Annotated in this window: 94 protein-coding genes, 1 tRNA gene, 1 pseudogene and 1 other annotated feature (2 of these 97 only partly in view); of the genes and pseudogenes, 43 read left to right on the top strand and 53 right to left on the bottom strand. The window is 57.5% G+C overall.

Features of this window, described 5'->3' with window-relative positions:
- From HS103_10415 to HS103_10400, 4 genes are all read left to right on the top strand, one after another.
- Positions 1 to 106, top strand: the 3' end of a protein-coding gene (locus HS103_10415; protein ID MBE7513213.1) for a hypothetical protein. The gene continues 1,922 nt to the left of window position 1, outside the view; 106 of the gene's 2,028 nt are visible here — the last part of the coding sequence; the start codon falls outside the window, past its left edge; the stop codon is at positions 104 to 106.
- 315 nt (positions 107 to 421) lie between these two features.
- Positions 422 to 1,396: a glycosyltransferase family 2 protein gene (locus HS103_10410; GenBank protein ID MBE7513212.1), complete on the top strand. Its 975-nt coding sequence runs from the start codon at positions 422 to 424 to the stop codon at positions 1,394 to 1,396.
- Positions 1,393 to 2,151: a glycosyltransferase family 2 protein gene (locus HS103_10405; GenBank protein MBE7513211.1), complete on the top strand. Its 759-nt coding sequence runs from the start codon at positions 1,393 to 1,395 to the stop codon at positions 2,149 to 2,151. The genes HS103_10410 and HS103_10405 overlap by 4 nt, the downstream gene beginning before the upstream one ends.
- A gap of 258 nt (positions 2,152 to 2,409) precedes the next feature.
- Complete coding sequence (locus tag HS103_10400) at positions 2,410 to 3,834, top strand: NAD(P)-binding domain-containing protein (GenBank protein MBE7513210.1); 1,425 nt, start codon at positions 2,410 to 2,412, stop codon at positions 3,832 to 3,834.
- A gap of 343 nt (positions 3,835 to 4,177) precedes the next feature.
- On the opposite strand, the gene HS103_10395 is transcribed toward HS103_10400, so the two are convergent.
- Positions 4,178 to 4,250, bottom strand: a tRNA-Glu gene (locus HS103_10395).
- A gap of 165 nt (positions 4,251 to 4,415) precedes the next feature.
- Between HS103_10395 and HS103_10390 the strand changes: the two genes are divergently transcribed.
- The 4 genes from HS103_10390 to HS103_10375 all read left to right on the top strand — a co-directional run bounded on the left by HS103_10390 (position 4,416) and on the right by HS103_10375 (position 7,512).
- The gene (locus HS103_10390; protein ID MBE7513209.1) at positions 4,416 to 5,873 is read left to right on the top strand and encodes a hypothetical protein; all 1,458 of its coding nucleotides are present in this window, start codon (positions 4,416 to 4,418) and stop codon (positions 5,871 to 5,873) included.
- A 56-nt stretch (positions 5,874 to 5,929) separates the two neighbouring features.
- A complete protein-coding gene (locus tag HS103_10385) occupies positions 5,930 to 6,295 on the top strand; it encodes a DUF952 domain-containing protein (protein ID MBE7513208.1) in 366 nt (121 codons plus the stop codon).
- A 73-nt stretch (positions 6,296 to 6,368) separates the two neighbouring features.
- Positions 6,369 to 6,692 (top strand): SCP2 sterol-binding domain-containing protein, encoded by a 324-nt coding sequence (locus tag HS103_10380; GenBank protein ID MBE7513207.1) that lies wholly within the window; start codon positions 6,369 to 6,371, stop codon positions 6,690 to 6,692.
- A gap of 22 nt (positions 6,693 to 6,714) precedes the next feature.
- A complete protein-coding gene (locus HS103_10375; protein ID MBE7513206.1) occupies positions 6,715 to 7,512 on the top strand; it encodes a DUF2085 domain-containing protein in 798 nt (265 codons plus the stop codon).
- A gap of 31 nt (positions 7,513 to 7,543) precedes the next feature.
- Here HS103_10375 and HS103_10370 read toward each other — a convergent pair whose 3' ends face one another.
- Complete coding sequence (locus tag HS103_10370) at positions 7,544 to 11,734, bottom strand: protein kinase (protein ID MBE7513205.1); 4,191 nt, start codon at positions 11,732 to 11,734, stop codon at positions 7,544 to 7,546.
- A 330-nt stretch (positions 11,735 to 12,064) separates the two neighbouring features.
- Here HS103_10370 and HS103_10365 point away from each other — a divergent pair, with 330 nt between their 5' ends.
- Positions 12,065 to 12,499: a TetR/AcrR family transcriptional regulator gene (locus HS103_10365; GenBank protein ID MBE7513204.1), complete on the top strand. Its 435-nt coding sequence runs from the start codon at positions 12,065 to 12,067 to the stop codon at positions 12,497 to 12,499.
- Between the two features lie 292 nt (positions 12,500 to 12,791).
- Here HS103_10365 and HS103_10360 read toward each other — a convergent pair whose 3' ends face one another.
- A complete protein-coding gene (locus HS103_10360; protein MBE7513203.1) occupies positions 12,792 to 14,234 on the bottom strand; it encodes a redoxin domain-containing protein in 1,443 nt (480 codons plus the stop codon).
- A 330-nt stretch (positions 14,235 to 14,564) separates the two neighbouring features.
- On the opposite strand from HS103_10360, the gene HS103_10355 reads away from it, so the two are divergent.
- Entirely contained in the window at positions 14,565 to 15,428 is an 864-nt protein-coding gene (locus HS103_10355) for an aldo/keto reductase (protein ID MBE7513202.1), read from the top strand.
- 71 nt (positions 15,429 to 15,499) lie between these two features.
- On the opposite strand, the gene HS103_10350 is transcribed toward HS103_10355, so the two are convergent.
- From HS103_10350 to HS103_10320, 7 genes are all read right to left on the bottom strand, one after another.
- Positions 15,500 to 17,284: a PAS domain S-box protein gene (locus HS103_10350; protein ID MBE7513201.1), complete on the bottom strand. Its 1,785-nt coding sequence runs from the start codon at positions 17,282 to 17,284 to the stop codon at positions 15,500 to 15,502.
- A gap of 6 nt (positions 17,285 to 17,290) precedes the next feature.
- Positions 17,291 to 18,082: a polysaccharide deacetylase family protein gene (locus HS103_10345; protein MBE7513200.1), complete on the bottom strand. Its 792-nt coding sequence runs from the start codon at positions 18,080 to 18,082 to the stop codon at positions 17,291 to 17,293.
- Positions 18,079 to 18,837 carry an ABC transporter ATP-binding protein gene (locus HS103_10340; protein MBE7513199.1) on the bottom strand — a complete coding sequence of 253 codons (759 nt, stop codon included), beginning with the start codon at positions 18,835 to 18,837 and terminating at the stop codon, positions 18,079 to 18,081. Before HS103_10340 ends, HS103_10345 begins: the two co-directional genes overlap by 4 nt.
- Before the next feature lie 15 nt (positions 18,838 to 18,852).
- Entirely contained in the window at positions 18,853 to 19,794 is a 942-nt protein-coding gene (locus HS103_10335; GenBank protein MBE7513198.1) for a PhnD/SsuA/transferrin family substrate-binding protein, read from the bottom strand.
- Positions 19,791 to 23,060, bottom strand: a complete 3,270-nt coding sequence (locus HS103_10330) for an O-antigen ligase family protein (protein ID MBE7513197.1) — start codon at positions 23,058 to 23,060, stop codon at positions 19,791 to 19,793. Before HS103_10330 ends, HS103_10335 begins: the two co-directional genes overlap by 4 nt.
- Positions 23,060 to 23,989: an alpha/beta fold hydrolase gene (locus HS103_10325; protein MBE7513196.1), complete on the bottom strand. Its 930-nt coding sequence runs from the start codon at positions 23,987 to 23,989 to the stop codon at positions 23,060 to 23,062. Before HS103_10325 ends, HS103_10330 begins: the two co-directional genes overlap by 1 nt.
- Before the next feature lie 247 nt (positions 23,990 to 24,236).
- A complete protein-coding gene (locus tag HS103_10320) occupies positions 24,237 to 25,508 on the bottom strand; it encodes an acyl-CoA dehydrogenase family protein (protein ID MBE7513195.1) in 1,272 nt (423 codons plus the stop codon).
- 47 nt (positions 25,509 to 25,555) lie between these two features.
- On the opposite strand from HS103_10320, the gene HS103_10315 reads away from it, so the two are divergent.
- A complete protein-coding gene (locus HS103_10315) occupies positions 25,556 to 26,224 on the top strand; it encodes a hypothetical protein (GenBank protein MBE7513194.1) in 669 nt (222 codons plus the stop codon).
- Positions 26,225 to 26,298: 74 nt separating this feature from the next.
- Here HS103_10315 and HS103_10310 read toward each other — a convergent pair whose 3' ends face one another.
- Positions 26,299 to 27,402: an acyl-CoA dehydrogenase family protein gene (locus HS103_10310; protein MBE7513193.1), complete on the bottom strand. Its 1,104-nt coding sequence runs from the start codon at positions 27,400 to 27,402 to the stop codon at positions 26,299 to 26,301.
- Positions 27,403 to 27,545: 143 nt separating this feature from the next.
- The gene (locus tag HS103_10305; protein MBE7513192.1) at positions 27,546 to 28,154 is read right to left on the bottom strand and encodes a TetR/AcrR family transcriptional regulator; all 609 of its coding nucleotides are present in this window, start codon (positions 28,152 to 28,154) and stop codon (positions 27,546 to 27,548) included.
- Positions 28,155 to 28,301: 147 nt separating this feature from the next.
- Between HS103_10305 and HS103_10300 the strand changes: the two genes are divergently transcribed.
- Positions 28,302 to 31,760: an AAA family ATPase gene (locus tag HS103_10300; GenBank protein MBE7513191.1), complete on the top strand. Its 3,459-nt coding sequence runs from the start codon at positions 28,302 to 28,304 to the stop codon at positions 31,758 to 31,760.
- A gap of 214 nt (positions 31,761 to 31,974) precedes the next feature.
- Here HS103_10300 and HS103_10295 read toward each other — a convergent pair whose 3' ends face one another.
- From HS103_10295 to HS103_10280, 4 genes are all read right to left on the bottom strand, one after another.
- The gene (locus tag HS103_10295) at positions 31,975 to 33,051 is read right to left on the bottom strand and encodes an isocitrate dehydrogenase (protein ID MBE7513190.1); all 1,077 of its coding nucleotides are present in this window, start codon (positions 33,049 to 33,051) and stop codon (positions 31,975 to 31,977) included.
- Complete coding sequence (locus HS103_10290) at positions 33,048 to 33,878, bottom strand: response regulator (GenBank protein MBE7513189.1); 831 nt, start codon at positions 33,876 to 33,878, stop codon at positions 33,048 to 33,050. The genes HS103_10295 and HS103_10290 overlap by 4 nt, the downstream gene beginning before the upstream one ends.
- 12 nt (positions 33,879 to 33,890) lie before the next feature.
- Positions 33,891 to 34,298, bottom strand: a complete 408-nt coding sequence (locus tag HS103_10285; protein MBE7513188.1) for a hypothetical protein — start codon at positions 34,296 to 34,298, stop codon at positions 33,891 to 33,893.
- Positions 34,299 to 34,379: 81 nt separating this feature from the next.
- The gene (locus tag HS103_10280) at positions 34,380 to 37,508 is read right to left on the bottom strand and encodes a GAF domain-containing protein (protein ID MBE7513187.1); all 3,129 of its coding nucleotides are present in this window, start codon (positions 37,506 to 37,508) and stop codon (positions 34,380 to 34,382) included.
- A 223-nt stretch (positions 37,509 to 37,731) separates the two neighbouring features.
- Here HS103_10280 and HS103_10275 point away from each other — a divergent pair, with 223 nt between their 5' ends.
- The 3 genes from HS103_10275 (at position 37,732) to HS103_10265 (ending at position 39,378) form a co-directional block, all read left to right on the top strand.
- Positions 37,732 to 38,157 (top strand): thioredoxin fold domain-containing protein, encoded by a 426-nt coding sequence (locus tag HS103_10275; GenBank protein MBE7513186.1) that lies wholly within the window; start codon positions 37,732 to 37,734, stop codon positions 38,155 to 38,157.
- 112 nt (positions 38,158 to 38,269) lie between these two features.
- A complete protein-coding gene (locus tag HS103_10270; GenBank protein MBE7513185.1) occupies positions 38,270 to 38,743 on the top strand; it encodes a hypothetical protein in 474 nt (157 codons plus the stop codon).
- Between the two features lie 5 nt (positions 38,744 to 38,748).
- On the top strand, positions 38,749 to 39,378 hold the full coding sequence (locus HS103_10265) for a thioredoxin fold domain-containing protein (protein ID MBE7513184.1): 630 nt from the start codon (positions 38,749 to 38,751) through the stop codon (positions 39,376 to 39,378).
- A gap of 105 nt (positions 39,379 to 39,483) precedes the next feature.
- Here the strand turns inward: HS103_10265 and HS103_10260 are convergent, their stop codons facing one another.
- From HS103_10260 to HS103_10215, 10 genes are all read right to left on the bottom strand, one after another.
- Positions 39,484 to 40,128, bottom strand: a complete 645-nt coding sequence (locus HS103_10260) for a LysE family transporter (GenBank protein MBE7513183.1) — start codon at positions 40,126 to 40,128, stop codon at positions 39,484 to 39,486.
- A gap of 337 nt (positions 40,129 to 40,465) precedes the next feature.
- Positions 40,466 to 40,930 (bottom strand): ATP synthase F1 subunit epsilon, encoded by a 465-nt coding sequence (atpC, locus tag HS103_10255; GenBank protein MBE7513182.1) that lies wholly within the window; start codon positions 40,928 to 40,930, stop codon positions 40,466 to 40,468.
- Positions 40,931 to 40,944: 14 nt separating this feature from the next.
- On the bottom strand, positions 40,945 to 42,387 hold the full coding sequence (atpD, locus tag HS103_10250) for a F0F1 ATP synthase subunit beta (GenBank protein ID MBE7513181.1): 1,443 nt from the start codon (positions 42,385 to 42,387) through the stop codon (positions 40,945 to 40,947).
- A gap of 12 nt (positions 42,388 to 42,399) precedes the next feature.
- Positions 42,400 to 43,347 (bottom strand): ATP synthase F1 subunit gamma, encoded by a 948-nt coding sequence (atpG, locus tag HS103_10245; GenBank protein ID MBE7513180.1) that lies wholly within the window; start codon positions 43,345 to 43,347, stop codon positions 42,400 to 42,402.
- Positions 43,348 to 43,380: 33 nt separating this feature from the next.
- A complete protein-coding gene (locus tag HS103_10240) occupies positions 43,381 to 44,910 on the bottom strand; it encodes a F0F1 ATP synthase subunit alpha (protein MBE7513179.1) in 1,530 nt (509 codons plus the stop codon).
- Positions 44,911 to 45,355: 445 nt separating this feature from the next.
- Positions 45,356 to 45,886 (bottom strand): hypothetical protein, encoded by a 531-nt coding sequence (locus HS103_10235; protein ID MBE7513178.1) that lies wholly within the window; start codon positions 45,884 to 45,886, stop codon positions 45,356 to 45,358.
- A 144-nt stretch (positions 45,887 to 46,030) separates the two neighbouring features.
- Positions 46,031 to 46,861 carry an SDR family oxidoreductase gene (locus HS103_10230; protein MBE7513177.1) on the bottom strand — a complete coding sequence of 277 codons (831 nt, stop codon included), beginning with the start codon at positions 46,859 to 46,861 and terminating at the stop codon, positions 46,031 to 46,033.
- 147 nt (positions 46,862 to 47,008) lie between these two features.
- A complete protein-coding gene (locus tag HS103_10225; GenBank protein ID MBE7513176.1) occupies positions 47,009 to 47,977 on the bottom strand; it encodes a glycosyltransferase family 2 protein in 969 nt (322 codons plus the stop codon).
- Positions 47,974 to 48,735: a methyltransferase domain-containing protein gene (locus tag HS103_10220; protein ID MBE7513175.1), complete on the bottom strand. Its 762-nt coding sequence runs from the start codon at positions 48,733 to 48,735 to the stop codon at positions 47,974 to 47,976. Before HS103_10220 ends, HS103_10225 begins: the two co-directional genes overlap by 4 nt.
- Before the next feature lie 20 nt (positions 48,736 to 48,755).
- Positions 48,756 to 50,960 (bottom strand): ATP-dependent Clp protease ATP-binding subunit, encoded by a 2,205-nt coding sequence (locus HS103_10215; GenBank protein ID MBE7513174.1) that lies wholly within the window; start codon positions 50,958 to 50,960, stop codon positions 48,756 to 48,758.
- A 527-nt stretch (positions 50,961 to 51,487) separates the two neighbouring features.
- Here HS103_10215 and HS103_10210 point away from each other — a divergent pair.
- Positions 51,488 to 52,099 (top strand): hypothetical protein, encoded by a 612-nt coding sequence (locus HS103_10210; GenBank protein MBE7513173.1) that lies wholly within the window; start codon positions 51,488 to 51,490, stop codon positions 52,097 to 52,099.
- Between the two features lie 14 nt (positions 52,100 to 52,113).
- Complete coding sequence (locus tag HS103_10205; protein ID MBE7513172.1) at positions 52,114 to 52,983, top strand: ParB N-terminal domain-containing protein; 870 nt, start codon at positions 52,114 to 52,116, stop codon at positions 52,981 to 52,983.
- A gap of 79 nt (positions 52,984 to 53,062) precedes the next feature.
- On the opposite strand, the gene HS103_10200 is transcribed toward HS103_10205, so the two are convergent.
- From HS103_10200 to HS103_10185, 4 genes are all read right to left on the bottom strand, one after another.
- Positions 53,063 to 54,496: an amino acid ABC transporter permease gene (locus HS103_10200; protein MBE7513171.1), complete on the bottom strand. Its 1,434-nt coding sequence runs from the start codon at positions 54,494 to 54,496 to the stop codon at positions 53,063 to 53,065.
- A 7-nt stretch (positions 54,497 to 54,503) separates the two neighbouring features.
- Positions 54,504 to 55,700 carry an ABC transporter permease subunit gene (locus HS103_10195; protein MBE7513170.1) on the bottom strand — a complete coding sequence of 399 codons (1,197 nt, stop codon included), beginning with the start codon at positions 55,698 to 55,700 and terminating at the stop codon, positions 54,504 to 54,506.
- Positions 55,701 to 55,761: 61 nt separating this feature from the next.
- A complete protein-coding gene (locus HS103_10190) occupies positions 55,762 to 56,202 on the bottom strand; it encodes a PPOX class F420-dependent oxidoreductase (GenBank protein ID MBE7513169.1) in 441 nt (146 codons plus the stop codon).
- Positions 56,203 to 56,334: 132 nt separating this feature from the next.
- Positions 56,335 to 57,384, bottom strand: coding sequence for an amino acid ABC transporter substrate-binding protein (locus HS103_10185; GenBank protein MBE7513168.1), 1,050 nt, complete (start codon positions 57,382 to 57,384; stop codon positions 56,335 to 56,337).
- Between the two features lie 173 nt (positions 57,385 to 57,557).
- On the opposite strand from HS103_10185, the gene HS103_10180 reads away from it, so the two are divergent.
- The 3 genes from HS103_10180 (at position 57,558) to HS103_10170 (ending at position 61,328) form a co-directional block, all read left to right on the top strand.
- Entirely contained in the window at positions 57,558 to 58,328 is a 771-nt protein-coding gene (locus HS103_10180; GenBank protein ID MBE7513167.1) for a hypothetical protein, read from the top strand.
- Between the two features lie 272 nt (positions 58,329 to 58,600).
- Positions 58,601 to 59,710 carry a rod shape-determining protein RodA gene (locus tag HS103_10175; GenBank protein MBE7513166.1) on the top strand — a complete coding sequence of 370 codons (1,110 nt, stop codon included), beginning with the start codon at positions 58,601 to 58,603 and terminating at the stop codon, positions 59,708 to 59,710.
- A 7-nt stretch (positions 59,711 to 59,717) separates the two neighbouring features.
- Positions 59,718 to 61,328 carry a hypothetical protein gene (locus HS103_10170; protein ID MBE7513165.1) on the top strand — a complete coding sequence of 537 codons (1,611 nt, stop codon included), beginning with the start codon at positions 59,718 to 59,720 and terminating at the stop codon, positions 61,326 to 61,328.
- Positions 61,329 to 61,353: 25 nt separating this feature from the next.
- Here the strand turns inward: HS103_10170 and HS103_10165 are convergent, their stop codons facing one another.
- Positions 61,354 to 62,466, bottom strand: a complete 1,113-nt coding sequence (locus tag HS103_10165) for a hypothetical protein (protein MBE7513164.1) — start codon at positions 62,464 to 62,466, stop codon at positions 61,354 to 61,356.
- Positions 62,463 to 63,257, bottom strand: a complete 795-nt coding sequence (locus HS103_10160; protein ID MBE7513163.1) for a hypothetical protein — start codon at positions 63,255 to 63,257, stop codon at positions 62,463 to 62,465. Before HS103_10160 ends, HS103_10165 begins: the two co-directional genes overlap by 4 nt.
- Before the next feature lie 222 nt (positions 63,258 to 63,479).
- Between HS103_10160 and HS103_10155 the strand changes: the two are divergent.
- Positions 63,480 to 64,416 (top strand): annotated as a pseudogene (locus HS103_10155) (carbamate kinase).
- An 87-nt stretch (positions 64,417 to 64,503) separates the two neighbouring features.
- Entirely contained in the window at positions 64,504 to 64,914 is a 411-nt protein-coding gene (locus tag HS103_10150; protein ID MBE7513162.1) for a hypothetical protein, read from the top strand.
- A 61-nt stretch (positions 64,915 to 64,975) separates the two neighbouring features.
- Here HS103_10150 and HS103_10145 read toward each other — a convergent pair whose 3' ends face one another.
- Entirely contained in the window at positions 64,976 to 66,256 is a 1,281-nt protein-coding gene (locus HS103_10145) for an SH3 domain-containing protein (protein MBE7513161.1), read from the bottom strand.
- A gap of 180 nt (positions 66,257 to 66,436) precedes the next feature.
- Between HS103_10145 and HS103_10140 the strand changes: the two genes are divergently transcribed.
- Both HS103_10140 and HS103_10135 read left to right on the top strand, forming a co-directional pair.
- Positions 66,437 to 68,629, top strand: a complete 2,193-nt coding sequence (locus HS103_10140) for a TIR domain-containing protein (GenBank protein MBE7513160.1) — start codon at positions 66,437 to 66,439, stop codon at positions 68,627 to 68,629.
- Between the two features lie 1,465 nt (positions 68,630 to 70,094).
- Positions 70,095 to 72,047 carry a PD40 domain-containing protein gene (locus HS103_10135; protein MBE7513159.1) on the top strand — a complete coding sequence of 651 codons (1,953 nt, stop codon included), beginning with the start codon at positions 70,095 to 70,097 and terminating at the stop codon, positions 72,045 to 72,047.
- 16 nt (positions 72,048 to 72,063) lie between these two features.
- Here the strand turns inward: HS103_10135 and HS103_10130 are convergent, their stop codons facing one another.
- Positions 72,064 to 73,098, bottom strand: a complete 1,035-nt coding sequence (locus tag HS103_10130) for a quinone-dependent dihydroorotate dehydrogenase (protein ID MBE7513158.1) — start codon at positions 73,096 to 73,098, stop codon at positions 72,064 to 72,066.
- An 87-nt stretch (positions 73,099 to 73,185) separates the two neighbouring features.
- On the opposite strand from HS103_10130, the gene HS103_10125 reads away from it, so the two are divergent.
- Positions 73,186 to 74,124 carry a flippase-like domain-containing protein gene (locus tag HS103_10125; protein ID MBE7513157.1) on the top strand — a complete coding sequence of 313 codons (939 nt, stop codon included), beginning with the start codon at positions 73,186 to 73,188 and terminating at the stop codon, positions 74,122 to 74,124.
- A 5-nt stretch (positions 74,125 to 74,129) separates the two neighbouring features.
- Here the strand turns inward: HS103_10125 and HS103_10120 are convergent, their stop codons facing one another.
- Both HS103_10120 and HS103_10115 read right to left on the bottom strand, forming a co-directional pair.
- On the bottom strand, positions 74,130 to 74,621 hold the full coding sequence (locus tag HS103_10120; GenBank protein ID MBE7513156.1) for a hypothetical protein: 492 nt from the start codon (positions 74,619 to 74,621) through the stop codon (positions 74,130 to 74,132).
- Positions 74,621 to 75,832 (bottom strand): hypothetical protein, encoded by a 1,212-nt coding sequence (locus tag HS103_10115; GenBank protein ID MBE7513155.1) that lies wholly within the window; start codon positions 75,830 to 75,832, stop codon positions 74,621 to 74,623. Before HS103_10115 ends, HS103_10120 begins: the two co-directional genes overlap by 1 nt.
- 187 nt (positions 75,833 to 76,019) lie before the next feature.
- Between HS103_10115 and rocF the strand changes: the two genes are divergently transcribed.
- Positions 76,020 to 76,949, top strand: coding sequence for an arginase (rocF, locus tag HS103_10110; protein MBE7513154.1), 930 nt, complete (start codon positions 76,020 to 76,022; stop codon positions 76,947 to 76,949).
- A 64-nt stretch (positions 76,950 to 77,013) separates the two neighbouring features.
- On the opposite strand, the gene HS103_10105 is transcribed toward rocF, so the two are convergent.
- Positions 77,014 to 77,700 (bottom strand): metal-dependent transcriptional regulator, encoded by a 687-nt coding sequence (locus HS103_10105; protein ID MBE7513153.1) that lies wholly within the window; start codon positions 77,698 to 77,700, stop codon positions 77,014 to 77,016.
- A 5-nt stretch (positions 77,701 to 77,705) separates the two neighbouring features.
- Here HS103_10105 and HS103_10100 point away from each other — a divergent pair, with 5 nt between their 5' ends.
- Entirely contained in the window at positions 77,706 to 78,854 is a 1,149-nt protein-coding gene (locus HS103_10100) for a glycosyltransferase family 2 protein (protein ID MBE7513152.1), read from the top strand.
- A gap of 8 nt (positions 78,855 to 78,862) precedes the next feature.
- Here HS103_10100 and HS103_10095 read toward each other — a convergent pair whose 3' ends face one another.
- The 3 genes from HS103_10095 to HS103_10085 form a co-directional block, all read right to left on the bottom strand.
- Complete coding sequence (locus tag HS103_10095) at positions 78,863 to 80,677, bottom strand: serine/threonine protein kinase (GenBank protein MBE7513151.1); 1,815 nt, start codon at positions 80,675 to 80,677, stop codon at positions 78,863 to 78,865.
- A gap of 335 nt (positions 80,678 to 81,012) precedes the next feature.
- Positions 81,013 to 81,870, bottom strand: a complete 858-nt coding sequence (locus HS103_10090) for an LLM class flavin-dependent oxidoreductase (GenBank protein ID MBE7513150.1) — start codon at positions 81,868 to 81,870, stop codon at positions 81,013 to 81,015.
- Between the two features lie 12 nt (positions 81,871 to 81,882).
- The gene (locus HS103_10085) at positions 81,883 to 82,590 is read right to left on the bottom strand and encodes an MBL fold metallo-hydrolase (GenBank protein MBE7513149.1); all 708 of its coding nucleotides are present in this window, start codon (positions 82,588 to 82,590) and stop codon (positions 81,883 to 81,885) included.
- 251 nt (positions 82,591 to 82,841) lie between these two features.
- On the opposite strand from HS103_10085, the gene udk reads away from it, so the two are divergent.
- From udk to HS103_10070, 3 genes are all read left to right on the top strand, one after another.
- Positions 82,842 to 83,474 carry a uridine kinase gene (gene udk, locus HS103_10080; protein MBE7513148.1) on the top strand — a complete coding sequence of 211 codons (633 nt, stop codon included), beginning with the start codon at positions 82,842 to 82,844 and terminating at the stop codon, positions 83,472 to 83,474.
- A gap of 278 nt (positions 83,475 to 83,752) precedes the next feature.
- Positions 83,753 to 84,043 carry a hypothetical protein gene (locus tag HS103_10075; protein ID MBE7513147.1) on the top strand — a complete coding sequence of 97 codons (291 nt, stop codon included), beginning with the start codon at positions 83,753 to 83,755 and terminating at the stop codon, positions 84,041 to 84,043.
- 10 nt (positions 84,044 to 84,053) lie between these two features.
- A complete protein-coding gene (locus HS103_10070; protein MBE7513146.1) occupies positions 84,054 to 84,515 on the top strand; it encodes a dTDP-4-dehydrorhamnose 3,5-epimerase family protein in 462 nt (153 codons plus the stop codon).
- Positions 84,516 to 84,618: 103 nt separating this feature from the next.
- Here HS103_10070 and HS103_10065 read toward each other — a convergent pair whose 3' ends face one another.
- Both HS103_10065 and HS103_10060 read right to left on the bottom strand, forming a co-directional pair.
- Positions 84,619 to 85,773, bottom strand: a complete 1,155-nt coding sequence (locus HS103_10065) for a serine/threonine-protein phosphatase (protein MBE7513145.1) — start codon at positions 85,771 to 85,773, stop codon at positions 84,619 to 84,621.
- Positions 85,774 to 85,785: 12 nt separating this feature from the next.
- A complete protein-coding gene (locus HS103_10060) occupies positions 85,786 to 88,527 on the bottom strand; it encodes an FHA domain-containing protein (GenBank protein ID MBE7513144.1) in 2,742 nt (913 codons plus the stop codon).
- A 152-nt stretch (positions 88,528 to 88,679) separates the two neighbouring features.
- Here HS103_10060 and leuB point away from each other — a divergent pair, with 152 nt between their 5' ends.
- Positions 88,680 to 89,741: a 3-isopropylmalate dehydrogenase gene (gene leuB / locus HS103_10055; GenBank protein ID MBE7513143.1), complete on the top strand. Its 1,062-nt coding sequence runs from the start codon at positions 88,680 to 88,682 to the stop codon at positions 89,739 to 89,741.
- A gap of 215 nt (positions 89,742 to 89,956) precedes the next feature.
- On the opposite strand, the gene HS103_10050 is transcribed toward leuB, so the two are convergent.
- From HS103_10050 to HS103_10040, 3 genes are read right to left on the bottom strand one after another with little or no spacing between them, the layout of a single operon-like run.
- Positions 89,957 to 90,838, bottom strand: coding sequence for a prephenate dehydrogenase (locus HS103_10050; GenBank protein MBE7513142.1), 882 nt, complete (start codon positions 90,836 to 90,838; stop codon positions 89,957 to 89,959).
- Positions 90,838 to 92,139 carry a cell division protein FtsA gene (ftsA, locus tag HS103_10045; GenBank protein ID MBE7513141.1) on the bottom strand — a complete coding sequence of 434 codons (1,302 nt, stop codon included), beginning with the start codon at positions 92,137 to 92,139 and terminating at the stop codon, positions 90,838 to 90,840. Before ftsA ends, HS103_10050 begins: the two co-directional genes overlap by 1 nt.
- Positions 92,140 to 92,165: 26 nt before the next feature.
- Entirely contained in the window at positions 92,166 to 93,089 is a 924-nt protein-coding gene (locus tag HS103_10040) for an FtsQ-type POTRA domain-containing protein (GenBank protein ID MBE7513140.1), read from the bottom strand.
- Positions 93,090 to 93,257: 168 nt separating this feature from the next.
- Positions 93,258 to 93,530 (top strand) — a binding site (T-box leader).
- A gap of 51 nt (positions 93,531 to 93,581) precedes the next feature.
- On the opposite strand from HS103_10040, the gene trpE reads away from it, so the two are divergent.
- The 6 genes from trpE (at position 93,582) to HS103_10010 (ending at position 98,741) form a co-directional block, all read left to right on the top strand.
- Positions 93,582 to 95,120: an anthranilate synthase component I gene (trpE, locus tag HS103_10035; GenBank protein ID MBE7513139.1), complete on the top strand. Its 1,539-nt coding sequence runs from the start codon at positions 93,582 to 93,584 to the stop codon at positions 95,118 to 95,120.
- A gap of 4 nt (positions 95,121 to 95,124) precedes the next feature.
- Positions 95,125 to 95,601 (top strand): GNAT family N-acetyltransferase, encoded by a 477-nt coding sequence (locus tag HS103_10030; protein ID MBE7513138.1) that lies wholly within the window; start codon positions 95,125 to 95,127, stop codon positions 95,599 to 95,601.
- 5 nt (positions 95,602 to 95,606) lie between these two features.
- Positions 95,607 to 96,176 (top strand): aminodeoxychorismate/anthranilate synthase component II, encoded by a 570-nt coding sequence (locus tag HS103_10025; GenBank protein MBE7513137.1) that lies wholly within the window; start codon positions 95,607 to 95,609, stop codon positions 96,174 to 96,176.
- Between the two features lie 71 nt (positions 96,177 to 96,247).
- Complete coding sequence (gene trpD, locus HS103_10020) at positions 96,248 to 97,288, top strand: anthranilate phosphoribosyltransferase (GenBank protein ID MBE7513136.1); 1,041 nt, start codon at positions 96,248 to 96,250, stop codon at positions 97,286 to 97,288.
- A complete protein-coding gene (gene trpC, locus HS103_10015; GenBank protein ID MBE7513135.1) occupies positions 97,285 to 98,073 on the top strand; it encodes an indole-3-glycerol phosphate synthase TrpC in 789 nt (262 codons plus the stop codon). The genes trpD and trpC overlap by 4 nt, the downstream gene beginning before the upstream one ends.
- A complete protein-coding gene (locus HS103_10010; protein MBE7513134.1) occupies positions 98,070 to 98,741 on the top strand; it encodes a phosphoribosylanthranilate isomerase in 672 nt (223 codons plus the stop codon). Before trpC ends, HS103_10010 begins: the two co-directional genes overlap by 4 nt.
- A gap of 61 nt (positions 98,742 to 98,802) precedes the next feature.
- Here the strand turns inward: HS103_10010 and HS103_10005 are convergent, their stop codons facing one another.
- Positions 98,803 to 99,219, bottom strand: a complete 417-nt coding sequence (locus tag HS103_10005; GenBank protein MBE7513133.1) for a hypothetical protein — start codon at positions 99,217 to 99,219, stop codon at positions 98,803 to 98,805.
- A 160-nt stretch (positions 99,220 to 99,379) separates the two neighbouring features.
- Between HS103_10005 and HS103_10000 the strand changes: the two genes are divergently transcribed.
- Both HS103_10000 and HS103_09995 read left to right on the top strand, forming a co-directional pair.
- Positions 99,380 to 99,967 (top strand): ATP-dependent Clp protease proteolytic subunit, encoded by a 588-nt coding sequence (locus HS103_10000; GenBank protein MBE7513132.1) that lies wholly within the window; start codon positions 99,380 to 99,382, stop codon positions 99,965 to 99,967.
- A 20-nt stretch (positions 99,968 to 99,987) separates the two neighbouring features.
- Positions 99,988 to 100,509 (top strand): hypothetical protein, encoded by a 522-nt coding sequence (locus HS103_09995; GenBank protein MBE7513131.1) that lies wholly within the window; start codon positions 99,988 to 99,990, stop codon positions 100,507 to 100,509.
- On the opposite strand, the gene HS103_09990 is transcribed toward HS103_09995, so the two are convergent.
- Together HS103_09990 and HS103_09985 are read right to left on the bottom strand one after the other, a co-directional pair.
- Positions 100,400 to 100,939, bottom strand: a complete 540-nt coding sequence (locus HS103_09990; protein MBE7513130.1) for a hypothetical protein — start codon at positions 100,937 to 100,939, stop codon at positions 100,400 to 100,402. The genes HS103_09995 and HS103_09990 overlap by 110 nt on opposite strands.
- A 36-nt stretch (positions 100,940 to 100,975) precedes the next feature.
- Positions 100,976 to 101,974, bottom strand: coding sequence for a stage 0 sporulation family protein (locus tag HS103_09985; protein MBE7513129.1), 999 nt, complete (start codon positions 101,972 to 101,974; stop codon positions 100,976 to 100,978).
- A gap of 104 nt (positions 101,975 to 102,078) precedes the next feature.
- On the opposite strand from HS103_09985, the gene HS103_09980 reads away from it, so the two are divergent.
- The 4 genes from HS103_09980 (at position 102,079) to HS103_09965 (ending at position 106,370) form a co-directional block, all read left to right on the top strand.
- On the top strand, positions 102,079 to 103,950 hold the full coding sequence (locus tag HS103_09980) for a maltodextrin glucosidase (protein ID MBE7513128.1): 1,872 nt from the start codon (positions 102,079 to 102,081) through the stop codon (positions 103,948 to 103,950).
- A gap of 2 nt (positions 103,951 to 103,952) precedes the next feature.
- Entirely contained in the window at positions 103,953 to 104,813 is an 861-nt protein-coding gene (locus HS103_09975) for a hypothetical protein (protein MBE7513127.1), read from the top strand.
- Between the two features lie 274 nt (positions 104,814 to 105,087).
- On the top strand, positions 105,088 to 105,339 hold the full coding sequence (locus HS103_09970; protein MBE7513126.1) for a hypothetical protein: 252 nt from the start codon (positions 105,088 to 105,090) through the stop codon (positions 105,337 to 105,339).
- A gap of 20 nt (positions 105,340 to 105,359) precedes the next feature.
- A complete protein-coding gene (locus HS103_09965; GenBank protein MBE7513125.1) occupies positions 105,360 to 106,370 on the top strand; it encodes a hypothetical protein in 1,011 nt (336 codons plus the stop codon).
- Positions 106,371 to 106,445: 75 nt separating this feature from the next.
- Here HS103_09965 and HS103_09960 read toward each other — a convergent pair whose 3' ends face one another.
- From HS103_09960 to nifJ, 5 genes are all read right to left on the bottom strand, one after another.
- On the bottom strand, positions 106,446 to 109,082 hold the full coding sequence (locus HS103_09960) for a pyruvate, phosphate dikinase (GenBank protein MBE7513124.1): 2,637 nt from the start codon (positions 109,080 to 109,082) through the stop codon (positions 106,446 to 106,448).
- A gap of 79 nt (positions 109,083 to 109,161) precedes the next feature.
- Entirely contained in the window at positions 109,162 to 110,229 is a 1,068-nt protein-coding gene (gene hypE / locus HS103_09955) for a hydrogenase expression/formation protein HypE (protein MBE7513123.1), read from the bottom strand.
- Positions 110,226 to 111,335 carry a hydrogenase formation protein HypD gene (gene hypD / locus HS103_09950; protein MBE7513122.1) on the bottom strand — a complete coding sequence of 370 codons (1,110 nt, stop codon included), beginning with the start codon at positions 111,333 to 111,335 and terminating at the stop codon, positions 110,226 to 110,228. Before hypD ends, hypE begins: the two co-directional genes overlap by 4 nt.
- A gap of 34 nt (positions 111,336 to 111,369) precedes the next feature.
- Positions 111,370 to 112,374 (bottom strand): dihydroorotate dehydrogenase-like protein, encoded by a 1,005-nt coding sequence (locus HS103_09945; protein MBE7513121.1) that lies wholly within the window; start codon positions 112,372 to 112,374, stop codon positions 111,370 to 111,372.
- 180 nt (positions 112,375 to 112,554) lie between these two features.
- Positions 112,555 to 115,343: the 3' portion of a pyruvate:ferredoxin (flavodoxin) oxidoreductase gene (nifJ, locus tag HS103_09940; GenBank protein MBE7513120.1), read on the bottom strand. Its footprint extends 748 nt past the window's final position; only the last 2,789 of its 3,537 coding nucleotides appear in the window; its start codon lies beyond the right edge, outside the window — the gene reads right to left on this strand; it ends in the stop codon at positions 112,555 to 112,557.

The following is a 115,343-nucleotide window of genomic DNA, read 5'->3' as shown; positions in this document are numbered from 1 at the left end:
GGTGGACTACCTCTGGTTAAAGCAGTTGGATGCCCCCCGCGTGGGGATTGTCCCCATCCCCGAATCCAGCCACGATTTGGTCATTGTAGAGGTGCGCGTGCAGTAGGGACGCACCCCACACCGCACCCCATGCTAAAAGGCGTGTCCGGTAACTAGGGTCTGTTGAAAGTGTAATTCGTGTAGGGGCACAAGGCATTGCGCCCATCGCCGTCCGTAAGCGCCCGCCGCTAAAGAAACCACCCCTTCAGGGCTTGGAAACCCTACCCCCCACCTCGTAAACAGAGACAGGGACTCTTGCTCCCTTTCCCTGTGTACGGGGAAAGGAGGCGGGGGATAGGGGTTCGTTAGAAATTTTCTTGACGAACTACTAGCGCGAGGGCTTTAGCCCCGCCCCCCACGCCCTGCGTTATAATCCCGACTCATGTTTACCAACCCTCCCCTAGACCTTGCCATTGTACTTGTCACTTGGAATGTCCGCGAGCTTGCCCTTGATGCGATCCGCACCGTCCGCGCCGACCTTGCCGAAAGCGGGCTGGGCGGCGCAATCTGGGTGGTTGATAACGCCTCCGCCGATGGAACGGCAGAGGCAATCCAGCACACCTTTCCCGATGTCCATCTGATTGCTTCAGAGCGCAACCTCGGCTTTGCGGCGGGGAATAACCTTGCGCTGCGGGCGCTCGGCTTTGCCGATACGCCAACCCCCGCCCCACAAGCCCCCCGCGCTGTGTTCCTTCTGAACCCTGATACGCGCACCGAACAAGGGGCGCTGCAGGCGCTTTACGAGGCGCTCTTTACCCTTCCCCGTGCGGGGATTGTTGGGGCGCGGCTTGCCTATGAAGATGGGGCGTTCCAACACAGTGCCTTTCGTTTCCCCGGTCTAGCGCAGCTTTTCATCGATCTCTATCCGCTTCCAAACCGCCTTCGGGCGCGGCTTTACGAAACACCGCTGAACGGGCGCTACCCGCGCCGCCGCTACGAGACGGGCAGCCCCTTCGCCGTCGATCACACCCTCGGCGCGACGATGCTTTTCCGGCGGGAGGCGATTGAAGCGACGGGACTCTTTGACGAGGGCTATTTTATGTACGTGGAGGAAGTGGATTGGAGTATGCGCGTGCAGCGGGCGGGGTGGGCAATCTATACCGTCCCCTCGGCGCGGATCACTCACCTTGAGGGGCGCAGCACCCGTCAGGTGCGGGCGCAGAGCATCGTAAACCTGTGGCGCAGCCGGCTGAAATTCTATGATCGCTATTACCCGCGCTGGAAACGTGCGGCGGCACGCCTGTTGGTGCGCGGGGGGATGCGCCTGAAGATTCGGGCGGTACGGCGCGAGGGAAGCCTTCCGCCAGAGGTGCGCGAGGCACTCATCGCCGCCTATCGGGAGGTGATAGCCCTGTGAGCGTCGCGAGAGGTGAGACGATTGAGGCGGTGATTTTGACACGCAATGAGGCTCAGCACATCACCGCCTGCCTTGAATCTGTCCGTTGGGCAGATAGCACCCTCGTTATTGATTCGGGCAGCACCGATAACACAGTGGCGCTTGCCGAATCTGCCGGAGCGCGGGTGGTGACGAACGCTTGGGTCAATTTCACCGTACAGCGCAATACGGCACTGAGCATCGCCACCGCCGATTGGGTGATCTTCGTGGACGCCGACGAACGATCCAGCCCCGAACAAGGGGCAGAGATTCGCCGGAAGACTGCCGAACTGCCTTATGTGGGATATTGGATTCCGCGCCACAACTACATCTTTGGGCGGCTCACACGCGGGGCGGGGTGGTATCCCGATTACCAACTGCGCGTCTTGCGGCGGGGGTGGGCGGGGTACGATCCGGCACGCGCCGTCCACGAGACAGTGATCCTTGACGGTGAGGCGGGCTATCTGGAAACGCCGCTCATCCATTACAACTATCGGGATGTACGCCAGTTCATCGCCAAACAGCGCACCTACACTGCCTTTGCTGCCCAAGAAATGCACACAGCGGGGGTACGCCCCAAAGCCCATAATTACCTCTTACAGCCGGTTCGCCACTTTATTTGGCGTTTTTGGACGCTAAAAGGCTACCGCGACGGGCTGCACGGGCTGCGCCTGAGCGCTTACATGGCGTGGTACGAATTTCAAAAGTACCGCCAACTGCGGCGTTTGGGGCGGTAAGAATTCTCCCCTCGCCGCGAAACCGTCAGGCTAGGATTACCCCCCTGTGGAGTAGGGACGTCCCCTGAGGCGTCCGCTTAACCGCCCTCCCGTTCGCGCCCAATGTGTTTTTTGAAGGGCTTGACATATTGATGAACATCAATATAATTACAGTTCATGGGCATCACTACGAGGACGCTCTTTTTTTGCCCAAACACATTGATGAACATCAATGCAACAGGGGAGGTCTCCCCAAAAGATGAAAGAAGGACACATATCATGGAAAAGGCTTCCTTACCCGTCGCGGTGATCGGCGCTGGACCAATCGGCATGGCAGCAGCCGCGCATCTTCTTCAGCGAGGCGAAACGCCTCTCGTCCTTGAAGCGGGGGCAGAGGTTGGGGCAAGCATTCTGGAATGGGGGCATGTGCGGCTCTTTACCCCCTGGCGCTATGCGACGGACAGAGCATCCACCGCCTTGTTGGAAACGGCGGGGTGGGTATCCCCCGATCCTGAACAGCACCCAACAGGCGCAGACCTGGTGAACGCTTACCTCCGCCCATTGGCGAATGTCCCCCAACTGCGTCCCCATATCAGGGTGAATTCGCGGGTGATTCGTATTGCCCGTGCTGGCTATGACAAAATGAAAACGGCAGGGCGTGAACAAGCGCCCTTCCTTCTGACGGTGCGAACGAAGTCTGGCGAGGACATCCAGTACCTAGCGAAGGCAGTCATTGATGCATCGGGAACGTACCGTTCACCAAATCCACTTGGGGCAAACGGTACGCCGGTGTTAGGCGAAGAAGGGGCGGCTGAGCAGATTTTCTACGGGATTCCGAACGTGTTAGGCGAACATCGCGCTCGCTATGCGAACAAAACAATCCTCGTGGCGGGCAGTGGCGCATCGGCGTTTAATGTCCTGCTTGATCTGACGCACCTTGCCGAAGACGCCCCTGAGACGAAGGTGATCTGGGTCATTCGCCGTGCCTTGACGAAGAACCTGTTCGGCGGCGGCGAAGCCGATGAACTCCCCGCACGGGGATCGCTTGGTCAGCGGGTGAAGGTACTCGTAGAGACGGGGGTGTTTCAGGTTGTCGATCACTTCAAAGCGGCGAAGCTCCAGCGCGTGGGGGAGCAGATTCAAGTGAGCAGCGAGGGAACAGCCCTGAATCCGGTGGACGAGATTATCGTGACTACCGGCTTTCGTCCCGATCTCAGCCTGTTTTCAGAACTGCGCGTCGCCCTTGACCCTTCGGTAGAAAGCCCAGCAGCGCTCGCCACGATGATCGATCCCAATGTTCATAGTTGTGGGACGGTCCCTCCACACGGTGCGGAGGAACTGAAGCAGCCGGAACAGGATTTCTACATCGTCGGCAGTAAAAGCTATGGGCGTGCGCCAACGTTCCTTTTGCTCACAGGCTATGAGCAAGTGCGCTCGGTGGCGGCGGCAATCGTCGGGGATTGGGACTCCGCCCGCGAAGTTCACCTAGAACTGCCCCAAACGGGGACGTGTTGCACCACACCCGATGCCCCACTTGGCGGGACGTGCTGCGGCACAGCGGCAAGCGGCGAGAGCGCGGTTCACAGTCCGCTCATCGCCCTAGCGGAGATACCCGTAACGGCAAGCCCGATCCGCGAAGCAGCCGTTGGCGTGGGGGCGGTAGGGCAGGCAATTCGTCCTAAGAATCAGGGGTGTTGTGGTTAACCAAACAGGACGTGCGGCGCAGCGCAATCATCGGCAGATGCGCTGTACGTCTCCCCACCCTTACTATAGCTGGTATATCGCCGTCACCATCTTTGAATAGGCTGGCGGCTACCGACCTGTCTTATGGGGTGTTCTGGGGTTGGCGGTGGTGGGGACGATCTTTGCTGTCTTTGCCAAGCGGGGCGGGCATCCCACTGTACAGAGGAGGTGAGTTAATCCGCACCCTGTAGGGGCGACCCAGGGGGCGTCCGTGTAACCTTACCCCTTCCCCTGCTTCTCTCCGCATAAAACGAAACCGCCCTCACTGACTATAGTGAGGGCAGTTCAGCAATGTACCAACTTTTGCCCCTAAGGGGATTCGAACCCCTGTTTTGGCCTTGAAAGGGCCGCGTCCTGGGCCTCTAGACGATAGGGGCGTCTAGCGATCAGGATCATATCATGCCTCCCACCGGAGCGTCAATCCCCGTTTTGCCCTTTCTCCCACAGACCTCCCAACCTTCGCCTTACTGACCGTTCCTATGCTAGAATAGGCGACGCTAATTAATAGTAGCCTTTTCCGCCCATTTTTTTGAGGATTCCCCATGACTCACCCATCCCACCACACCCTAAACAGCCACCACATGAACAACAGCCGTCCCCCAAAAATCGTTATTATCGGCGCGGGGAGCGCCATTTTTGGGTTAGGGGCGCTCTCGACGATGATCCAAAGCCCGCACCTACACGGGGCGGAATTTGCCCTGTGCGACATTGACGAAGCGGGGTTGGCAACGATGACGGCACTTGCCCACAAAATGAATGAGGCATGGGACGCCGGCTTGACGATCACCAGCAGCACCAACCGGCGCGATCTTCTCCTCGGCGCCGATTTCGTCATTGTCTCCATCCAAGTGGGGCAGCGCGAGGAAGTTTGGGAGATGGACTGGCAAATCCCCCTGAAGCACGGCGTCCGCCAGCCCTATGCCGAAAACGGCGGACCTGGATCGTTCAGCCACACCGCCCGCAATCTGCCGCCGCTGCTCGCCATCGCTCACGATATGGAAGACCTCTGTCCCAACGCCTACTATTTGAATTTGGTTAACCCACTGATCCGCCTGACGCTTGGGATCAGCCGCTATTCCTCAATCAAAGTGGTGGGCTTGTGTCACCAGCAGTTGTGGGGCTACGCCATGGCGGGGGCGATCTTTGCAGATCGCTTTGATATTCCCCTCCCCGATCATTTTCATGTCCACACTGATGCCGACAACATGCCGAATTTCATCCCTGTGGCGCGGAAGGCGCTTGAACACCTAGAGATCAAGGCAGCGGGGATCAACCATTTTTCGTGGGTCTATGAAATTCGCGATAAGGCGACGGGCGAAGACCTCTACCCCGAACTGCGGGATCGCTGGCTTTACCACACTCGGAAAGACTTTGAGCCGCTCACCCGCGAGATGTTTGAGATTTACGGGCTGATGCCCACCCCGGGCGACAGCCACCTCTGCGAATTTTTGCAGCATGTCAGCAACCCTCTTACTAAACCCTGGGAGCGCTATGACCTAAAGTTGCAAAGTTGGGAGGGCAACCGCCGCCGCCGCGCCTATCGAAAGGCGCTTGCCGAGGCGATTGTGGCGGGCGAAAAGAGCGTGGAAGAACTGCGCGATGTGTACCGCCACGCCATGCTTGACGAGGGCGTTCCTGAAATGATCGCTGGTGTGTGGTACAACACGAATCATTACCATAACCAGTTGAACATCCCCAATCGCGGCTTCATCCCCAATTTGCCCGATGAGGCAATTGTCGAAGTGCCGGGCGTGATCAACAGCTTTGGTTTTCAGGGCTTGACCTTCCCAATGCTTCCTGAGTCGATTGCCGAGATGTGCCGTCGCGAGTTGGCGCTGGCATCCATGTACGTTGACGCTGCTGCAACGGGGGATCGTATGCTGGCGCTCCAAGCGCTGCTGCTTGACCCCATGGTGACCGATATTGAGCAAGGGAAGGCAATCTTAGCCGATTTGCTCACCGCCTTTCGGCAGTACCTCCCCCAATTTGAAGGCGAATAGGCGCGACAGGCGGGCGACCCCACATGGTTGCCCCTATCCTACGTTAGAAGGACTTGATGATTTATCATATGATTAGCCAAGCGGCGTGGGACGCCGCACAAGCGGCAGGGGTGGTAACAAATGACTCTCTGGCGCGTGACGGGTTTATCCACTGTTCGCAGCGGCATCAGGTTGCCCCTGTTGCCTCTGCTTATTTTAATGGGCAGCGGGATATACTCGTCCTGCGCATTGATCCGGCGCGGCTCACGGCTGAACTGCGTTACGAGCCGCCGCAACACCTCAAGGGGCTGCCCGAACCCTCCACCAAGGAGGACGACATGTTTCCCCACATCTACGGCGAGATTTCGCTCAGCGCGGTGATTGATGCCGTGCCGCTCATCCTTCACCCCGATGGCTCGCTCACATTGCCGGATGGGGCATAAAAGGATATAGTCTCAACCACAGAATTCGTTCTGAGCAAACCATCCATACCGAATCTTTAGGAGACTTTGCATCATGGCTTTTGCGAATGTAGAAGAATTGTTTGCGGGGCTAAAAGGGCGTTTTCGCGCCGATAAAGCGCAAGGCGACAAGGCAACCCTGAGCATCATTCTTTCTGACGAAAATTACTGGATCACGGTGGACAATGGGACGATGGACGCGGGCAAAGGGAATGCACCCGGCGACCCCGATTTGATCTTGCGGGCGAAAGCAGATGATTTCGTCAAGATTATGAACGGCGAGATGAACGCTATGACCGCCTTTATGCAAGGCAAGGTGAAGGCAGAAAAGAACATGGGGCTTGCCGTCAAACTGATGGGCTGGTTTGGGATGGGGTAAGCGCGTAAGCGAGGCTGCCCGCATGCGCCGCATAGCCCCCCGCCTGATACCAGTGGGGGCATTCCTCACTGTTGCCCTTTGGGTGATCCTTACCCCCGCCGGAATCATCGGCAAGGCGGGGGCGGTGGGCTACGCCATTTGCCACCAAATCCTCGCTCGCACCTTTTTGATCGGCTTGCCCGGTGCGGAGGCAATGCCGCTCTGCGCCCGCTGCACGGGGATTTACCTCGGTGTGTTGGTTGGCTTTGCCTTCGCCGGAATGCGCGGGCGGGGGCGGGCGGCGCGGCTGCCACATCTCCCGCTCTTGATCGTCTTGGGATCGTTCGTCGCCCTTATGGGCATTGATGGTGTGAACAGTTACATCCAGCTTTTTCCCGATGTCACAGGAGTTTACACCCCCGCCAACCCCTTGCGGCTGATCACCGGAATGCTTTGTGGTCTTGCTGTGAGCAGTGTCCTCTTGCCGCTGTTCAACCGCAGTGTATGGGAAATGCCTGACCAGCGCCGCATCCTGGATGGCTGGCGCGATCTACTGGCGCTCTGTGCGTTGGGCGCTGCCGTCGTCGCCCTGATTCTTTCCGAACGCCCGCTCATCCGCCTGATCTTGGGATTCCTCAGCGTGGGGACGGTTGTTTTCGTCCTGATTCTGATCGGCTGTGTCTTGTTTTTGAACCTCAGCCGTCATCCGCTGGCGCGTGGTTGGCGCGAGTTGGCGCTGCCGCTGAGCGCGGGCGTGTTCCTTGCCTTTTTGCAATTGGGCGGAATGGCTGCCCTGCGTTTTGCGCTCACCGGCACATGGGGAGGCTTCGTTATCGGCTGATCGCTGGCGGCGTGGCGCTCCGCCCATCCCCCTAAATCAAGCTCGCCTTGCGCCGTCCGCCGCCCAAACCCTCCAAGCGTAGAATGGCATACGCGCCCTGATCGTCGCCCACCGCAAGGGTGACGCCATCGGCGGCGGCGGCGGTCAAGGGGCGACGCCCTCGATACATGGCGAGGGGCGTTTCTTTTTCCGCATCCCAGATCGTCAGCGTCCCTAAACCGGTGGCGGCATAGATCAGCCGCCCCCCGCGCAAGACGCCCACCGCCCGAATTGCCCCCGCCACCCGCAAAGACAGCCGCACCAAACGCCCCTCGGCAAAAAGATAGCGCGAGAGCGATCCATCGTCTCCACCCAAAAGCAAGGACGCCCCATCGGGGCTAAACGCGCCGGTCGCGAATCCCCCTTCAATCTTTGCCACCTCCGCCGCCTTTTCCCCACGTGGCGGCAGCCACACGCGCACTGTGCGGTCTTGGCTAATCGTCACTAGGCGTTCGTCCGTTGGGCTGAACAGGCAGGCGGTGATCACGTCGCGGTGACCCTTCAACGTTTGCACCAACGCCCCACTCTCGGCGTCATAGAGCCGCACCGCCCGATCCGCACCGCCCGTCGCCGCCAGCCAAATCGGGCGCGGCGCGTTGGGGAGCGTAATCGGGCGCGAACTGAACGAGACACAGCGCAGTGCCTCCCCCGCGCCAGTGAGCATTTTGTGCTGTGTCCCACGCCCCACATCCCATAGGCGGGCGGTCTTGTCGGTGGACGCAGTGACCACCAACCGCCCATCGGGACGAATATCACCGCCCGTTAGCGCCCCGCTGTGACCGCGAAAGGTTTGTAGCAGCGCCCCATCCGCCGCCCGCCACAGCCGCGCTGTCCGATCCACTGAGGTGGTCAGGATCATCTCTCCCTCAGGGTTAAAGCGAATGGCGCTGAGGGCGGCGGTATGTGTTTCTTGGAAGGGTTCGGCACTTAGCCGAGGGGAGAGCGTGCGCGGCGTCCATGCGCGGAGCATCCCATCAAGCGCAGCGGAGAGGATGCGCCCCCCTTCGCTCTCAATGACCACGCCCGTCACGGGGCTGCGATGCCCAACAAAGCGGGCAACCGGTTCGCCGCGTTCCAATGTCCACAGCCAAAGGGTGCGATCTTCGCCCGCCGCCGCCAAGACGCGCCGTCCGTTAAGGACGCCCACTGTCAGTGCAGCAATGCCCGCCGCCGCCCCGCTCAGCGTGTTGATGATCGTTCCGGCGGTGGTATCCCACAGGATAATTTGCCCGTCTGTCCCGCCCGTCACAAGGATCATGCCGCCGTTCTCATCGGTGAACGCCGCCCCAGAGGTGACCACCCCCCGATGTCCCTTCAGGGTTGTGATCAGGATATTTTGGCGCACATCCCACAGCCGGACGAGCCCATCGGCACAGCCGGAGGCAACCATCCCATCGCTGAGGAATACCCCGCAGCGGACAACATCGGGGTGTTCATAAAAGGCACGAAGCAGTGTCCCCGTCTCGGCATCCCACAGGCGCAGCAGCTTATCATCACTGGCGGTCAGCGCCCGCGAGCCATCGGCGCTGAGGGCAATGCCCGTCACGCGGCGCTTATGCCCCTCAAGGACGCGCACGAGCGCCCCTGTCCCCGTATCCCACAGAAAGGCGGCACTCCCTTCGCCACCGGTCAGCGCCAGATTGCCCGCTTCCGTCATGGCGCATGCCAGCATGACCGTCCCCCCATCCCACATCCGGTAGAGTTCCCCGCCGGAAAACAAGGCGATGCGCCGATCTTCGGTCACCACGACGAGCCGCTTGCCAGTCGCATCCCCCGCCATGCCGAGGATCGGCAATCCCGCCCAAAGTTCGTGAGAGGGCGTCACCTCGGCACGGCTGATCGGGGCGACCAGCCGCAGCCATACTCCCCGCCGTGTTTCAGCAGCGCTCTCCAACGCCCCATGCAAGACGGGGACGCCGATCAGCGCATTGTAGAGGTAGCTGAATGTGCCAGCAGCATCGGTGGTAAAGGCAGGGATCAGCCGTTCTAGCGTCTCTTGCAGAATGTCCAGCGCGGCGCGACGTTCTTCTTCTTCGGCGGGCAAGGCAGCGCGGACTTGATTCAGATCGTCCAACACCTCTGCCAGCGAGACGCGCCCCAACCGCGCCGCAAGAAAGTTCATATCCGTCGCTACGGCGAAGGCCTCATCGGTTTGCTGCGAAAGCGCCAAATGAGAGGGCAGGTATTGCAGGGTATAGAGATCGTTGTATTCCCTAGAGGAATCCCCCCGCAAGGCGCTGGCGATGCGCCGATGTGCTGCCTGAAGTGCCTCGTGGTGGGCATCGATCAGCCAATAGCGCAGCGCCGGATGTGCCAATTTCCACCCCATTGAGGTGTTTTGAATGAGCGGTGTCAGCGCCCCTAGCCGCCCCCGAACAACCTCTAAGCGTTCGTCAAGGATCGTCCCTAGCAGCCGCTCTGGAAGGGCAGCGCGAGCGGCGGCTAAGACGGTGAGCAGGGTCAGCCGTTCGCCATCTTCCGCCACCAAACGCCCCACAAGATACGCATAAAGCCCGTCTAGTCCGGCGGGGATCGCGGCGATCTCCTCTAGGTCCAGCTTGCGCAGGGCAAGGTATTCCAAAATAACATTTAGGTAGAGCGGATTCCCGGCACTTTTTTCAATCAGGGCAGGGAGGTCAAAATCGCCCCCGCTGAGATTAGGAAAGAGTGTGGCAAAACGGGTGCTGAGCGTCTCGTGCAGATCGGCACGTAGTTGATCGTTGTCAGGATTCAGTTCCAGCCATGTCGCTTGGCGAAACAGGCGCTCTAAGCGCGGGTGCGGTGCGCCGGTGACAATCAACCGCAGCGCTTCGGGGAGCGAACGGAGGGCGATCTCCAGCAGATCGACAATCGTCCCGCCCGGATGTTCAAAAGACGCCTCCAAACTATCGATAATGAGGTAGATCGTCTCCGTCTCACGGCTGATTGGCGACAACACTCGCGCCTCGAACGCTTCTGCCGAAGAAAGCCCGATCTCGTCAAGGGCATTGCCTGTGCTGCCGCCTCCCCAGCCGGGAATGACTGAGGTCAACTCGGCGGCAAGTGTCTCCACGAAAGCGCGGGGGTCAAGTGTGCGGGCTTGTTCCGCCACCAATGCATAATGGATCACGCGCTTACCGAGCCTATCGGCAAAGCGAGCCGCTAACGCCGATTTCCCAATTCCGTGCGGACCGACAATGAACAGGATGGGTGACTCCTCCTCGCGCCATGCGTCAAAGGCTTGGATCGCCCATGCCCGCCCGCTAAGGGCAAGGTTAGAAGGAGTTACCGCCATTCCTAAGGTGGGCTGATCCTCGGTGGTATTCGGCGCGAATGCGGTTTCGAGGAGGGTGATCGTCCGCCCCTCGCCGCTGATTGCCGCATGGATCGCCCGTGCCAGAGCGCCCGCCGAGGGGTGACGCCGCGTTGGAATTTTATCGAGCGCCTGAAGGATGATCAGATCAAACTCTGGGGTCAGGTCGGGGCGTTTTGCTGTGACCAACGGTGGCGCATCGTTCAGGTGTTTGTACATCAGGCTGAACAGGTTATCGGAGCGAAAGGGGAGTACCCCTGTCAGCATTTCGTAGAGCATGATTCCGACGGCGTAAATATCGGCATAGAAATTAATTGCCAGCCCTTGCCACTGTTCCGGCGGCATGTAGCTGGGCGTGCCGATTGCCTCTCCAGTCTGTGTTAAATCTGCCCCGCCAATGACCTTTGCAATGCCAAAATCGCTGAGGTAGGCATTGCCCGCCGCATCGAGCAAGACATTGTGAGGCTTGATGTCGCGGTGGACGATCTCTCGTGTGTGGGCGTAATCGAGGGCGGAACAGACCTGACTGAGCAGGCGGTTGACCTCGGCAAGAGGGAGCGATTTTCCAGCAAGCTGCCCGTTCAGACTGCCACCGTCGAGGTAGCGCATGACAAGGTAGGGGATGCCCTCAATCTGACCAAAATCGTAAATGGGGAGGATATGGGGATGTTCAAGGGTGGCAATCAGGCTCACCTCGCGCTGGAAGCGTTCGTAATAGGGGGAATCTGGCTCCCCTATCTCGGACATGACCTTGATCGCTACTTCGCGCCCAACAGATGCCTGCCGCGCCTTGTAGACCGTCCCCGCTCCCCCCTTACCAATGCGGGCGAGGATGTCATATGCGCCGAGGCGCGTCCCGATAAGCGTATCTGTGCCGCGTTTGTCCGTCACCGCCGCCCCCTTATGAGTGGTGAATATGCCGAGGAGAGATTATAGCCTTAGACCCCCCCCACATGCCCTGATCCCCCTCGTTTTTGAGGGAGAAAAAGATGAACGCGGCGGTGCGCGTGCCGCTCCTGTAGGGACGCCCCCTGAGGCGTCCGCGTGACCCCCGTGCTAAAGCACGGGGCTGAGATCAGCCGCCCCGTTGGGGCTTGAAAAACGCCCTTACCTTGTTTACGAGGGACGGGGGTTAGAAGTTCTTGTCCGTTTTTTCTGTCACCTCTACAATGAATGAATGGTCATTCAATTGAATGGCTATTCGTTTAGGGAAGTCTCACAATGAAAGATGCCGCCCAAGTGCAGTTTGAAACAGCACAGCGCACCCAGATATTGGATGCCGCCGCAAAATGCTTTTCACAGCAGGGATTTCACAGCACGACGATTAAAAACATTGCCAAAGAAGCCGGTATTGCCGATGGCACAATTTATAACTACTTCACGAATAAGCCTGCCTTGTTGGTAGGCATTTTCAACCGCATGAGAGGGTTGGTTGAACCGGATCAACATGCGTTATCGAAGCTGATCGAGGGCGATCTGCCGATCTTTTTGAGAGCGTTTCTGCAACTGCCTTTGACGACGCTTCATCAGGATAATTTCCAACTCTTTCGCGTCGTACTCTCCGAAATGATGGTCAATGATGACCTTCGCCAGCTTTATTACGGGGAGATTCTTGAACCAACCTTTGCCTTTGCCAAAAGGTATTTTGGAACATAGGCGCAGCAACACAAAGTGGGGAATCTTGCTATCCCGCTCATCGTTCGCGCCATTTCTAGCCTGAAGATGGGGGCTGCCATACGTGCTGAGAATGGCGTTCAGACTGCCGTCACCCTTGTGGAAAAGATGACTACCCATCCAAAATCAAGATCGTTCAGGATGGATGAGACGGTTAGAGAGTAGGCATCTGCCCTCACCCCTTTTGTCCCCCTCCCCTTACGGGGAAGGGAGAATCAATATTCCCGCTCCCTTGTAGGGACGCCCCCTGGGGCATCCGCCTGCCCCGCACCACCTAGTTCAGCCACCCTTTGAGGGCGTTCTCAAACAGCGCCAGATCGAATGGACCCGATTGAACGGCAAGGATGCGCATATCCCGCCCGATGATGTATGTTGTGGGGTAGCCCAACACCTTGTACTGGCGGTTGATCGCGCCGGAGGTATCCATCGCAATGGGGAGATCAAGCCCTTCCGCCGCCAAGAATGCCTCTATCTTGGCGCTGTCCTCAAGGAAATTCACGGCGAGGACGGTGAATCCCTTCCCGCTATAGGTTTTCAGCATCTCTTGGAAAAAGGGCATTTCCTTCTTACATGGAGTACACCATGTTGCCCAAAAATTGAGCAAAACCACCTCCCCGCGAAGGTCGGAGAGTGCTATGGGCGTTCCATCGGGGTGTGTCGTGCGGAAATCGGGCGGGGTTTGCCCCACCCCAAACCCGACGACGTTCACCGCCGCATCGGGAACACCCACTGGTGGTGTCGCGGCGGGTGTGGGGGGCAGTGGTCTCTCTCCTTTGCCCGCTAAAATGTACTTGTAATCGGGACCATACTGCATACATACGCCGAATTCGGCAAGCGGGGTTCCGCCGCTGACACAGCCATCAAGGTTATAGACGAAATCTGCCAGCGCCCCGCCCGCATTCGCTAGGCGCGTCAATTCGCCCGTGTAGAGCAGCACGCCGACAAGGATCATGAACGAGCCGCTGACGAGTTCCACCGCCCGCATATGGCGTTGAATCCGCTTGAAGAGGCTGCGCATCCGGTTGAGCGCCAGCGCTGTGAGCAAAAACGGCATACCCAAGCCCAAGGAATAAACGAGCATCTGGACGCCCGCGCCGAGGAACGCGCTGCCCGATGTTGCCAGCGATGCCGAGGTCAAAATGCCGCCCAAAATCGGTCCGATGCAGGGCGACCACCCCGCGCCGAAAAACATCCCCATGAGGAGTGATCCGGCATACCCACCCGCCCCGTTCGTATCGACTTGGCGGCGGGTGTCCATGTAAAGCCAGCCGGAAAGCCGCGTCACGAACTGCGTGATCGGGCTATTGGGGGCAACACGCCGCAGGAATGACGCCAGCCAGCGCGTCCCGCCCATCATGTGCAGCCCAAAGAATATGACGACGATCCCGCCTACCTTTTGCAAGATGAGCTTGGCATCTTGGGCATTTCCCGAAATGCTTTGCAGTGCCGTCAAGCCTGCGCTGAGGATCAAGCCGAAGAAGATGAACACCAGTGTGAACCCGCCGACAAAAAACACACCATGCAAAAAGACGGAAGCGCGATTCACGCGGATTGCCGCCCCGCCCGCCCCCGCTGCCCGCAGTTCGGCAACGGATTGCCCCGCCGCTCGTGCTGTCAGATAGCCAATGTAACCCGGCACAAGGGGCAGCACACAGGGCGAGAGAAACGAGATCACGCCGCCGAGAAAGGCAACGAGCAAATTGATATCACCGGTCATGGGAAAAGACCTCTCCACTATGGAGGAGATTGTACAAGGGCGAGAGCAGATTGGGGATAATAGATTTATAAATGGTTGGCGAAGGTGCGCCAAGCACGTACCTTCACCCTCTCGAATTGCCGCCGCGCCCCAAAAGAGCGATAATCAACATAATGTAGGAGTTACGCACTTGCCCTTATCCCCCTACCCCCTTCTCCCTTAGGGAGAAGGGGGAAAAGAGGTTTTGAGGGGGAAGCCCACTCAAACTGCCCCTTTCGATGAATACAGGGAAAACAGGTTCAACTGCGTAAGTCCTAATAATGGTCCCCCCACAGTGAAGGATTCCTCATCATGGCGACGAAATCTCTCCCCAAACACCCATTCGGACGGACAGGACACCACAGTTCCCAACTTATTTTCGGCGCGGTGGCGTTGGATAAGGCGACACCAGCCGAGGCAGCGCAAACGCTTGCTCTGCTCTTTGAGTATGGCATCAACCATATTGATACAGCAGCCAGCTACGGCACATCGGAAGATAAACTGAAACCATGGCTGAAGGATCACCGCGATCAGTTTTTCCTTGCCACAAAAACGGGCATCCGCACCTATGAAGGGGCAAAAGAGAGCCTCCACCGTTCGTTGGAACGGATGGGGGTCAGTTCGGTTGACCTGATTCAACTTCATTATTTGGTAAACCCCGATGAATGGACGACGGCGATGAGTTCCAATGGGGCGCTAGAGGCTCTGATCGAGGCGCGGGAACAGGGCTTGACGCGCTTCATTGGCGTCACCGGACACGACGTGGCGATCACCGCAATGCACATGCGCAGCATGGAACATTTTGCTTTCGATTCCATTTTGCTCCCCTACAACTGGATTCTGATGCAAAATCCGACCTACGCGGCGGGGTTTGAGTCTTTGCTTGCGCTGTGCGCCGAACGCGGCACGGCGGTGCAGACGATCAAGGCGATTGCGCGTGGGGCATGGGGGGCAAATGGTCAGCAGGGACCAACATGGTACGAGCCATTTACCGACCAAGCGGCGATTGATGCGGCGGTGCAGTGGGTAATTGGGCGTCCGGAGGTCTTTCTGAACACGGTGGGCGATGTGCGCTTGCTGCCAAAGGTCTTGGATGCGGCTGCCCGCTTTGAGCGCCGCCCCTCTGATGAGGCGATGCGCGAGGCAATGGCAGAGGGGACGCCTCTGTTTGTCTAGCGGCGGCTTGTATCACCCCCTCGTTCCACATCCTTTGGGACGCCCAGTGGGCGTCCGCACCGCCGCCCCGTTTACACACAGGCAATGGGGATCACTACCATGAAGGTGCTGCCCATATTCAGTTGGCTCTCCACGCGGATTGTCCCTTTATGTCCCTCGACAATTGCCTTGACAATTGCCAATCCCAAGCCATTCCCCCCTGTGTGGACGGATCGTGCCTTGTCTGCGCGGTAGAGCCGCTCAAAAATGTGCGGCAAGTCAACATCGCTAATGCCTATCCCCGTGTCGTGGACGGTCAACCACGCCTGATTGACCCGCTGCCCGCTGCGGAGTGTGACCCGTCCCCCGGCGGGCGTGTAGCGGATGGCATTCTCCACTAGGTTTTGCACTACCCGGATAAACTCTCCTTCATCCAGACAGACCAAGCGCGTTATGGGGTTTGGCTCGTAGACGAGTGTCACCTGTCGCGCTGCGGCTTCCTCTATATAGGCGTTCACCACGTCGCCCACAAGCCGATCCAAATTACACGGGGCAAGGTCATACGTCCCCCGTTGATCCAAGCGCATCATATCGAGCATCGTGTTCAAGAGGCGGTTCAGGCGGTCTGCGTTCTCCCGCAAGCCCATCGCTCGATCTTCCACCAAGCTGACCATTTGGCGTAAGTTTGCGCTTGGGGCAACCACATCCCTAACGGTGGGGGCGTTTTGGATGTAAGCAAGCTGTTCAACAATGCGGCTGATGAACTGCTCCAAAACATAGGCGGAGGTTGTCAGGGCGGTGATTGGTGTTTTCAGATCGTGCGAGGCATTGCTGATGAATGTCTCTAGAAGGTGCATCCGCTCGCGCTCAACGGCAAGCTCCAGCGCCCGGCGCTCTGCCTCCAATTGGTCGGTGATGTTGCGCATCACGGTTTGGCGTGCTAGGACGTTATCAAAGTGAATGACTGCCCCAATCGCCTCTACCGGAATGATCACTCCATCGGGGCGCAGCAAGCGCTGGCGAACAGGGATTGTCTCTCGTTCGGTGGCGTGGATGATCGCCCGTACATGGGCGACATCCTCTGGGTGAATGATGGAGACAGGCGTGATCAGCGCTCCCCACTCTGGATGATCGATCAGCCCCAACAGCCGCCGTGCCGCCTGATTCATATAGAGAAAGGTTTCATTGTAGGTGATCACGATAGCATCAGGCGAGAGTTCAACAATGCTGCGGTAACGGTCTTCGCTCTCGGCGGTCTCTCGGCGGCGAATTTTCTCAAAACGCTGCTGCTGGTTCACAACAGTAATGACCAAGACAGAGATCAGCAGGGGAAATCCCACCGGACTATCAATCCCAAAAATCTGCCCAAAGGTGAGGTTTTCTAGCCTCAGCAGCAACGTGACATAGGTGATCGCCCCAATTTGCTGTACCACAATGAGAAAAATGGTGAAGCGTCGTGAGCGCAGCATTGCCGACAAAAGAACGGGAATGACCAAAAAATGAAGGATGCCGAGGGTATCTTTCCGCAAAAAAGGATTCGCCGCAACGAAAATGACGAAGGTGGTGAATAAGATTGCGCTTGACGCTGCCAGTTTATAGTGTCCGGCGCGGTTTGCCGTATAGAGGATAAGCAGGACAACCACCGAAACGGTCGCAATGATGTTGATCGGATCAATGCGGATCGTTTCCCATGGATAGCCAATATTGACAATGATGGTCATTCCGGCACCGAGGAACGCCGTGACGAGGAGAAAAATAGAAAGAAAACGGGATTGTTCCCGCTGCGTCAAATCGTGTACGGTGGGGGCAGGGGCGATCAGGCGCTCAATCCATGCCGGAGAGTCGCCCGCCCTGAGGAGAATTTGGTTGGGTTTCATCCGTCCTTATCCCCCTTCGCCAAAATAACGCAGGTAAACATCAGTGTCACGCCAATCGTTGCCTGGTCCCACCCGCCCCACATAGTAAGGGCGTTCGGTGTTTGTATCAATGACCCGTCCACCGACAATCCCCACCAAAAATTGATAGCTTGTCAGGCGCATCGTCTCGAAAATGCGCTCGTCAAAGACGCGCAGACGGTGTTCCGAATACACATTTCCGTAAGGGGCAACGAGCGCAATGGGACTAATGCCAAGACCATCCTCCATGCGCCGTGCCGAGCCAACGATCTCCGCCTCTAGGGCGCCCGTCTCGCTGTTCAGAATACGTGGCAGGCTGCGGTGACTTGTCGTGTGGCTGGTCAGTTCCCATCCGCGCTCCGCCAACTCGCGGATCACGGCGAAACTTTTCGGCGTTCGTGCTGCCGTCTCGTTGGTGACGACGGCAAAAACGCCGCGGTAGCCCGCCGCCTCAATGACCTCCGCCATCGCCAAAAAATAGGGCTGAATATACGCCGTCCCCAAATCGTCAATGGTCAGGATAATGGGCTTGGGGGGGAGCGCTGCCACTCCCTGTATTGCCTTCAGCAACTCGGCATACTGGATCGGTTCGTAGCCCTGATCGGCAATCAGGGTCATGATCCTTTCCAGTTTCCACCGATCTTTCGTGTGAAACATGAGCGTTGGCGGTGTGGGGAGCGTCCCTCCCGCCCCACGCAGCGCCCTCCCCCCGCTGAGCAGCCCCGCACCGAGGATGCCCAAATGACGCAAAAAAGCGCGGCGGGAAAGGGGCTGGCTCATGATTCATCGTCGCCTAAATAGGCGGCAATGACCGCCGGATTTTGTTTGATGGCGGCGGGCAACCCTTGTGCGATGATCTCCCCAAAATTGAGGACGTAAATATCATCACAGACTTGGTGAATGAAGGTCATATCGTGTTCAATAACAAGAATGCCCACCCCTTCGGCTTTCAGGCGTAAGACGTGTTCGCCAAGTGCCTCGGTTTCCACCGGATTCATACCGGCTGTCGGCTCGTCCAAGAGGATCAGGGTGGGGCGGCTCGCCAGCGCCCGCGCCAATTCCAAACGGCGCTGATCGCCATAGGGGAGCGCCGCTGCTGGAACATCGGCTAGTGCCGCCAAGCCAAAGCGCTCCAAAAGAGCATCGGCGGCGGCGATCAACCCTCGCCGTTCGCGGCGAAAGTAGGGTGTTGTCAGGAGCGAATCAAGGATTGAGGAATGTCCGTGCGTATGTTGGGCAACGATCAGGTTATCGCGGACGGTTAGTTCCCCAAAGAGGCGAATGTTTTGGTAGGTGCGGGCGATCCCCAAGCGGGCGATGCGGTGCGGCGAGAAGCGCTGAATCGCCTGCCCGCCAAAACGGATTTCTCCCTCTGAGGGGCGCACAAAGGCGCTGATCGCGTTGATCAGGGTTGTTTTGCCCGCCCCGTTCGGTCCAATCAAGCCGGTGACGCGCCCGCTCTGTACGGTGAGGCTCACCTTATTGAGTGCGGTCAGCCCGCCGAAGCGCTGCGTCACATTCTGAACTTCCAACATAGCGTTTTGCCTCGGCTAGGGCGTTGTGATGCCCGCCTCGCGCAGAAGGGTGACCATCGCTGCAATGTCGCTGGCGCTGGTGTCTACGAATGCTTCGGCGTCGATCAGCCCCTCCAACGATGTGGGGAGGTCTTTCAGCAAGCGTGTGACCTGATCGGCAATTGCCTTCGGGGTGGCAGTGGTGACGACAACACCCCCATAGGGCAGTTCAGGCGTTGTGGCGATCACACTGACGGCGGCAGTGATGCGCTGTATCCCAGGCACGATAAATCCGGCGAGTGTGCCGGCGGGAATTGCCCCCACACATTGGGCGTTGGCAACTTCCTTGACAAGAACATCGTTGTTCGCCACCGGACGAACCTCTTTCAGGATGGTCACCGGATCAATCTGGAAGGTACGAATCAGCATGGCGGGCAGCACCCACCCGACAATTTCCGCTGCCTCAACGCGGCAGAACGAACGACCACCAAGCCCCGTCAGATTGGCGATGCGCAGTTCGCTGCTGGCGATAATATCTGCTCGATAGCCCCGCCCGCGTCGTGCGCCGCTGCCGCGTTCTATGGCAAGCGTCGGGCTGGCACAGCCCTGCGCCGCCGCGCTGACCATCGTCCAACCGTCAACGATCCCAATCACGGGCGTCCCACTGCACAGCGCCGCCAGAGCTTCCGCCGGACTGAGGACGACAACCTCGAACACGCGCCCCGTTTGCGTGTTCAGATAGGTGCGAAAGCGCGTCGTCGTTGAATCACTGTTTTCGGGAGGGACAATCACGATGCGGTAGGGGCGGCGCTCCGTCCCAAACGGTTCGCTGGTGGCAACGGTGGGCAGTGGGGTCGAAAAGGGTGTCAGAGTCAGCGTTGGTGGCGGTTGGGTGGGGGCGGTTCGGGCGCTGCCGCACCCCGATAGAAGGAGGGTTAAGCCAACAAGGATGGCAATCCAACGATGGGTTACGCTCATGACGATGCTGCCCCTTCCCATTCATGCTGATCTTCGCGTTTTGCGGCCATCTCGGAAGTATATCCCGCCCCGCCGAAAATCGTCACCAATGCCAGCAAGAAACAAAAGACATAGGCGAGATCGGTGACAAAATAGCTGTGATCGACCAGTCCATGTGCGAGAACATCGGTCATAACGCCCATTCCCCCCACGATCACCGCTAAAAGACGGGGATCGCCCTGTGGCAAATGCGCCTTTGCCCGCGCCGCCCGATATGCCCGCCATGCCGCCTGCCAAAAGGCAGCTTGCAGCGCGATCAGCAGGGCCACCCCGCCAATTCCCAAGCGCACCCAAAAATCCAAGAGGATATTGTGTGGGTGGGAAAGGTCGGGTTCTTGCCACGCCTCCGGCAGAATGTAGCGACTGCGGTAAAGGTAGAGAAACTGATCCAGCCCCGCCCCTGTCAGCGGGCGTTCGCTCAGCAGGTTCAGGGTGCTTGTCCAAAGCTGCACACGGATGAACGACGACGAACGAGAGACATCAAACGCCCCTTGCAGACGCGGCACAAAACGGGCGAGAGCAATGATTCCCCCCACCGCGATCAGGATCGCCCCCGCCGCCAACAGACCCCGCCGCCGATCCCACAGCAGCAGAACGACGATCAGCGCCGCCGGAACGCCGATCAGCAGCGCCCCAACGCTCTGCGTCAGCAGCAGCGCCGCTCCGATCAACGCCGAGAGCATAGCGGCGGCAATCTTACGCGGACGTCCGGGCGCAATCAGCACAAAGGCGACGGCGAAAGGCAGCACACGCCCCAAAAAGAGCGCCAGATTATTGGGAGAGGTGTATACGCTCATCAAGCGACGCGATCCACCTTCGGCAAGGGTGATACCCCACCCGCCTGTCAGGTAGCCGATCATCCCATAAAGCGCCACCGCCCCCCCTGCAAGAATCAGCACATCGACCAGCCGTACAGCGTCCTCAACAGTGGGGCGGTAAAGGCGCAGCAGCGCATAAAAGAGAATGGGCTGGAGGATCATGATCCGCAGTTCGCGGCTGGCGGGGTTGATCTGGGCACTCCATGTTAGGGAAAGCGCCCCCAATATGACGAAGGCGATCAGCGCCGTATCCATGAATGCCCACCGCAGCGGGGTTCGCTGGTGGGCGGGCGGGGCGTAACGGCGGAACGGGTCGGCGGCGCTGCGCAGCATCCATCCGAAAAATGCACGCACGGCGACGACACTGGCGGTGATCAACGTCGCCAATTCCACCATCGGCAGGGCGTAGACGTGCAGATCAATGGGAGCGAGGAAGAAGGGCATCCAAAAGACGATCAGCGCCAGACCGATCAGGGGACGATTGTAGATCAGCACCCACAGGGCGATCAGGGCGACCCCTGTCAGCGGGAGAATGGGCGAAAACGACAGCCCGCCGACGACGATCCCGGTCAGAAACAAAGCAGGGATATCCCGCCGCAGCAGTTCGGGCAGGGCGTTGTTCAGGGTGAGCGCCATCCCCACCGCAGCCGCAAGGCTGACACCAATCCCGCCCAAAACGCCGCCCATCCGACCTGAATAATGGAGGACAGGCTCTGCCGCCGCCCGCAGTATCCGCCGCGCTCGCCATGTGCTGAACGCCGCCCCAATCCCGCCGATGAGCGCGACCAGAACGCCGAGGGTCAGCCGTCCATCCTCTGAGGGCGGCGGGCTGCCCACTCCCACCCCCGCCAGAATCCACTGATCATAGCCAAGCCATGCTCCCACCGCTGCCTCATGGTCGCCATGTGGGAGGCGTGCCGCTTGAATCATCTCGGTGAGCGGATCGCGGGTGGGTGATTTGAGCAATATGTAGGCTTCCCCGCCGCCTACTGGGTTTCCCTCCGGGATGCGGGGGAGCGTGTTCCCCGGCTGCCCGTCCACACGGGGGTAGAGGTAAGCGGTGAAATCCCCCCGCCGGACGAGAAAACCAAGCGAGCCACCCCGAAAGCGAAAACGAATCGTATGCCCTGAACCATCGGCGGGCGGGCTTTCATCGGGGGCGATCTGAAGGTCTGCGCCCAACGCCCCAAAGCGCCATCGCCCGCTGTAGGCTAGACGAGGATCGTCCGGCGGATACAGTCCGGGAGGCAGCGCTCCAGCGGTGTCGAAGAACGCCCCATCGGCAAACCACGCCCGCGCCTTCTCTCGCACGGCGAACCCTTGAATCGGATCATCGGCGGGGGCGGCGGGCTGCCAATAGGCAAGGATCAACCCGCCCGCCCATGCCCATTCATTCGCCGCCCGTTCATAGGCACGGCGGGTATAGCTCTCTTGGGCGAGGGAATCCACTGCGCCCCATATCGAGGGGCGCCCCGTCCAATCGGGCGGAAGGCTGTTCCAGCCAAAATGACTGCCCCACAGCGGTTTACGCCCGTCACCGTGTTTTACCATCACCTCGCGCAGCAAAATAAGGCGCGAAAAGTTTAGGCGGTTGGCGTCTACGGTGCGGTCATCGGGGCTGTGATCAAAGCCATACGGTTTGCCCGCCGCCGCGTCGAAGGCATCTGCCGCGCCCGCCGCATAGAGCGCCTCTAGGTAGACGACATCGCTCAGGTTGCGCGGACCCGTCTCCATCGTTGGGGCAAGTCCGGCGGCGATCACCGTCGCCGTGCCATCGGCGGCATGGATCGCCGCATATACCGCCTTGAGCATGGCGGCGTAATCGGCGGGGCGTGGATCAAGCCCACCCCAATGGGTGTTCAGGTTTGGCTCGTCCCAAACTTGGTAGTGATCGATCTGGTCGCCATAACGCCGCGCAAGCTCCGCCGCAAAGGTGGCGAACGCCGCCATGCTCGCAGGGGGGGCGTAGAGTCGATCTGATGCCTCCGGGCGACGCGCCCACGCTGGCGTGGAATCCAGCACAGCGACAAGACGCAGAGTCGGTATCTCGCGCAGCGCATCCATGATCGGCGCGTAGGCGCTGAAATCAAAGACGCCCTCGCTCGGCTCGATCAGCGCCCAATCAAAGGTCTGGCGCACCCACACAAAACCCGCCTGAGCAATTCTGGCGAGTTCGGCGGGGAGTGCCTCCGGCGCGTACTGGGTGAGGTCAACATTGACGCCGGGCAGCGCTCCCCGAAAGGGGAGCGCCGCATCGGTGGCGGGGTCGCTCCAGCCGCGTGTCAGCACACGTCGTTCGTAGAGCGCGGCGGTGGCAACCCCCACCCCCACAAGGGTGAGGATTAAAAAAGCGAGAAAGGCAAGAACCGCCCGCTTTCGCGGTGGCGCAGATGGATTCGCTGTGGTCATTACATCCTATATCGTTTCGGCGCACGGAGGATAATAACAAAACCAGCCAAGCCAAAGGTAAACAAGGATCGCCACCCCGCACAGCAGTAAAAAGTATATGGGTCATAGATGGGGACGACAGGGTTCGCTGTCTCACTTGGCATCTTTGCGGTGAACCAATCGCCAATGTCACCCGCCATCGTTTGGCTATCGGTCAGAAGCGATATGCCATGCCCTTTCTCGGCGGGGGTGATCACCTCTGGAAACTGCTTGTACCACGTGCCTAGGGTTGGATTGTCTGCCTCACTTTTCGCCGCGTAAAGGCGTACCGGACGGCTGACGACTCCCTCTGGGTTGGGTTTCAGCCCGCCATAATCGGGGGCAGGGGAAAGCACAACAGCCGCCACAATATCAGCGTATTGCTCAATCATCAGGAGAGCGAGGTTTGCACCGATGCTGCTGCCCAAAACGCCTATTTTTTTAGGATCAACAGCAGGGTGTTCGGTGAGCCATGTATAGGCAGCGCTGGCGTCTTTCAGGCTCTCTGCAAGAGGAGGTTGTTTTGCCCCATCCCAATAGTAGCCGGAAATATCCATCGTCAGGACGTTGAACCCCCGACTTTGAAGCGCCTTTGCCAGTGGGTCAAGCATCATGCGATCAGCGAGGACAAGCCCCTCCCGATCCCCGTCACTGATTTGGGGAAACATCAAGACAGTGGGTCTTTTTTCGGTCGATTTCGGCATTGCCGGAAAAAACGTCCCTTGAATGTCCGTCGTTTTTTGCTTATTGATCATCTTTTCGACAACACCCGGAATGGTTACCTCCTCACTGGCGGGTTGTTCTGTTGGCGTTTGAGCGCGGATTGTCCAGATGGTTGGTAAAAGCAAAGGAAAGATGAAAGAGAAAAGAAGCAGCCCTAATGTAGTACAGTGTTGTAACGAACGCCTCATGAGACACCTCCCAACAATCGAGTTCACTTAGTCAAGGTCTCCCCTCCTACCAGACTATAAAAGGGTGAGAGTGAGCAAGAGGTTACGGTCTATTCTAATCGTCTTTTGGAATTCGGTGGTGATTGGGAAAGGTGGGATGTATGGGCGGATGCCCCAGGGTCGCCCCTACGAAGGATGTGGGGAATGAAGTTCCCCCTCTCCATTTATGGGGAGGGGGCGAAGAGGTGGGATGTATGGGCGGATGCCCTTACGCCAATTCTTTGGAGGTGTAACCCAAAATGCGGCGGGCGACGATCAGCGTGTTGATCTGCCCTGTCCCCTCGTAAATGTCGTTGATCTTGCCGTCACGCATCCACTTTTCAACCAGCCATTCGCGGCTGTAGCCCATCGTTCCCAAGAGTTCTACCGCCTTCTGGGTGACGATGGTCACTGCCTTGCCCGCTTTTGCTTTCGCCATGGAGGCTTCAAGGCTATTGTGTTCGCCGTGATCAAGCAGCGAGGCGGAACGCAAGGTGAGCAGCCATGCCGCCTTCAACTGCGCCTCCATCTCTAGGACATCGCGCTCTACGGTGGTCATGAGGTGTTTCGGTTTGCTGTAATCGAGGCTGATTCCTTCTTCGGCAAGTTTTTCCTTCACAAATTCCAGCGCCGCCCGCCCTACACCAAGCGCCGACGCCGCCACCATCGGACGGGAGGCATCGAAGGTTGCCATCGCGCCCTTGAATCCGGCTGTGCCGCTGCGGTCACGGACTTCTGGACTGCCGAGGAGGTTATCGTAGGGGATGCGGGCGTTCTCAAGGACGATTGCCGCCGTGTCGCTGGCACGAATGCCGTGCTTGATCTCCACGCTGGCGATCTTCACACCGGGGGTTTTCGCCTCTACGACGAAGGGTTTCATCCCCGCCCGTCCAGCGCTTTTGTCCACCGTTGCCCACACGACGAGGATACCATCTGATTCCTCAAGAGCGAGCTTGCCATTTGTGCAGAAGATTTTCCAACCGTTCAAGACCCATTCGTTTGTTGCCGGATCAAGGACAGCAGTTGTCTCAATGGCGGAGGTGTCCGACCCGGCGCCGGGTTCGGTCATCGCCATGGCGCCCCATTTCGGATCGCCCTCGGCAAAGCGCGTCAGAAAGCGGAGCTTTTGGTCGGTTGTTCCCACCGCCTCAATTGCCGACCCCGCCAAGAGTGGCGAGGGCATACAGAGGTACTGCCCGACATCGCCCCACGAAAGCTGTTCGGCAAGCATGATCAGGCGAAGGTAGGTTATGCCAACCTTCTTTTCACCCTTTTCACCGCCCCCGTTCGCACCATTTTTGCCATTCTCAAGCAGTTTAGCATTCGCCCGCCCTTGTTGTTCCTTCAGGACGCCCCACATCATGTTGATAAAAACCCATGGGCGTTCGTGTTCATTCTCATCAAGCTGGCGCGAATAGGGGCGCATTGCCTGTTCTGCCACGCCCTTCAGGAGGGCAATTTCGCCAGCAAGCCGTTCGGGAATTTCAAAATTGATCGTCATCTTAACGTCCTCATGGTAGAGTTTTACTGAATCAAGGATGGTCTTGTATGGATACCAATCACGAACTACGACAGGTTTTCGATTTCACCGATTCCGATCTGGCGTCCAACCGGATGGGAGAGCTTTCCCAACGCCAGCTAACAAAACTGCGGATGGGGGCGAACCGGAACTTCGCCCTCAGCATGGTTATGATCCTTGCGGTGGGAGTGCTGGCGCTGTTCACTATTCCCAACACCTCAAGCGAAGTGTCCATTGCCCTGTTCACTCTAGCCATTCCCACCTTTGTCGCTTTTCGGCTGACGATAGGGGCAGTCATGCGCGTTGCCGCACCGAACACCGTCCAAAAACGGACGGGGCAAGTCTACTTGCGCGTCCCCATGAAAGGGTTTGCGCCGCCGCTGCCGCCGGAAAAACTCGCCATGCTCGCCACCCGTCGCGGCTGGTTCGATACCTCGTATTCCTCGCTCTACATGATGGTAATTGAGGATCAGGTTTTTGCCCTCGATCAGCAGGAATACGCGGTGATGTCCCCTTCCGTCTACACCGTTTACTTCCTCCCCACGATGCATAAAATCATGGCGGTGGAGATCGTCGCCTACTCGGATGAGAAGGCGAAACGGATTATTGATGTGCCAGAGGGTGTGCCGCTTATGCCGCTGACCAGCGGGCAGCCTTCCGGCTTGTTTGACCGTCACGGTGAGGATTTGAAAGGGTAGCCACTCCCCTTCATCCTCCTTCATAGCGGACGCCTTATCGGGCGTCCCTACCGGCGTGGCGTCTGCCCTCAGGGCTATGCCATTGCCAGCCCCTCAAAGGTGGCGAACCCGCGTGCGTTGCGCAGCCAGCGCTCTACCGGATGTTCCCGAATGTAGCCATGACCCCCCAATACCTGCACGGCGCTGTCGGTGACGAAAAGCGCCATCTTATCAGCATATTCTTTCGCCAAGCGGGTTTCGGCTGTGCCATCGGCGGTGGGGGTTTTATCAAGCTGATAGGCGGCTTCCCAGACCATCAGGCGGGCAGCGTCTACCTCAATCGCCATCTCTGCCAACATGAAGGCAATCGCCTGCTTCGTGGCAATGGGCTGTCCAAATTGGACGCGCTCTTTAGCATAATCACGGGCATATTCAAACGCGCCGCGTGCCACACCCACCGCCATTGCCGCCAAGCCGATGCGGGCATGGCTCAGCAGGCGTTCGTAGCGTGTTCCGGCGTCGCCGCCGAGCTTGTTCTCCACGCCGATAGAAACGTTGTTCAAGCGGACGGTGTAGGTGGACAGCGCACGAATGCCCATCAATTTTTCGCGCCCGTCCAGCGTCACCCCTGCTGTGCCGCCATCAACAAGATACCCATCGATCTTTCCCGACTCGCTGTTGCGGGCATAAACGAGCATGAGGCGGGCATCTTTCGCCAACGGGACATAGCACTTCACCCCATCGAGGATGTAACAATCCCCTTCGCGGCGGGCTGTCGTCTTGAGATGGGTGGGATTAAAGGCAATCCCTGGCTCTAGGAAGGCGGCGGTGAAGGCAGGCGACGTTTCCTCAGCGGCAAGGGGGAGAATGCGCTTCTTTTGTTCTTCTGTCCCGCTGAACTGCACAGGGATGGTCACAAGGGCGGGCGCGTTCACCGCCAGCGCCAGAGCGAGATCGCCATAGGCGAATTCTTCGTAGGCAAGGCTGTTCGTCAAGGTGCTGTGTTCACCAAAGCCGCCATATGCCTCTGGGATTCCTGCGGGCAGCAAGCCTAGTTCCCACCCCTTTTGGATTGTCTCCGAGGGCAGCGCCGAGTCTTCGTCGGCGTCATGGGCAATCTTACGCACATCGCTAATTGCATACTTGGCAACGGCATCTACGAGCATTTTCTGCTCTTCGGTGGGGCTAAAACTGATCATGCAAGGTACTCCACTTAGAACGAGTTAGTTCAAACCAGACCATTAAAATTGGCAGACATGTCAAATTGACAAACATGACGCCGTTCTGCACATCCCCCCAAGATGAAAGAGCGTTGGTCGGTGAGGGGTGCTTCTAAAAATGCCTACGGGCAGCGCAGGGCGGAAAGGAAGGTATCCACCATGCGTTCGCCAATCTCGCGCCCGCTCAGCCGCCCCTCCCCGCGATACCACACGCTGATCCAGTTGTGCGCCCCCAAGAGCGCCTTCACAAAAATGTTCACATCCAGCGGACGAAAATCCCCCGCTGCAATGCCCTGCTGGATCACATCCCGATAGCGCTGCTCGAAGGTATCCCGCCGTTGAAGAAAAGCATCCCGTTCGGCGTCGGGCTGGTCAAGGGCAATGAGGGTGCGAATCTCAAAGACCATCGCCGCACCAACGGCAACGTTTTGCGTCACACTTAGGACATGGGCAAGGATCATCGCCCGCAGGCGTTCCGGCGCGGGGAGGACTTCCTTCCCAAGCTGCTCAAACTGGTGGAGGACGGCATCTAAGCCGGTGTTTAGCACGGCAAGGAGGAGATCGCGTTTTCCGGCGGGGAAGTGGTGGTAAAGACTCCCCGCCGTCAGGTGCACACGGCGGGCGATCTGCGCCATCGTCGCGCCATCGAAGCCCCGTTCTTGAAAGATCTGCGCTGCCGCCAGCAAAATATCCTCACGCTGGACGGTTTGATGAGCGGGTTTGATTGTCAAAAAATGACCCCAAAAGAAAGTAATTGAACGTTCATTTGATTATCGCTGAAAACGAATAAGAATGCAAGTTTTGCTTGGGGAGAGCAGCCCTTGCCCTCTATGCTAGAATGATCCTCACTACCCACCGAACCCGACTGAGGCGGGAACATGAAGTTCACCTTTCATCTTTTTGTGCAGCGTCACGAGAACCGCACCTATACGGTCATGGCGCTGCCCTTCACCGACATCACGGCGTTTGGCATTGCCCTTGATGAAATCAAGAACGATCTCAGCGAGGCAATTACCGAGCGCGTCCGCGCCATACAGCCGCAGTTCCTGCACCAACTCGATTTCGATTCCTCGATCACCCTGCAAAAAGTGGTGGTACCGCTGCGCCCAGTAGACCGCCGCAAAAATCTGAAAAAACGGCGCGAACAGATCAAGATGCAGTTCAGCCTGATTGTGAAACCCGAAGACGATGGGCAATTCTTCATCACCGTGCCAAAGGTTGGGCAGCCCCCCCTGAGCTTTTATGCGTATAGCAAAGAGGAAATTCCGACTCAGGCGGTGGTCGAACTGACAAATTGGTTTGATGACGCCACCCTAGAACACCTGACGACGTTCAAACATGCCCGCAGCGAGGCGCTGGAAACACTTGAACTCGATATTTCACTGAAGAAACCAAAAGAAAAAGAAGATGAGATCGGCGGGCTGGGCAGGGACGAGAAAGAATCCTTTTGGGCGTTGAAGGAAACAGGCGTGAATATGACCGCCCAAGCCGCCGAAGGGCGCTTTCGGCGCACCTACCGACGCACCGAGATGGTTGAGGATATTCTCATGACGCTGTGCGCCCCACGCAACAACAGCATCCTCTTGGTGGGCGAAAGCGAGGCAGGCAAAACGGCGATCTTGCAAGAGGTGGTGCGCCGTATTCATAAAAAGGAAGTCCCTGATGCCCTGCTCAAGCGCGAAGTGTGGCATCTGACGCCGGATCGTCTGATTGCCGGTGCGCAGTATATTGGGACATGGGAAGAACGGGTGAACGATATTGCCAACGAATGCCGGAAAAAGCAGACGATCCTCTATGTGGACGATCTCCCCGGCTTGTTGGAGGTGGGGCGCTGGTCAAAAAGCGATTCAAATATCGGCATGGCGCTTAAGCCGCACATCGCTTCGGGCGAGGTGATCATGATTGGGGAGGCACGCCCCGAACGGCTGACGATGGGAATGGGTTTGGGGGCAAGTTTCCTGAATTTGTTTCGCCAGATCACCATTGACCCCATGCCCGACGATGAAGCTGCCGCCGTCCTGACCAGTGTTGCCCGCGATTTGGAACGGGATTTCGATGTGCGCATTGCCCCCAACGCCCTTGAAACAGCCATTGAACTCTCCCGTCGCTTTTCGCCTTACCGCGCCTTCCCTGGCAAGGCGATCCGCCTCTTGGAAGATACTTTGGGTGAGATCAAAAAAGCCTCACCATCAGCTGAGGAAGGGGGACTTGCCCGCCGCACGAACCGCCCGATTATTGAACGCGGGGCGGTGATCAGCACCTTCAGCAAGCGCAGCGGGCTGCCCGAATTCATCGTCAAGGACGATGCGCGAATGGAGATGAGCCGCGTTGAAGGCTATTTTCGGGAGCGCATTATTGGGCAGGATCATGCTGTGGGGACGATGGTCAACGTCATTGCCACGATAAAAGCGGGCTTGAACGACCCCAAAAAGCCGCTCGGCACATTCCTTTTTATTGGACCCACAGGCGTGGGCAAAACGGAAATGGCAAAGACGCTGGCGGGCTACCTTTTTGGCGATACAGGACGCTTGATCCGCTTTGATATGAGCGAATATGGCGGCGTGGACGGACTGGCACGCTTGATCGGCGCATTCAGTGGGGAGGGCGAACTGACCAAGCGTGTCCGTGAGCAGCCCTTCTGCATCGTCCTGTTGGATGAATTTGAGAAAGCAGACCCTCGCATCTATGATATTTTCTTGCAGGTATTGGGCGAGGGACGGCTGACCGACTCCGCCGGACGGACAACCTTTTTTCACAATGCGCTCCTGATCATGACCAGCAACTTGGGATCGGGTCAACGGGCGCTGCGGCAGGTGGGCTTTGCCACCGATGCCGATGCTGAACGGGGGGGCGATGCCTCTGACAACCACTACCGCGCCCATGTAGAGGGCTATTTCCGCCCCGAATTCGTCAACCGCATTGATCAGATCGTCACCTTCCGCCACCTTGCCCCCTCGGCGCTAAAGAAGATCGCCTCGCGAGAGTTGAACGCCGTCCTCAGCCGTGATGGAATCACCCGACGGGGGATTCTTGTGGAGCTTGACGAGGGGGTGATTGATCTCGTCCTCGCCACAGGCTACAGCCCAATCTATGGGGCGCGTCCGCTCAAGCGCGAGATCGAACGGCTCGTCGTCGCCCCCCTCGCCCGCATCTTGGCAGATCGTTCCACAAAAGATCAACACATGCTGCGCCTTTCGGCAGAGGGCGGCATGATTCAGATCAAGCCGATCACCATTGAGGAGGCGGATCGCGGGGAAGCAGTGACCATCTCTGGGGCAGAGGGCGAAAGCGCCAAACAGCGGATGGATACGGCGGCGCTGGTGGAAGGCTTTGCCGTCTTGCGGCGCAAACTTGCCGATTGGGAAGCAAGCGATGCGGTGAAGGAAATGCGCGATGAGAAAACGCAGTTGATTGCCGAAACGCAAACGCCGGATTTCTGGCGGCAAACAAACGATGCCCGCGAAACCCTGAGCCGCACCTACTTTCTAGATCGCCTCTTGGCGCGGCTGACGCAGCTTTTGGAACGGGCGGAATACCTTGAGGATTTCAGCGTCCTCGTCAACCGAGATCGGGCGCTGGATTACCAACCGGAACTCGCCCGTGATTACGAGACACTCTATCAACAGGTGAGCTACTTTGATATTGAGATGATGACGGCGCATTTACCCCACCGCAACCAAGCGATGCTGTTGATCGCGCCGCTTGCCACCCAACTGGGCGGAACACCGAACGGGGCGGAGGCATGGGTGCGCCGCCTTGCCGAGATGTATCTTCGGTGGGCGCAGCGCAAGGGCTATGAACATGATTTGTATGTCATGCACCCGCCAACGGAAGGCGCGGGGGGTGTTTTTCAACCGATCAGCGCGGGGACGTTTGACGATACACTCACCGCCTTTGCCACCTCACCCTCGCTGTTGGAGGTGGGCATCATGATCCGAGGGACGAACGCTTTTGGCTTTCTGAAGGGGGAACGCGGCGTTCACCGGATGGGCGGGCGTGAAGGGGGCGGGGGGAACAGCGAGTTTGCCAATGCGCGAGTCTATGCCATCCCCGACACCACCAAAATCGCCATCTGGCTGCATGACTATCAGGCGGTTTTAGGCGAGATTGCGGCGGGGCGGCGGGATGCACCCCCACCGGAAAAATACACAGTGATCCGTGTTTATGCCTTAGATCGCTCTGAGGTGTATATTCGGGATTTGCGTACCGGACTCCGTGTGCGGGATGTGAAAGCGGTTCTGAAGGGAGGCATTGATCCCTTTATCTTAGCCTATCTGAGGACAGAAGAAGCCGCCCTCACATGGGAAGACCGCTTCCCAACGACGTTCCCCTTTTAGCGGCAGCGGGGAGGGTGCGAGGTCATGGCGCGGACGCCCATGGGGCGTCCCTACGGTGCGGGAAAGGGGGTGAAGACGTCTTTCCAAGCGGACGCGGGGTTAAAACACCCGCGCTAGGGATGATCATCCCGTTGGGGCTTTCAAGCCCCGCAGGGACGGTCAATTATAGCCCGTCCCCTTTAGCGGCGGGCGCATATCGGGGTGACCCACCCAATTAGGGCAGCAGTTCAAGGACTTCCAAGCGTGTGCTAACACGCCGAATCACCTCATCCGTAAATTCCGTCGTGGTTGCGTGTCCGCCGAGGTCTGCTGTCTTTACCCCATCTTTGACTGCCTCCAATGTCGCCTCGTAGATCACACGACTGGCGCGGGCGGCACGGGGATCATCAATATGGTTCAACAACGCTGCCGCCGCCAAAATCATCGCCATGGGGTTGGCAACATTCTTCCCCTCTAGTGTAGGCGCTGTGCCGTGTGGGGCTTCGGTCACGGCAACGCGGACGCTGCCATCGGGGTGAAAGCCCAAGATCTGCGATTCAGCGCCGGCGATTGAGCCAAACATTTTGATCACTAAGTCGCTCATCACGTCGCCATCGCGGTTCAGACAGGGAATGACCAGTGCTTCCCCAGAGGCATCCAAGAGCAGGGCATAGGTGGCGTCGATCAACTGCGGATCATAGCGGACATCGGGATAGCGCGTGGAGGCGGCGTCTAATTCTTCCTTAAACATCCCCTCGTAGACGGGGCTGACGGTGAACTTTGGCCCGCCAAAGACCTTTGCCCCCACCTTACGGGCGTGGCGAAAGGCATATTCCGCGACGGCACGGCACGTCCGACGGGTCAGTTTTTCTGTGCGGAACGCCGATTCGTCTAACCCTTCGCCTTCACGCCATTCCTTCGCGTTGTAGGCATCACCCACCGCCATACGCACAACGGTGATTGGCGCATGGACACCACCAAAGGGACGCACCGAGGGAATCCGCCGTCCGGTACGAAGAATCACCTCGCCGCCGATTGCCTCGCGCAGCAAGGCGTTGGGGCTGCCTACATCACCGCTTTGTTCGGGGGTGATCGTTGCCGCTTTGATCCCCAAGCCATATTTGCTTGCCGCCTCCGCCGCCTCGTGAACAACCTTGTTGTTCGTCGCTCGGCGGTTTGTCAGAGAGAGATCAAAGGTGAGGAAATCGAGGGGGTAACGGATGGCGTTCAAGACGCGCAGCCCCTCAAGGAGGAGTTCTTGCCCGGTTTGGTCGCCTTTCATGACGACGACGGTTCGGTTACTCACAGTCAGCTATCCTTTTTTGGTGTGTGAATGGGGGTGGCTAGATCATTCGGTTTTGCCGTGCCGTGCGGTGTTGGGTCGCTCACCACCTTCGCAGCTTCTTGGGTGGGTGGGGGGGCAGCAGGCAGCGGTGTGCTTGGCGCGGCGGGGCTAGAGGATGGGCTGGTCGCCTTCACTGGCTCGCTTGGCGGTGTGCTTGGGGTTGGGAAGGTGGGTGGGACAAAACTCGGCGTGGCAAAACTGGGCAGCCCATCGCTCGCCACCTTTGGCATTTCTTGGGTGGGTGGCGTGATGGTTGGTGTCGGCGGGGGAGCGGGCGGTGTACTGAAAGTTACCGGTGCCGGTTCAGGTATGGGCGACGGCGCGGCAGACGGTTTCGCCACATCCGGCGCAGGCGGGATGCTGCCTAGGGGCGGGTGGGGCATGGCGGATGCCCCTATAGTTGTGCCATTTGGTTTGCCACCGCCGCGCCGCTGGATAGCTTCCTCGACGGTGCTGATCAAGGTATCCATGCCAATCGGTTTGGGCAGCACCATGTCGGCGCCAGCGTCTTTGCGGCGGTCTTCAAGGTCAAGGGCGGAATATGCCGTGACAAAGACAATCGGTAGGTGCGCTGTCGCCGGATGAAGGCGCATCATCTTGCAAAGCGTAAAGCCATCCAACTGCGGCATCATAATATCCAACAGCACGCAGTCGGGGTGTTCCAATTCAGCAAGGGTAATGGCATCCACCGAATTTAGGGTGGTTACGGCGTGGTAGCCGCTCAGTTCTAGGATAACCTTCAATAGGTTCAGGGTATCGAGTTCGTCGTCAACAATCAGGACACGGATGGTCATGGAACAACCTCTTTAGGGCGCAGCGGGCGATGGGACGGGCAGCACAACCACCCCCCGGCTTGGATCGGAGGCAGAGATTGCCGAGAATGCCGTGAAAATGGCTATTCCAGCAAAAATCCAAGCGGCAGTGCGATCATCTCGCCCTCGCAACAGGGCAAACGTACCCGGGTAGACAACAATGAAATATGCCATATATAAGCCGTATACCCAACGCAACTGCTCTCCGGCAAGCGAGCGCAGCAGCCACAAGATGAGGCTGCCCACGCCCAACGCGGTGCAAAACCAGAGCGCTCCAAAGTAAGCAGCATCCAGCCCTTGCCCGCGAACGGCATTTGCTCCCGCCCATATACCGAGGGCGAAGGAAAACAAGATATACGCGGTGAGGATGATCACACTAAGCGTATCCAACGTTGGGTTCATGAACGAATCCTATTCTTGTGATCGGCAACCATTGGGGAAGATTGTAACACCGCACCGGAACGGAATCGTATCAGAGGCGTTTCAGTTTGATTGGAGTTTGGTTTCTTGAGTCGTCGGTAGCGTGAAATGGAAGGTTGTCCCCACCCCCTGTTGGCTTTCTGCCCAAATGATCCCGCCATGCCCTTCGACCACCTGTTTTGCCAGCGAAAGCCCCAACCCCATGCCCCCAAAGGGGCGGTTGAGCAAATCACCGCCAACCTGATAGCCACGCTGGAAAATTTTATCGAGGTCGCCCGCTTCAATGCCAATGCCATAATCACGCACAGAGACTTCCAACATCCCATGTCCGTTTTGCCGTGCCGAAATATCGACTTGGTTGCTGTCTGGGCTGAACTTAATGGCGTTATCAATAAGCCGATCCAGTGTATCGGAAATCGCTTGCATATCCCCACGAACGGTGGGAAGGTTGGGTTGAACATCCAGATAGAGGTTCACCCGCGCTTGCATTGCCCGATAGCGCACGCGCTCTACGGCATGTTTCAAAAGGGTTTCCATCTCCAGCGGGACGAATGCCATGCTGTCGATGTTCAGGGCATGGAGGGCAACCATATCGTTGACCAGTTTTGCCAATTCCATTCCCCACGTGGTCAGTTGCGCCAAGCCTTGTTTTTGTTCGGGGGAGACGCTCCCCAAATACTCTTGCGCCAGCAGATCAATTTGTAAAAGCATCTTATGGAGAGGGGTTTTGATCTCGTGGCTGATGTTTTGAAAGAGTGCATCTTTCATCCGGTCGCTAACTTTTAATTCCTCGTAAGCGGCTTCCAGATCGGCGGCTCGGCGTTCTAAAGAGCGGTAGAGACGGGCGTTTTCAAGGGCATTGGCAACCACCCCGGCAATCCCCTGGATCAGGGACACTTCACTCAAATCAAAGGTGCGTTCGGGGTTGGTGTCCAACAGTTTAATGACGCCAATCACCTCGCCCCGCGCCATAAGAGGGGCGATTAAACCCGTCTGTGCGCCGCTCCGCGCCAGAAGCGCCCGCTCTACTGGATCGTCGCGCAGCAGGGAGGGGTAAAGCGTCATGGGTAGCCCGTGTTGAAGGCTGTTCTGCATCGTGGGATGATCTTTCAAAGTAAAGGATGCTGGACGCTCCTCGTCCCACACAGCAAAGCCCAATTCATGGACGGCGCGGGCGCGACGGGCGCTGCTATCCCACAGGGAGATGACGCACCAATGCGCCCGCCCCACGCGAACCAAATCATCAGCAAGGGTGAGGAACTCCTCAGCGGTTAGGGCGCTGATCCCCGTCGTAGGGTCGCGGGGGGAGGTTTCCCATGTGCTGATCGCCTCCTCAATCGCTTTGATGTTCGCTTGGGTAAAGGGATCGTCGTCACTTGCCTTGTAAAGTTCAATAACGCCAACGGCGTTCGCCCCCAAACGCATGGGGGTAATCACGACGCTGCTCATCCCTAACAGGATCAAATACTCACGCAGTTTGGGGTTAAGGGCGGCGTCTTTTGTACGGGCAACCAGCGATTTTCCACCGCGCAGCATCCCCGTCCCAAACAAAAGCGATGCTAATGGGCGGTCTGGTCCGGCGTTTAGCCCCCATGCCGCGTTACTTGCCTCGGCAACAATGGTTAGGGTGTTTGCTTTTTTATCCCAGGTGGCAATCTGGCAGCGGCTGACGGCAAGCGTATCGCGCACATCGAGGGTGATACGCTCCAACACGCCGTCCAGTTCCAGGGTGGATGAAACCGCGCCACTGGCTTCAAGGATCGTCTGCAATTCGCTGACGCGGCGTTGTGTTTCGTTCAGCAGGCGAACTTTATCAATTGCCACCGCCGCCGCACTACCCAAATTTTCCAGCGTTTCTATGTCGTCTTGGCTGAATGTCCCCTCCGATTTGCTGATCACCTCCAAAACACCGACAACTTGATCGCCTGTGACGAGGGGTACCGCCATGATTGAATTCCCCGCCCGAACAAAGGTCTCCCCGGCATCAATTTTGCTGATCACCAGCGGGCGGCGTTCGCTAGCAACCCTTCCGGCAATGCCGTCCCCAATGCGGACGGTCTTGCCGATGATCGACTCCGCCTGTCCTCCCTGTGCAGCAACAACGGTGAACACATCGTTATCATCCCCAACGCCGGGCATAAAAAGCGCTACATCGGAACATTCAACGACGAATGGAGCAATCTCCAAGAGGTGATCGGCAATCTCATCCAAACTGAGCGCCCCTGCCAAAAGCTGCCCGCCTTTGTTTAGGGCGCGAAGACGTTCGCTTTGGCGTTCCAACGCCGTCTCCCGTGCTTTCTGCTCGGTAAGATCGGTGAGGACAAGGATGGTATTCACACCCCCATTGGCGACGGGGGCGGTGCTGCGTGCCAATTGGACGGGGATCACCCGCCCGCCTTTCGTCAGCATATTTTGGATGAAGTGAACGGTCCCCCGCCCGCCGTGTTTCAGGTTTTCGACAAGGCGAGGGCGTCCCTCTGGGATGAAAATAACCCCGACGCTGACGCCCTGCAATTCACGGCGGGTGTAGCCTGTCACGGCGAGAAGGCGGTTGTTCATGTAAATGATCTGCGCCTCATCATCGATGATGATCATGCTATCGCCCATCGAATCCATGACCATCTTGCGGAATGCTTGCTCGGTGCGCATCTCCACCTCACGCTGGGCAAGATCGCGCATGAGGCGCACATGGTCAAGCGTTTCGACTGCTTGTTGAGTGATGGTCTGAAGAATGCTGCCGGCACGAGGATCATAGGTGGGATAGGGGGTTGCCGTCGCCAGCATCAAAACGCCCAACAGCCCCTCCCCTTCGCGGGTGAGCGGTAGAATGTGGGCATGGCTAAGACGGATTTGGCTGAGCGCCCGGTGGAGCAACGCCCCCTCTGGCATTTCTCGGAAGGATTCCGCCGCCACATTAATCCGCCGCTCGCCGCTCCGCGCCAAAACGACGAGGGGATGGTTTTCGTTCAGCGAGATCGTCGGCTGTTCAAGCGCCCCGTTCGCCACAAGGCGCAGAAAGACTAAGCCGGCGCTCTCGCCCTTGACGCAGGCGATGGCGCGTCCCCGCAGCGCCCCTTGTTCCACCATCAACAACCACGCTAAATCACAAGGAAGCAAGGTGAGCGCCCCCTGACAGAGGTGATCCAGCAAACGGGTGTCTTCAAATCGGGTGGAGGGGGCTGAATCGGGCATAGGGACGGTAATGTGTTTCCTTGCACTGGTCTGTGCATCATTGTATCCCGAAATAGGAGTCTGCACAGAACCACCCGCCAATCCTTTCCGCGAATTTATTACTTGGCACAAACCCCCAAATAAAGAGGGGCTACTAATGGGCGGATGCACCCCATATACTATAGCTAGCCAATTCGCTTTTGATTTATCTAAGGGGTTTGGTAGCCACAGGAGGCTGATTGTCATGCATCGCACATCGTTGTTTGAGCGATTTTTGATTGGGGTCGTGCTGTTCGGCGTTGGGGTTATCTTCGTCCTCACGTTGAGTCTGCTAGGGAAAGCATCGATTGCCAGCCGTCCCAACGCTGCGGCAATCAGCTTGACGGGAAAGCCACACTTGATCATGTTCTACGCCGATTGGTGCGGATGGTGTCAGAAAATGCGCCCCTCGCTGAACCTGATGAAAGAAAAATACGGCGCATCGGTCACTTTTTGGGACCTCAACATAGACAGCAGCAATTCAGCGGCACTCTCGCGAAAGTATAGTGTTTACTTTGTCCCCTACGTGGTGCTGCTCGATAAAGAGGGGGAAACCATGCGCGTGCTGCCTGGCTATCAAACGCAAAAAAAGCTGGAGGAGGTCCTAACGACACTGCTCATCGCACAATAGGGAAGGTTGATTGTTCGGCGATGTGTTAGCGCTGGATAATTATGAGGGTGGATGGGCAACACACTTGACGTATAATCTAGCTACCGATTTAGTTGATGGTGGTTTTGCTCTTATGCGTCGTTCTTCCTTGCTCGTTCTGCTGCTCATCCTAAGCGCCTGCGGGGGAGCAACCCCCACCGCCACCCCGCCCTTGAATACATCTATTGCGCAAACGGCGCTCCCCGTCGTCGCAACGCAAGCGATTATCCCTTTTGATCAACTAAAGGCAAGCGACCCGACCCTGATTGGCACAACGGGGCGTCCGCAGCTTGTTGAGTTTTTCGCCTATTGGTGCAGCGTGTGCCGCAGTATGCACCCTGTGATGGAAGATCTGAAAAGCGAATATAGTGGGGTGATCGATTTTCTTCAGCTTGATATTGACTCCCCTGCAACGCTTGCTGCCCGCGAAACCTATCGCTTTCAAGGGCTGCGCCCGACGCTTGTATTCTTGGACGCAACGGGCAACGAAGTAGCACGGCTGGTGGGGGCGCACCCCCATGAAATAATTGCCGATTTGTTGGATAGCTTGGTGGCAGTAGGAGGCTAGTTGTCATGCGTCGTAAGCCCTTATTCGGATTATTTCTCAGCGCGGCAGCGTTGATCGTCGTTTGGCTTGCCCTCGTCCTCGCCCTCCCAACGGGAGGACGCGCTCGCTCACAAAGCGCGGCGACACTCACGGCAACAACTACCCGCCCACCTACGCTGGACATCTCCCCCCTGACGACGCTAGGCGTTGAACCCACGCGGGCGCGGTCTGCATTGGTAAGCCCCACACCCACCGCCACCGAAGACTTGCCCGCGCCCGTCCTCACCTTGACGGCGCTAGGGCAAATGTGGATCGCCACCTACGCCGCTATTCCGACAGAAACGCCCGGACCCTCCGCGATCAGTCTGACAGGAAAGCCCCACTTTGTTGAGTTCTACGCCGATTGGTGTGGACCGTGCCGCGAAATGCGTCCAGCACTGAAGAAGATGAAGGAAAAATACGGCGAAACAGTGACCTTTTGGGATATTGATGTTGATAACATCGGCTCCGATGCACTCTCGCAGAAGTATCGTGTCCAATTCATCCCCTACATGGTGCTGCTGGATAAGGAAGGGAAAACCTTCCGCATTTTGGAAGGTTACCAAACGCAAAAAGAGCTTGACGCGGCGCTCAGCGCCCTTCTTGCCCTAAAGTAAGCGCGTGCGGGAGAGAGGGCGCGGAGCTAAAGCCGACGCGCTGACTTCAGCCTTGTTCTTTAGCGCGGGGGGCGGGTCTTTCCGTGATCCCATACGGGTGCGCCCCTACCCCCGCAGCGCACTGATCAGCACAACGATCCCAAACAACGCGATAGCGATCCCTGAGAGGCGGTTGATCCACAGCAGCACCGTGCGGTTCATCCGCGTTTTCAAAAGGCTGACGATCCCCGCTAACGCGAGATACCACCCCCCCGACCCCATCGCTACGCCGACAACCATCATCAGCGCTGCCCAGATACCACCCTCGCCCGTGCTGCCAAATCCGGCGAACATTGCGGTGTAGATCAGGATCGTGATCGGATTCGTGATCGTCAGGAAAAAGGTTGTGCTGTACGCCCCAAACAGCCCCCGCCGTGCGTTATCCTCCCCTGCCAGTGATGATGTGCCTGCCGCGTTCGTATCAACGGGCGGGGTGCGGAAAAACGTCCAGCCGAGGTAGATCAGAAACGCTCCCCCAAAGAAGCGCAGCGGCGCCTGAAGGCTGACGAGGGCGTTGGCGATGACCGTCAGACCGAACGCCCCCACCGAAGCGAAAAACACGTCAGCCGTTGCCGCTCCCAAGCCCGCCGCCGCGCCATAGAAAAAGCCCTCTCCAAGCGTCCGCCGGATGCACACGATTCCGACAGGTCCGACGGGGGCGGCAATCGAAAGCCCAAAGATGAGTCCACGTAGAAAAATACCGATATCCATAGTAAGATGCCCTCCACGGCTAATGAGACAATGACGAATCACCCTTATAGGGATGCACTACAGCGCGTCCGCCATAGCCCGATGGTTTACCGTCGGGCTATGGTTGACCACCCCGCCCTAAAGGGCGCGGCTGAAAACAGGGAAAGGTGAACCCCCTGATCTCGGCACGCGGGCTTCACATGCGCCCGCACACCTCACCACCTCTCTGTGTGGATAGGGGGTGAGGTTGTCGGTGATCCGCCTTAGCGCGGGTGTTATAACCCCCCCACCCCAACAAAAAAGGACGCGGCGTTGAATGCCGCGTCCTTCACAACCCACCGAATTCGTTTTCCCTGTTTTAAGGCTTCTTTTTCGCCTTTTCTTCTTCAGGGTTCACGATACGCACGGTGTTGGCACGGCTCTTAACCTTCCGCAAGATGTTCTCTTGCAGACCTGCCCGCCGCAGTTCTTGGACAACCGCCATTGATTTATCAGGGGCGACGCCCTCGCGCTTGACCCGTTCGGCATCCTCCCGTGCTTGGCGGACTTTTTCCATGTCCACTGCGTAGGTGCTTTCCGCCGTATCTGCCAAGATCAGCACGGAGTCGGGGCGCACTTCAACCACCCCGCCATACACGATAAAACTTTCTTCCGCGCCGCCCTTGCGCACGATCAACTCGCCATGGGCAAGCGTCGTCAGCAGCGCGGCGTGGTGGGGAAGGATGCCCATTTGCCCCTCCACGCCGGGAATGACGACCATATCCGCCGCCGGATCGGAAAAGAGCGGACCCTCTTGGGTGACAATATCGACTTTGATCGGCATGTGACGCCCGCTTTCTAGACTTCGCCCTTGCGTTTCGCTTCGTCGTAGCGGTTCAGCACGTCCTCAATCGGTCCCGCCATGTAAAACATTTGCTCTGGGATGTGATCGAGTTCGCCGCTGAGGATCATCTTGAAGCCTTTGATGTTCTCTTTGATCGGCACATAGCGCCCATCGCGTCCGGTGAATTTCTCGGCAACAAACATCGGCTGCGTCAGGAAGCGCTGGATGCGCCGCGCCCGCCCCACCAGAAGTTTGTCGTCGGTGGAGAGTTCATCAATGCCCAAGATGGCGATGATGTCTTGCAAGTCTTTATAGCGCTGCAACACACGCTGTACCTCGCGGGCGGTGTTGTAGTGATCTTCCCCGACGATCTGCGGGTCAAGCAGACGGCTGGTGCTGGCGAGAGGATCGACGGCGGGGAACAAGCCCTGTGCCGCCAACTCACGCTCCAGGGCAATCGTCCCATTTAGGTGGGTAAAGGTTGCCACTGGTGCTGGGTCGGAATAGTCGTCAGCGGGAACGTAGACCGCCTGCATCGAGGTGATCGACCCCGTTTTTGTCGAGGCGATGCGCTCTTGAAGGTCGCCCATCTCGTTTGCCAGAGTCGGTTGGTAACCCACGGCTGAGGGCATCCGTCCCAAAAGTGCCGACACTTCCGAGCCGCTCAGCGAGAAGCGGAAGATGTTATCAATGAACAGCAGCACGTCTTTGCCCTGATCGCGGAAGTATTCGGCGTTTGCCAAGCCAGTGAGCGCCACGCGCAGACGGACGCCGGGCGGTTCGTTCATCTGCCCGAAGACCATCACCGTGGAATCCATCACACCGTAGCCCTGCATTTCGTAGTAAAGCTGCGTCCCCTCACGGGTGCGCTCGCCCACGCCGGCAAACACAGAGTATCCGCTGTGAACTTTTGCCACAGAGCGGATCAGTTCGGCAATGGTCACTGTCTTGCCGACGCCCGCCCCGCCGAAAATGCCCATCTTGCCACCCTTTGTAAAGGGGGCGATCAGGTCAATCACTTTCATCCCCGTCTCAAACATTTCGGGGTTTGTGATCAATTCATCAAACGAGGGCTTGCTGCGGTGAATGGGATAGCGAAGGTCGCTGCTAACCCCGCCCTTTTGATCAATCGGACGCCCCAATACATTGAACAGCCGTCCCAACGCGCCCCCCCCAACGGGGACGAGGATCGGCGCACCAGTAGCAATGGCATCCATCCCGCGCTGTAAGCCCTCGGTGGCGTCCATTGCCACGCAGCGGACTTTCGAGGTACCGAGATGAAGCTGAACTTCCAAGATCAGATCATCTTGGGGGATGCTTTTCCCCTCTTTTTCAACGGGCGGCAGCGGGACGCGGATCGCGTCGTAAATATCGGGCAAACCCCCCTCTGCGGGGAATTCGACATCGATCACCGCGCCAAGAATTTGCGAGATTTTTCCTTTGATTTCATTCGCCATAATAGAGTCCTTTTAGGATTGTGCCAGCGGCGTCTCGGCGGGCGCGGGGGCTTTTCTGCCGCGCATCGCTTCCACACCACCTACGATGTCCAAAATTTCGCTGGTGATCGCTGCCTGCCGCGCCTTGTTGTAGCTCAACTGCAAATCTGCCGAGAGCGCTTTGGCGTTTTCCGAGGCGTTGCGCATGGAGACCATGCGGGCGCTGTGTTCGCTGGCGGCGCTTTCTAAGAGCAGTTCTAGGATGATGTTCTCGTGGAACTTGGGGAGAATCTCATCCAAGATCGCCGTTGCGTTCGGCTCGAAGATGTAATCCCCCACATTGACCTCATCTTCCCGACGGAGTTTGAGGTAATCCAAATGAATCATTGCCCCCTCTTGATCGGGGACAATGGGTAAGACAGGCTGCACACGCGGCTGCTGCGTCAGGGTATTGATGAATTCGGTATAGGCGACATAGACTTGATCGCTGTAACCGTTCAGATATTCTTCCGTTAGGGTGCGGGCAATCGGGCGGGAGGCATCCAGCGACCACCACGCCGGCAAACCGGTGAAATCGGCAACGATATTTTCCTTCATGCGGGCAAGCAGATCGCGCCCTTTGCGCCCCACCGCCACCCAGCGGACGGGCTTCCCCACATCTTGGGCAAAGCGCCGCGCCACGCGGAAAACGTTCGTATTATAGGCACCGGAAAGCCCCCGATCACTGGTGATCAACGCCACCGTGACCGTCCCCACATTCGCCCGTGCCGTCAACAGCGGGTGGAGCGGCGTTGAGGAGTTGCTCGCCTTGAAGATATGCCCCATCACCCGAATGGCAAGATCAGCATAGGCGCGGGCTGCCAGCGCTTGGTTGGTGGCACGGCGGACTTTGGAGGCGGAAACCGCCTCCAGCGCCATCGTGATTTGTTGGATATTTTTGACGCTGCGAATGCGCCGTTTGATTTCGCGTACACTAGGCATAGGTGTTCCCCCTCAGCGGGTGGCTTGGCGCGATCACTTCGCCGCGTTCGTCTGCAACCATGTGCGGTTGAAATCGGTGAGCGCCTGCTCCAGCAGTTTTTCGTTCTCTGCGCTCAGGTCATACTTCGTCGCGGCGTCTTGAATCCCCTTGCCAATTTGGGGATACTGCGCCTTCACCGAGCGGATAAAATCGCCCTGCCACTGCTTCAACTTTGCCACCGGAATGGTGTCCAAGAATCCGCGTGTTCCGGCGAAGATGAGGATCACTTCTTCGTCCAATGGGAGCGGTTGGTACTGCTGCTGCTTGAGCAGTTCCGTCAGGCGCATCCCGCGCTCAAGCTGATTCTGGGTATTTTTGTCCAAGTCCGCGCCAAACTGGGCAAACGCCGCCAACGAGCGGAACTGGGAAAGTTCCAGTTTCATCCGTCCGGCAACCTTTTTCATCGATTTCCGCTGCGCATCGCCACCGACGCGGCTGACCGAGATACCGACATTCATGGCGGGGCGCTGCCCGGCGTTGAACAGGTCGGATTCCAAGAAAAGCTGCCCATCGGTGATGCTGATCACGTTCGTCGGGATGTATGCCGACACGTCACCGAGCAGCGTCTCAATGACGGGGAGCGCCGTCAGACTGCCCCCGCCGCGTTCATCAGAGAGCCGTGCCGCACGTTCCAACAGGCGGCTGTGTAGGTAGAACACGTCGCCCGGATATGCCTCACGCCCAGGAGGACGGCGCAGCAAGAGCGACACCTGACGGTATGCCCAGGCGTGCTTGGAGAGGTCGTCATAAACGATCAGAGCGTCTTTGCCATTCTCCATGAACCATTCGCCAATGGCGGCGCCAGCATAGGGAGCAATGTACTGAAGCGCGGCGGGGTCGCCCGCCGAGGCGACAACGATGATCGTGTAGTCCATCGCGCCGTACTTTTCCAATGTCGCCAACACCGAGGCGATCTGTGCCTCTTTCTGCCCAATGGCGACGTAGATGCAGAAGACATCCTGCCCTTTTTGGTTGATGATCGTATCGAGGGCGAGGGCGGTCTTGCCCGTCTGCCGGTCACCGATGATCAACTGTCGCTGTCCGCGCCCGATAGGGAACATGGCGTCAATGGCGAGAATACCTGTCTGAATGGGCGTATCCACGTCTTTGCGCTCAATGACGCCGGGGGCGATCCGCTCTACGTTATAATATTCTGTCGCAGCGATGGGACCCTTGCCATCCAACGGCGTGCCGAGGGCGTTCACCACGCGCCCGACCAAACCCATCCCAACGGGGACGGAGGAGATACGCCCTGTGCCGCGCACTTCGTCACCTTCGCGGATGTGGCGGTAATCGCCCATGATGATCACGCCGACGCTATCCGTCTCAAGGTTGAACGCCAAGCCGAGCGCCCCGGTGGAGAACTCCACCAGTTCGGAATAGCGAATATTGGGCAAGCCGGTAACGCGGGCGATACCATCGCCTACCTCCGTCACATGCCCTACCTCAACGGCGTGGATGGTGGGCGACCACCCTTCGATCTGTTTGAGAAAATCCTTTGCGAAATCAAGTGGTGCTGTCATAGAGTCCTCTTTTTCCTTATTGGGGACGTGGGGTTTATCCGATTGACGACGTACCCTACCGAAACGACGATCAAAGCGCCGAGGATACCGTGTGATTGTGAGGCACAGTGTACCCAACAGGGCGCAAAAGCACGAAAAATAGTCTAGGGATGCCACAAAAAGCTGTTTGTGTATTTTAGAACAAACGAAATAAGTTGTCAACAGCATAGATATGGGGCGACGATCAGACAGCGAGGGCGTCCCCCTTAGGAAAGAAACCCTCTCCCAAGATTTTCTAAGAGTCTATCCGTAAATTCAGGTTTGGATTGTAATCAGGGCAGCGCTGAGAAAGATACCTTTGGCAAACCCCGCATCTTTCCCTGAATGCCATCACCAAAAGGGTTGTGAGGGTTTGTGCCTACTGTTCACCTGTTTAATTTACGGATAGATGCTAAGGGAACAGGACTCAGCGATTGGTGGGGGGAAACAGAGCCTCATCAAGGACAATAACAGACGGTTGTTCTGGGTGAATTTTGACAGGAATGATCGCACCCACGTCTGGCGCATGGTCTGCCGATAAGAAAGCAGCGATCTCCGCCTCATAGGGGGGTGTAGACATGACCCAGATACGCATAACATATTCAGTGCGGCGCGGACGTGTGCGTAAACGAAGATTTCGGTTTCGCTCTATACGCCACCGCGTGCGTTCAATACGATCCACTCGTGCCTGAGCGGGCTGCCCGTTGCGCTGGGCGTCTCGATACGCCTTTGGTTGGGTGACGTTCCCCAGACGAATGGTAAACCACAGCACAATGACACCAAAGAGAAGGGTGTAGATCACCATCAACCCAACGATAGGCACTATATCACGGCTTGTTTTGGTAGAGGGTTGTAGGGCGTTCCATGCCACAAACAACGCCCCATGAAGCAAGGCAAGTGCGCCCCCTAGCATTGCCCATGCCCGCAGAATGTGGGGTAAGCGATTCGACATCCTCATCAGGTAGTTATCCTTTAACATAGGGAGTGAACGGTTACATTAATAATATAGAGGCGTCCGCACTCGCCGCGCGTCTTCTGTTTTAAGCCCCGACGGGGTGACTATTTCTAGCGTGTGGGCTTTATAGCCCCACACTTGACCTACTCAACTGCCCATGGTCATCGTCCGGTGGGCAAGCATCGCCGCCATCCGCCGAGGCATCAGCCGATTTGACCACGCCAGAAAGCGATTTGCCACACCGGGGACGATGCTCGTCTTGCCGCGCAGCAACGCATCGACGCCTACCCTAACCACCGTTGGGCTTTGCATCATGAACAACCGTTGATACAACGACGGGCGCTGCCCACTGACGGCGAGGAATTCCGTCTTGGTCACGCCCGGCGCAAGAACAGTTACCTTGACGCCGTGCGGACGCAATTCATGGTTGAGTGCCTCGCCAAAGAACAGGACGTAACTTTTTGCTGCGGAGTACGCCGCATAGGTGGGCGAGGGTTGGAACGCACCAATCGACGCCACCTGCAAGATATAGCCGGATTTCCGCGCCACCATGTCTTTGGCAAAAAGGTGCGACATGTGCGTGAGAGTCACAATGTCAATTTGGATCATCTGGGCGATGCGCTCCCACGCCGTCTCGGTGAACATCCCATAAAGCCCGAACCCGGCATTGTTCACCAGCACCTCTACCGCCCATCCGCCTGCCTTCACCTGCGCGTGCAGTTCGTCGGGGGCGTTCGGCTGCGCCAGATCCATCGGGATCACCTCTACGGCAGTTGTCCCCTGCGCCGCCTTGATCTCCGCCGCCAGTTCGTGCATCTTATCGGCACGGCGGGCAACGAGGATGAGGTTTGCCCCGCGCTTGGCAAGGTCACGGGCAAAATCTGCCCCCAACCCGCTGGATGCCCCCGTCACCAGCGCCCATTTTCCCGCTAATGGATGTCTTTGTGAGGTGTTTCCCCCTCGCGGCGAGTCTGACATGGCGTCTTGATCCTTTTCTAATTTACGGCGCGTCTCTCAAAAAATATGAGCAATTGCTCATGAATGAGAGTATGCCGCAAAGGGGGGGGAATGGTCAAAGGACTGCGGGGGAATCAATGACGCAATTCTCCGCACAGGGGCGCACCCTCAGGGTAGCGAATCGTCCTCCACCACCTCGCGGATTGTGTAAATCGTGCGCACCTTGCTCCCTTCGTAATAGGTGCGCGTCAGCATCTCTGCCAGCAGCCCATTCGTGATGAACTGGACGCCCGCCAAGACGAGCATCACCCCCAAAAAGAGCAGCGGATTGCCCGTGATCGAATAGCCACCGAGTGCCGGAAGTTTCATCAGCAGTGTGATCAGCCACAAGACGCCACCCAAGCCCAGACAGGCAATGCCCAAACTGCCGAACACCCGCAGCGGCTTGGCACTGTAGGCGATCAGGAACTTCACGGCGATCATATCGAGGAATACGCGCCATGTTCGCCCCAACCCGTAATGGCTTTTCCCATGAAGGCGGGGCGACCAGCGCACGGGGACTTCGACCATCCGCGCCCCATAACGGCTTGCCAGCGCCGGAATAAAGCGGTGCAGTTCGCCATATAGGTGAAGATTTTCCAGCAGATCGCGGCGGTATGCCTTGAAGGTTGAGCCGAAATCATGCATGGGAATGCCCGTCACATAGCGCATCATCGCGTTGGCAAGGCGGCTAGGGAGGCTGCGCGTCGCCGGATCGTGGCTGCGATCCCGCCATCCGTTAACGAGATCATAACCCTCTGCCAGTTTGTCCACGACGAGGGGCAAATCTTCCGGGTGGAATTGTAGATCGCCATCGAGGGCGACGATCACCGGCGCACGGGCATGGTCAAAGCCCGCCGCCAACGCCGGAGTCTGTCCATAATTTCGGGTGAAACGAATGATCCGCAAACGGGGAAAGCGCCCCCGAAGCCCCTTCAGGGTGGCAAAGGTGGCGTCCGTGCTACCATCATCGACAATGATGATCTCGGCATCCGGCTGGTAGGCGTCAAGGACGGCATCCAATCGTTCGCAGAGAGGGACTACGTTGTCCGCCTCGTTGTGGACGGGGATCACGACGGAGAGTGCGGGGAGGTTCACCACACGCCTGTATCCAAATCTCGGTAGAATTCCGTCGTTTTGTTGTAGGTGACGCGGCTCATGCTGAACCCTCGGTAGCCAAAGACGACCATCTTCTGGACAGGGAACATTGCCTCGTAAAGAATCGCCCGCAGCCCGGCGCTGTTTGGCGCCCAGACGTTTGTAGGGTCATGGTTGAGTGTGTCACCCGGATAGAACTGAAAAAGGGGGACATCCAGCAGCGTCGGGGAGAGCGTCTCCATGGGGGTGATCGTCCCATCGGGCAGAAAGAGGCGGTTATCAATTACCTCCGTCTCCACAAAAAACAAGCCGTGCGGGGCGATCAGGCGGTGCATGACATCCAGCACGCGCAGCGGGTTACGGAGGTGATAGAGAATTCCCAAAAAGAGGATCAGATCAAACGTCCCGTACTTTTCCGGTGTCACATTGTGGACGTTTTCCACGTGGTAGGTGACCTTGCTCCCCAAAATAGCACTGGCGATGGGAAAGCCCGTTTCCTCAGCGGGGATGTTATCCACCCCCACAACGGTTGCCCCGCGCCGTTCTAGCTCAAAGGCGAAATACCCGTCGCGGCAGCCCACATCCAAAACGCGCATCCCGCTGCAATCTTGTGGCAAGCCCACCTCGTCTAAAAAAGAGAGGTTGCGCGGGGAATCTTGAACGCCGGGCGTGATGATCCCCGGCGCTAGTTCGATACGGTGATACCAGCGTGGGCAACTGGCGATCATCCGGTGAATGGTCAGCGCGTCGTAATTCACAGGGTCGTTCTCGCCTTGCCTTAGCCCGTCTTGAAGGTCAGTTTCTCCGCGCCGGGCTGCCCGTCGATGGTGATTGTCGTCCCGCCGCCGCTGTTGCCCGTCAGCAGAAAGTCTGCCAGCGGTTCGCGGACAGAACGGGCGATAATCCGGCGCAGCGGACGCGCCCCCCATTCGGGGTGATCGTTCTGCGCCATCATCCAATCCTTCGAGGTGGGTGTGAATTCCAACTTCAAGCCGCGCTCGCCTGCCATCTTGATCTCTTTCTTCAGCATCAAATCAAGAATCTGGCGAAGTTCCGTCTCGTTCAGCGGGCTGAAGATCACAATCTCGTCAAGACGGTTGAGGAATTCGGGGCGGAAGAACCCGCGCACTTCCTCCATGACGCCCTCGCGGTCTTCCTCGGTGATCGTCGTATCCTGCAAATACTCGTGTCCCAAGTTGCTGGTAAGGATAATCACCGTCTCACTGAAATTTGCCGGACGCCCCTGCCCGTCCGTTAGCCGCCCCGCCTCCATCACCTGCAAGAGAACATCCATGACACGCGGGTTTGCCTTTTCCACCTCGTCAAAGAGGACGACGGTATACGGCTGCAAGCGGACGCGATCTGTAAGCTGCCCGCCACCCTCGAAGCCCACATAGCCCGGCGGCGCACCAATCAGCTTATTCACCGCGCTCTCGTCCATGTATTCGGACATGTCAATTTCCAGCAAGGCGTCCTCGCTGTTGAACATAAATTCGGAGAGCGCCTTTGCCAATTCCGTTTTGCCCACGCCCGTTGGTCCCAAAAACATGAACGACCCAATCGGGCGTTTAGGGTCTTTCAAGCCCACCCGCGCCGTCTTGACCGCCCGACTGACGGCGAGGACGGCTTCTTCCTGTCCGATGATCCGCTCGTGAATGTGTTCGACCATGCTGGCATAGCGAGTGCGTTCGTCCTGCCCTAACTTCGCCACCGGAATCCCCGTGATCTGGGCGGCGGCAAGGGTCACATCTTCGCCATCGACAGCGGTTTTTTTCTCGCCCGCATCCTCCCCCCCGTGACGGCTGACGTTGACCATCGCGGCGGCGCGATGGAGGAGATGCTCGGCGCTGCGGGGCAGCGGCACACCGGGACTCATATAGCGCTTAGCCAGCTTCACCGCCATCTTGATCGCCTCGTCCATAATGCCCACTTTGTAATCGGAGGCAATGTGAGGGGCGATTACCTTCAAAATTTCCGCCGCTTCGTCCTCGCTTGGTTCGGGGATGCGCAAAAACTGGACATGATCGCCAAACCCGCTGGCATTGACAAGGCGCTCATCATAATCCGCCTGTGTCGCCGTCCCAATGATCACCGGATCGCTGCCGAGGATCGCTTTTTGAATTAGGGGCGTTGCCTTTGGGAATTCCGCCTTCACCGGACCGCCAAAAAAGCGTTCGATGCGGGGGATGAATAAAATCCCGCCCTTCGCTTGAGCAATTCCGCTGGTGATTGCGCCGGAGGCGTTATCGAGCAGCGCGCCTTCCTCAACAGTGACCAACTTCGTCAGCCCAACGGGACCCTTCCCCTCTGCCATGAGTAGCCCCAAACTGTAGACAAGGGAGCGCTTCCCCACGCCATCCGCGCCAATGAGCAGAACATTGCGCCGGATGCGCTGCGAGAGCATGCTGATCACTTCGTCAAGGAGCGCCTTGCGAAAGTAGACCGCCCGCGCATCGCCCTTTTTCACTTGTTCCACAACATCGCCCGCTGTTGTCGCCTTCTTAGAGACGACGCGATCCGCCATGAGGTCGGTCATTGCCTTTGGCGTGATGCCGAACCCGCGCAGCAGTCCACCGGTGCTGATCTTGCTCTCGGTGAGTGTCGCCAAGAGGTGATCGGTATCAATGTAGACTTCGTTTCCCGCTTGGGCAATGCTCAGCGCCTCGTCAAGGGCGATAATCATCTGGCGGCTGAGCGAGAGTTTTGTCCCGTTTGCCGCTTGGTAGATCAGGTCACCATCCATATCGCGGCGCTGTTCCACCGCTGCCCGCACCGAACGTTCCAGGCGATCCATGTCCAAGCCGCGCTGCGTGTGGAAGTAATCCAAAAGACGGCGGGCGGCGGTCTCTTTACTGCGGATGAGTGCGAGCAAAACCGCTTCGGGGTAGATCGTGCTGCGACTGTAACTTTTGACAATATCAATGGCGGCATTCAAGACCGCGTTGGTATCATTCGAGAGCAGTTTGGGGTTGAGCGTTGCCATAAAAGAGTTGGACTTTCCCTTGCCCTAAAACCTATCACCGAGAAAAGGTCGCGCCTGTCAACGAGACAACCTCGAAAGGTAGCGCGAAATCAGGCGAAAGACAAGGCGTGCATGAGAATCTAGTGGAATAGAGTGTGGTCGGCAGGCGACGATGTAGAGTCACCTCTACAAAGTAGTACGTCACCACAGAGATTTCTAGAAGAACCCCAATCCCCCCACCCCCTTTCCGTTTACGAGGAGTGGGTACCCGCCGAAGGCGGATCGCAGGGGGTGGGGTGAAACCCTATCTATCTGTGTGGTGATCTAGTTGGGTGGGGCAAACCTCCTGTACATCTCGCAGCGGTGCATTTGCTGCGCACAGCCTCACCCTCTCTAAATCCTCGTTGTGGGTATAATTTCGCTTAGCCTTACTCATCTGACAAACGAATCGTTCGTTGTTTCACCATAAACCATTCATTCATTTTTATGGATTCTCGTTTTGTGCAATACAACACAACATACTTTCATCAAATTTGGACACGCTGTTCATGAAAATTTTAACAATTAGTGATAACGTTATGGGAGCTATGGAGCATGGAGACAACCTGCTCCGCAACTATGGCAGCGCCGCTGCCATTGTAAGTTGCGGGGATATGCCTGCAAGTTACCTTGACTACATCACCTCAGTGTTAAATGTGCCACTCCTGTTTGTTCGGGGCAACCACGACACACAATACACAGCGGATCATCCGGGGGGGGAAAACCTTCATCGGCGGCTGGTGCGATTCAAGGGGGTCAGTTTTGTTGGTTTGGAGGGCTGCATCCGTTACAACCGCGATCCTATTCAATACACGAATAAACAAATGCTCACCTTTGTGGTGAAGCTGCTCCCTTCGGTGATGCTCTACCGGCTTATACGCCGCCGCCGCTTAGATGTCTTGGTCACGCACTCACCGATGCGCGGCGTCCATGATTTAGACGACCACGCCCATAAGGGCTTTCGTGGGCTGCGTTTGGCTGTGCGTTGGTTTCAGCCACGTTATATGTTGCATGGGCATATTGATACCCAAGATTCGCGCCGTCCAACGCACACCCGTGTTTATAACACAGAGGTGATCAACGTCAATCCAGTGAAATTCCTCGATCTGTCGTTGGAATAACTAAGGACTCTGAGATGGATTCCGATTCAGCAATGCTAACCGCGCAAGCCGCCCGCGACTTTCAAAAAGCACGGGCAGCCGCGTTTTGGGCGCAAGTGTGGGGTGTTTTAACGGGAAAATCAATCGACCTCTTGCGCTTTGAAGAAGTGAAAAACCGGCTACGGCTGCGCGATGAGCGCTACCTCGGCTTACGGGAAATCCCTGTCGATAAAATTGTGGGGAGCGTTGGGCGTTACAACGACTTCACCCGCTCGTTTCTCCCCCGCACCAATGCTGTGAAGTCTCGCTGGCAGCGCTTGGATGCGATGGCGCGGGGGATGGAAGGCTTTCCCCCTATTGAGGTTTACAAGGTGGGAGATGTCTATTTCGTCATAGATGGCAATCACCGTGTTTCGGTGGCGCGGCAGCTTGGCGCAGCAACCATTGAAGCATTTGTCACCGAACTTCCCACCTCGATTCCGCTGGATGAAACGACCACCGTTGAAGACCTCATCCAAAAGGAAGGCTATGCCGAATTCCTTCAAAAGACGAACCTCGATAAACTGCGCCCCGGCAGCGAGGTACTCCTCAGTGAGCCGAATCGTTACCGCCAGATTCTAGAACACATCGACGTTCACCGCTACTTTATGGGGTTGAACCAAAATCGTCCGGTGACATGGGAAGAAGCGGTAGGGAGTTGGTACGACCATGTTTACATGCCGCTTGTTTCGCTCATCCGCGAACATGATATGCTGATGCACTTTCTTGGACGAACAGAAGCGGATTTGTATGCGTGGCTGGTGAAACACCAAGAGGCAATGCGCTTGCAGTATGGTGGTGATTTTGCCACCCCCGACGAAACCGTTGAGGATTTTCTGGCGAAATTAGAAAAATCCGGCGGGTGACAAGTGAATTTCTCTTCGGTATTAAATTCTATGGTGATTCCTTTCCCCTCAGCCCAAAATAGGGTGAGGGGGAAGGCGCTTAGGTTCGTTTTGCCTTTCCCGATCCCTGCCGCTCCAACTGCCGCGCCGCGTAGGACATGCCGTAACTGAACACAAAGTAGACCAGTGCAATAAAGACCAGCACCTCACGGCGTTGGGCGTTGAACTCTTGACGAGCGTAAATACTCTGCGCTGTCCCAATCAATTCTAGCAGCCCAATAATCACCGCTAAGGAGGTGTCTTTAAAAAGGCTGATAAACTGCCCGACAAGGGTCGGGATCACCGTGCGGATGGCTTGCGGAAGGATGATAAACAGCGTCGCCTGAATCGGATTCAGCCCGATTGCCCGCGCCGCCTCCAACTGCCCTGGCGGGACTGCCTGCAACCCGCCGCGTACAATCTCCGCCACATATGCCGCTTCAAAGAGCGTTAGGGCAACCATCGCCCGCACGACATTATCAACCTGAATATCCCCCCCAAGCGCGAGGGGGACAATGACATTGGCGGTGAAGAAAACTGTCACTAATGGGACACCGCGCATGAACTCAATGAATACCGTGCAGGCTAATTTGATGATGGGGAGCGTCCCCAACGATGACCACCATCCGCGCAAAGCGTTCACCCATTGCAGCGGATTTAACCACCACCAGCGCCCACCCTTAAAGGGGCGTTTTCGCGCCCCCAACCCCGATGCCCGCCCCAATGCTAAAAGTATTCCCAGGGGGAAACAGGCGGTGATCGCCACAAACGCCAGCATAAAGGTGAGCAGCAGCCCGCCCCACGAATTGGGCGAGACATAAGGCAAGACGGGCGTCCCAACCCCTAACCCCCGCACCAAGACGAAGGATAACGGAATCGCCACGAACCATCCAATTAGAACGATGCGCCCAATGGGCTGCTTGTTGAGCCGCACCCCGAAGCGCCCAACCGCGTAGCCAACCGCCAAAAAGAGGATGATCAACAGCAGTGGTGCTTGTAAAACACGGACAAGGGCGATGATGTCCCCGCCGAGGAAACGCCCAATACCTTCTCCATCCGCCCACGAGCCGCCCGTATTCAACATGGGCAGTAAGACGAGCAGCACCACGCCAATGACGAGTGTCACCACGATGCTGGCAACCATTCGCCCCCAAACGCCCCAACTGATCCCCGCCAATGTCACGAGGGTGATCATTGCCAGTGCCACCCGCCAGCCCTGATCAATAGGGTATAAGCCGGTCATGAACGAGCGCAGGTTATCGGTGACAACGTTCCACCGCGCCTGATTGACAACCCAATCAAGGAAATTTCGCCCAAAACTGAGTAGTATATAGGCAATGATGAGCGTCAGAACGGCGTCATACCATGAGCCGAATAGGTTTTTTCGTATCCAGCCTAAAATGCCCGTTTGCGTTACCGGACGCTGCACAAAGACAGGAACTTCCACCGAGGGGGGATTGTTTGGCGAAATGTTTGGATGTGTAGGAGTTGTCATAGCGCCGTCACCGTGCCTTGATCTGAACGCGCTGGTTGAGGATATTCATCACGAACGCGGTGGTCAAATCCATCACCAAGTAGATGAGCATGACGATGATCACCACCGGAACGGTCTGCCCCGATTCGAGGGCTGTTTTTCCCACCCCAAAAACATCGGCAAAGCCTACCACGCCAGCAAGACTGCTGTTTTTGATCAGGTTCAGATATTGGTTTGTCAGAGGGGGAATCATCACCCGCAGCGCTTGGGGGAGGATGATCAGGCGCAGGGTTTGGAAATAACTAAAGCCTTGTGACCGTGCCGCCTCCCACTGCCCTTGTGAAACGCTCTGAATCCCCGAACGGACAACCTCTGCCGTATATGCTCCTGTGTAGAGGATCAACCCGACGACAATCGCCACATACTCTGGGGAAACCACGCTCCCCGCGCCCGGCGCGTAACGCGGACCGATAATTTCTGGGTAACTCACCGTATAGGGGGCAAAAAGTGCCGTCGCCACAAGAAGCGTGATCACGGGGATGAGCAAGCCGATCTCGAAGGCATAGGTACGCGCTCCGCTTTCCAACCCCTGTTTTCGTAAACGGCGATAGAGCGTCACACCGAGGATTACCGCGCCGAGGACGATCACCGTCCAAAGAGTGATGTTCGTCGTTGGGATTAGAGCGGGGGTTGCCAAGCCGCGCACACTCAGGTAGGAGGGTCCCGGCAATTGAATGGATTCCCGTGCCGGAGGAAGTGCCAAAAAGACCCCCGCATAGAGGAAAATCAACTGCAACAGAAGCGGTGTGTTCTGCATGATCTCGATGAAGATCAGCGAGAGGGTGCGCGTTAGCCAGTTGGAGGAAAGCCGTGCCACGCCAACAATCAAACCCAGAATCGTCGTCCCAATAAGCCCTACCACAACTGCCCGAAGGGTATTGACGATACCCACCACAAAGGCGTGACCAAAAGTATCAGCGGCGGTGTGCGGGATCGGACCTTCACTGATGGGGACGTTGGAGGGTGCATTGAGAAAGCCAAACGAGGGGACAAGCCCAAGCCGCGCCAAGCCGCGCTGCGTGTTGCTGATCAGCGCCGCGCCCCCTACAAGAACACCAAGTAAGAAGATAATTTGAATAAGAACGCGAATAACCCGAATATCAAACAGGCTTGCCCGCAAACGATCCATAGCGGACGGGGTGGCGGGCGGTGAGGCGTCAGACATGAGGACTCCTCGGTATGACTAATGGATAATAAGCCGAACGCACTGTGAGGGAATGCCCCTCTCAATGCCCTAAGGGATTGTTTGGATCGGCAACGACGACACGGGCAACGACATGATCCGGGCGAATTTTGAACAACTGCCGCACCTCATCGGGAGCGCCCCAAGGGTAGCGGGCAAGCCCAATATAACGCAGCGCCAGCGAGTCGATATGGCTTGTGTCCGTGAGGGTGACGATCTCTATTACTGTCCCTCGAATCATCACATAGCGATAGGGATTATCGGGATCGCTAATTTCCAACGCCACCGCTGGACGCTTAAGGACATTGGCATTTTTCGTGCGCCCCATCCTCGAATTGACCAAGATGTAGGGCGCGTCATAATCGACCCACACAGGCGTAATCTGCGGCGTGCCGTCCGCCATGATTGTGGCGAAATGGGCAAACGCCCGCTTTTGAAACAGATCGAGAAACTCGTTAGGGATAGTGACAGTCACCGTCGGCATAACCTATAGAAAAGGGCGACCCACAACAGATCGCCCGCATAAACACATTTGGAGCGTGTGCCTTGCGGCAGCGCTTAGAACGAAGCGCCTCTCACCCTTTTGTTGGGGGAGGGGGGCTAACGAGGTGAGGGCTTAACGGTAAGGCGGCGCGTATTGCAGCCCACCATTCAACCACAGCGCGTTGAGACCACGTGGCAGCCCAAGTGGTGAGCCTTCGCCAACGGTGCTGTCGAAGATTTCGCCGTAGTTCCCAACATTCTTGATGATGTTATATGCCCAATTCGCTTCCAAACCGAGTGCCTTGTAGAGTTCGCCATCTTTGCCGAACAAACGAAGCGTTTCGGGGTCTTTCGTCGTTGCCAATACATCATCAATATTGGTGCTGGTGATTCCCTTTTCTTCAGCGATGATCGTCGCATAGACCGTCCAACGGACGACATCCAACCACTGCGAATCGCCCGCCTTCACAACCGGACCGAGCGGCTCTTTTGTCAGGTTGGCATCCCAAATCGTCCAATCGCCGCCGTTCGCGTTGCTTGAACGCTTGCCAGCAAGCTGCGAACGATCCGAGGTTACAGCGTCACAGCGGTTGGCGGAAAAGGCATCCAACACGGCGTCAATATCATCATAGGTCACAAGGGTAAAGGTTGCGCCCGCTGCTGCCATCGCCTCGCCAATGGCACGTTCGTTGGTCGTCCCTTTAATGGCGCAAATGGTCAGGTCTTTCAGCGATTCCAATGTCATCAAGCTGTCCGCCGTGCGAACGAGGACGGTGGAGGCGTCGTAGAAGGTTGTTGGGGCAAAGTCGGCACCTTCTGCCGTATCACGTCCGGCGGTGAAGGTTGTGTTACGAATGAGGACATCAATATCCCCAGACGCCAGCGAGGGGAAACGATCCGCTGCACGGGCAATCGGACGCCATTCAACGGCTTCTGTATCACCGAAGATTGCCGCCGCCAATGCTCGACAGAAGGATGGATCAAAACCCTTAAAGGTGTTATCCGCACTATCGAGGTAGCCAAAGCCGGGAATCCCGGGATTTACTCCGCAGATCACTTTTCCGCGTGCTTTTACCGTCGCCAGCAGACCGCCATCCTGCGCTTTTGCCGAGACGAATGGAAGCGCCAGTGTGACCAGTAACGCCAAAGTCAAAAAGAGAGAAACACGTTTTGTTGTGTTCATGAAAACCCCTCACATAAATAGTTGTTCAAGACCTCGAAAGTATAGCAAGTTTGGAAGCGAGAGGCAACACCATTCCTATCGGTAGCGGCAATTTTTGCCTGAAGGTACACTACATGACGATCAGCAATCGATGATCCACGACGAGGGCAAACCGTACCGAGGGCACACGCACCATGACTCTGCCATTCAAACTTCAACGTCTGCCGGAGGAAGCACTCACCATTCTCCGTTACCTTTACCAGACACAAGCCGCTACTGTCCCCGCCTTAGAAAACGGCACAGGGCTTTCCAATCGCGCTGTTCTACGGGCGATTCGTCGGTTAATCAACGATGGACTGATAGATAGTGAAGGGCGTAATTACGTTCTGACCACCGATGGAAAACTGCTCACGCGGCAGTTGCTCGACTTTGACGCCAAAAAAACGCCAGATAATCCAGGAGGAGGCGAGACAGCGCCCAATTACACGACTCCCGCCACGATTTTTAATCGCCGCTTGCAGGTCGTTTTTCCGCGCATTATCCGTGCGGTGGATGCCCTTAATCCCCAACCATGGCAACTTATGATTGCCGTGAGCGCCCCCAATCTAAACGAACCCCAGATGCCCCGCCCGGCACGCATCACGCTCAAAATGAGCGCTATCGGCGGAACGCTTTCTACCTATAGCGTGACGATCTCTGTCCCCCAAAATCGGGTTTCCGATCCGGTCAGTGTGATCATGAACGCCGCCCAACCGGGAACGCCGATGCGCATCAACATTGATGTGGCACAGATCATCCCTGATGTACCGACGATGCCCGCACTTGGCGGCGGGGGTGGGCTTTACCAACCAGAGCCAGAAATTTTATTGGATCGCTTTTATGTCGATGTGGGCGTAGCAGCCACTCCGCAAGGGGTAGACCTCACCCCCACCGCACGGGCAATTAATCTGCGTCTAAACAGTTAACCAGTTTTCCCTTTCCCACCAAGAAAGCAGAAACGTATTTACCCCCTCTGTGTAGCAGGCAGAGGGGCTAAGATGACCACCTTCACTTCAAGTCATTTCAACCCCCACCCCTTGCCCCTCCCCGTAAACGGAGGGTTGTTCACCCCCTTTCCCCGCACGCGGGGAAAGGGGGTTAGTTTTTTTGAAATACATTCTTCTCATGGACTGTTTCTGACGATTTCTCTCTGGTCGTGCTATGATCATCCCTCAAAGTGACATGATGAGGGGTTTCCGTGCGGGCAAATCGCATTTGGCGCAATTTTGACTTTCTGATGTTCGGCGTCACGCTGATCCTGATCATCTATGGCGTCTTGATGATCCGCAGCGCGACGATGAACGCCGTCGATACGGAACTTATCTCTCGCGTCCCCCGACAAATTCAATACGCCATCATTGGGATCGTCATTTTTTTTGCTATCTCTGCACTCGATTACCGTATCTTAGGGGCGCTTCAACCCTATATCTACGGTTTTCTCGTCTTTCTTTTGGGGTTGGTTGCCGTCTTGGGGCAGGTCGGGGCGGCCGGAGCGCAGCGCTGGCTAGAGGTTGGGCTGCCTGTCCAGCCCTCGGAGTTGGCGAAAGTTCTCCTTGTTTTAACATTAGGGCAGCATCTTCACCGTCAATACACCAAACTGAACGAACTGCGCACAGTGGTTATCTCCTTTGGTTATGTTGGGCTGCCTGCCGCCTTCATCTTCCTTCAGCCTAGTTTAGGCATCACTATCCTGATCATGTTCACCTGGACGGTCATGATTTGGGCAGCGGGGTTGCGTGGGCGTCATGTCGCTCTTGCTGTGCTAGTCGTAATTATCACGTTTCCCTTATTGTGGTCCCAGATGGAAGATTACCAACGCTCGCGTATTTTCTCGTTTTTCGGCTGTACCACTGTCAGCGAAGAAACACGCGGCGGCAACTGCTACAACATCCTTCAGGCACGGATCAGCATTGGCTCTGGCGGGGCGTTGGGAAAAGGCTATGCCTCTGGCACACAGTCCCAACTGCGCTTTCTGCGTGTGCGTCACACCGATTTTATTTTTTCTGTGATCGCTGAAGAATTGGGTTTTGCCGGAGCGGTTTCGGTGTTCGTCCTCATTGGCATCCTCTTGTGGCGGATTTTGCGGGCAGCGGGCTTGGCGCGTGATCCGCTAGGGGCGCTCATCTGTTATGGTATTGCCGCCATCATCTTTTTTCAAACGGTAGTCTCTACCGGTATGAACTTGAACATCTTGCCTGTGACGGGGCTGACCCTCCCCTTCATTAGTTCTGGCGGTAGTTCGCTGCTCACCTTGATGGTTGGATTGGGCATGGTTCAAAGTGTTGTGATGCGTCAAGAGCGGCGGTAAATCCACAATGTTTCCTTCCCGTAATCCAGCGGCAGATGCTACCCCTAGCGACCCCACCCAAGATCGGGAGGGTATCATTCGCTTGCTAGAACACTGCCTTGCCCACTACGCCGACGATCTCACCCTCTCCACGTCTTTGTTTGTCTCGTGGCAGGTGGTACGTGGGAATGTTCCTCTTTTCCCCCCGCCAACGACGGCGAAAATTGGGCAAGCGGTGCGGACGGTTTTGGATGAAATCATCGATTCCCTGCGTCAGGTCACGGGTAACGCTGACTCGCCCGCTCAACGTCGCTATGTGATCGCCGATAGGCTTTACCGTCAAGGGGAAAAACCCGGCGAAATCTATACAAACACCCTTCTGATTAGCAAAGCACAGTTTTACCGCGAGCGGGGCGATACGCTGGATGCCCTTGCCGAACGGCTGATTCAAGCGGAACACCGCGCCCGTGATGAGCAGCGGACGACCTCTGTCCGCCGTTTGGCAATGCTCCCTCCGGCGACAACTGCCCGTCTTTTTGGGGTGGATTGGGCGCTGCACCGCTTGGCGGATGTGCTGCTCTCTGCTGATGCCCCCGCCCTCGTTGTCTTGGATGGCTTAGGTGGGTTAGGAAAAACTGCCGTTGCCCGCGAAGCGGTTGCCCATGTGTGGCGCAGTGGCGCGTTCGAGGCGTTGGCGTGGATCAGCGCCCAAACTTCCCAATGGGTATGGAGTCGCCCCCAGCCAACACGCAAACACCCCCTCGGTTTGGGTGATGTTTATGATCAACTCCTCCCCCAATTGAATCAATCGCTGCGGACACCAGACGATGCTTTTGGCGAGCTTGTCGAGCGCCTTGAGGGGGATGAAACTCCCACGTTCGAGGCATTTCTCACCGTTGTTGATGAACATCAGACGCGCAATGATCCGCCAGAGGAATCACTCCGAGCGAAATTTCAGCTTGTCTTAGAGCGCTTATGGGCGGCAAGGACGTTGATTGTCCTCGATGGCTTAGAGGCAGTGCGCGATATTCCTGCTGTATTGACTGCCCTTCACGAGGCGGTTTCTAGTTCGCGTTCTAAGGTCGTCATCACCAGCCGGCGTCGCCTTAGTGAATACCAAAATGCTTACGCCCTCCATTTGAATGAGCTAGACAGCGCCAATGCCCTTCTCTTGGCAAAACATTACGCTGCTGAGCGTGGGGTGGGAAGTGTGGCAAAAGCAAGCCAAGAGGAACTGCTTAAGATTATTGAGGCGGCGGGAGCAAATCCTCTCGCCATACGGCTGCTCATAGACCGCCTCAGCGCCCTTCCTCTCTCCCAAGTCTATGAGGATTTCTGCGAGACGGGCGATTTAAGCCGCCCACTCTACGAGCATGTCTATGATCCAGCGTGGGAGGCACTCTCTGAGGCAGCACAAGGAGTCTTACGATCACTAGCCGCATTCCCTGCCAAACCCGGCACAGAGGTCATTACATGGGAGCGGCTGCGTTCTCGCAACCCTATTTCCCCCAAGGCGCTCAATGCTGCGCTTTTGGAATTGGCAAGCGCTTGTCTTGTCCATGTGACAGAGAACCTCTCCGCAACCTATTGGATTTCCACCCTCACGCGACGTTATGTCTTAAGCCGAGAGGATACCTAGCGACGAGTCTGCTGCGTCTAAGACATTATAAAACCCGCGCCGCACCAAGCAGCAAAACGCTAACAACCACTTGGCACGCCCACGCCGTGAAAAAACCGATCCGTTCCCGCAAATAACTGTATAAAAACCCCAAAAATAGGAAGCTAACCCCCATAACGACTACGACAAGGGGATATTGAATCACATTCAGCACCGGTAGAAACAAAGCCAGCGACCATACCCCCGCCGCCGCCCCCGTGACGAAAACGCCCCGTGCCGCTTGCAGCGCCCCCCGAAAAAAGAGGGTCTCTGCCATTGGCACAACGAAAGCTAACGTTTGCACCACCCCGGCATCACTGCCCGTGCCGAATACCTCCAATGACAGGCGTTTAAGCTGTACACCGCCGACGATTAAGAGCGGAAGGGCAACAATCAAGCCATAGGCGACCCCCACAAGAATATCGCGTAGGGTGGGGCGTTCAATAGGCAGGTCGTCGGCGGTGATTGCCCACACCCCGACAACGGCAATGCCCGACCAAAGCAGGGTATAACGCACATCGGGGGCAAGACTCCCCGCCCCTAAGACGGAAAGTATGACCAAAACAATGTACGCAAGGGCGGGATCAACGAGGAGGGGAACATCCTCAGCGAAAGGATCATCCTCGCTGTCATCGCTTACATCTGCAAAGGGCTGATCTTGGTTCGCAACCTCCACCAGAGGGGGCGGGGGCGGGATCACTTCTGGAACTGGTGTGGATCGTCTTGGCGGAAAGTAGGGGGTAGCAGCGGGATGCTGTGCCGACAAAGAGGGGAGCGGTGTAGAAGTAGGGGGTGAGGTTGGCGGCGCTGGTGATGGTTGGGCTGGTTTCAGCGCAGGCGGGCGAAGCGGGCTAGCATGGGCAGCAGGAGTTTGGGTTTCAGTGGTGCGCGGCGCTGATGGTTCTGCCGAAGCGGGTGAAGGTAATGGCGCTTCGGCATCCCTACTAGGTACATCAGAGGGATCGACCATCGGGCGCAAGACACGCAACGCATCGGCAGCACGGGGCATTGGTGGGGCATCGGAATCATCATCACCAATCATCCACGCCGGTGGTTTGGGAAGTGAGAAGGTTGGCTTCTTCGGTTGTTCTGGCGATTCGTTGTGGTAGTTGTCGGTCATAGTTGCTCGGTCTGATCCAATTCATCCATCCGATCCAGTTTGGCGTTGAGTTTATCCCGCATCGTTTTGATCTGCTGTTCGGCGCGATCTATGGAATCGGCGGCGGTTTCTGGTGCGGTGCGGCGCGGCGGACGTGGTGTATGTCGGGTGAAGATCGCCCCTCGCACGCGGCGCTCGCCCATTGCCAAAAGGCAGACACCAACCCCCGAAAGCAGCAGCCCTTGACGCGCCCGCCCATCAGTCACATCGTGCCATCCGGCAATCGCCAGATAGTAAATGACATCCCCACCGGTGGAACGTGCCAGATCAACAAAAATGGGGTGGACGGCTGTGTTTACGCGGGTGAAAATCCATAATTGCCGCCCACTGGCGCGTGCCGCTTCCGCGTAATCGGTAAGTTCCTCATGGTCGCGGGTGTTGGGGGCAAGCCTAATGGTGTTCTTCACCTCAAGGATATAGCGCTCGGTGACGAAATCGGGACGGCGATAGGCGGCTGAACCGCTCAAGGGAATCTGAGCGAAACACACCGTACACTGCTGTCTGGTTGGGGCTGTGTTTGCCCCACAAATACACTGTATTGGGGGGCGGTTGTTTGTAAGCAAACGAAGATCGGTGCTGAGCGCATCCTCACCCTCTTGCCCTTTTTGACGCAGATCATCTGGCAAGCCCATGACAAGGCTCGAATAGCGCCGTCCGGTGGGGTTCGGCGCGGTAACGTTCAGCAGAAACACAACACACACAGCGCTGATAACCAACAACACTGCCATTACGGTACGGCGAATACGGCGCATGCTCCACATCCCTAACCCCATTCTTTCCCTAGTATATTTTTTGCTGAGGCGTGAAAAAGGGGGCGTTCCCCGCGAGCAACATACCTTTGTTCCCTCCATTGTATAAGATTCTGGAAGTGTCTATCTATAAAATTCCTCGTGCTTCCCCCACCCTTAATAGAGAAACTTCTTATAAAATGGAAGATAGACCGGAATAAAAAAGCACTTTAAGGATAGCCTTTTATGAAAACTGCCGTCGTCGCCATTGGGGGAAATTCCCTGATCACCGACAAAGACAAACGTGAAGTCCGCTATCAATGGGATGCTGTCCGCGAGACCTGCCAACACATTGCCACTATGGTGCGTGAGAATTGGCGTGTTCTGATCACGCATGGAAATGGACCGCAAGTGGGGTTCATCTTGCGGCGGGCTGAGATTGCCGCCTCAGAAGTTCACACCGTCCCGCTTGATCTGATCGTTGCCGACACACAAGGCAGCATTGGCTATATGGTGCAGCAAGCGCTCCGCAACAGCCTACGGGCAATGGGTATCTCGCGCCATGTGGTGACACTGGTCACCCAGACGCTTGTTGCTGGCGATGACCCCGGCTTCGAGCGCCCCGATAAGCCCATTGGTGGCTACCTCAACGTGGCGGAGGCAGAACATCTGCGCGCCGAGGGCTGGACAGTGGTTGATGATGCCGGACGCGGCTTGCGACGAGTGATCGCCTCGCCCGAACCGTTGGAGATCATTGAGCTAGACACAATTCAGCGTTTGATGATCGCTGATAACGTTGTGATTGCCTGTGGGGGCGGCGGAATACCCGTTGTTCGCAACCCGCTTGGTGAACTGCGCGGTGTCCCCGCCGTCGTGGATAAAGATCGCGCCAGCAGTTTGATTGCGTCGGGGTTGAACGCTGATTTACTCCTCATTTCAACGGGCGTTGAGCGCGTCGCCCTCAACTTTAACAAAGCCGACCAGCGTGAGCTAGAGCGTGTTTCTCTCCAAGAGGCGCGGTAGTACCTTGAAGGGGGGCATTTGCGGCGGGGAGTATGCGCCCCAAAATCGAGGCAGTGATCCGTTTCCTAGAGCGCGGCGGTCGGCGGCGCTGATCACCAGCCCTTCTCATATTGAGCGGGCGCTGCGCGGTGAGACGGGGACATGGTTCTATCCGCGCTAAGGGGGTCAAGGGACAGGGGCAAGCCGTCCGCCCTTTTCATGAGGAAGGCTGACCGTTAGAATGGCGGGTAGGAAGGATGATTTCTTTATGCGCCACGACGATTCAAAACATGCCTCCCAGAAGGGCAGCAGTCCTATTAAGGTGTTGCTCACCTTTTTTACTCTCGCTGTTTTGTGCCTCACCGCCTGCCAACCATGGCGGGCGCTGATCGTTTTGGATAACGTCTCCGAATGTGATGGGATCAAATACCGTCTGGACAACACCGAGAGCGGCGCGGTGATTGAGGGGCGTGTTCCGGCGGGCGAAAAAGTGGAAGTTGAAGTGACAGCAAACGTCTACTACGATTACATCTTGGATTTTACCGCTGCTCCCCGCACCCCAGATGATTTTCGCTGCACAAAGTTAGATCAGGGCAAAGTTCTGATCCCGCTCAATTCAAAACCCTTGATTTTCCGTCTGGAATCACAGCGCCAGCCAACCGCTCAGCCGACGCCCTAAGGGGCGGCTTCCCTTCCCCGCTGGCGGAGGAAGGGAAGGGCAATGCAGCGTTCACAGCCGCTCAATACAAAACATAGCGAATCATCGAATCCAGCACAATGAGCGCATCGCGGTTGCGCACAGTGAACCCAAATTGCAAGCTCTCGCCCGTCAGAACGCCCGATCCCGATGGCGATTCCGAAGGGTGCAGTCCGTCGCCGCTCATCCCCTGATTGGGCAACCCCACCATATTGGCATGGTAATCCCATAAGGGAATATCGAACTGCCGCGCGGTCTGGGTGATCACAAGGTTGAAGTCAATCGCCCGTTGGGTCTGTTCGGCGTTCATCACCTTCGGCGGGATGGTGCTGAGGACGGGGACAATGCCCATATCAATCGTGATCTGCACGATCTGCCGCAGTTGGTCGGCAAACACACCGGGTGAACCGCTGCCCGAATCGTTCGTCCCGATCATGATCAAAGCAACGGCGGGCTTGTGCTGCTGATACTCGCAGACGAGGGGCGTCACCGCCCCACACGGTGATCCAGGAGTAAGCAGTTGAACTGCCGTCCAGCCCGGGGCGGCGGCGCGGGTCTCGCGGACGAACGAATCGCCAAAGAAACTAATTGCCCCGCTGTAGCCGCCATAGTTTCCGAGGGTATACTGCCCAAAGCCAAAGGGATAGAGAAAATTTGCCGTTGCCGTGATGCTATCCCCCACTTTGGAGAAGGCGTTGCGACGGTTGCCCATCGCCTGACCGCGCAGGTAAATTTGACGGGCGTTGCTGCTGATCCCCGTCAGCCACGAGGGGACACTTGCCAAAAATTCAGAGGTTGGTGTGGGGCTTGCCTCTACTGCCACCCCCATGATGGGCAGGGCGCTAAGACGGGCTGGATCGATCTCTGTCCGGTCACGGTTGCGGGCAAAGCGGGCGGCAATCCAACCCGTCGTGCCATCGGTGAGCGTGATCTGCACCCACACATTGTCCGCCGTCCGCCCGATGATGGTGAACACCACCTCCGCATTGACGATCTGCAAAATCTCCCCGGCAGTGCCGGGTGTGGCACGCACCCGCAGACGGTTGCAATCGAAGCAAAGCGCTCCGGGAATCGGCTCGCTAGGGGCTTGGGCAACCGGCGTGAAGGTGAACGTAGGCGTTCCGGTGGGGGTAGATAAGGGTGTGCCGCGTGGACGAGGGGTATTCGTTGGTGGGAAAAGAAAACGCGCTGTCGCCGTTGCTTGGGCGGCATCACGCACTATCTCTGTGGAGGCACGCTCCGCCCCCGCCGCTTGTGGGGCAATGAACATGCCTACCCCTACGATGAGAACCCCCAAAATGACGATCACCCGCGCCATACGCATCCCCTCCCCAAAAAATGAACCGATGCGCCCATAGTGTAGCCTATTCGGAGAAGGCGGTAGAGGGTGAATTCCCTACGGACGATGGGCGTTATACGGATAGATGGCACACCGTGTCCCTACTGCTCCGTTTTTATGGTATTCTTTCCTTGTCCCTCATCTTACTGCACCGGAGAGTGAATCATGACCGCCACCTACACCTCGGAGGAAAGCCGCGCCCACACAGCGCTGATCGCTCCTTTTTTTATCCTGCCCGTAGACCGCCCGGCGTTCATCCGCGCCGCGCTTGGCTATGATCACGCCCTCCTCTTGGGGACGGATTACAGCGGGGATGCTCAGGTGTGCGCCACAAACTTCCTCGCTGCGCTCTACGCCCGCTTTCCAGAGCAGTACGAGAAGGTGATCGCCTATGCCAAGCAGCACCTGAAGCCCGTTGATCCTATCGCCCGTGTGTTCCTCAGCTACGCCCGCAAGGACGACGAGGCGTTTGTCCAAAAGCTCTACGACGACCTGACAAAACGGGGTATTTCTATCTGGTATGATCGCCTCTCCATGCCCTCGCGGGGGGAAACCTTCGATCACGAGATTCAGCGGGCGATTGAGGGGGTTGATCGGGTGATCCTCGTCGCTGGCGAACACGCCCTCACTTCCGACTACGTGTGGATGGAGTGGAAGTACGCCCTCAGCCACTGCAAAGCGGTCATCCCCCTTCTGCGGGGAATCACCCCCGAACGGCTGCCCGAACCGCTGCGCGGGCTGCACGCCCCCGAAGGCGGGACACAGCGCCCCTATGAGGACACGCTGGCAGAACTGCTGCGCCTTCTGGGGGATCACCCCCTCCCCTTAGGGGCGTTGAAGGGGACGATCCCTCCCCACCTGCCGAGTACCTACATCGAACGTTCGATGTACCTCACCCCCCTCATTGCCGATGTCTGCGGGACGAACGGCGGGAGGCAGATGACGGCGATCACCTCGAAACAGATCGTCGGGGTGACGGGGTTGGGCGGCATTGGCAAAACGACGCTCGCCCACGCCGTCTGCCACGATTGCAGTATCCGCCGCCGCTTTCCCGATGGGATCATCTGGGTAGAGGTGGGGCGAACAGCGCAGCCAACGACAATCATGGCGGCGGTGGGCAGGGGCTTGGGCGACGATCCGACGCAGTACACCGAGAGTACTGCTCAAGAGCGTTTGCAGGCGATTAGCAGCGGGAAGCGGGCGCTCGTCGTCCTTGATGATGTCTGGGATCACACGATGGTGACGCCCTTCGCTATTTTGGGTGCCGCCAACCGCGTCTTGCTGACGACGCGCCAACCCGGAATCACGACGAAGATCGGGGCGGGCGTCCACGCCCTGGACAAGCTGAGCGAGGCGGAGGGACTCGCCCTGATCGATGCTCACCTAAACCGCTCCCCAGATGACACCCGCCCCTATACCGAAGCGGAACGGGCGATCCTCCAGACACTTGACTACCACACGCTCGCCGTGCAGATCGCCGCGCTGCGCCTGAAGGAACGCGGCGCGGACTTCGCCCCTACCCTGTTGGAGCGGCTGAAAAGTCCCCGCCTGTTCAAGGATTTGGCGATAGACGAGACGGACAAGAACCTGAATGTGGAAATGTCCCTTTTCGAAAGTTACGACGAGATGAAGGCGGACGCCAGACGACGCTTTCGGGCAGTGAGCGTCTTTGCCGCGGAGGGGACGTTCAGTGCGGGCGCGTTGGGCGCGGTGTGGGGAGATGGTGACGCAGCGGATGCCGATGATGGCATTGATGCCCTGCGGCGGGCGGGGCTGTTGGCGGACGCCGGAGAGGGGCGCTACAGCCTCCATCCCCTGCTGCGTGCCTATGCGCAAGCGCTGGCGCAAAAAGAGGGCGAATGGGCGGCGCTGCAAGGGGGACATTTTGCCCATTATGCCGCGCTTTATGGCGGGAAAGAGGCAATGGCACTCACCGCCCAACTGGGCACGCTAGATCGTGATTTTCCCGATCTTCAGGCGGCGCTGCTCTGGGGTTTCCAGACCATTCCCGTCCCTGCCGTTGATCTCCTGACGGCATTAGACAATGGCTATATGCAGTTTCGGCAGTTGGCTGTTGTGCGGCGCGGGTTGTTGACGGCTGGCTATGAGGGGGCGGAAAAGGGCGGGTACGCTCTCGGTCAGGCGAACACCCTTCAGGCGTTGGGCGATCTGGAACGGAGGGAGGATCACTACGGCGAGGCGCGGGCGCGGTACGAGGCGGCGCTGCGGCTCTTTGAAGCGATCCCGGATCGGCTCGGTCAGGCGAACACCCTTAAGGCGTTGGGCGATCTGGAAGTTCAGGGAGGATCACTACGGCGAGGCGCGGGCGCGGTACGAGGCGGCGCTGCGGCTCTTTGAAGCGATCCCGGATCGGCTCGGTCAGGCGAACACCCTTCAGGCGTTGGGCGATCTGGAACGGAGGGAGGATCACGGCGAGGCGCGGGCGCGGTACGAGGCGGCGCTGCGGCTCTTTGAAGCGATCCCGGATCGGCTCGGTCAGGCGAACACCCTTCAGGCGTTGGGCGATCTGGAACGGAGGGAGGATCACTACGGCGAGGCGCGGGCGCGGTACGAGGCGGCGCTGCGGCTCTTTGAAGCGATCCCGGATCGGCTCGGTCAGGCGAACACCCTTCAGGCGTTGGGCGATCTGGAACGGAGGGAGGATCACTACGGCGAGGCGCGGGCGCGGTACGAGGCGGCGCTGCGGCTCTTTGAAGCGATCCCGGATCGGCTCGGTCAGGCGAACACCCTGAAGGCGTTGGGCGATCTGGAAGTTCGGGAGGATCACTACGGCGAGGCGCGGGCGCGGTACGAGGCGGCGCTGCGGCTCTTTGAAGCGATCCCGGATCGGCTCGGTCAGGCGAACACCCTGAAGGCGTTGGGCGATCTGGAAGTTCGGGAGGCTCACTACGGCGAGGCGCGGGCGCGGTACGAGGCGGCGCTGCGGCTCTTTGAAGCGATCCCGGCTCGGCTCGGTCAGGCGAACACCCTTCAGGCGTTGGGCGATCTGGAAGTTCGGGAGGCTCACTACGGCGAGGCGCGGGCGCGGTACGAGGCGGCGCTGCGGCTCTTTGAAGCGATCCCGGCTCGGCTCGGTCAGGCGAACACCCTGAAGGCGTTGGGCGATCTGGAACGGATGGAGGATCACTACGGCGAGGCGCGGGCGCGGTATACCGAAGCGATGGCGCTCTTTCGGGTAATTCCCGATTCAGTGGGGATCATGAACACGCTGATCGGTCTAGCGCGGTTGGAAAAAGCACAAGGGAATCGAGATGCCGCCGCTCGTTATTACGAGGAAGTCATTAAACTCGCTGAATCGATCCCCGCTTTTGCCAACCATTCAGTTGTAAATGGATGGCGAAGCGAATACCAAACACTGATGGGGGGGGATGACCCCAACACCCTGCTCCAGCAGCTTTTTAACGCCTTCCAAACCGTGCAGTCCAGCGACCAGATGCGCCAATTGGTGGTTCAACTGCCAATTGAACTGCTCGATGTGCTGGAACAGATTGTGGACTCGCTCATCACCCAACATCCCCCGGAGGCGACGGCGGGCATCCGCGAACGGTCGGACGATCTGCGCACCATTCGGAAGGACTTGGGGAAATAGGGGATTTTGTAGGGCGTACTCATGTGTACGTCTGCCGCCATCGCGGGCGACCACGCGGGGTCGCCCCGACATCCTGCCGTCCGTCCGCACGGACATCCCCATACGGACACGGCACGCCGTGTCTCTACGGAATGCCGCCCGTCTTTTCCTTACCCCGAATTCTCTTTTGAACTTAATGTTTCATTTCACGGGAACGTGTACTATACAGGACCTATGCGCACACGATCCTTTCTTCTCTTGATCCTAATCCTTACCCTTCTCAGCGGCGTCGCAGCAGGAGCGGCGGTGGCAGCCGGGCGTTCCTCTGCGGCGGGCGACTCCTGTTTTCGCGTTATGGAAGGGGAGACCATCCTTTTGGATGCGACCCTCGGCGTTGCCATTCCAGACCGTCGGGACGGTGGTGGGGCAAGCGTTTTTTTCTTTCCGCCCAGTGTTTCACCGGACAATGCTTACATGCTCTCTCAGGGGCTAAACGAGGATGGCAGTCTGACGCTCGGCATTCGCCCGAATACATCATCGGAGGGCGCCCCCCCCACATGGACACGCCTTCTCGATTCGGCGCAGACGATTGAGCCGCCCCGTTGGTCACCGGATGGAAAGTGGCTGCTCTTGCTTTGGATAGATGGAGGAGGGGCGCGGATGCTCACCGTCGCCCGTGTGGATGGCTCAGCCGTTGCCACAAAACCCCTCACCGTTTCCGCCTATGCCAGCAGCACCTTTGAGGGGTGGTCAGCCGATGGGCGTTATGTTGCCACCAGCGCCGTGAATTACAACGCGGCGCCGCAGGTCTTTATTACCCTCTGGCGTCTGGATGATCTTCACCCAACGCGGACTGTGGTGGTGGAGGCGCAAAATTACCAAGTGTGGTGGTCGCCCGTCGGGCACCGCCTCGCGGTGATCACCACCGTTCAATTTGGGACACTGAAAGGGCTGATCGCCTCCGCCAGCGAGGTGCGCGATCTCCCCCTCGATCTTCCCGCCGGAGGCTTTGGAGAGGCGCTCTGGTCGCCGGATGGGACGCATCTTTTGGTCAACTACAGCGACACCGCCCTGAACCAACAGTTGATTGTCTATCGTGTGGAGGAAGAACAGGCAGTTCCCTTTCGGAGAATCCAGCGCGGAGATCGGATACTGTTTCTTGGCAGCGGGGCGTGGTCACCCGATGGGAGTCATTTGATCTATTGGGCGCAAGCGGCAGATAACGACTACGAACGGACGATGAATGCCCTTGATCTGCGCACAGGTGAGACGACAATTCTGCTTGAAAATATCGATTTCAATTCGCAGAGTCTCGATCCCTTGCGTGCCACCGGAACAGACCCCAAGCGGCGGATCGCCGTCACCTATCGCGATCCGAAACGCGGGCTTGCCATTGATCTGATGAATCTTGATGGGACGGATCGCGTCCCGTTGGTGAGCGATGCACGCGCCATTGACGTGATCGATTGGTCAGACGATTACGAGATTGTCTTGGTCAAGTGGCGCGGGGTCGATGGGGCGCGGATTGTTCATCGGCTTACGTGGGCATATGCGCATGGCGGTGAGCCGATCATTTTGGAAGATACCAACCTCACCCTCCGCGATTTACGTTTGGTTGCCGCCCCAGAGTTGGGCGAGGAACTGGTGATTGCCATTGGAGAAGTGGACGGGCGCTTTCGGGTGGAGTTGATCGCCCTTATCTCCAACCAGCGCGTGACACTCGCTCAGGATTTGACAAGCGTGAACACCCTTCAAATTGATGCCAAAACGGGTCATATTAGTTTTTGGTGGCGGCGTGCAGAGAGTACCGGTTTTGATCGCTTTGCCTTCAATGGGCAGCGCATCGCCTCTTACAGCGTCCCCCGTCGTTCTGAAGTGGCAGAGATACGCCTTTCCCCAGATGCCCGCTACGCCCTCTTGCGGACGATAAGCGGGCAGGCGGCGCAGTTGTGGCTCACCCCGGGTGATGGCGGCGAGGCAAACCTCCTCATGCCAGAGGCGAGTACAACAAACCGCAATTTTGGGGTGTGGGCGGCGGATAGCCAGCGCTTTGCTGTTGAATCCTATGTGAATAATTCCAGCGCTGTCGTTGATCTCTATCATGCCGATGGGCGCTTCATTCGCCGTTGGGAGCGGACAGATACCAACGTGTACGGCTCCGTCTTGGCATGGACAAACTGCCGTTAACTGAAGGAATTCGACTTTATTTTTTACCATCTGAAGTCTTATCAAAGGGGATGGGCAGCGATGTACTCTTCACAAACCCCAACCCGCGATAAATGAAGCCAGTGTACGCTTGAACGAGAGTCGCTCCGGCGTCCAGTTTTTCGCGCACATCGTCGGCGGTGAAAATCCCCCCCACGCCGATGATCGTCAGCCGCCCGCCCGCCGTGCGGTGAATATGACGGATGATCGCCGTCGATTGCGCCCGCAGCGGACGCCCGCTAACGCCGCCCGTTTCCCCCGCTAAGGGGCTGACCAGCCCTTCCCGACTCAACGTCGTATTCGTTGCCACAATCCCCGCCACGCCATGCTGTATAGCAAGATCGATCACCGTGTCAAGCTCAGGAAGCGCTAGGTCAGGGGCAATTTTGACGAGGAGTGGCTTATCGCCCAAAAGGGTGAGGTCGCCGCGCAGCGCTGAAAGCAGCGCGGCAAGGTGAGTGGGGGTTTGCAAGCGGCGCAGTTCGGGCGTATTGGGCGAACTGATGTTTACGGTGAAGGCATCGCCATAAGGGTGCAGCCGCCGCAGAACAGCGCGGTAATCATCGGCTGCTGTTTCGAGGGGTGTTTCTTTGTTTTTCCCCACGCTGATGAAAATGGGGATTGTCCCTTGCCAGCGTTCTAAATTGGCGGCGGCGGCGTCCATACCAGGGCTTGGAAAGCCCATTCGGTTGATTAACCCCTCATCGGCGGGGAGGCGAAAGAGGCGCGGGCGAGGGTTGCCCATCTGCGGGCGGGGGGTGATCGTCCCCACCTCAATATGCCCAAAACCAAGCGCTGCCAGCGCCGGCAGGCACGCCGCCCGTTTGTCAAACCCGCCTGCCAACCCAAGCGGGTGGGGAAAGCGCAGCCCAAACGCTGTGATCGGTGCTGTTGGCGGCGGCGCATACAGGCGGCGCAGCAGGGCGCACCCTAACGGAATCCTTCCCATCGCTTGGAAAAAGCGAATGGCGGCATTATGGGCGCTTTCTGCGTCTAGGCGGGAGAGAAGATGACGATAAAGAAATGGATACATAAATATTGTGCTGCTGTTTTGCCAAGCTGCGTTAGACTCGCCATTATACCGTCTACGTCCCGACCCACTTAACGCTGAGTATCCTGCATGAAACGCCTCCGTCTGATCATTGGTATCGCCCTGCTGCTCTTATTGATTCCGCTCTTTGCCGCACCGCAGTTTTGGGCGACACTTGCGGGAGTAAACGTCCCCCTTGTCATTGCTGCGCTTGTCCTTTCTGCTGCCAGTGTTGCCTCAAAAGCGTGGCGGTGGGGGGTTGTCCTTCAGTGGCAGGGGATGACACTTCCCTTTCGTTATCTTCTCTCCAGCTACTTCGTGAGTATGTTCTTCAACAATTTCCTCCCCTCTGGGCTAGGCGGGGATGTCGTCCGCGCCTATGAATCCGCACGACACACGGGGCGCAGGGCGCAATCGGTGACGGCGGTCATTGTTGAACGGGGGAGCGGCATGATCGCTGTGTTTGCGGCGGGCAGCCTCGGTGCGATCCTCGTCCCCAACCTTCCCTTGGGGGTGATTCTGTTGGCGCATGGACTCTTCCTAGGCAGTTTGATCGCGATTGCCGCCCTCTGGTCAGCAGCGATGGGGCGGTTGTTGGGTTGGGTAGAGAGGCGTTCCCCCACACGCCTTCGCAGGGTGTGGCAAAAGATTATCCGCCTTCATGAAGAATTCCGCGCCGTCAGGGGGGCAGGGTCAGTTCTTCGCGCTGTTATGGGGCAATCGCTCGTCACCCTAACCCTTACGCTGGCGGCGGTCTATGCCCTTTTGCGGGCATTTGGCGATCCCACCCCACTTTCTGCCTTTGCTGCCGCATTCAGCATCATCACCGCCATTGATGTGATTCCCTTTTCCCTGAACGGGATTGGTGTCCGCGAAGGGAGTTATGTGTTCTTTTTGGGGCTGATCGGCGTTGGGCAATCTGTGGCGCTTGGTGTGGCAGTGTTGGTGCGCTTGATCGTCTTGATTCAGGCATTGGGGGGTGGGATAGTCTTTCTTGCGCGGCGTGAAACACCCCTAACGCCTCCCTAAGACGCTCACTGCCAAAGCGTTCCGGCTAAGCCGCTCACACCTTCCGCGCCGATGATTTGTACCCTCTTGGGGAGCGGGATGTCACCCCGCCAAACGATCTCATGGTTCAAGCGAATGATGGCGATGCCTACCGCATCAAGCTGAATGGTGATTGTATTTGCCACGCTCGCCCTATGAAGGTGGGGAAACGCCGCCGAATCAGGGTGAAAGGGGGGAATACGGACGAACCCATCCTCTGAAATCAAAACGGAGATCGTGTCCAGATCAACACCCCACCACCCGAAGCGCTCACCCCGCCAAACGCCTTCCATGCTCAGGGTGAAGGGCGGCGGGGGCAAGGCGATAGGCACGATGGAAATGGATGTCAGGGGAACGGCTGTCCCTGTTGGCGTAGGGCTGCCCGCGCCCGCCGCCAAGAGGAGCGCCAGCCCCACCCCCCCGCCAATTACGGCGAGAAGGGCAAGACGAAGGAGCGTGGAGAAGGACGGGAGGGTCATTAGTTCGTTTTAAGCGTTGTTTCGTAGCGAACGCCGGTGAACACGTTTTCCGATGGGGCAAGCGCCGCCCGCGCCGCCGAATCTCCCTTCAGGGTGGTGAGGAAAAACGCCGTCGCAAAGTGATAGGTCAAATCGTGGGCGCGATCCATATCCCAAACGAGATCAGAACACTGCCCATAAAGCCCCAAACGAATGACCAACGGCGTGCAGCGCTCTACAAACACATAATGTCCGGCATTTTCCAAGACGACAAGCGCTTTCTCTGGGCTGCTCACCGCCTGATAAACAGGGTATGAATCGCGCTCTGGTATGGTGGCGCGATCCGCCGAACCGACGATGATCATCATGGGGATGGTGATCGGCGCCGCGCCGCGTTCCCCGAAAATCTGCCCGCTGGAAGGGGCAAGGGGGACGATTGCCCGAATACGCGGATCGGTGGTGGCGGGGAAGAATCCATCGTTGGGGGGCGTGATACCCCGCGCCGCAGCAATCTCATCAAGACTCTCTAGAAAGGTACAGGCGGTTTCTCTCTCAGGTGTCGCCTTTGCGCATTGTTCCTGAAGCCCTCCAAAATCGAGCCGCCCCCCGCCCGCTGAGAGTGTTGTGTAGCCGCCGAAGGAATGTCCGGTGACGCCAATCATCGCCATGTCGATCACGCCTTTCAGTGTCCCCTCCGCGTTGACGCCCTCCATAAAGACAATCTCGCGCTGAATTTCCAGCGGACGCCGCGCAAAGCTGTTCAGGATGCCCGCCCGCCCGCCCGACTGCACATCAGTGAAGGTGCTACCTGGGTGGTCAGCGGCAATGACAACGAATCCCCACGAAGCAAGATGCTCAAGGTACGAGGGCAATTGATAGCGTAAGCCGCTTAAGCCGTGCGAAAAGACGATCAACGGGTACGGTGCGCCGCCCCCCTCTGGTGGGGCATTTTCGATGGCACGCCCTTCCCCTTCCAGCAAGAACCAACGGTAGGTGGAGGTTTCCTCTACGTCTGCCGCTTTCACAGCCGGGTACCAGATCGTCGCCTGAAGAGGGTAATCCGATGGGGCGCCGCCCGCTGGAATGGTCACTTCGCGGACACCCACTGGAAACGCCCCGCGCTTGGCATAGGGAGGGGCGTCGGGGCGTTCGGCACGGATCATTGGTGGGGAGGGAAGCAGCATCAAAACAAAAACAATCAAAATAAAGGGGGTTACACGGCGAGAAAGCAACTCAAAATCTCCTTAAAAGGGGGCATTAGTACATACTCAGATTATAGGAAAAAGGTGAGCCATTCCCAATGGCTTTGCCCTGATCCCCTTGCGCGGCGGAGTCCATCGGCGCTATTCTCGTTTGGTGATAGATATGGTGGTTGCACACCTTCCCTCAAGCCAAACAAGAGACAAAAACGGTGATTTTATGGCAAATACAATGCAGAAACAGAAGAAAACGATCCGCATCATCGGTGCGCCGATGGATTATGGGCAAGCCCGCCGAGGCGTTGATATGGGACCGAGCGCGGTTCGCTATGCTGGCTTGCAGGATCGCCTCCGCCGCCTCGGTTATGAGGTCATCGATTATGGGAACATCCCCATGCCCATCGTTGAGGAAGTGGTTGAACACGAACACGGACACGATAATGCCCGCGCCCGTCACTTGCCAACCGTCGTCAATGTTTGTCAGGCAATCTACACCACCGCCGAGACACATATCGGCGCGGATGATTTCGCCATTTTCTTAGGCGGCGATCACAGCATCAGCGTGGGGAGCGTCGCGGCGATGCGGCGGCGGGGTAATGTCGGCGTGATTTGGGTTGATGCACACGGCGATTACAACACACCAGAAACGACGATCAGCGGAAACATTCATGGGATGCCCGTCTCGGCACTCGTTGGTGAAGGGGCGCAACCCTTGATTGATGTTGGCTATCCAGGCGCTAAACTGACTCCCCAACAGCTTGTCATGATCGGGATTCGGGATCTTGATTCTGCCGAACGGACACGCCTGACGACGAGCGGGATTCACATCTTCACTATGGCGGACATAGACACGCACGGCATGGCAGGGATCACCCGTCAGGCATTGGACATTTTGGGCGGTCATGAGGCGATCCACGTCAGCTTAGATTTGGATTCGCTTGATCCCGACCATGCCCCCGGTGTGGGGACGCCGGTCCCCGGCGGCTTAACCTACCGCGAGGCACATTTGCTGATGGAGATGCTCTCACAGGCGGGGGTAGTAACCTCAATGGATATTGTGGAGATCAACCCGATTTTGGATCAACGCAACCAAACCGCCGAGCTTGCCGTTGAGTTGGTGGCAAGTTTGCTAGGAAAACGTATTTTGTAGGACATCCGGCGTTATTGAGCGAGGGGACTCAAGGGAAAATAAGGACGGACAAATTGGCTAGAAATCAGCGCCGCGAGACGCGGATTTTTTGGGCAAGTTCGTAGCCAATAACCTGTTCATAGCCATCAATACGCAAGCGTAAGGGGCCATGAAAGGGAGCGCAGCTTACGAGGGTAATCGCCTGTCCGGGTGTCAACTTCAGAGTCGTCAGGTATTTCAAAATATCGGGATCATGGCTGTTCACACGGCTTACCTCTAGTTCAGCGGGGGCTTCTACCATCCCTAGCGGCGCGTCATCAATATGGGGCATGACGCCCTCTGCCGTGGGGATTGGCTCTCCGTGGGGGCAGCGGGTAGGATAGTCCGCCATAGCCTCCATGCGGGTGGCAATTTTATCGGTGATCACCGTGCCTAGTGCATCCGCTTCGTCGTGAACCTCGTGCCAACCGAACTTCATGACTTTGACGAGGAACACCTCTACCAGACGGTGGCGGCGGATATTCATCAGCGCCTCATGCTCACCCCGTTTCGTCAGACGAATCCCTTTGTAGGGTTCATGATCAACAAGTTTATTATCCTTCAGACGATCCACAATGGCGGCAACCGCCGGCGCGGAAACACCCATCCGCTCAGCAAGCGCAGAGGTTGTGATGTAAGGTGTCTCCGGGCTGTAATGGAGCATCCGATACGTTTCGGCAAGGTATTCTTGTTGTACGGGCGTCACCGTGCTGGGTGGACTACTATAGCTCATAGGGCGTGACTGCGAATTTTTCAGATGATCACCTGAGTTATTTCTTTAATGATAACGCCGAGTCCCCCTCGTTGGCAATGTCCGATTGGAAGGGTTGCTATAATGAGCGCCACCTATTGACCATCCATAGGGAGGAATCGCCCTTGTCCGTCGTTAGCGTGATCACCCGCACAAAAAATCGCCCTCTGCTGCTCCGTCGGGCGCTGCGGAGCGTCCTTGCCCAGACCTTTGAGGATTGGACGCAGGTGATTATCAACGACGGTGGCGATCCCGCCCTTGTAGAGGATGTTATTGCCCCCTTCCGCACCCGCTATGGAGAGCGCCTTCGCCTTGTGCATAACCCCACCTCGGTGGGCATGGAGGCGGCATCCAACCTCGGTTTACAGGCGAGCGAGGGGCGCTACGTGGTGATCCACGACGATGATGATTCGTGGCATCCCGATTTTCTGGCACGGTGTGTTGATCATCTGGCGGCGTGCCGTGTGCCAAGCGTGCGCGGGGTGATCACCTGGGCAATGGTGATCCACGAACAGGTGGACGGCGAATACATCATTCCCGTCAGCGAGTCGTCCTTTAACAGTTGGCAGCGTCACCTATCACTCTACCGTATGGCAGCGTCGAACACCTTTCCGCCCATTTCTTTCCTCTATGAGCGTGCCGTCCTTGAGGAAATCGGTGGCTACCGCGCCGATCTCCCTGTCCTCGGTGATTGGGAATTCAACCTTCGGTTCATGGCGCGGTATGACATTGATGTCATCCCCATCCACCTCGCCTTTTACCATCATCGCGTAGGAGTGAGGGAGGGCGATCTGAGCAATTCGGTGATCGGCGCATCGGACGATCACGCCTATCAGCGGGTGCGCTTGCTAAACCATCTGCTGCGCAAAGAATTAAGCGAGGGACGCTTTGGGATCGCGGCGCTTGGTAGCCTTGCCCACAGCTTTGACATTTTGCATCAGACAGATAATGAATTTCGCGGACGGTTTGACACCCTGGCAGCCGCGCTCACCGAAAAGCGCGGCTGGTTTCGTTGGGTGTCGGAGGGCGTCCCCCAACCGGAGCGGAACATCCTTCGGCGGCTCTATCATGGGCTTATACCGGTGCGCCTTCGCTTGTTCCTGCGCGATGTACGGGTGCGCCTGCTGCGCCGTTAAGTTGTCCATCAGGAAGGTGTCGCTGTCACCTTTGGAGACTCACTGGCGGCGGGTGTTGCTGTAGGTGGGCGGACTGAGGTGACACGGAAGCGATCTACGCGCACCTCGGCGCGGGGCGATTCCTCTAGGCGAGAGCGCGTCGTGGCAAGGTAAACGCCCGTTGCCCCGGTTGGAATGGCGCTGTCTGTCGCCACACGGATCACTTCGGTGTCGTTGACAAAGGCAGTAATCTCTTGATCGCCATCGATCACTTTGAGGCGATTCATCTCCCCAATACCGTTTACTTCGGCGGCTGGCGTCCATTCCACGCCGCCTAGCTTGCGTAGTTCCATCCATGCCCCGTTATAGCGCCGCCACAAACTGACATTGCCCTGCCCATCAATGGCAAAGACGTAATACTGATCGTCATTGTGGTAGCGAAAGACAATGCCTGTTGCCGAATCCGCCTGACTCTCAGGGGTGATCAGAATATCCGCCTCGTAGCCATAGCCCGTCGGGTATTGGTTATTATCATCGAAGATGCTTGTCACCGCTGTTGCGCGGTAGGTTTGCCAAAGCCGATACACCCCATCCTCAATATTCCGGTACAAATTGGGGTCGTCGGTGGTGGTTTGCCAAAAAAGACCAGAGCGCTTTTCTTCAAAAGTATCCTCAAAAAGGCGTGTCTCCATGACCATCGAGGGAGCAAAGCCTTTCGTCGGGATGGGCGGAATCGCCAGCGTGACATCGACATCGCTGCGGACGGTATTGGTCGCTTGTCCGGCGGGAAGGGTACGAGTGGCAAGCAATGCGCCAATCACAATGCTGAGCGCAATGACAGCAAAAAGCGCTCCCACCAACACAGAGGCAAGTAGCGTGCGTTCACGGCTGCCAGCGGGCTGAGCGAGATCAGAGGTTGTCAACGGAAGGTGTGTGGTGAGGAGCGGGTTTGCCATCGGTTTATCAGGAATGGCGATCTCTGTGGCAAGGCTCATCCCCTGCGCTGCCCGTTCAAAATCACCAAAGAAGGCGTCAACTGTCGGGTAGCGATCCTCTGGATGTTTTTGGAGCGCCTTCTTGATCACGCCCTCTAATAAGGCGGGCAAGTTGGGGCTGTTTTGCAAGAGCGAAGGGATCGGCGCGTTCACATGCTGCATGAGGATCGCATAGGCGCTGTCACCATCGTAAGGGGGTTTTCCCGCTAACATCTCAAAGAGAATCACCCCCAACGAATAGACATCGCTGCGTTGGTCGGCGGGCTGTCCAGTACTTTGTTCGGGCGACATATAAACGGGTGTGCCGCTGGTTGTGCCGGTTTGGGTGAAGCGCGTCCCATCGAGCATCTTGGCAATCCCAAAATCGGCAAGAACAACCTGATCAGAGGCAGTGAACAAGATGTTACCCGGCGTTACATCCCGATGCACCATGCCGCGTTGGTGGGCATAGCTCAGAGCGCCACTCACGCCGCGCATGACATCAGTCACTTCCTTGATGGTCATTCGTGCGCTCAGGTTTGCCTTCCGCTCCATCCGGCGGCGGAGCGAATCGCCATCAATATAGCTCATGACCATATAACACTGCTCTTGATCGCCCCGTTTGGTCATCCCATAATCGTAAATCTGGACGATGTTGGGGTGGTTCAGTCCGGCAATCAGCTTTGCCTCACGTTCAAAGCGGGCGCGAAAATCGGCATCTTCCGAAAGGTGTTCGTGGAGTATCTTCACGGCAACGGAGCGTTCCAGCGTCTTGTCGTGTGCCTTGTAGACGGTTGCTGTCCCGCCCCGTCCAAGTCGTTCGCCAAGTTTATAACGTCCGAGAAGAATCGTCGTGGAAGTTTCCGACATGGTGTTCCGCTTTGCCCTCAAGCTGACAGATGCATATCATCAACTATAACATCAATCGCTTTGTGTGGGCGCTAATGATGAGGGGGTCGTCCGGGCAACCACACAGGGTCGCCCTAGGCTGTTTGTAAGGTCAACACGGGCTAATTAGTCCGTCAAGAAGGTAACTATAGAAAGAGATAGCCCCCTTCTCCCTGAGGGAGAAGGGAGTAAAGAGGTTTTGAGGGGGCTTCCCCCTCGCCCACAGAATTTCTCCCCTTTCCCTGTCTACGGGGAAAGGCGACTGCTGCGCAGTAACCGGGGGATAGGGGTTCTTTAGAAATTTTCGTAATGAGCGGCTAATTCTTCCTCGGTGCGCCTTGCTTGATCCGCTCTCGGAGCAGCGCAATCCCTTCGGCTGGTGTGGCACTCTCGGCGGCTTTTGTCCAGAGTGTCTCCATCCACCACGTTGCTCCGGCGTCCGCCCACTCCGCGACGACCTTTGCGGCTGCGGGCTGCGCCATGCCAAACGTTTCGCCCTCAACGACGAAGGCAAAGGGTGTAGTCGCCGTGCGCTCTCCCTTTACATAGGCGACAGCCTCCCGAAGTTCATTGGGGGTCACTTGGCGGGTCGCCTTTTGCCCATCGCTGCCAACACTCACGATGCTAGGAATCAGCCCATCATAGCGCAGCGCCCGTGCCATCGATTTCGGGCTACCGAGCGCCCCCACGACCCAAATCGGAATGCGCGGTTGTTGAACAGGCGAGGGAGGCGGGAAGAAATCAACGGGCTGAACGGTATAGTGCTTCCCTGTATAGCGAAAGGGCTGCCCGCCCCACAAGCCCGCCAAAATCGCCAGCCCCTCGTCAAGGCGTTCGGCACGCACCTTGCGATCTGTCGCCTCCCCAAACGCAGCAAAGCCAGTATCCACCGCCCCTAAGCCCACACTGAGGATCACCCGCCCCTGTGAGAGATGATCCACCGTCACTGTCTCTCCGGCGAGCTTCCAGGGGCGCATCCGCGAGAGTGGGGTGATCATCGTCCCCAATTTGATCCGCTGTGTACGGACTGCCGCCGCACCGAGGACGACCCACGCCTCCCAGCCCCAGACCGGCTCCCATGTGAAAAAGCCATCCCATCCGGCGTCTTCTGCTTCGCAGGCGAGCTCAACCGCCGTGCGCGGATCGGCATAGGGAAGAACAAACCCATACTTCATAGCGCCGCTCCCTTAGGATATTCTCGCCGCCAGTGCCTTGATCTTCGCCCCCGCCCCGCCAACCACCGCCGACACATGCCCCACGCTCAGAATATCCACGTCCATCGCCGCCACCTTGCGGATCGATTCCTTCGCTTGCGCCCAATCAGCCGATGCCGCACGGAGCGGCATTTTCACACCCAAAAGGGGCAAGGAAAACATCACATCACCGCCGATCAGCAGCCGCGCCGAGGGGAGATAAAAGCCGATCTGTCCGACGCTGTGACCGGGCAGATTGACGACCTCCAGCCCCCGCAGGTGGTCAAGCCTATCACCCTCGTTCAACATCACCTCTACGGTTGTTGGGTCTACCTTCGTCACTAACCCAAAGGACGTAAGCCACGCCAAACCACGTAGTTCTGAACGGGGGGCAACCTGTAATTTTTCCGCTCCGGTGAGGATCGGCGTTTCCCGCGTTCCGGCATAGAGTTTTGCAGTGGGGAGCGCCGCTCGCAGTTTCTTCAACCCGCCAATGTGGTCGAAATGGGCGTGCGTGAGAAGGATATGGCGAATGTCCTCAAACGCCAACCCCAGTTTGGGAAGTTCGCGTCGGAGGATGTTCACCAACCCACCGGAAACCCCTGTGTCGATGATCCCCACTCCGTCTGTGCCGGCGATCACATAAATATTCACAAATTGGGCGATGGTGTGTTGGTAGATTCCCTCGGCAAGTTTCAACATATTGCAGTACCCTCACGGGTTGGGCTGTAACCAGCCTTCTTATAAGAAGGGCGGGCGTCGTTCGTTTACCCCTTGATCACCACCGCCTAGCCCATCGGTAAATATATCGTGATAAGCGGGGCTGTCAACCACTAAGGGGTCAATCTCCTTGAAAGGGGAAATTGCCAACGGCAAAAGATGGTACAATCCCCTTCCCAAGAGAAACCAAAAGGGTGATCAAGCCGAAGGAGTCAGCGGTGGACTTCGCAGACATTACGCGCCCAGTCACCATTGGCGTGGCGGGCGGGACAGGATCGGGCAAGACGACGGTTGCCCACCGTCTGGTGGAACTGATCGGACGCGAGCAGATCGCCTACATTCAACATGACTCCTACTATCACGGTCTGGCAAAGATGCCGCGTGCTGCCGGAGAGATCATCAACTTCGATCATCCCGATTCGCTTGATACGGCGCTTTTGATTACCCAGTTGGGCGAGTTGCAAGCGGGGCGGGCGGTGGATATTCCCGTCTATGACTTTGTAACGCACAGCCGCAGCACGCAGACCACCCGCGTTGAGCCGCATCCGGTTATCCTGATTGAAGGGATTTTGATCTTTGCCGAGCCTGAACTGCGCAAGATGATTGATGTGCGGATTTTTGTCGATACCGATGCCGATATTCGGTTCATCCGTCGCTTACAGCGGGACATTGCCGAGCGCGGGCGCAGTTTGGATTCAGTCATTGCCCAATACCTTGAGTCTGTGCGCCCGATGCACAATGATTTTGTTGAGCCAAGCAAGCGCCACGCCCATGTGATCATCCCTGAAGGCGGGCTAAACGCCGTCGCCGTGAATATGGTTGCCGACTTCATGCGCGATAAAATGCGGGCGCGGCAGGGAGAATAACAATAGAACTTACGCAGTTGAATATGTTTACCCTGATACTCATCGAAAGGGGGCGTTTGAGGGGACTTCCCCCTCAAAAAAATCGCTACCCCCTTCTCCCACCGGGAGAAGGGGGTAGGGGGATGAGGGCAACTGCGTAACGTCTAAACAAAATAACTTCCAACCGGATGCTGCCGTTGACGCCTGGGATGTCCTTCGTTAGAATTCGCACAAACAAGATTTGGTTGACGAAGCAATAAAGCGAGTGGGCGGTTCACCGCCGAGGAGATCAGTTCACCATGACAGACGCCCCCAACACGCCTGCCGAAACACCGGAAAAGCAAGATACGACATTAAATGCCCGCCGCATCCTCATTTGGGTGGTGTCGATTGCCCTTTCGCTGCCAGCGGCGGCAAGCATGTTTTTCATTTTGCCCGCAATTTTTGGTAAACCATTCATCCCGTTGAATGCCCGGTTGCCAATCAGCTTTGTGGAAATTCCCCTCTTGCCGCTGTGCATGATCCCGATGGCATTCTTCCTGCTCATCTGGCTGGATTACTTCACCGGCACGAAGATTCTCCCAGACTAGCCGCCACCTTATGGGACATATTCACGACGTAACGATCAAACGGTTGGTCACTCATAGCGATGATCGGGGCTATTTTCGGGAAATCTTGCGTGATGATGACTCCCTGCTGCGCCAATTTGGGCAGACATCGATCACCAAGACGTATCCGGGTGTGATCAAGGCATTTCATTGGCACGCTGAGCAAGATGATATTTGGTATGTTGCTGATGGGATGGCGCGGGTCGTCCTCTATGACCGCCGCCCTGAATCGCCCACCCATAAAACAACCCAAGTGATCTATGCCGGGGAAGATAATGCCCTCAGCATCCTGATTCCGAAGGGCATAGCACATGGTTATCAAGTCTTAGGGGTGAAGCCCGTCCTGCTGTTTTACCATGTGACGCACAGCTATAACCCCAAAGCCCCGGACGAATACCGCATCCCCTTTGATGATCCTGACATCGCCTTTGATTGGTCGATTCAGAATCGATGAGCCTCTTCGTCTGGGACGCATTCCCCCCTTTCCCCGCAAGCAGGAAAAGGGGGGATAGGGGGGCTTCTCCAAATCGTCTTAATGGACGACTCACTTTCGTCGCTTAGAAGTCTTTCGCTGTTGGCGTTGCCTCCACATCTGGGGCAGCGCTCGGCGTCATGGTCACTGTTGCCGTCGGTGGCGTGGTGGCGCTAGGGGCAAGCGTCTGGGTCTGGGTTGCCGTGTTGGTAGGGGCTGTTGTCGGCGCTGCGCTTGGCGTCCACGTGACTGTCGCCGTCGGTGTCCATGTGGCGGTTGCCGTGTGCGTAGCGGTGCGGCTCGCCGTAACCGTCAGCGTTGCCGTGTGCGTAGGCGTTAGGCTTGGCGTGCTGGTTGGTGGGGGAGGCGCCGCGTTCCCTGTAAGGCTCATTAGAAGCGCTGTTGCACCAACGACAAGCGCACTCCCCAGCCCCGCCATGATTAAGGGCGAACGCCCCGCACCCGGTGGCGCTCCAAAGCGGACGACAATCGCCGTGATGTTGTCGTTTCCACCCCGACTAATCGCCAATTTGATGAACTTTTGAACGGCAATGGCAGCAGGATTCGCCTTCAAGATTGCCGCAAGTTCGGCATCCTCGGCAAGACTCCACAGCCCATCGCTGCACATCAAGTAGACATCGCCCGGCTGCACCTGCGCCGGTTCAATGATTGCCGTGAGAGGGAAGGGTTGTCCCAGAAAGGCGGTGACCATAGAGTTACGGGCGGCACGGGCTTCTTTTTCCGTGACGAAGCCAGAGGCAATCTGGTTTTCCATCACGCTTTGATCACGGCTCAAACGCTGCATTTGCCCATCACGTAGACGGTAGACGCGGCAGTCCCCCACATTGAAGATGAGTGCTTCCCCATTGGGGCGAACACTCATCCCCGATGCCGTTGAACCGATCCGCGCCAGCCCCGTTCGCTGCGCCTGCTCACGGACAAAGACATTCGCTGATTCCAGCGTGTTTGCCAAGCGCTGGATAGGATCGCCCGCTTGATTGTTCTGGTTATAGAACGCACGAACTGCTTGATCAATGGCGGCTTGGCTGGCAGTATCGCCACCACCCAAGCCCCCCATGCCGTCAGCGACGATGAAAAATGCTCCTAAGCCACGCTCCTTTGTCCCTGTCGTGGGGAGGAGGAGCGTGTAGGAGTCTTCATTACGCTGCCGTTTTGAGCCAACATCGGTCAATCCGGCGGCGTCAATCTGTCCAAGTAAGTCGGTTCCCCCTTGTGACATGACTACCGTCCGTTAATTCCGATAGCTGGGCATAACGGGATTCGTCGAGTCCACATCCGAACCACCAAACTGGAACTTCATGACCGTTGTTGTCCCCAAGCGCAGTTCGCAGCCATTCGGGAGGGCGCGGCGCTGTCCGGGTGGCACTTGAACGTTATCTACAAACGTCCCATGTGTGCTGTTGTTGTCAACGATATAGAACGCTCCGTTCTCATAGATGATCTCGCCATGCGCCCGCGAAACATTATCATCCTGATCAAAGTTTAGGTTGCGCTGTTTGCGTCCCAACGTAAAGGGAAGTTGGCTCACCGGGATGGAGCGATTCACATTGACCGGATCGCGTGACCCAACGACCATCAGGAAGGCTTGCGGCGCCAACATCTGCGGCATCGGGTTCGTCATCTCCATCCCACCCATTGGTGCGGCAGGTGGTTGGTAGGGCGGCGCAGCGGGCTGCGGATACTGTGAGGGTTGATAGGGCTGTTGTGCTGGCGGCGGCGGTGCGGCGGCGGTTTTTGCCCCTTGCTGCCGCTGCATTTTTTCCTGTTCCTTTTGCATCTCGGCAATGTTCATGGCGCCGGTCATTTCAGCAAGGAAGCCCGTCCCCGTACTCGCCTTCTTCGGGCGGCGCAGAAGCAAGTACATGGTGAACAACAATCCACCAACCAAAACGGCAAACCCACCTATGACCAACCCGCGCTGATTCGGGTCTTCCAGTGCCATCCGAATACGAGTGACGATATCGCCCGGAATCTCTGTTGCCGTTGGCAGCAGCGTTGATGTGGCTGTAGGCGTCGGTCCAAGGAAGGTAAATTGCAGCCCCTGAAAATCGGTTACTGGCTCGCCATTTGCGCCATAGGCACGCATCCGCACAAGGTATTGCCCGTCAGGGATTCCGGCAAAATCAACCTCGGCGGTATCAAAGGGTGGCGATTTTGCCTCGCGCTCGGCAACCTTGCCTGCTGTGTTGGCATTGATGAACTCAAAGCGATAGGCGGCGATTTGTTGTGGGTTAAGGGTTTCGATCTTGAAGATCAACTTCCCCCGTGCGTAATCCGTCTCGACGGAGATCGGCACGGCAGCAGAGACCACCGGCGTGGCGGTGAGGGTTGCCGTTGGGGTGGGGGTTTCCACGCGGGTGTGGACGAACTCTAGAGAGTTCACGAACAGCTCACGCCCATCTTCGGCAATAGAGAACACTCGTACCGCATATGTTCCCGCTGGCACAGGCTGCCCTTGCGCGTCAGTCCGATCCAAATTCAAGACGAGTTCTGGGGCAACCGCTTCCGAGGGGAAATCACGGGCAAGGACATTCGTGTTCGCGTCGATCAGCGCCACCCGCAGGCGGTTGATCTTTGCCGGCGTAAACAACCGCAACTTGACCCGAATGGCGGTCTTTGTCACCGGATCGACATACTGAATCGAGTCCACCACAGCGCCAACCGGTTCGTCAGTTGGTCCGAGGGTGCCTGTGGGTGTTTCGGTAGGCCCCCATGCGCCGGGGGCTGTCACCGAAAAGAGCGGGAATCCCCCGTTATCAACGGCAGTGACGATCACACTGACCCGTTGTTTCGGCAAGCTTTCCTTCACGGGGACTCGCACCTCACCGGTCAAGGGTGCGCCGAGGAGAATTTCTGCCCCCGCTGCCACACCATTTTGATCGACGAGTTGGAAGCGGAACTGTTTAATCTGCTCCGGGCTGATAATGCTTCGCACGGTGACGAGGAATTCTTTCGATGCCTCATCAAAGCGCATGGGCGACACTTCAAAGAAGACCGGCGGGAGGGGTGTATTTGTCGCTGTCGGGGTTGGGGTCTTAAAGGTGAAATCAGCGGGCGATTCAAATGTGAAACTCGTCGCTGTTAGGTTTGAGCCGTTATCCAACTCTACTTGAAGGGCTCCCGTCCGTTCGCCCGCCTGCGGTTTCACGAAGACTTCCGCCATAAGCTGCGAGTTCAAGGCGTCGTTGATTTCTTTGAACAGCGATTGGAGGTTTGATCCAATCGAAATAGCGCCGCCCGTCGTCAGCGCCATTGTCCGCAGCGGCGCTTCGTTAACATCCTCTTGGGTGTTTTTCAGCCCAATGGTATAGATGGGAATGCGAAATTTCTTGTTTGTTGCTATGGCAAGGACATCATCCACCGTTTTCGGTGAACATTTCGATGTGTCCTCGTTGCGTGCTTTGGCGTCAGTCAAAATGACAATGGCACGGCGATCTGTAGGACCAACCGCCGCCGCCATATCCGCCACAGCTTTAAATGCTCCATCAATCAGGCATGTCCCTGCAAGGTTGACCGGTTTTACCGCATTCACCGCACCTTCTAAGCGGAATTTGTCATCGGTGAAGTCGGTGAGGCGGGCAACGCTATCGCTGTAGGCATAAATCGAATAGCGTGCATTCTGGGGTCCATTTTGAAGCAGGGCTAAGGCGCTCTGCCGCAGGGCATCTGCCGAGCGGGTCATGCTTCCACTGCCATCTAACACAATCGAGATAAAAATAGGACCTTCTGCTTTTTTGACATCGGCTTGGTAGGGCCCGCCATCCTTGGGATCAAGCATGGCAACTTTCACCGTGCGCAGTTTCGGCTCTAAAACAGCACGTCCAACTGAATCGACTAGGGTGAAAAAGACAAGAAGGCGAAGTTCTCCAGGATGATCGCTGACTTCGTTGGTCGTTGTAAAGTTGATGCGAACATCAGAAGGGTTAAATTGGGCGCTCACATGGGGAACAAACGTGAAGGTCGTCCATGACATGAACACGATCACTAGACACCCCAAAAGAAGCAACCGCCTGTGCAAATTCATAAATGCCTCACTTCGACTGCCGATCCCAATGGCTAGATTAGGTTACTATAATACAACAGCCCAATAGGTACGGCAATTTACGGAGGGAATACTCATACCTTATGCGTGCAAATATCACAGTGTTGGCTGGCGACGGCATCGGTCCAGAAGTGACCAATGCCGCCGTCACCCTTTTGAAGGAAATCGCCCACCGGAAGGGACACGCCTTCACCTTTCAGGAAGCCCTTTTCGGTGGCTGTGCCATTGATGCGATGGGCGATCCCTTTCCCCCAGAAACGGTGAGCGCCTGCGAAAACGCGGCGGCGGTGCTGCTTGGTGCAGTAGGGGGACCGCGTTGGTCGAGTCCTTCGGCAAAGGTGCGCCCCGAACAAGGGCTGCTCCGCTTGCGGAAACACTTTGGCTTGTTTGCCAACCTGCGCCCTGTCCGCGCCTACCCCGCCCTTGCCCAGTTTGCCCCCCTCCGTGCCGATCTTTTAGAGGGGGTCGATATTCTGTTTGTCCGTGAACTGACGGGTGGGATTTACTTTGGGGTACGCCAAGAAGAAGGCGACAGCGGCAGCGCCTTTGATACCCTCGAATACAGTGTTGATGAGGTGGAGCGCGTTGCCCATGTTGCCTTTCGGGCGGCGGGACGGCGCCGCGGCAAACTGACCAGCGTAGATAAGGCAAATATTCTCGCCACCTCCCGCCTTTGGCAGCGTGCGGTCACCCGTCTGAGCGCCGATTACCCAGAAGTCACCCTTGATCATATGCTGGTAGACGCCTTCGCCATGCAGATGCTGCGCACCCCCAACCGCTACGATGTCGTCGTCACCGAGAACATGTTTGGCGATATTCTCACCGATGAATCGGCGGTTTTGGCGGGATCGTTGGGGATGCTCCCCTCCGCATCCTTAGGGGCGGGGACGTTCGGCGTCTACGAACCGATTCACGGCTCCGCGCCGGATATTGCCGGACAGGGCATAGCCAACCCAACAGGGACAATCCTCAGTGCGGCAATGCTCCTTCGCTTCAGTTTGAATCTAGAGGACGAGGCACAGATGCTAGAGGCGGCGGTAGATCGGGCAATCCAAGCTGGCGCACGAACAAAGGATATTGCTGGAGCAGGCGAAAAGGCCTTCAGCACCACCGAATTTACCGAGGCGGTGCTGGCGGCGTTGTAGGCTTCGTGATTCATCAAGAAGATACAAAAAAGGATAGGCACTACGCTGTCCCCCGCCGCTAAAGCAGCGGGCTAAGAATGACCACCCCTACGGGGCTTAAAAGGCAAAAGACGCCGTTTGTCTTTCCCCCTTCTTCTGCAAGGAGAAGGGGGCGGGGGGATTGGTTTTTTAGAAATCACTGTGGTGGACTACTAGGGGGAGGAGGGCGGATGAATCTAGGGCTGTTTTCCAGTTCGTTCTGCCCGTTCTGCCCATGTGTTCCGCGCTGTACGGACACTCTCCATTTTTTCGCGTAGTGCAACATCGTCGCTACTCGTCAGCAAGGCATGAAGCATATCAATCTCCGTCCGCAGTGCGTTCAATGCTGCGATCACCGCTGTCCGGTTCGTGAGCAGCGCATCGCCCTTCATTTTCACATCGCTGACCGCCAAGCGCGAGGTGTCCCGAAAGCCAGACGCCGCCAACTCCCACGCCGCCGGAGTTTCCTCAGCAAGTTCCATGACCGCCCCCACCAGGGAGGCGCTGACTAAATAGGGTAAATGGCTAATGGCGGCAATGGCACGATCATGGGTTGTTGGGTCTAGGAGGATCGCCCGCGCCCGAATGACCTCCACCAGCGCCCGCGCAACAGTCAGAGCGTCGGAGGTTGTTCGCTCTGTGGGACAAAGCACAAAGGGACATCCGACAAACAAACCCCCATCGGCATCACCCGGACCGCTCGTTTCTTTCCCACACATCGGATGCCCCCCAATGGCAAACACCGTTTCGGGGAGGCGGTTCATCGCCGCTGTGATGTCCGTTTTTGTCCCGCCAATATCGAGGATGAGCGCACCGGCTTTTACGGGAATGGTAGGTAGTTTCCCCAAGAGACTGAGGATTGCCCGCACGGGGATGGCAAGGACGATCAGATCGGCGTTGGCAAGCGGGGTGAGATCGGTGTAGAGCGCGTCAAAAGATGGGGCAGCCGCAGCACGATTGACGGCGCTTAGATCGCTTCCCACCAGACGCCGCACATACCCGCGCAGTGCCTTCGCCAGCGATGTCCCCATAAGTCCCGTGCCAACAATGCATACCTCGGCGTCCGGCAGCGCCTTCATTAGGTGTTGTCGTCCTCAGGAAGAAGGCGTTTCATCATGGTATTGAAAAATTTCCCAATCGCCGCCCCGCGCTTCTTGCCTTCATCCTCAGGTTTGAACTCCCCGTCGCGGCGGCGTCCGCCCCCATTTGCCCGTGAGAACTTCCCCCGCCGTTCGTCTTCGCGGTTCATAATCACCCCCAAACGGAGCAGCCCAACGCCTGTGCTGTACGAAGGATGGCGCAGTTGATCTGCCATGCCCGTGATATTTTCCGGGCGGGCAATGCGCACGGGGAGTTTCAGAACGTCGGCGGCAATATGTTTGATGCCGGTGAGGTTTGCTGTGCCGCCCGTCAGGACAACCCCCGCTGAGAGCAGCCCATCGTAGCCGCTATACTTCACCTCCCGCAGGACGAGTTGAAAGAGTTCTTCCACACGCGGTTGGACGATATGGGCAAGGTCAACGCGCTGGACGCGGCTCATGTGTTCCTCGCCAAAAGGTTGGACGACAAACACTTCGTTTTCGTCTACCTGACGGGGGTCGGCATGACCGTGTTCAATCTTGTGTGCCTCGGCAATCTCATAGGGAAGGTGCAGCCCCTGGGCAATGTCATTCGTCAGATGCCAGCCGCCGACGGGGATCACCGCCGTATGCCAGACCGTCCCTTCGATGAAAATGGCAATATCGGAGGTGCCGCCGCCAATATCAACGACCATCACCCCCATTTCCCGCTCGGTGTCAGTCAGCACGACCTCGCCAGAAGCTAAGGGGTTGAGGATGAAGCGATCCACATAAACGCCCGCCCCGTTGATGCACTTTTCCACATTTTGCAGGCTGCTTGATGAGGCGGTCACAATATGCGCCTCAACCTCCAAGCGGAAGCCGTGCATCCCCAACGGGCTGCGAATGCCATCTTGCCCATCAAGGCTGTAGCTGCGCGGGATAATGTGGAGGACTTCGCGGTTATGGGGGAGGGCGATGGCGCGGGCGGATTCCATCGCCCGTTCCAGATCGGCAAGCTGAACGCCCCGCGTCCCGTTGATGCCCACCACACCGCGACTGTTGCGGGAGTCGATGTGCGCTCCGGCGACGCTAACAAAGGCGCTGCCAATGCGGTAGCCGCTGCTGCGTTCGGCTTTGTGGATGGAGGCGGAGACGGCTTGAGTCAGTGTGTTCACATCGTTCACGACGCCTTTTTTCATCCCCCGCGAGGGTTCGATTCCGACGCCGATAATGTGAATGGCATCAGCGCGCACCTCCCCGACAAGGGTACAAACCTTCGTCGTGCCAACATCAATTCCTACGACAATGTTATCCGACATGGTTATCCGGCATGGCTAGGTGACACTTAGCGGCTGCCCGGCGCCAGCGTCACATAAGGCGCATCGGGGTCAACAACATTTACCTCAACCAACTGTTTCTTCTGCCCCTCAAAGAGGCTCTTTACAATTTTATCATTAACCGCCATTTTCAAGCCGATGTCCGTCCCATCGCCAAACCATAAGACCCACCCACCGCCGTGATGATAGCCCAAACCCTTTGCCGGATCAAAGACCAATTCCGTCACATTGGGGTACATCGCTTTGAATTGAAGCGCTCCGGCAACCATCGGATGGTCAATGCACGTTCCAGGGGCAAGGATCAAATCCATCCCCATCTGTGGACACGCCCCCCGTGCCGCAAACGAACTCGGCTTTTCGACAATGACACGGATCAAAGCGGGTAGGTCTTCGCGTTGTTCCATGACGTTTCCGCCCACATCGACCCACACCCGTTTGCCCGCCTGTTCCCATACAAGGGCGGGTTCGCGCTCGGTGATGATCACTTCGACAATGGCGGGAAGGCTCATCTGCACTTCGGCGTCGGCAATGGTTGCGTCTTCTTCGAGGATGCGCTCCACCTCATCAGGATCGACGGCGAAGATATGCCGACGATCAATTTTTGTTCGCCCAAAAATTTCTGCTGGCGTCAGGTAGCGTGTCCCACCGACATAGATCAGGTTGACATAGAACACATCGCGGCTGAGAAAAATCCCCAGCACGGCGACCATCACCACCACCAAAAACGCGCTCAGCCAACGGGTGCTGATGTAAATTTGGAAGGGCATGTCACGCGGGGTGACCGCAGGCGGCGGGGAGTCACTTCCCAACGCCTTTTGAAGGCGACGCAGACGGCGACGTTCGGCGAGGCGCATAGGCGAGTCGTCAGCAGTCGTCAGGCGCACATGCCCTCGCTTGCGCGGCGGGGAGGGCTGATCCGTTGTCGTCGTCATGAGGGGGAATTATAAGACCGCAAAAGGAACTACACAACCCCATTGCCGTTTTGCCAAGCAGGTATCCAGCCACAGGGAGTAAAGAGAGAGTCTTTTCTTGTGCGCCTCGCCCAATTCCCCTTGACAAGCGCCCCTCACCCGCGTTATCCTGATCAACAATCGAACATATCAACGATGTTGATCCGAACGAGTACGCGCTGGAGCAGTGTTCAGAGAGCCACCCACTGGCTGTGAGGGTGGTACGCAAGCAAGCGCCGAATGGATCGGGGAGTCGCGGGCGCAAACAGGGTTATACCCCTAGTAGCCCCCGCCGGAGACACCACCGTTATCAGGGTTGAGGGTATCCGATGACAAGCCGTCTCGCGTACCCGCTTCAAGTGATCTCGCCTTCGGGCGGGGTAACGAGGGTGGCACCACGGGAAATCCCATCTCGTCCCTTTGTGGCGGTGGGATTTTTTATTACCCTGTACCCTGTACCCAGAGGTGTGACCCATGACGGCTTCTCCCGTTGCCTTTCGTACTACGCCCCAAGCGCTTTATGCGCCTTCCTTTGAGGATGTCGCCCACCATTTCAGCCAAGGCGATCTCGTCCCTGTCTATCGCCGCCTGCCCGCCGACCTTGAAACCCCCGTCTCCGTCTACCTAAAACTAGCCGGGAATATGGATGAACCATCGTTCCTTTTGGAAAGTGTCGAAGGCGGTGAGCAGGTCGCCCGCTATTCCTTCCTCGGTGTGAATCCCGCCCTTATTCTCAGCGGGCGAGAGGGTGAATTGCGTGAACTGCGCGGGGACAAGGTGACCACCCGCCCCCTCCCCGCCGGAGACGACCCGCTCACGGCAATCGAGGCGACGCTGCGTGCCTACAAACCCGTTGCTTTGCCCGATCTCCCGCGTTTTGTCGGTGGGGCGGTGGGCTTCCTCAGCTATGACTTCATCCGCCATGTGGAAAAACTACCCACAACGGCAAAGGATGAGCTAGGGCTGCCCGATCTCATGTTCATGATCGTGGATACGCTGGTCATTTTCGATCACGTGAAACACCAAGTGATCGTCCTCTCTAACGCCCACAACGAGGGTGACCCTCGCGCCGCCTATGATGCCGCCGTCAGCCGCATCGAGGCGGTGGTGGAGCGCCTTCGCACGGGGACGCCCACCATGCCCGAACTTGCCGAGCCAACAAACGCCTCGCTCATGTCCAATTTCACCCAACCAGAGTACGAAGATGCCGTGCGCAAGGCGAAGGAGTACATTGCGGCGGGCGATGCCTTCCAAATTGTCCCCTCCCAACGCCTGACGCGGGAGACGAGCGCCCATCCCTTCATGATCTACCGCGCCTTGCGGATGATGAACCCCTCGCCCTATATGTTCTTCCTCAATTTTCCCGCCGATGATCTGCGCGTGATCGGCGCATCGCCGGAGATGGTCGTTCGCTTTGATGCCGAAAGCCACCTTGCTACCATCCGCCCGATTGCCGGCACCGCCCCCCGTGCGGCTGACCACGCTCAAGACGTGGCAAATGCAGAAGCCATGCTCAACGATCCGAAAGAACGCGCCGAACATGTCATGTTGGTTGATTTGGGGCGGAATGATTTAGGGCGTGTCTGCGATTTCGGCTCGGTACATGTCTCCCAAATGATGTTCATTGAACGCTACAGCCATGTGATGCACATCGTCTCTAATGTAGAGGGCAAACTGCGCGAAGGACTAAACGCTTTTGACCTTGTGCGGGCAGCGTTCCCCGCCGGAACGCTCACCGGCGCTCCCAAAATTCGGGCAATGGAGATCATTGAGGAACTGGAAGGGACGCGACGGGGCATTTACGGCGGCGCAGTCGGCTATTTCAGCTATGGCGGCGGCATGGATACCTGTATCGCTATTCGCACCGTCCTGATGCGTGGCAAGCGCGTCATCCTTCAAGCGGGCGGCGGCGTGGTTGCCGATAGCGACCCCGAAAAGGAATACCACGAGACGATCCACAAACTGCGGGCAATTGCCGTCGCCATCGAAAACGCCGAACGCGGGATTCTCTAAGATCATGGATTACACCATTCGTCGCGCCGAAAACACCCCCGGCGATCTCGCCCTGATCGCCCACCACCGCCGTGCCATGTTCATCGACATCGGGCATGGCGCTCAGCCGTCCCTTCAGCGCTTAGACGAGCCGTTTTTGGTCTGGGCGAAGGCAAAAATGGCGGCAGATCGTCTTTTGACATGGTTTGCCGTTGCCTCCGATGGGGAAGTAGCAGCAGGGGTGGGCATTTACATCCTCGATATGCCCCCCACCGTCTTTGATCTCACCGATGAGCGGGCGTACTTGTTAAATGTCTATACCGAACCCGCCCACCGCCGTCAGGGGTTGGCACGCCGCTTGGTGGATGTGGCAATGGACTACTGCCAAACAGCGGGCTTTCGTTCGATGCTTCTTCATGCCAGCGAGTTCGGACGCCCCCTCTACGAGACATTGGGCTTTGTCCTTACCAATGAAATGCGCTTTCAATTCCGAAAGGATTAACGATCATGATTGTGCTAATTGACAACTATGACAGCTTCACCTACAACCTTGCCCAAGCCTTTGGCATGTTGGGCGCAGATATTCGCGTCTATCGTAATGATGCCCTCAGCGTCGAAGATGTGGAGGCGCTTGCCCCCTCACATATTATCATCTCGCCCGGACCCGGCGACCCCGACGATGGCGGTATCTCCCTTGAGGTGATCCGCCGCTTGGGGACGCGCATCCCGACGCTCGGCGTGTGTTTGGGGCATCAGTGTATCGGGCAGGCGTTCGGAGGCACGGTCAGCCGCGCCCCTCGCCTCATGCACGGCAAGACCTCCCTGATCTACCACAAAAGCGCCCCCATTTTCACCGGTGTTCCCAATCCCTTTGAGGCGACGCGCTATCATAGTTTGATCGTGGAGGAAGGTGACCTTCCGAAGGAACTGAAAGTGACCGCCTTCACCGATCAAGGCGAGATCATGGCGCTCCAACACACAAAGTACCCGATCTTGGGCGTTCAGTTTCACCCAGAGAGCATCCTAACGTCTTTCGGTCCGCGCCTGATGCAAAATTTCTTGGAGTGCCGCTTCTAAAGCAGAGACCATACCCCGGCGTGAAACGGCACCGGGGCAAACCAGCACCACACAAGAGGATTCGGGGGTTTATGGATATTCAACAGGCAATCACTAAACTCGCCCGCCGCGAACATCTGACAGACGCGGAAGCCGAAGGCGCTATGGACATGATCATGAGTGGGAACGCCACCCCCGCCCAGATCGGCGGCTACCTCATGGCGCTGCGGCTGAAGGGCGAGACAGTGGATGAGATCACCGGCAGCGCTCGCTCGATGCGTCGGGCGGCGAATCACCCGCCGCTCGCCATTGCTGAGGTTGGCAAATTGATCGACACCTGCGGGACGGGCGGCGATGGAACAGGATCGTTCAATATCTCCACCACGACGGCGTTTGTGGCGGCGGGGGCGGGCTTGCCTGTCGCCAAACATGGCAACCGTTCAGTTAGCAGCAAAAGCGGCTCGGCAGATGTCCTTATGGCGCTTGGCGTCAACCTTAACCTGACGCCCGAACAGGTTGGCGCGTGCATTGATGAAACAGGCATTGGCTTTCTCTTTGCCCCTGCTTTTCATCCGGCGATGAAACACGCCATCAGCCCCCGCCGCGAACTCGGCGTGCGGACGATCTTCAACATCCTCGGACCGCTCACAAATCCGGCGGGCGCAAGGCGGCAGTTGATGGGTGTCTTTGATCCGGCGCTGACCGAACCGCTGGCAAAGGTGCTGCTCAGTTTGGGGGCGGAAGCCGCCTTTGTCGTCCATGGCGCAGGTGGGTTGGATGAACTGACAACGGGGGGCATCAACCGGATCAGCGAAGTCCGCAACGGTGAAGTCTCAACCTACACCCTCGACCCTGCCGAACTGGGCTTTTCCCTCTCCGCCCCGGATGATCTTGCCGGGGGCGACGCGAACAGCAATGCCGAGATCACGCGGGGGATTCTGAACAACACGATTCACGGCGCGAAGCGCGATGTGATTCTGCTGAATACGGCGGCGGCGCTTGTGGCAGGCGGCGTTGTGGCAAACCTTTCCGCCGGGGTGAAAATTGCCGCTGAAAGTCTCGATTCCGGTGCGGCATTAGGTAAACTAGAGGCATTAATCGCCTTCTCTCAAAAGGTAGCCATGCCGCAATGACACTCAGCAGACTCCCGAAAACAGATACGATTCTGGATCGCATCGTTGCCCGTAAAATGGAGGAAGTTGCTCAATTAGGGGAGGTCAGTCTTGACCCCGCGGCACCACCGCTGCGGGATTTTGCCGCTGCCCTAACGCGCCAAACTGTTGCCCTAATCGCAGAGATCAAACATGCCTCCCCAAGCAAAGGTGTGTTGATCGATCCCTTTGATCCAGTGGCGTTGGGGCGCGGCTATGCAGCACACGGCGCAGCGGCAATTTCCGTCCTCACCGATCAACCCTTTTTTCAGGGTAGTTTGGACGATCTCCGGGCGGTGCGGGCGGCGGTGACGATTCCCCTCTTGCGGAAAGATTTTACGATTGACCGCCGCCAAATCACCGAGGCGCGAAACGCTGGCGCAGATGCGATTCTGTTGATCGCTGCTATTCTCGATGATGCCCACCTTGCCGATCTCTACGCCTATACCAAAACGTTAGGTATGGCGGCGCTCATCGAAGTCCACAACGAAGCCGAGATGGAGCGCATCCTTCCCCTAAACCCACCTCTAATCGGGATCAACAACCGTGATCTGAAAACATTCCACATCGATCTTGCCGTTACCGAACGGCTGGCGCGGCTTGTTTCCCCAGAAGTGATCCTTGTTGCCGAGAGCGGCATTTTCACCGTTGAACACGTTCGTTTTGTGGCAGAATGTGGGGCGCGGGCGATCCTCGTGGGGGAAAGCCTGGTCAAAGCAGGTGACCTTGCTGGACAGGTGCAGGTATTAGCAGGTGTCCTCCGATGACGCGGATTAAACTGTGTGGAATCACAAACCTTGCCGATATGACCGCCGCCGTTCACGCGGGCGCAGATTATATCGGGTTCATCACCTTCCATGTTAGCCCCCGTCGGGTGAGCTATGATACCGTCAAGACGCTGATGGAACTTTTGCGCGGGTTGGATGTGGAGCGCGTGCCGCAGTGTATCGGCGTTTTTGTAGAACCTGACCCCACCGAAGTAGAACGTTTTGTGGTGGAATGCAAACTGCAAGGGGCGCAAATCCACCGCGCCAGCGCGGAGGTCTATGCCGAGATTCAACGCCGCTTGCATGGCGTCTGTTATCCGGTGATTCAGCCTCGCACCGTTCAAGAGGCGCTCGATGCCCTCCCCACGAACGCCCTCCCCGCGCCGCCATGGATACCACACCTGCTGATGGATACCTATCACAAAGAGCTTGCTGGGGGGACGGGGCAAACAGGAAATATGGAGATTGCCCGCGCCTTACAAGAGCGTCTCCCCCGCTTTATGTTGGCGGGGGGGCTTACCCCTGAAAACGTAGGTGAGGTGGTGCGGACGGTGCGCCCCTGGGCGGTGGATGTTTCCAGCGGGATAGAAGCTGCGCCGGGCAAAAAAGATCACACGAAAATGGCAGCATTCGTGGCAGCAGTACACACTGCTGATGCAACACTCTAACCCCCCTTTTCGCCCCCTGTGTCAGGCATCGTAGGCGGCAAGGGCTGAAAGATGGGGAATTCTATGCCTTCAGTTTCAACTCAATCTCCACATCGGCACTTTGGCGGCGGATGAATTTCTCGCGCACATCGTCGGGCAGCTCGTGCCAGGCGATGACCTCCGCCGCCCGCAGTTCAACAATCTCACCATCCTCTTTCTGTAATTCAGCAATCACCGTCTTTTGATGTTCGCGCCCGCCAACCATGCGCTGGAAGATAATCCGCGCCCGAACGATGCGCGTTTGCAGCAGCGCTACCGCCCGCTGTACGATCACTGCAAAGCGATCTCCCGCCGCCAGCAAAATGGTGAAGGCTTCTTTCAAGTCTGCCCCAAACAGATCGCCCAACCATCCGGCAAGGATGCCATTTGCCCAAGTGACGATCTTTTGCCAGAACGCCACACTAAGCGCGACGGCTGCCCCAACAACGACCCAAACCATCGTCCTCACTCCCTCCGCGCATGTTTACCCCAAGCGCCCAATTTTCTTGTAGATTGCTAATAGACGCGGGGCGTCTTCATGCGCATAATTAGATACGTGAAACGCGGCGTTGTGTTGCATCTTCTGCACCAAACACAACCTAGAGATTGAGGATTTCGCTGTGTTTATCCCTACCGTCGTTGAAGATACCGGGCGCTATGAACGCGCTTGGGATGTTTATTCGCTGCTCCTCAAGGAACGCATTGTGTTCTTGGGATCAGAGATCAATTCCATCGTTGCCAATTCAATTGTTGCCCAACTACTTTACCTTGAACACGAAGACCCCGAACGCGAGATTCGGATGTACATTCAATCCCCCGGCGGCGAAATTTACGCGGGGATGGCAATCCTCGATACGATGCGTGCCATTCGCGCCCCCGTCTCCACCACCGCCATCGGCATGACAGCGAGCTTTGGGACGGTTCTTCTGGCGGCGGGGCGTAAGGGGCTGCGCTATGCCCTCCCCAATGCCACGATCCATATGCACCAGCCGCTCAGCTATGGCGGTGGTGGCGGGCAAGCCTCCGATATTGCCATTCAAGCCAAAGAGATTATCCGCTTGAAGGAGAGCTTGCTCAATTTCTTTGTGGAGACCACCGGGCAACTCCGCGCCAAGTTGGAGCAAGACACAGATCGCGACATCTACATGACGGCGCAGCAGGCGCTTGAATATGGCTTGATCGACAGCGTGCTGAACAAGCCCGCTTAAGCTCGCCCGACGAAACGCCGATGCGCCGCCCGCGTAAGTCACTGCCCTTGCCGCCCCTCCATGCCCAAACGTGGCACGCTGGGGCGCTCCCTCCCGCCTTGCGTCTCACGCGCTTCCGCTCTCAACTGGAAATTCGTTTCGCGTTGGCGTTGGAGGCGCGAAATCTACGCTGGTTTTACGAACCAGAGCGCTTGGGGGAGACGATCCGTTACTTGGTCGATTTCTACCTCCCCCAGCCAAAGGCGTGGGTCGAAGTGAAGGGGGTTGTCCGAACGCGGGATCATATCGGCTTGCGCGAGGTTTCTGTCTTGCTTCAACGGGAGCGAGGGCAGCGCCTTTTCATGTGGACAGATCAGCGGGCATACCTCGTTGGGGCGGGGGATTTTCACCCCCTTGATTACGCTGACTTTTGGGCAGCGCTAGGCGTCCCCCCTATGCCCGACGACGCCCCCACCCCGTCCGTGCCGGAAGGGATGGATTCGGCGGGGGTGTCACCGTCAGCGCCGGACGGGAATCCACCGGAGCAGCCGCCGGAATCGTGATCGCCCCATCCACGTCATGGAGCATCACCGTGCCGGGCGTCAAATGAACGACAAGGTTCGCTTCCGGCGGCAGCGTGATGCTGAACTTGACTCGTGAGACTTTCCCTAGCATCGGTCTTCGCTTGGCAACGATATAAACGCCGTGTTCATCTTGCTCGGTGACAAATTCCACCCCGAACGAGGCAAGCAACGTCGCGTTCAACTCCACATGGTCGCCCGCCTCGCGGCGCACGATAAGCTCACACTGGCTACCCCGCACAAACACCGTCAGGGGTAAATCCACAGCGAACACCTGACGAATGTGCTTGTGGGTGGCGCGGTTTGCCGCTTCCATGCCGGCGGTTAGCGCAGACGTTGCCGCCTTTTGAACAAGCGCAGTACGCCCCAGAATCATCCCCAACCGTAAAAAAGCCTGAAACCCACGCAGCATACGCCTTGCCCTTAACCTGATAATCCGGCACAGCAGCTACAAATCAGCAATCGGATCGTCCTCATCATCCAAAATCATGGGAAGATTCTCATCTTCGTCCTCATCGGCATCCTTGCCGCCATGTTTCGCGCCGCAATCACAGCCGCCGCTCTCATGGCGAGAACAGCCGCCTTTTGCTTTTGCCTCCAACGCCTCCAATTCGTCCAGTGGGAGAAGATCATCCCGTTTGACGAGGAGGCGCGTATCTTCGACCAAAACGGTTACAGCGTCCAACAAGGGGTGAACGTCAATGACTTTCCCCACACCTTGTGCTGTGCCTACCCGCTTGTTTCGCTTGGGAAGCTGCTTACGCGCCTCCACATACTGTTCATATTCATAGACAAGGCAGCAGCGCAGCCGCCCACACATCCCTGTGATTTCCGACGGATTCAAGGAAATACCTTGCGCTTTTGCCATCTTGATTGAGACGGGGCTGAACTCCGTGAGGAACGAGGAACAACAGCGCGGTATGCCGCACGCGCCCATCCCCCCGATCAATTTTGCCACATCACGCGGACCGACTTGGCGTACATCGATCTTTGCCGAATAGCGGCTGGCAAGGGCGCTGCGCAGCCGGTTGATGTTCACCCGTTGGTCGTCTGTGCTGTACATGACCGTCATGATTGTGCCATCATAGTTGTACTGCACGGCAAGAAATTTGCACGTCCCGTAGCCGCCTAGTTCATGAGCCAGTTCGCGGATTTCGATCAGCGTCGATAACCCTTTCGCCTCCCATTGTTGGCGCAGCAAAAGATCGGCGGGCGTCGCCATCCGCGTGATCGGCTTGTAGTCAAAGCGATCAGATTCGGGGGGATAAAACTCAACCACCTCCCCCATTTGCCGCCCGCGCATCGTCTCTACAATGACATAATCCCCTTGCTGAAGGTTGGGAAAGGCGAGGCAGTCGAAATGATAGAGTTTGCCCACCTTTTGGAAACGGATGGCGGCAATCCGTGAAAGTGTCTCAGTTTGTACAGTCTGCGGTGTATCGGTCATGCTTCAATTTTCTATACGGTACACTAGTGAACGAAACTCATTTCTCACCATAATACGGGAGATTATGGGCTTCAGCAAATTCTCTGATATGAATTGGAAAAACCATGACGCACGCTTTCCATTGGAGCGCCGCAGTCCACCACGACGGATCGGCGTTGTTTGTCTCCAACCCGACACCACGCCTCGGTGAAACAGTGACGATTCGCCTCCGTCTTGTTGGGGAGACGCCCGTTCATGCGGTCTACCTCCGCACCTGTCCCGATGGCGAAAACCTCACGACGAAAATGACCGCCACCACTGAGGGGGCTACCACTCTCTACACAGCAGAGATGGCGATCACCATGCCGCGCAATCCCTACCGTTTCAAACTGCTGAGCAAGGAAGGGGCTTATTACCTTAATGCACAGGGAATTAGCCGTGCCGATTCCCCCGATGCCCACGATTTTAACCTTCTGGCAGATTTTCATACGCCGGAATGGGTTTCTACGGCGGTTTTCTACGAGATTTTCCCAGACCGCTTCTTCAACGGCGATCCCGCCAACGACATACCCGAAGGGGCGTGGGAGAACCGAGGCTTCAAGACCCAGCGCCGGAATTGGGGCGATCCCCCCCTCCCCTGGCAGGAAAGCGGGACGCTCGATTTCTACGGCGGCGATTTGCCGGGTATCACCCAGAAGATCGACTACCTTCAAGAGCTTGGCGTGAATGCCCTCTACTTGACGCCGATCTTCCCGGCACGGACGAACCACCGCTACGACATTGTAGACTTCTTCAGCATCGATCCCTATCTCGGCGGGGACGATGCGCTAATTGCCTTGCGGCACGCCCTTAATGCCGTTGGGATGCGCCTTATGCTCGATGTCACGCTGAATCACACGGGCTGGACTCACCCCTGGTTTCAGGAGGCTCAGGCAAGCGCTGAATCCCCTCATTACGAGTTTTTCACCTTCAATGACCATCCTCACGACTATGTGTCGTGGCTAGGGATTCCCTCGTTGGTAAAGTGGAACTACCGCAGCCAAAAACTGCGCAGCCGGCTTTATGGCGCGGGAGATTCCGTCTTGCGCCATTGGCTGCGTGAACCCTTCGGCATTGATGGTTGGCGCTTAGATGTGGCAAACATGCAGGGCAAACAGGGCGCATCGCAGCTTGGTCATGAGATCGGGCGCGAAATTCGGGCGGCGGTAAAAGACGAATCGCCCAACGCCTACCTGATTGGCGAACACTTCCACGATGGGACACCCCACCTTCAGGGCGACGAACTAGATGCCTCGATGAACTATCAGGGGTTCACCTTCCCCGTCCGCCGTTTCCTTGCCGGAGGTGATCTTGGCGCAGATTGGGGCGCCGACTGGAACGATACCGATGTGCTTGACGCTGAGCATATGGCAGAGCAGTGGCGGCGGTTTATGGGTGTGATTCCCTGGGTTATAGCGCGGATGCAGTTCAACCTTCTGGGCAGCCATGACACCACGCGGATTTTGACTGTCTGCAAAGGAGATCGCCGCTTGGCAGCGCTAGGGGCAATCCTTCTCTACACCTTCCCCGGCGTGCCGTGCGTCTACTATGGCGACGAAATCGGCATGGAAGGAGCGAACGACCCGTTCAACCGCGCCACCATGATTTGGGAGCGGGAACGGTGGGATCAAGATTTGTTTGCCCTGCACCAGAAACTAGGGCATCTGAAAGCAACCTCCGCAGCACTACGTGACGGTGGCTTTCAAATTCTCTATGCACAGGACGGGTTGATCGCCTTTCAACGGCAGTCTCCCACAGAGCGCTTGATCGTTGTTGGCTGGCGTGGGGGCAGCCCCGATGCGGGGGTACATCTCCCGCTTTGGCACGCTGATCTTGCCGATGGGGTTACCTTGCGTGACGTCATGGGCGGCGGGACATACACCGTCATGAATGGCGAGATTGCCTTAGGGCAGCTAAGCGCCCCAACCGGCTTGATTTTAGCCATCAGCGGAGCGTAATTGTGGCAAAACCACCCGCCTCCCCCTCAAAATCGCCCCTGTCTTCACAGTCCTCCCTTTTGAAGGGAACGGGGGGCGCGGCAGACGAACTGAAAAAACTTGCCCCCAACCCGGATGCAGCATACATCGTTCACGATCAGTATGGAATCGTGCAGGGGACGGCGCGGGATCGTGTCAGCTTGGGGGGGCATTGGTTAGTGGCGCTTGGCGCGGTGGTGATCGCTGCCTTGTGTACCTTCGGCGCAGTTTTGGAGGGCGTTCGCACCGTCCGTCAAAGCGCCGACGCCGAAGCGCGGGCGATTACCCTTCCCGCCACAGTCACCGGGCGCTCGCAACTAACGTCCTTGCGGGGGGCAGTTGATCGTTGGCTGGTCACCTTTGCCTTTACCACCGCGCAAGGGGAATCATTCAGCGGTGAGGCGGATATAGATCGCGCTACCTTTGAGGCGTTCACCGAGGGGGCGGCGATCTACATCAAATACCTCCCAGAAAATCCCCGCCGATCTACCCTTGCCTTCCAACAACTGATCCCCATTGATCTTGATCTGGCATTGATCATCGGCATTGTGCCGGCGGCAGGAGCGGCAATCCTGACGGGGCGTGCCGTCCTTATCAGCCTGCGTAACCGTCACTTTGAACGGCGGGGCATGGTGCTGCGTGGGGAGATCACAAAAGCAGAGGCGTTAGAGCGCGGAGCAAGCTACATTGTGACCCTCCATTACAAATTCCGCACTCCCGATCAGCGCGAGGTGATCGGCATCCTGCGCGAAGACCGCGACGATCTTCGCAAAACGGCATTACCCAAAGTTGGGACGGAGGTCGCCGTTCTCTACGTTTCGGATCGCCTCTATCGCTTGTTGTAAGCGCCGGAGCGCCAGTGGGAGGTCTTGTCTCTGTGCTTACCCTACACTTGCGTTATACTTTTAGACGTTACGCAGTTGCCTTCACCGCCTACCCCCCTCTCCCCACGAGGAGAGAGGGGGAATGAGGTGTTTGAGGGGGAAGCTCCCTCAAACATTCCCTTTCGATGTTTCGATGACTACAGGGGAAACAAGGTCAACTGCGTAAGCTCTAACGTTTTGATAATCTGACAGGCTATCTGAAGCAAACGCGCTAAAATGGATACTAGAATCACCCATGAGCAACAAACCTACAGGCATTGCGCCCGATTTTCTCGCCATTCTACGCTGCCCTGTCGCTGTTCACTACCAAGATAAGGGCAACGACCCCGGCAAACTCCGCCTTGTTCATGGCTGCTGGTTGGTTTGCGACGACAGCGGCTGCAAATACCCGATTGTAGACGGCATCCCGCGTATGTTGGTGGAGATCGGGGAGAAATACAAAGCCATTCCCGAAACAGAACTGCCCGTCCCGCCACCAGCCGACTAACCCTAAAAGCGGTGTGCGCTATGCCTTTCCCCGGTCATCGTCCTGTGCGCTGTGTCGGGGTACTGTGCCTCTTGATCGTTGGCTTCAGCCTAGCCGGGTGTGGGGCGGCGGTAGAGCCGATCTTGCCCACTGTCCGCCCAACCCTGACGCCCTCGATCACCCCCATTCCTTCCGCCACACGCATTGAGCCGACGGGCGTCCCCTCCCCGACGAAAATCATTCCCCCCACGCCCACCTTTGGTGCGTCGCCCACGCCGCTTTTAGGCTTTGCCCCCTCTCCGTTGCCTTACACGCCAACCCTTGAAGGGGGAGGTATTGTCGGCGGCACAGTGCGCATCAACTATTTCACCGCTGATGCACTAACGACCCAACCGGGCAGCACAATCACCCTTGCCTGGTCGCTAGAGGGCGTCAAAATGGGGACGATCTTCCGCGAGGTTGCCGAAGGTGAACGGGATCAATCATGGGTAGTGCCGGGGACGGGGACGCTCCAAGTGACCATCCCCCAAACGGCGAAGATCGAGGTGCGTTTTACGCTCCTCGCCGGGTCGGAATCAAGCCCGCTGACACAAACCTTGAGCGTTGCCCTTGCCTGCCCCGATGGCACGCTTCCCGATCCAGTCATGGGCTGCGCCAGCGCCCCCCCCTCCGGCGCGATCTTGCCCGGCTTGGTCGCCCAACAACCCTTCCAACGCGGGCTGATGCTCTGGGTGCAGAGTCAAAACCGGATTTATGTCCTCTATGAGGGCGGCGAGTGGACGTCCTTCCCCGATCAATTCCGCGAGGGGGACGCCGAAAGCGATCCGGGCATCACCCCGCCAGAGGGTGTCCTTCAGCCGATACGGGGGTTTGGCTTAGTCTGGCGAACACAACCCAACGTCCGAGATCGCTTGGGATGGGCGTTAGGGACGGAATATGCCTACCAGACGACGATGGAGGGTAATGCCTCACAAGAGGGCGTCATGACAATCACCGAAAACACGGGGCGGGTGATCGCCATTCATGCTGGTGGCGGGTGGCTGCGGCGCTGAGGACAATTCAGCCGCTCACATACCCTCCGGCGCGTTCGTCTGGAGAAACACAACCGCGCCGGACGTTATCGGGGGTTACTTATCGATCTTTACCAACGCCCCCTGTGCGGCTAGTGCCGCTTGCGCCGCCGCAAGTTTGGCGACGGGGACACGGAAGGGGGAACAACTGACGTAATCCAACCCCACATCGTAAAAGAACATCACACTGGCGGGGTTGCCGCCATGTTCACCACAGATGCCCACCTCCAACGCGGGGTTCGTCGCCCGCCCGCGTTCTGTCGCCATACGCACCAACTGCCCTACACCTTCTTGGTCAATGGACTCGAAGGGGTCTTGGCTGAAGATTTTATGATCAACATACATGGGCAAGAAGCGCCCTGCATCATCACGGCTGAGACCAAGCGTCGTTTGGGTGAGGTCGTTTGTCCCAAAGCTGAAGAACTCCGCCACCTCCGCAATGTTATGAGCAACCAACGCCGCACGCGGAAGTTCGATCATCGTCCCAATTTTATAGTCCAGCGAGGCACCCGTAAGGGTTTGAACTTCCTCGGCAACGCGGCGCACAAGGTCAGCTTGTTCTTTCAACTCGGCAACCGTTGCCACCAGCGGGATCATCACTTCGGGGTAGACAGTGATCCCTTCCCGTTGGACAGTGACCGCCGCATTGAAAATGGCACGCGCCTGCATCTCGGTGATCTCTGGGTACAAAATCCCCAAGCGGCAGCCGCGCAGACCAAGCATGGGGTTCGCCTCTTGAAGGCTTTCCACCCGCGTTTTCACGCGCTGAAAACTTAGCCCAAGTTTTTCTGCCAGCGTCCGAATATCGTTGTTGCCGTGCGGCAAAAATTCATGGAGCGGCGGGTCAAGCGTGCGGATGATCACTGGATGCCCGTCCATCTCGCGGAACAACCCTTCAAAATCGCCCTGCTGAAGCGGTTCGATCTTCGCCAGCGCCGCCCGCCGTTCCTCCTCTGTATCGGCAAGGATCATCTCGCGCATGGCGGTAATCCGATCCCCTTCAAAGAACATATGCTCCGTGCGGCACAGACCGATCCCCTCCGCCCCAAACTGGCGGGCAATCTTCGCATCACGGGGAATATCAGCATTAGTACGCACACCCATCGTGCGGAATTCATCCGCCCATGCCATGAGCATGGTAAATTCATCGGAAAGGATCGGGTCAACAACGGGCAGCGCCCCAATAAAAAGCTCCCCGCTTGTCCCGTTGACGGTTAGCCAATCCCCTTTTTTGAGCGTCGTATCACCGAGGACAGCCGTCTGGGTGGCGTAATTGATATGCAGTTCGCCCACTCCGGCAACACACGGTTTCCCCATGCCGCGTGCCACCACCGCCGCGTGGCTGGTCATCCCACCATGCGCTGTGAGAAGTCCTTTGGCGGCGATCATCCCGTGTAAGTCTTCAGGGGTTGTCTCATTGCGAATGAGGATAATGCGCTCCCCATGCGCCGCCATTTTTTCCGCCTCATCAGGATCGAACACCGCCTTGCCCACAGCCGCACCGGGGGAGGCGGGCAAGCCTTTCCCGATTGGTTTTGTCTGGGCGCGGGCGTGCGGATCAAGCATTGGGTGAAGCAGTTGGTTCAGCGATTCGGCATCAACACGCTGCACAGCCGTTGCCTTGCTGATCAGCCCTTCTTCAACCATCTCAACGGCGATCCGCACCGCCGCCAATCCTGTGCGTTTTCCGGTGCGCGTTTGGAGCATCCACAGTTTGCCGCGTTCGATGGTGAATTCAACGTCCTGCATATCGGTGTAGTGCTGTTCAAGCTGGTTGACAATGCCCTTGAACTGCTCGTAGACGGCGGGCATATCCTCTTTCAGTTTGGCGATTGGCTGCGGCGTCCGAATACCGGCAACCACATCCTCACCTTGCGCATTCACCAAATATTCCCCGAACAGGTCGGCTTCGCCTGTGCTAGGGTTGCGGGTAAAGGCAACGCCTGTGGCGCTGTCACCGCCCATGTTCCCAAAAACCATCGCCTGCACATTGACCGCCGTCCCTAGCGTATCGGGAATGTGGTTGTGACGGCGGTAATCAATGGCACGCCGCCCGAACCATGAACGAAAGACGGCAGCAATGGCTTGTTCAAGCTGTGCATAGGGGTCTTCGGGGAACTCGCTGCCCGTTTCATCGTAGACAATCTGCTTGAAGGTTTCCGAGAGCTTGATCAATTCTTCTGTGGTCAGTTCCGAATCGAGGCGGCGTTTCTTCAGCCGTGTCAGCGCCCGCTCAAATTTACTGCCATCCACCCCAAGCACAATCTTGCCGAAAAGCTGAATGAAGCGACGGTAAGCGTCATAGGCAAAGCGAGGGTTCTTCGTCTGCTCTGCCAGCCCTTGCAGCGTCTCTGCGTTCAAGCCGAGATCAAGGACGGTATCCATCATTCCGGGCATAGAAAATTTCGCTCCGCTGCGAACGGAAACCAACAGCGGGTTGGCGGCATCGGCAAAGCGCCGCCCCGTTTGTTTTTCTAGCGTCCCTACACAGGCAACCACCTGCTCCCACAGTCCGGCGGGGAACTTCTGTCCGGCATCATAATAAGCGTTACAGGCATCGGTGGTGATGGTGAAACCGGGCGGGACGGGGACGCCCGTTCGTGTCATCTCCGCCAGCCCTGCGCCTTTTCCCCCTAAGAGATCGCGCATCTCTGCGTTCCCCTCGGAAAACAGGTAAATCCATTTTTTAGCCATGATCTTTATCCTTACCTTTATCAGACTGTCTAAAATTCGGTGGGGAGGGATTGCCCGCCCCTTCACCTTGTCAATGAACTTAACAAATGCGCGGAAGCTGTTCGCCGCTGACCATATCAACGATGCGATTCGTCCCAATCAGACTGCGCATCGTCACAAGATGATCGGCTTTGGGTTGCACCTCGCCAATAATCGCCGCGTCCTTACCCGCCGCCTGCCGGCGCAAAAGGCTGAGCGCACGGTCAACATCTTTTCCGGCGATAAAGGCGACGAAGCGCCCTTCGTTCGCCACATAGAGCGGATCGAGTCCTAAAATCTCGCACGCCCCGCGCACATCCTCGCGAACGGCGATTGCCTTTTCATGAATATGAATACGCCATCCGCTGGCTTCGGCAATCTCCACCAGGGCGCTGGCAAGCCCGCCGCGTGTCAAATCACGCAGGCAGTGAACCTCAATGCCGCCTTCTAGCAAGGCGAACACAAGGTCGGTCAGCGGGGCGCAGTCGCTCTCAATGGCGCTCTCGAACGCCAAGCCCTCCCGTGCCGCCATAATCGCCATGCCGTGTCGTCCGAGGTCGCCGCTCACCACAATAGCGTCGCCGGGCTGAACGCGGCGGGGCGAAATAACCTGATCGCCCACAACGATCCCCGTCCCTGCCGTTGTGATGAAAAGCTCATCGCCCTTGCCGCGATCCACCACCTTTGTATCGCCCGTGACAATTTGGACGCCCGCCAACCGCGCCGTTTGCGCCATAGACTGGACGACCCGCCAGAGCGTTTCCATCGGCAGCCCTTCTTCGATGATGAAGGCAGCGCTGAGGAACGCCGGACGTGCGCCGCACATGGCGAGGTCGTTCACCGTGCCAGTGACAGCTAACGTGCCAATATCGCCGCCGGGAAAAAAGAGCGGTTTAACTACATAGGAATCCGTCGAAAATGCCAACCTGCCGCCTTGCGGGGGAAGAACAGCGCCATCATGACGGGCATCTAAGAGGGTGTTCTTAAAGGTTGCGACGAACATTCGCTCAATCAACTGGTGGGTCAGTTTGCCGCCACCGCCATGTGCCAAAAGGACAGCCGGATAATCGCTGATGGGCAGCGGGCAGGTGAGTGCGAATTCAGAGAGATCAACGGGTGAGGTGATCATGCGTGGCTCGTTTCGGGATGAACAACGCGGCGATAACGGTAATAGGCGGCACACGCCCCCTCGGTAGACACCATCGTCGCCCCTAAGGGGTGTTCGGGGGTACAGCGTATACCAAAGGCGGGACATTCATGGGGTTTTTTCTCCCCTTGCAGCACAAGCCCGCTGACACATTCGCTACTTTCTGGGCTGTGCTGATCAGCAACGCCGAAACGCTGTTCAGCATCAAAGGCGGTGTAGGGAGGGCGCAAGCCTAGCCCGCTGCGGGGAATTTCCCCTATGCCCCGCCATGTGCGGTGGACGACGGTAAAGACTTCCCCTACGATGCGCTGCGCCTGTGTGTTCCCCTCACGGCGAACGGCGCGTGCATATTGGTTCTCAACCTCGGCACGCCCTTCCTCAAGCTGCTTCACTGTCATGTAAATGCCATGCAATATGTCCAGCGGTTCAAACCCTGTCACCACGAAAGGCACATGGTATTTTGCCGCCAGCGGAAGGTATTCCTCATAGCCCACCACCGTGCAGACATGCCCCGCTGCCAGAAAACCTTGCACACGGTTTCGCGGTGAGGACAAAATTGCCTCTATTGCCGGTGGGACCAGGACATGGGACACCAACATCGAAAAGTTCGTCACGCTCTGCTGATGGGCAAGGTAAACCGCCATGGCGTTGGCGGGGGCGGTTGTCTCGAACCCAACGGCGAAGAAAACGACCTGCCGATCTGGATGGCTCTGGGCAATCTTGAGGGCATCAAGGGGAGAATAGACCATCCGCACATCAGCGCCCCTCGCCTTACAGGTTAAGAGATCGTGCCGTGTGCCCGGGACGCGCAGCATATCCCCAAACGAGGTGAAAATCACGCCCGGTTGAAGGGCAATGTCCGTCGCCTTGTCAATCAACTCTACAGGAGTCACACACACCGGGCAGCCCGGTCCATGGAGCAAGGTGATTTGGGAAGGGAGCAGTTCATCTATCCCAAATTTGACAATAGCGTGCGTTTGTCCGCCACAGACTTCCATCAACGTCCAGGGGCGGGTGGTCGTTTTATGGATTGCCTTCGCAAAGCGCTGCGCTGCCTCGGCATCACGGTATTCGTCACTATATTTCATGGCGAGGGCGTCCTTTACGCTATCTATTTAACGCTTAACTGTCTTGGCGCGGAAAGTAGGTTGTCAGCGCCCGCATGTACTGCACCCGCTCAAACTCAGAGGGGTTTTCGCAGTGTTGCTGACTAACACTCCCACACATCTGATCGATGGAGTCATATTCATGCTGCTCCATCCACCCACGCATATCCTGTTCCACCTTTGCCAAATGGGTGATCCCGTGTTTCAACAGCGCCGATGCCATCATCGTCACATTCGCCCCCGCCATGATCGCCTTCAGCGCATCCTGCGCACTGTGAATCCCGCTCGTCGCCGCCAAATTTGCCTTCAAATGCCCATACAACAGGGCGATCCAGCGCAGCGGCAGGCGTAAATCGTGCGAAGTACTCAGGATCAGGTGCGGATAGACGCTGCTTGTCTCTAGATCAATATCGGGCTGGTAAAAGCGGTTGAACAAGACCAGCGCATCGATATCAAGCTGATCGAGTTGGCGGGCGAAATGCGCCATGTTCGTGAAAAAGGGGCTGAGTTTGATCGCCACCGGAATGGTGATTGTGCTTTTGACAATTTGGGCGGTGACGAGATAGCCCCCCTCCACTTCCTCTGGCGACCAGCCTGGGTCAGCGGGGATCGAGTAGAGATTCAATTCTAGCCCGTCCGCGCCCGCCTGCTCGATCTTCTGAGCGAAGATCGTCCAGCCACCCGCCGTCGAACCGTTCAGGCTGGCGATAATCGGAATACTGACCGCCTCTTTTGCCTTGCGAATATGCTCTAGATAGGCATCGGAGGTCGTGTGATAATCAACAGGCTCTGGAAAGTAGGTCAGCGCCTCGGCATAGCTTTCCGTCCCATGCGTCAGGTGGTGATGAAGGGCATGTTGTTCGTGGCGCAGTTGTTCCTCAAAGAGTGAATAGAGTACGATTGCCCCCGCTCCGGCATCTTCCATCATCTTTAGGTTGTCAATGCTCTCCGTCAGAGGGTTGGCAGAGACAACCAGCGGCGAACGTAATCGTTTGCGCAGGTAGGTCGTTGAGAAGTCCATTCCCGTAGCTCCTTAGTTCCCTTTCGTTCCCTCTAAGCACAAGCAAAAATGCTTTGGGGGTGAAGAAGGTAGAACTGCCTGTGTGGATATATCTTTTAAACCCCCAAGGGGTGGCTGCTTTCAGCCCGCTGCTTTAGCGGCGGGAGCATAAGCACTCCCGCCTTTTCAGTGTGCTTCTATTTAGGGAAGCCCGCGCTTTGCCATGTAGTCATAAAGCGCCCAACGCTGTTCGACATCCACCTGTGCCAGCGCTGCCAATTCTTTGGCAACAGCCGGCTTGCTGAAGCGGAGCATCTTGAAGCGGTTTTCCATTTCCATGTACTCTTTGACAGGGATTTTCGGTAGTTTGGAGTCTAGCGTGAGCGGATTTTCGCCTTGCTCAACATGATTCGGGTTGTAGCGGTAGAGCAGCCATTGACCGGAATCCACCGCCGCCTTTTGATTCTTCATCGCCGTTGACATGGTGATGCCGTGTGCAATGCAGTGGCTATAGGCGATGATCAGAGACGGACCCTGATAGGCTTCCGCTTCAATGAAAGCGCGGAGTGTTTGCTCATCTTTGCCGCCAAGCGCCACCCGCGCCACATAGATGTTCCCGTAGGACATGGCGATCAGTCCGAGGTCTTTTTTCCCGGCAGCCTTGCCCCCAGAGGCAAACTTTGCCACCGCGCCACGTGGGGTTGCCTTCGACATCTGCCCACCCGTGTTCGAGTAGACCTCTGTATCCATGACCAGTACATTCACATTTCGTCCGCTGGCAAGGACATGATCCAAGCCGCCGAACCCAATGTCATATGCCCATCCATCGCCGCCGACGATCCACACATCTTTCTTTACCAACACATCGGCAAGAGAGCGCAGCAAGCCCGCTTCGCGGTGCGTACTCTGCTCAAGGGCTGCCTTAAGCTGGCTGACCCGCTCACGCTGGTCGTAAATGCCCGCTTCGTCGGTTTGGTCGGCGTTGAGCAGGGCGCTAACAACATCCTCGCCCAACTCACCAGCCATCCGTTTGAGCAGCTCGCAGGCATAATCTATCTGTTTATCAAGGGCGACGCGCATTCCCAAGCCAAACTCAGCGTTATCCTCAAAGAGCGAATTTGCCCACGCCGGTCCGCGCCCTTCGCTGTTCTTTGCCCAAGGGGTTGTCGGGAGGTTGCCGCCATAAATGGAAGAACAGCCTGTTGCGTTGGCAATCAGGGAGCGATCTCCGAAAAGTTGTGAGATCAGCTTGAGGTAGGGCGTTTCGCCGCAGCCCGCACACGCGCCAGAGAACTCAAAGAGCGGTTGCTGAACCTGCTGCTGACGGATGCTGCTGATTTTGATCAGGCGGCGATCTAGTTCTGGGAGCGCGGTGAAAAACGCCCAGTTTTCGTTTTCTTCGGCACGGATCGGCGGCTGTGGGCGCATGTTGATCGCCTTGTAATTTGCCGCCGATTTGCTCTTGACCGGACACACATCGACACAAATCCCGCAGCCGGTGCAGTCTTCCGGCGAAACCTGAATGGTGTACTTCAAGCCCTTCCATTCCGTATCCCGTGCATCGGTTGCCTTGAAGGTCTCCGGCGCACCCGCCAGTGACGCTGGCTCATAGGTCTTAATGCGAATGACTGCATGGGGGCAGACCAGCGCACATTTTCCACACTGGATGCACAGTTCGGCGTCCCAAACGGGGATTTCCTCAGCCAAGTTTCGCTTTTCGTACTGCGCTGTCCCTGTTGGGTATGTCCCATCCGCCGGAAGCTGGCTCACGGCGAGACTATCGCCGCGACGGGCGATCATCGTCCCCAATACATCGCGCACGAAGGGCGACGCACCCGCCGCCACTGGCGGAGTCAAGTTCAGGCGACTGGTGAGTGCGGCGGGAAGCGGCACTTCAATCAGGTTATCAAGGGTGCGATCCACCGCGGCAAGGTTCATCGCCACAATGTCGCCGCCCTTTTTGCCATACGTTTCTTCAACCGAATGTTTGATGGCGGCAATCGCCTCATCTTTGGGCAGCACGCCGGAAATAGCGAAGAAGCAGACTTGCATCACCGTATTGATGCGCCCACCCATGCCGCTTTCTCGCGCCACTTTGGACCCATCAATGATGTAAAAACGCCCCTCTTTAGCAAGCAGATGTTCCTGCACCGGACGTGGCAGCCTATCCCACACATCTGCCGCCCCATAAGGGGTGTTCAGCAAGAACACGCCGTGCGGCATGAGGTCTGCCAAAATGTCATAGCGCTCTAGGAAGTTCGCTTGGTGACACGCGATAAAATTTGCCTGTGTGATCAGGTAGGTCGCCCGGATGGGTTGCGCCCCAAAGCGCAAGTGCGAGATGGTGATTGACCCCGATTTTTTCGAGTCATAAACGAAATAGCCCTGAGCATAATGATCGGTACTTTCCCCGATGATCTTGATTGAGTTCTTGTTTGCGCCCACTGTGCCATCTGAGCCAAGCCCATAAAACAACGCCCGTGTGACGTTCTCTGGTTCAATGGAAAAGGCTGGATCATAAGCCAAACTCGTTCCTGAGACATCATCGTGAATCCCGATGGTAAAGTGATTTTTTGGCTCAGGCTGCGCTAAATTTTCAAAGACAGCGCGGATCATTGGCGGGTTAAATTCTTTGGAGGAAAGCCCGTAACGCCCGCCAACAACGGTGATTCCCGTGCGCCCCACTTCGTAAAGCGCCGTCAGAACATCAACATAAAGCGGTTCGCCGGCGCTGCCCGGCTCTTTGGTGCGGTCAAGGACGGCAAGACGCTCCACCGTCGGGGGAAGTGCCGCCGCAAAGCACTGCACATCAAAGGGGCGATAGAGGTGGACTTTCAGCACACCGACCTTTTCGCCCTGACCACGCAGATAATCAACCGTTTCGTGAACAGCTTCTGCCCCCGACCCCATCAGGACAATGACATGTGTGGCGTCTGGTGCGCCATGATAGTCAAAGAGGCGATACTGGCGTCCGGTCAGGGCGGCAAAAC

The organism is Anaerolineales bacterium (genome assembly GCA_015075625.1).
Lineage (GTDB): Bacteria > Chloroflexota > Anaerolineae > Aggregatilineales > UBA2796 > UBA2796.
This window is presented reverse-complemented; position numbering and strand designations above follow the sequence as displayed.

Excerpts from the sequence above, each read along its gene's own strand:
- HS103_10410 (MBE7513212.1), top strand. The coding sequence starts at position 422 with ATGTTTACCAACCCTCCCCTAGACCTTGCCATTGTACTTGTCACTTGG.
- HS103_10400 (MBE7513210.1), top strand. The coding sequence starts at position 2,410 with ATGGAAAAGGCTTCCTTACCCGTCGCGGTGATCGGCGCTGGACCAATC.
- HS103_10390 (MBE7513209.1), top strand. The coding sequence starts at position 4,416 with ATGACTCACCCATCCCACCACACCCTAAACAGCCACCACATGAACAAC.
- HS103_10385 (MBE7513208.1), top strand. The coding sequence starts at position 5,930 with ATGATTTATCATATGATTAGCCAAGCGGCGTGGGACGCCGCACAAGCG.
- HS103_10380 (MBE7513207.1), top strand. The coding sequence starts at position 6,369 with ATGGCTTTTGCGAATGTAGAAGAATTGTTTGCGGGGCTAAAAGGGCGT.
- HS103_10375 (MBE7513206.1), top strand. The coding sequence starts at position 6,715 with ATGCGCCGCATAGCCCCCCGCCTGATACCAGTGGGGGCATTCCTCACT.
- HS103_10365 (MBE7513204.1), top strand. The coding sequence starts at position 12,065 with ATGAAAGATGCCGCCCAAGTGCAGTTTGAAACAGCACAGCGCACCCAG.
- HS103_10360 (MBE7513203.1), bottom strand. The coding sequence starts at position 14,234 with ATGACCGGTGATATCAATTTGCTCGTTGCCTTTCTCGGCGGCGTGATC.
- HS103_10355 (MBE7513202.1), top strand. The coding sequence starts at position 14,565 with ATGGCGACGAAATCTCTCCCCAAACACCCATTCGGACGGACAGGACAC.
- HS103_10350 (MBE7513201.1), bottom strand. The coding sequence starts at position 17,284 with ATGAAACCCAACCAAATTCTCCTCAGGGCGGGCGACTCTCCGGCATGG.
- HS103_10345 (MBE7513200.1), bottom strand. The coding sequence starts at position 18,082 with ATGAGCCAGCCCCTTTCCCGCCGCGCTTTTTTGCGTCATTTGGGCATC.
- HS103_10340 (MBE7513199.1), bottom strand. The coding sequence starts at position 18,837 with ATGTTGGAAGTTCAGAATGTGACGCAGCGCTTCGGCGGGCTGACCGCA.
- HS103_10335 (MBE7513198.1), bottom strand. The coding sequence starts at position 19,794 with ATGAGCGTAACCCATCGTTGGATTGCCATCCTTGTTGGCTTAACCCTC.
- HS103_10330 (MBE7513197.1), bottom strand. The coding sequence starts at position 23,060 with ATGACCACAGCGAATCCATCTGCGCCACCGCGAAAGCGGGCGGTTCTT.
- HS103_10325 (MBE7513196.1), bottom strand. The coding sequence starts at position 23,989 with ATGAGGCGTTCGTTACAACACTGTACTACATTAGGGCTGCTTCTTTTC.
- HS103_10320 (MBE7513195.1), bottom strand. The coding sequence starts at position 25,508 with ATGACGATCAATTTTGAAATTCCCGAACGGCTTGCTGGCGAAATTGCC.
- HS103_10315 (MBE7513194.1), top strand. The coding sequence starts at position 25,556 with ATGGATACCAATCACGAACTACGACAGGTTTTCGATTTCACCGATTCC.
- HS103_10310 (MBE7513193.1), bottom strand. The coding sequence starts at position 27,402 with ATGATCAGTTTTAGCCCCACCGAAGAGCAGAAAATGCTCGTAGATGCC.
- HS103_10300 (MBE7513191.1), top strand. The coding sequence starts at position 28,302 with ATGAAGTTCACCTTTCATCTTTTTGTGCAGCGTCACGAGAACCGCACC.
- HS103_10290 (MBE7513189.1), bottom strand. The coding sequence starts at position 33,878 with ATGACCATCCGTGTCCTGATTGTTGACGACGAACTCGATACCCTGAAC.
- HS103_10285 (MBE7513188.1), bottom strand. The coding sequence starts at position 34,298 with ATGAACCCAACGTTGGATACGCTTAGTGTGATCATCCTCACCGCGTAT.
- HS103_10280 (MBE7513187.1), bottom strand. The coding sequence starts at position 37,508 with ATGCCCGATTCAGCCCCCTCCACCCGATTTGAAGACACCCGTTTGCTG.
- HS103_10275 (MBE7513186.1), top strand. The coding sequence starts at position 37,732 with ATGCATCGCACATCGTTGTTTGAGCGATTTTTGATTGGGGTCGTGCTG.
- HS103_10270 (MBE7513185.1), top strand. The coding sequence starts at position 38,270 with ATGCGTCGTTCTTCCTTGCTCGTTCTGCTGCTCATCCTAAGCGCCTGC.
- HS103_10265 (MBE7513184.1), top strand. The coding sequence starts at position 38,749 with ATGCGTCGTAAGCCCTTATTCGGATTATTTCTCAGCGCGGCAGCGTTG.
- HS103_10260 (MBE7513183.1), bottom strand. The coding sequence starts at position 40,128 with ATGGATATCGGTATTTTTCTACGTGGACTCATCTTTGGGCTTTCGATT.
- atpC (MBE7513182.1), bottom strand. The coding sequence starts at position 40,930 with ATGCCGATCAAAGTCGATATTGTCACCCAAGAGGGTCCGCTCTTTTCC.
- atpD (MBE7513181.1), bottom strand. The coding sequence starts at position 42,387 with ATGGCGAATGAAATCAAAGGAAAAATCTCGCAAATTCTTGGCGCGGTG.
- atpG (MBE7513180.1), bottom strand. The coding sequence starts at position 43,347 with ATGCCTAGTGTACGCGAAATCAAACGGCGCATTCGCAGCGTCAAAAAT.
- HS103_10240 (MBE7513179.1), bottom strand. The coding sequence starts at position 44,910 with ATGACAGCACCACTTGATTTCGCAAAGGATTTTCTCAAACAGATCGAA.
- HS103_10235 (MBE7513178.1), bottom strand. The coding sequence starts at position 45,886 with ATGAGGATGTCGAATCGCTTACCCCACATTCTGCGGGCATGGGCAATG.
- HS103_10230 (MBE7513177.1), bottom strand. The coding sequence starts at position 46,861 with ATGTCAGACTCGCCGCGAGGGGGAAACACCTCACAAAGACATCCATTA.
- HS103_10215 (MBE7513174.1), bottom strand. The coding sequence starts at position 50,960 with ATGGCAACGCTCAACCCCAAACTGCTCTCGAATGATACCAACGCGGTC.
- HS103_10210 (MBE7513173.1), top strand. The coding sequence starts at position 51,488 with ATGAAAATTTTAACAATTAGTGATAACGTTATGGGAGCTATGGAGCAT.
- HS103_10205 (MBE7513172.1), top strand. The coding sequence starts at position 52,114 with ATGGATTCCGATTCAGCAATGCTAACCGCGCAAGCCGCCCGCGACTTT.
- HS103_10200 (MBE7513171.1), bottom strand. The coding sequence starts at position 54,496 with ATGACAACTCCTACACATCCAAACATTTCGCCAAACAATCCCCCCTCG.
- HS103_10195 (MBE7513170.1), bottom strand. The coding sequence starts at position 55,700 with ATGTCTGACGCCTCACCGCCCGCCACCCCGTCCGCTATGGATCGTTTG.
- HS103_10190 (MBE7513169.1), bottom strand. The coding sequence starts at position 56,202 with ATGCCGACGGTGACTGTCACTATCCCTAACGAGTTTCTCGATCTGTTT.
- HS103_10185 (MBE7513168.1), bottom strand. The coding sequence starts at position 57,384 with ATGAACACAACAAAACGTGTTTCTCTCTTTTTGACTTTGGCGTTACTG.
- HS103_10180 (MBE7513167.1), top strand. The coding sequence starts at position 57,558 with ATGACTCTGCCATTCAAACTTCAACGTCTGCCGGAGGAAGCACTCACC.
- HS103_10170 (MBE7513165.1), top strand. The coding sequence starts at position 59,718 with ATGTTTCCTTCCCGTAATCCAGCGGCAGATGCTACCCCTAGCGACCCC.
- HS103_10165 (MBE7513164.1), bottom strand. The coding sequence starts at position 62,466 with ATGACCGACAACTACCACAACGAATCGCCAGAACAACCGAAGAAGCCA.
- HS103_10160 (MBE7513163.1), bottom strand. The coding sequence starts at position 63,257 with ATGCGCCGTATTCGCCGTACCGTAATGGCAGTGTTGTTGGTTATCAGC.
- HS103_10150 (MBE7513162.1), top strand. The coding sequence starts at position 64,504 with ATGCGCCACGACGATTCAAAACATGCCTCCCAGAAGGGCAGCAGTCCT.
- HS103_10145 (MBE7513161.1), bottom strand. The coding sequence starts at position 66,256 with ATGCGTATGGCGCGGGTGATCGTCATTTTGGGGGTTCTCATCGTAGGG.
- HS103_10140 (MBE7513160.1), top strand. The coding sequence starts at position 66,437 with ATGACCGCCACCTACACCTCGGAGGAAAGCCGCGCCCACACAGCGCTG.
- HS103_10135 (MBE7513159.1), top strand. The coding sequence starts at position 70,095 with ATGCGCACACGATCCTTTCTTCTCTTGATCCTAATCCTTACCCTTCTC.
- HS103_10130 (MBE7513158.1), bottom strand. The coding sequence starts at position 73,098 with ATGTATCCATTTCTTTATCGTCATCTTCTCTCCCGCCTAGACGCAGAA.
- HS103_10125 (MBE7513157.1), top strand. The coding sequence starts at position 73,186 with ATGAAACGCCTCCGTCTGATCATTGGTATCGCCCTGCTGCTCTTATTG.
- HS103_10120 (MBE7513156.1), bottom strand. The coding sequence starts at position 74,621 with ATGACCCTCCCGTCCTTCTCCACGCTCCTTCGTCTTGCCCTTCTCGCC.
- rocF (MBE7513154.1), top strand. The coding sequence starts at position 76,020 with ATGGCAAATACAATGCAGAAACAGAAGAAAACGATCCGCATCATCGGT.
- HS103_10105 (MBE7513153.1), bottom strand. The coding sequence starts at position 77,700 with ATGAGCTATAGTAGTCCACCCAGCACGGTGACGCCCGTACAACAAGAA.
- HS103_10095 (MBE7513151.1), bottom strand. The coding sequence starts at position 80,677 with ATGTCGGAAACTTCCACGACGATTCTTCTCGGACGTTATAAACTTGGC.
- HS103_10090 (MBE7513150.1), bottom strand. The coding sequence starts at position 81,870 with ATGAAGTATGGGTTTGTTCTTCCCTATGCCGATCCGCGCACGGCGGTT.
- HS103_10085 (MBE7513149.1), bottom strand. The coding sequence starts at position 82,590 with ATGTTGAAACTTGCCGAGGGAATCTACCAACACACCATCGCCCAATTT.
- HS103_10075 (MBE7513147.1), top strand. The coding sequence starts at position 83,753 with ATGACAGACGCCCCCAACACGCCTGCCGAAACACCGGAAAAGCAAGAT.
- HS103_10070 (MBE7513146.1), top strand. The coding sequence starts at position 84,054 with ATGGGACATATTCACGACGTAACGATCAAACGGTTGGTCACTCATAGC.
- HS103_10065 (MBE7513145.1), bottom strand. The coding sequence starts at position 85,773 with ATGTCACAAGGGGGAACCGACTTACTTGGACAGATTGACGCCGCCGGA.
- HS103_10060 (MBE7513144.1), bottom strand. The coding sequence starts at position 88,527 with ATGTCATGGACGACCTTCACGTTTGTTCCCCATGTGAGCGCCCAATTT.
- leuB (MBE7513143.1), top strand. The coding sequence starts at position 88,680 with ATGCGTGCAAATATCACAGTGTTGGCTGGCGACGGCATCGGTCCAGAA.
- HS103_10050 (MBE7513142.1), bottom strand. The coding sequence starts at position 90,838 with ATGAAGGCGCTGCCGGACGCCGAGGTATGCATTGTTGGCACGGGACTT.
- ftsA (MBE7513141.1), bottom strand. The coding sequence starts at position 92,139 with ATGTCGGATAACATTGTCGTAGGAATTGATGTTGGCACGACGAAGGTT.
- HS103_10040 (MBE7513140.1), bottom strand. The coding sequence starts at position 93,089 with ATGACGACGACAACGGATCAGCCCTCCCCGCCGCGCAAGCGAGGGCAT.
- trpE (MBE7513139.1), top strand. The coding sequence starts at position 93,582 with ATGACGGCTTCTCCCGTTGCCTTTCGTACTACGCCCCAAGCGCTTTAT.
- HS103_10030 (MBE7513138.1), top strand. The coding sequence starts at position 95,125 with ATGGATTACACCATTCGTCGCGCCGAAAACACCCCCGGCGATCTCGCC.
- HS103_10025 (MBE7513137.1), top strand. The coding sequence starts at position 95,607 with ATGATTGTGCTAATTGACAACTATGACAGCTTCACCTACAACCTTGCC.
- trpD (MBE7513136.1), top strand. The coding sequence starts at position 96,248 with ATGGATATTCAACAGGCAATCACTAAACTCGCCCGCCGCGAACATCTG.
- trpC (MBE7513135.1), top strand. The coding sequence starts at position 97,285 with ATGACACTCAGCAGACTCCCGAAAACAGATACGATTCTGGATCGCATC.
- HS103_10010 (MBE7513134.1), top strand. The coding sequence starts at position 98,070 with ATGACGCGGATTAAACTGTGTGGAATCACAAACCTTGCCGATATGACC.
- HS103_10005 (MBE7513133.1), bottom strand. The coding sequence starts at position 99,219 with ATGGTTTGGGTCGTTGTTGGGGCAGCCGTCGCGCTTAGTGTGGCGTTC.
- HS103_09995 (MBE7513131.1), top strand. The coding sequence starts at position 99,988 with ATGCGCCGCCCGCGTAAGTCACTGCCCTTGCCGCCCCTCCATGCCCAA.
- HS103_09990 (MBE7513130.1), bottom strand. The coding sequence starts at position 100,939 with ATGCTGCGTGGGTTTCAGGCTTTTTTACGGTTGGGGATGATTCTGGGG.
- HS103_09985 (MBE7513129.1), bottom strand. The coding sequence starts at position 101,974 with ATGACCGATACACCGCAGACTGTACAAACTGAGACACTTTCACGGATT.
- HS103_09980 (MBE7513128.1), top strand. The coding sequence starts at position 102,079 with ATGACGCACGCTTTCCATTGGAGCGCCGCAGTCCACCACGACGGATCG.
- HS103_09970 (MBE7513126.1), top strand. The coding sequence starts at position 105,088 with ATGAGCAACAAACCTACAGGCATTGCGCCCGATTTTCTCGCCATTCTA.
- HS103_09965 (MBE7513125.1), top strand. The coding sequence starts at position 105,360 with ATGCCTTTCCCCGGTCATCGTCCTGTGCGCTGTGTCGGGGTACTGTGC.
- HS103_09960 (MBE7513124.1), bottom strand. The coding sequence starts at position 109,082 with ATGGCTAAAAAATGGATTTACCTGTTTTCCGAGGGGAACGCAGAGATG.
- hypE (MBE7513123.1), bottom strand. The coding sequence starts at position 110,229 with ATGATCACCTCACCCGTTGATCTCTCTGAATTCGCACTCACCTGCCCG.
- hypD (MBE7513122.1), bottom strand. The coding sequence starts at position 111,335 with ATGAAATATAGTGACGAATACCGTGATGCCGAGGCAGCGCAGCGCTTT.
- HS103_09945 (MBE7513121.1), bottom strand. The coding sequence starts at position 112,374 with ATGGACTTCTCAACGACCTACCTGCGCAAACGATTACGTTCGCCGCTG.